Consider the following 111033-nt stretch of genomic DNA (forward strand, 5'->3'; position numbering starts at 1 on the left):
GTGCGGGCCACGCCCTCCGGCGGCAGGCTGACCAACCCGAACATCCCGGTCACCGCGGCCGCCTCGAAGCCGTACCGGCCGTACCGGGCCAGCGCCGTCTGTCGTGCCTCGAAGCCCCGCACCGGTTGGGCAAGCGCTCCCGCCAGCGCCACCGTCGCCGCCGGAAAGCCCAGCTCGGCAGCGCTCAGGTCGTGCTCACTGCGGGCCGACCAGCAGGGGAGCACGGCGGTGTGCCGTTCCTCGCGACCGTCGCGGGCCCGGGTCCGGACCCGCTCCTCGCTCAGCGTCCACAGCGCTGTCTCGCCGAGCGGCAGGTCGAACAGCGATCGGCTGCCGGCCGGCGGCGTGCCGTCGGCCGCGCCGGCGCTGAGATCGTACGCGAGGGCCAGCACCTCGGCGGGCGACACCTGCGGTGCGGCGGCCACCGAGAGGACGACAAGCCCCGGGCCGTCGCTGCTCTGGGCCGGCGCGGCGTGCACGATCACGTCGCCGACAGGCGTGCCGGACACGATGGCGCACCGGTGGCCCTGGGCCGGGCTGCGCAACACCTGGCGTAGCCGGCGCGCCCAGGCACTGCCGGCGCCGAGCGCGCGGGCGTCGGCGGCGTCGAACGGGGTCGCCCAGGAGATCCGGGTGGCCAGCGCGCTGGCCAGGGCGAAGACCACCTCCGGGCCGATCTTCAGGGGGAACGTGTCGATCAGGCCGTCGGTGTGCTCGCGCGCCCAGGCGTCCAACCCGGCCTGGTCGGGCAGCGCGCCGACCTCGGTCGTCGCGGGCAACGTGGCCCGCCAACCGGTCGACCCGCCGCCCTGGCCCGCCCGGTGCCAGAGCGCGGTGGCGGACGCGACAAGCGGATGCGGCGCGTCCAGTAGCGTTCGGGCGACCTCCGCCGCGCTGGCCAGGTCGGTGCCCAGAGCGCGAGCCAGGTCCTCGGCGGCCGGGTCGGAGTCGGCCGCGGTGGCGCAGACCGCGAGCAGCAGCCAGGCGCCGAGCGGGGAGGCGACGTGGTGCCGGTCGCCGATCGTGGCGTGCAACCGCGCGGCGTACGCGGCGAGTGGCCCGTGCGGAACGGTCGTCATGCCCCCACTCTGCCCGCCGGCCCGGCTCACGACCACAGCTCGAAGGGCTCGTCGATCTCCTCGCCAGCCAGGAAGGGTGTGATCAGCCGGGGGAGTTGACCGGGGTAGAACCGGTCCGGGCTGGCCACCACCTCCGGCAGCGGCCACCAGCGGAAGTCGAAGTAGTCCTCCCGCTCGTAGTCGAGGCGGTGCGCCTCGTCCACGTCCGGGCCGGGGCCCGCGAGTCGTACGCTGACGACGACCTCGTCCTGGACGTGCCGCACCTGACGGTGCAGGAAACTCGCCCGCCGACGCCAGGTCGGTGCGCCCAGCTGGTCGGCGGCGACCACGATGCCGGTCTCCTCGCGTAGCTCGCGCACCGCCGTGTCGCGGTAGGTCTCCCCGGGGTCCATGCCGCCACCCGGCAGCTCCCACCACCTGCCCAGCCGGGGATGGTCCGGGTCGTGGGTGTGGAACAGCAACACTCGTTCGGTGTGGTCGACGACCACCACCCGCACCGCACGCCGTTCGAGGATCGGCAGGTCGTCGGGTACGTCAATCATGGGCCCAGTCTGCCGCAGCAACTCCCACGCCGGTGGCCGGCGCGGCGACCGGTAGGCTGCCCGCCGTGGCTGGTCTGTTGAGGAATGTCGCGGCGCGTATCTCCCGGGTGGGCGCGGTGATCCCGTCGCCCCGGCGTACCGGGCCGGCGCCCGCGCAGGTGGCCCGCCGCCGTCAGGTGAGCGCGTTGCAGCGACGGGAGCTGACCTACGCCCCGGAGCGGGACGGTCAGGCCGACCCCGGCGAGATCGTCTGGACGTGGGTGCCGTACGAGGACGATCCCCGGCAGGGCAAGGACCGGCCGGTGCTTGTCGTCGGGCGGCACAGTCGGACGCTGTTCGGGCTGATGCTGTCCAGTCAGAGCGAGCGGGACGGGCAGCGGCACTGGTTCGCGCTCGGGCCGGGTGAGTGGGACCGGGACAACCGGCCGAGCTGGGTTCGGCTGGACCGGGTGCTCACCATGCGGGAGGACAGCATCCGCCGCGAGGGCGCCGTGTTGGATCGGCCCCGCTTCGACCGGGTCGGGCAGGCGCTGCGCGCGGGCTACGGCTGGCGCTGACCGCGCGCCCGGCGCGGTTGCCCCTGTCGACCTGCTGCGGGGACGCTGGCGGTGGTGCTCGGTGCGTCACTGTTCACGCCTACTCGCGGCTCGGGCCGACCGCGGCGCCCTGCGCGTCGGGCGGTGGGTACGGCTGGTCGGCGAGCAGTCGTGCCAGGTGCGCGGTATTGAGTGCCAGGGCCTTCGTGGTGCGGCCGGTCGTGTCGGGCTTGGGACCGACCTCGCGGTAGTCCACCTTGTGCAGTGCCTCGCCGACCCAGTAGGTCGCGGCGGCGGCGGCGAGGGTGAATCCGACCTCGTTGAGCGCCTGCTGCACCTCGCCGATGGTGTGGTGCGCGCCGTCCTCGTTGCCGACGACGGCGACGCCGGCCACCTTACCGTAGGTGAGCAGCCGACCGGCGTCGTCGGTCTCGGACAGCTCGGCGTCCAGGCGTTCGAGGACCATCTTGCAGACGCTGGCCGGCTGACCGAGCCAGATCGGCGTGGCGATGATGAGCACCTGGGCCGCCAGCAGCTTGGCGCGGATCGCCGGCCAGCCGTCGCCGTCGCCCTCGTCCGTGGATACCCCGAAGCGCACGTCGTGGTCGACGACCCGGACCAGCTCGCCCTCGACGCCCTGCGCGGCCAGCTCGGCCAGCACCTCCCGACCGAGCTGCTCGGAACTGGACGGGGCCGGTGACGGCTTGAGGGTGCAGTTGAGCACGAGGGCGCGAATCGTCGCCACGTCGGTTCCTTCCCGGCAGTTGTCTGGGGCCGCTGTCCCATACCCGGACAGTGGCCCCGGACACCCCCCACTCGCATCCGACCGCCTGCTCTGGGACGACCGTTACGACACCCCGGACACCGCTGGCACCATGTCCGCATGACCGAAGACGTCGCGCGGCAGGTGGCCGAGTGGGTCCGGGCGAACTTCGGTCTACGGCTGACCTCGATGGAGCGGGTGACCCACGGCGCCGACGAGCACGCCCGACTGTGGCTGACGTCCACCGCCGACGGCGCCCGGTACGCGGTCAAGCTCAGCGGCGGCGGCACCGCTGCCGGTCTGGCCGTGCCGGCGTACCTGGCCCGACAGGGAGTGCCGGGCATCGCCGCGCCGTTGCGGACCCGCGACGGAGACCTGTCCGTCGACCACGACGGCCACCGCCTCTCGGTGGTGCCGTGGGTCTCCGACCAGCGGGCGCTCGACGGCCCGATGACCGACGCGCACTGGCAGGCGTACGGCGAGGTGCTGGCAGCCGTGCACGCGGTGCCGGTGACCGACGAACTGAGCCGGCTGCTGCCGTCGGGCGGCGCCGCGTACCCCTCGATCGTCGCCGCGACCCGCGCGATGGCCGAGCGGCTGCGCGACCCCGACCCGGCCGACCCCGCCGGTCCGGTGCTCGCCGAGCTCGCGGCGGTGTGGTCCACGGCGGCCGACCGGGTGCGCGCACTGACCGGTGAGGTTGAGCGCGGGGCCGCCTCCCTGCGTGATGGGCCCGCACCTGTCCTCTGTCACGGCGACCCGCACCTGGGCAACCTGTTGCTCGGCGCGGGCGGGCGGGTGTGGCTGATCGACTGGGACGACGCCGTGCTCGCGCCGCCCGAGTGTGACCTGATGTTCGTCCGGGGTGGGGTCCGCGCGTTCGCGCCGGTCACCGCCGGGCAGCAGCGCGCCGTACTCACCGGCTACGGTCCGGCGGACATCGACCCGGCCCGCCTGGCATGGTTCCTCGCGGTCCGCGCGCTCGACGACCTCAGTGACTGGACCCGCCAGGCGTTGGACCCGAACGCCGAGGCGCCCGACCGGGACCGAGCGGCGCGAATCGTGCGGGGACTGGTGTCGCCGGTAGGTCTGGTCACCCTCGCCGACGCGGCGCTGCGCGACCTTGAGCACCGGCGCTGAGCGGCGACCACGTCCGGGTTTGGCAAGAACAAAGGCGAGGGGGTCGCCCCCCTCGCCACTCCCACCATATAGCGCAGCCGGGGCCTTGCGGCAAGACCCGGGTGGTGCAGCAGAATCCTCAGCCGAAGCCCAAACTCGGGAAAATCGGGGGATTCTGTGCTCGATGTGATCATTGCTGGCGGTGGACCGACCGGCTTGTGGCTGGCCAGCGAGTTGCGGCTGCACGGGTTGCGTCCGCTCGTGGTGGAGAAGCAGACCGAGCCGACCAGGTACGTCCGCGCGCTCGGCCTACACGCGCGCAGCCTCGAGGTGCTGGACCAGCGCGGTCTGCTGGAGCGGTTCCTCGCGCTCGGCACGCGGCACCCGGTCGGCGGCTTCTTCGCGGCCATTCCCAAGCCGTCGCCGGGCGGGCTGGACACCGCGCACGCGTACGTCCTCGGCATTCCGCAGACCAGCACCGACCGCCTGCTGGGCGAGCACGCCAGCGACGTCGGCGTCGAGATCCGGCGCGGCAGCGAGTTGGTCGGGCTGAGCCAGGACGACCACGGGGTGACCGTGGAGCTGGCCGATGGCACGCGGTTGGGCGGGCGTTACCTCGTCGGTTGCGACGGTGGCCGCAGCACCGTACGCAAGCTGCTCGGCGTCGGTTTCCCGGGTGAGCCTTCGAGGGTCGACACCCTGCTGGGCGAGATGGAGGTGGGGGTGCCACCGGAGGCGGTGGCGGAGGTCGTGGCCGAGGTCCGCAAGACCCATCTCCGCTTCGGTCTCGGGCCCCTCGGCGACGGGGTCTACCGCGTCCTCGTCCCCGCCGAGGGGGTGGCCGAGGACCGCGCGGTCCCGCCGACCATCGGGGACTTCAAAGACCAACTGCGGGTGTACGCGGGCACCGACTTCGGCGTCCACTCACCGCGCTGGCTCTCCCGCTTCGGCGACGCCACCCGGCTGGCCGAGCGTTACCGGGTCGGCCGGGTGTTGCTGGCCGGGGACGCGGCGCACATCCATCCGCCGACCGGGGGACAGGGCCTCAACCTCGGAATCCAGGACGCGTTCAACCTTGGCTGGAAGTTGGCCGCCGAGATCGACGGCTGGGCGCCGGAGGGGCTGCTGGACACCTACCACACCGAGCGGCACCCGGTGGCCTCCGACGTGTTGAACAACACCCGCGCGCAGATGGAGCTGCTGTCGCCCCAGCCCGGCCCTCGGGCGGTGCGCCAGTTGTTGTCGGAGCTGTTGGACTTCGAGGACGTCAACCGGTACCTGATCGAGAAGATCACCGCGATCGGGGTCCGCTACGACGTCGGTGAGGGCCACGACCTGCTCGGGCGACACCTGCGCGATGTGCGGCTGCGGCGAGGGCGCCTCTACGAGCTGATGCACGCCGGGCGCGGACTGCTGCTCGACCAGACCGGGCGGCTCTCCGTCGCCGGGTGGTCGGACCGGGTCGACCACGTCGTCGACGTCAGCGACGAATTGGACGTACCCGCCGTACTGCTGCGACCGGACGGCCACGTGGCCTGGGTGGGCGACGACCAGACGGGCCTGCTCGGCCAACTGCCCAGATGGTTCGGCGCGCCCGGTCAGCTCCGGGGGTGACCCCGCCGGGTCAGCGTTCGGCCAGGCGGGCGCTGTCGACGAGTTGCCGGGGTGACCGGGCGCCGCCGAGGCTCTTCGCCTGGTACATGGCCGCGTCGGCACGACTGAGCGCGTCGGTGAGCTGGGCCGGACCGGTCACCGGGGCGAGCCCGACGGACGCGGTGACCCGGACGCTGCATCCGCTCAGCCGGATCGGCGCGGCGACGGTCTCGCTCAGGCGGCGGGTGGCGTGCTCGATCCAGCGCCGGTCGACGGTGGGGGTGGAGAGCAGTCCGGCGAACTCGTCTCCGCCGAGGCGGGCGACGAGGTTGTCCCCGGCGAAGCCGGCGAGCCGCTCGGCCACACTGATCAGCACCTGGTCGCCGGCGGCGTGCCCGTACTGGTCGTTTATCTGTTTGAAGTCGTTGAGGTCGAGCACGACGGCGATCAGCGGCTCGCCGGCCGCGTCGGTGAGCAGGGTGGCCGCGAGGCGGTAGAAGGCGCGGCGATTGGGCAGCCCGGTGAGTGGGTCGTGGCTCGCGGCGTGCCGTTCGGCGGCCAGCTCGGCGTGGAGGTGCCCGATCTCGGTCTCGGCGCGCAGCGCCCGTCGGCGTAGTTGCCAGGAGGAGAGCAGGGCGCCAGCGGCACAGATGCCGGAGGCGACACTCATCGGATCCGGCACGAACCCTCCCATCGCCTCGACCGCCCCCAGCCTCGCCTCGACGCGGTGTGCCGCGTCCGGGCCACGTTTTGCCTGATAGTTGCCCCTGCGGGGGTAACTCATAGTGAACGGATGGCCACCGATCACGTGCGTTATCATGCTCGCCGTCCGGTGCAGATGCAATAGCAGATGCACGTGCATGACCGTCCGATGTCGATATGGCACCCCCCTCGCCGTCACCGCTCCTCCCACGGCCACCGGCGGGCTCGTGAGCAGAAAGACGCCTCCATGCAGCAGCCACCCAATGGCGTACCGATCCACCAGTTGCCACCGCTGACCTGGCAGAAGAGCCGCCGGAGCAACCCCAGCGGCAACTGTGTCGAACTCGCCGAACTGCCCGAAGGAGCGGGCATCGCGGTCCGCAACTCGCGACACCCGGAGGGGCCGGCACTGATCTACACGGTGGACGAGATCACCGCCTTCGTGCTCGGTGCCCGAGACGGCGACTTCGATCACCTCATCAACTGACCGTTCGTCCGCGGGAGCGTCCCGGCGACGGGACCGAATCGCCGGTCCGGAGGAGTTCACCTCACTGTCGGTCCATGGCATGCTTACACGTCGGCCGGGCCGGGGTGCCCGGCCATCACGGGTTGGTGTCCGGAGGTCCGCACGTGACGATGGTTCCTGCCGAGGGTGGCCCGACAACCGGGCCGACGGTGCTCCGGATGCTGCTCGGCGCCCAGTTGCGCCGTCTGCGGGAGTCCAGCGGGGTAACTCGCGAGGGCGCCGGCTGGGAGATCCGCTCCTCCGAATCCAAGATCAGCCGGATGGAGCTGGGCCGGGTCGGTTTCAAGGAGCGCGACGTCTCCGACCTGCTGACCCTCTACGGCGTCACGGAGGAACACGAGCGTGACGCGCTGCTCAAGCTCGCCCGGGACGCCAACAGTCCCGGCTGGTGGCACCGCTACGGGGACGTGTTGCCGACCTGGTTCCAGTCGTACCTCGGCCTGGAGGCCGCGGCCGCGCTGATCCGCAGCTACGAGGTGCAGTTCGTGCCCGGCCTGTTGCAGACCCGGGAGTACGCCAGGGCGGTCGTGCTGCTCGGGCACGGCACCGCCGGTCCGGGCGAGATCGACCGACGCGTCGCCCTGCGGATGCAGCGTCAGCAGTTGCTGCACCGGGACAGCCCGCCGCAGCTCTGGGCCGTGGTGGACGAGGCGGCGTTGCGTCGACCGATCGGCGGCGCCGAGGTCATGCGCGGTCAGCTCACCGCACTCATCGAGGCGACCAAATCCCCGAACATCCGGCTCCAGGTGATCCCGTTCGCCGCCGGGGGGCACGCCGCCGCCGGGGGCGCCTTCACCATCCTGCGCTTCGGCGACCAGGAGTTGCCCGACATCGTCTACATCGAACAACTCACCAGCGCGATCTACCTCGACAAGCGCGATGACCTGGACTACTACGCGGTGGCCATGGAACGGCTCTGTGTCGAGGCCGAGCCACCCGAGCGTACGGCGGAGATTCTCGGCCGGCTGCTGGACGACCTCTATCCCGCGTGATCGTCGGGTGGGGCCGCGGCCCCACCCGACGTGGCACTACCATGGTCCGCGAACGGCGACAGTGGACACTCGTCATTGCGGGGGCTGCCTTGACCACCGATGCTGCTGGCACGACGGCCGGCTCGCCGAGCGACCGGATCGACACCTCGGTGCCGCACCCGGCGCGCCGCTACAACTACTGGCTGGGCGGCAAGGACAACTTCCAGGCCGACCGGGAGTCCGGCGACGCGATAACGGCCGCCTTTCCGACCGTCCGCACCGCCGCCCTGGAAAACCGCCGCTTCCTGCAGCGGGCGGTGGGCTACCTGGCCCGTGAGGCGGGCATCCGGCAGTTCCTCGACATCGGCACCGGCATCCCGACCGCCAACAACACCCACGAGGTCGCCCAGGCCATCGCGCCCGAATCCCGGGTGGTCTACGTGGACAACGACCCGATCGTGCTGGCCCACGCCCGCGCGCTGTTGAGCAGCTCGCCGACGGGCGCCACCGCCTACATCGACGCCGACCTGCGCGACCCGCAGCGGATCCTCGCGCACCCGGAGTTGAGCCGCGCCATCGACCTGTCGCAGCCGGTCGCGCTCATGCTGGTCGCGGTCCTGCACTTCCTGCCCGACGAGGACGACCCGTACGCGTTGGTGCGGCAGGTGCTCGACGCGCTGCCGCCCGGCAGCTACCTGGCCGCCTCGCACGGCACCCACGACTACCTTCCGTCGGCGGTCGCGGCCGACTTCCGGGCGAAGGCCCGAGAAGGCGGCCCGCACGGGCTGATCAACCTACGCGGCAGTGACGAGTTCGCCCGCTTCTTCGCCGGCCTCGACATGGTCGAGCCGGGCATCGTCTCGGTCGCCGAGTGGCGGGCGGAGAACGAGCCGCCGCCACGTCCCTCGCCCGTCGAGGTGAGCGTGTACGGCGCGGTCGCCCGCCTTCCCTGACCCGGCCGGGCGACGCCTCCCGAGTGGAGGCGTTCAGCTCTCCGGGGCGTCGTAGTGGGCCCGCGCGGCGTGCACCTCACCGATGTGCGTCTCGGCCCAGGCCTTGATCGCCCGCTGCACCGGCAGCAGGCTCTCGCCCAGCGGGGTGAGCTGGTAGTCGACCCGGGCCGGCACGCCGACGGTCACCGACCGGCTGACCAGGCCGTCGCGCTCCAGTTTGCGCAGCGTCTGGGTGAGCATCTTCTGACTTGCCCCGGCCACCGTGCGGGCCAGCTCGCTGTGCCGTCGCGGCCCGTCGGCGAGCGCGCTCACCACGAGCGTCAACCACTTGTCGCTGAGCGTCGCGAGCAGTTCGTGACCCGGGCACTCGGCCAGGAAGGCGTTGTACGAGCGCCGGTCCCGCTCGCGGCGTTCGCCGGCGGTCATGGTGGCCATCGTGTCCCTCCCGGGTACCCAGGGCACCTCGCGGTGCCTTCTTCTCGCCGGATGCTAACGCTTCTAGCGTCGTCGGCATGAGAGCTGTGATCGTCCGCCGGTTCGGCGGCCCCGAGGTTCTGGAGATAGCCGACCGGCCCGAACCGGAGCCGGGGGTGGGGCAACTACGGGTGCGCGTCGCCGCCGCCGGCGTCAATCGGATCGACCTGTCCACCCGCAGTGGCGCGTTGACCGCCGCCGGCCTGCTGCCCCCGTTGCCCGTCGTGGGGCTGGGCTGGGATGTGGCGGGGACCGTGGACGCGGTCGGGCCGGGAGTGCGGCGGTTCGCGGTGGGTGCCGCGGTGATCGGTCTGCGGGACCTGCTGTCCGCGCCCGGAACCCAGGCCGAGTGGGTGGTGTTGGACGAGGGGGCGGTGGCGCGGGCACCGCGTACCGTCGCCCCGGAGGTCGCGGCGACGCTGCCGTTGATCGGTCTCACCGCGTCCCGGTCGCTCGCCCTCACCGGCCTGGACGCCGGGCGCACGCTGCTGGTCACCGGCGCGGCCGGCGGGGTGGGTGGGCTTCTGCTCGAACTGGCCGCGTTGCGTGGCATCCGGACCGTCGCCGTGGCCGACGTGCGGGACGAGGAGTTGGTCCGTTCGCTGGGCGCGGACTGGTTCGTGGCGCGGACCGACCGGCTCGGGACGGCGGTTCGCGCGGTGGTGCCGGGCGGGGTGGACGCGGTGGTCGACGCGGCGGTTGTCGGCGTCGCCGCGCACGAGGCCTTGCGGGGTGGGGGAGTGTTCGTCGCGCTCGTGGCGCCGTTCGCCCCGCCGCCGCTGCGCGCCACCCGGGTCGTCGTGCAGGAGGTCCACGCCGACGGTGCGCTCCTGGCCGAGCTGTCGGCGTTGGTCGACAGTGGCCAGCTCAGCCTGCGGCTGGCCGGGCGGCTGCCGCTGACCGACGTGGCGGCGGCACACCAGCGGCTGGCCGCCGGCGGGTTGCGGGGGCGCCTGGTGCTGGAGCCCTGAGGCCGACGCCGCCGACCGCCGTGCTGGCGGGTCCGACGTGCTCGTCAGCGGCGGCGGTTCCCGGGTCCGGATCCACGTATTGACCGACGCCGACCGGTCGAGCTAGTCTCTGTATCGATACAGACTGAATCGATACAGAGAGGTGCCGGTGAAGCCGACCCTGCAAGCCGTGGCCGACGCTGTCGGCGTCTCCCGCAGCACCGTGTCCAACGCCTACGGCCGCCCCGACCAGCTCTCGGCCACCCTGCGCGAGCGGATCCTGGACGCCGCGCGGCAACTCGGCTACCCCGGCCCCAACCCCACCGCACGGTCCCTGCGCCGGGGCTTCGTCGGGTCGATCGGCGTGCTGTTCACCTCGCACCTGTCGTACGCCTTCACCGACCCGTTCGCGGTCCGCTTCCTCGCCGGGGTCGGCGTGGCCGCCGAGCGGCACGGCACCAGCATGCTGCTGGTGCCGCTGCCGCCGGCGGTGACCGACGCCCGGCGGGCGGTGGAGAACGCCGCCGTGGACGGGTTCTGCGTCTACTGCGTCGCCGACGAGGAATGGGCGTTGGACGTGATCCGCGCCCGCGGGCTGCCGTTCGTCAGCACCGCCGCCCGCGACGACGCCGGCCCGGACGAGCGGTTCGTCGGCATCGACGAGCGCGCCGCCGCGCGTGGTGTCGCCGCACACGTGGCCGGCCTCGGTCATCGCCGGGTGGCGCTGCTCGCCGATTCCGTCGTCCCCGACGCCCCCGCCGGCCCGCTCCGCCTGTCCGGCGTGCACGAGGCGGGGCACCCCACCACCCGGGGCCGGCTCGCCGGATTCGCCGACGCGTTCGCCGAGGTCGGCGTCCAGTGGGCCGACCTGACCCTGCTCAACGCCGCGGGCAACAGCCGCCCGGCGGCAGCCGCCGCCGTCGCCGGCCTGTTCGACTCACCGACGCCGCCGACCGCCGTGCTGGCCGGCTCCGACGTGCTCGCCCTCGGTGTGCTCGACGCCCTCGAGCGGCAGCCGGGCAGCATCCGACCGGCCGTCTCGGTGACCGGTTTCGACGATGTCCCCGAGGCCGCCGCTGCCGGCCTCACCACGGTCCGGCAGCCCGCCGAGGAGAAGGGCCGCATCGCCGCCGAACTCCTGCTCGACCCGCCCGCGGACGCCGCGGCCGGCCATGTGTTGTTGCCCACCACACTCGTCGTCCGGACCTCCACCGGACCTGTCCCGAGGAGCTGACCATGGAACTTCCCACCGGATACGTCACCGCGCTCGACGCCATGAACCGGCACGTCAACTCGGCCCGACCGAACGCCCCGGTCCAGGTCGAACGCGTCCGCCCGGCCCTGCTGGCCCCGACCCGGCAGGCCGCCGCCGTCGCCCTGCGCCGCCTCGCCGACCGCATCCAGCCGCGACCGCTGCCCGCCGCGCCGCGCTGCTCCTGACCCGCTCGAAACTCATTCCGGTACGCACGGGACGAACAGTGTGGGTCCGGGCACGCAGGGTGGTCGAGTGGGGCGTGGCCAGGCAGACTGGTGAGGCCATGTCACCCTTCATGCCCACCCTCCGTCTCCACGACCGCTACGTGCTGCACGAGCGGATCGGTCTCGGTGGCATGTCCGAGGTGTGGCGGGCCGACGACGACGTGCTCGGCCGACCGGTCGCGATCAAGGTCCTCGCCGGGCAGCTCGCGGCCGATCCGCAACTGCGGGCCACCATCCGACGCGAGGCCCGCGCGGCCGCCCGGCTGACCCACCCACACGTGACCCAGGTGTACGACTACGCCGAGGCGACCCTGGCCGGCGGCGTCGTGGTCCCGTACCTGGTGATGGAGCTCGTCGACGGTCACAACCTGGCCGACCGCCTACGGAACGGGCCGCTGCCCTGGCCGGAGGCGGTCCGGGTGGCCGGGCAGATCGCCGCCGCGCTCGCCGCCGCGCACCGCATCGGCGTCGTGCACCGCGACGTCAAACCGGGCAACGTCATGCTCACCGACACCGGCGCCAAAGTGCTCGACTTCGGCATCGCCGCGCTCGGCGGACTCGACGGCCAGTCCGGCGAGCCCCTGATGGGCACCCCCGCCTACTTCGCCCCGGAGCGACTGACCGCGGGCCCGCCCGATCCGGCCAGCGACGTCTACGCCCTCGGCGCGCTGCTCTACCGCACCCTCACCGGGCAGGCGCCGCTGCCGGTGCAGAGCTGGGAGGACGCCCTCGAGGTGCACCGGCGCGGCACTCCGGTGCCGCCGCTGCGGGTGCCCGGCCTCCCCGCCGACATCGCCGAGCTGACCCTCGCCTGTCTGGCCGCCAACCCGGCCGACCGGCCGAGCGCCGCGCACCTGGCCCGCCGCTTCGGCGCCGGCCAACCTGTCGAGCCGCCCACCGAGCTGCTGCGCATCCAGCCCGTGGCGCACCCGCCCACCCTGATCGACCGCTCGGCGGTCCGTCCCGCCCCGGTCGCCGCCGAGCCCACCCGCCGCCGCTCACGTCGACCCCTCGCCGTGCTGGTCGCGGCCGGCCTCGCCGTGCTGGTCGGCGTCGGCGCCCTGCTCGCCGAGGGGCAGTTGGGCACGCCGAGCGCGCCCACCTCGCCCCAGGTGGCCGCCCCGCCGTCGTCCTCCGCTCCGAAACCCGCGCCCACCACGCACTCGCCGACGCCGGCGGCACCCCGACCCAGCGCCAGCACCGCGCCCCCGACCACCGGGCAGGTGCCGGTCAGCCTCCGGGAGGTGACGAGCGAGTTCGCCGCGGTCCTCGCCGGGGCGGTCGCCCGCGGAGACGTCGACTGGAAGACCGCCGCAGACCTGCGCGACGACCTCACCGACCTGGACCGGCACACCAGGGACCGGGCCAAACGCGTCGCCGAGTTGCGCGAACACCTCGCCGAGCTTGTGGAACGCGACCGGCTGCCCGCGCAGACGGGCGCCCAACTGGACGCTCTGCTGACCCGGGCCAGCAGCTTCTCCACCGGCCGTACGGACGACTGACAGCGCTGTCGATGCCGCTGGCATGATGTGCCGATGCGGACACGTCTGATCTTCGTACGGCACGGCGAGTCGCTTCACCAGGTCGAGGGAATCGTGGGTGGGCCGCGTGGTTGCCGAGGCCTCACCGCCCTCGGCCACGAGCAGGCACACGACCTGGCCAACCGGCTCTCCCGTGACGTCGCCGGCGACGGACCGGTGGCCGTCTACTCGTCCGTCCTGCGCCGAGCCGTCGAGACCGCGCAACCGATCGGCGCGGCGCTCGGCGTCCGACCGGTGGCCGACTGCGGCCTGTGCACCTGGCACACGCCCCCGTACGCCGACGGCCTGCCGACCGCCCGCTTCCGGACCGACCACGCGGTGGCCGGTGGGGGTGTGTTCCGTCCCTTCGAGGAGGGCAACGAGAGCTGGGCCGAGCTGGTGGTCCGGGTCAGCCGCGCGATCATGGAGATCGCGCATCGACACCGGGGCGCCACAGTGGTGCTCGTCGGTCACAGCGAGACCGTCGAGGGCGCCTTCCACGCGCTCGCCGCGCAGCCGATCTTTCGGGCGTTCGACCTGGACGTCGCCCCGGCCTCGATCACCGAGTGGACGACCGATCACGACCCCGGCGGTTGGCCGCCGGCCCGCTGGACGCTGCGCCGCTTCGGCGACCTGGGCGGCTGGGCCAGGGCGTGATCCAGGAGGGCCGCGTCGGGCCTCCAGCAGGGCCGCGTCGGGCCTCCAGCAGGGCCGCGTCGGGCCTCCAGCAGGGCCGTGCCGGGCCTCCAGCAGGGCGGTGCCGGGCCGAGATCGCCGGCACGGCGTGCTCGCCCATCGGTTTCCGCCGGCCGTAGTCTCACCGACATGACGACAACGCAGACGCACACCCTCGCCGTGCCCGGCGTCGACCTGGTCTACGACGTCCGCGGTCCGCTGCCCCCGTCCGGCGGGCGCCCCGTCCTGCTCATGATCGGTCAACCGATGGCCGCGGAGGGCTTCACCGCGCTCGCCCCGCACTTCACGGACCGCACCGTGGTCACCTACGACCCGCGCGGCCTCGGCCGTAGTGTCCGCACGGACGGCCGCACCGACCACACGCCGCAGCAGCAGGCGGCCGACCTGCACCACCTGATCGAGGCCCTCGGGGCCGGCCCGGTCGACCTGTTCGCCAGCAGCGGCGGCGCGGTGACGGCGCTCGAACTCGTCGCGGCCTACCCGGGCGACGTCGTCACGTTGGTGGCGCACGAGCCGCCGATCAACGCCGTGCTTCCCGACGCCGGGGCTGCCGAACGCGCTCGGGCCGACTTCTACCAGGCGTACCAGGCGAAGGGCGCCGGCGCGGGCATGGCCGCGTTCATCGCGATGACGTCGTGGCAGGGCGAGTTCACCGACGCCTACTTCGCCCAGTCCGCGCCGGACCCGGCGACGTTCGGCCTGTCCACCGAGGACGACGGCAACCGCGACGACCCGCTGCTGTCGGACCTGTCCTGGGCGATCAGCGACTACCGGCCCGACGCGAGCCGGCTCACCTCGGCGCCGACCCGGATCGTGGTCGCCGTCGGCGAGGAGTCGGCCGGGACGTACACCGCGCGGACGGCCCTCGGCCTGGCGGCCCTGCTCGGCCAGGAGGCCGTGGTGTTCCCGAGTCACCATGGTGGCTTCCTCGGAGGCGAGTTCGGCTATGCGGGCAAGCCGGAGGAGTTCGCGGCACGGTTGCGGGAGGTGTTGGACGCCGGCTGACCGCCCGAACTACTCGGCCAGGAGTTGCTCGCGCAGGATCTCCGCGTGCCCGCAGTGCTGGGCCAACTCGCGCAGCACGTGCAGGTACACCCAGCGCAGCGGCAGTGGACCGCGCCGGTTGCCGCGCAGGATGTCGTCCAGACCCAGCGAGGACGTCGCGCGGCGGGAGGCAGCGCATGCCTCGCGGTGTGCCCGCTGGACGCTGTCGATCGTGTCGTCGTCGTCCAGGCTGAACGACTCGTCCGGGGTGGCGGGGATGCCGATCTCGGCGCGGGACCGGCACGTGACGGCCTCGTCGAACCAGACCTTCTCCACGAAGGTGGCGTGCTTCACCAGACCCAGCAGCGTGGTCCGGGACGGCACCAACGAGCGGCGCACCTGCTCCTCGGTCAGCCCGTCCAGACAGCCGTTGAGCGCTCGGCGATGCTCGTCGATGAACGTCTCGACCTGCGCCTGTGCCGGCTGGTCGATGACATCGTCGGCGAAGGTCCCGGGAAAGGAAGTCACCCGCGAAGCATTCCAAGGTCGTGGACGAGGCGCAAACACCTGCCACTCAGCCGAACCCGACGAGCGCGCCGCGCTCGTCGAAGCGGGCCGAGCCGGCCCAGGCGATCTCCCAGCGGTTGCCCTCCGGGTCGGCGACGTAACCGGAGCGCCCACCCCAGGGCCGGTCGGTCGGCTCCGCCACCACCGTCGCGCCCGCAGCGACCGCCGCGGCGAAGGCCCTGTCGACCTCCCCGCGACTGTCGACATTGCAGGCCAGGGTGACACCGGACCAACCTCCCGCCGGACCGGGCACGCCCGGCGCCGCCTCGGCGGCCAGCTCCGGCAGCGGGAAGAGCGCGAACAGGACGCCACCGAGCAGGAAGGCCGACCAGCCGTCGTCGCTGGCCGGCAGCTCGGGCCACCCCAGGGACCGGTAGAAGGACCGCAGCGCGCCGATGTCACGTGCTCCCAGCGTGACCACGGACAGGCGGGAGGGGACGGTGCTCATCAGCCGATCCTGCCCGAGGCGTACGACACGTGCGAGTCAGCCGGCGGCGTTTCGCACGGTGTCGGGGAGGGTCACGGCTACCGACTCTCCCGGCTCGGTGCCCGCGCGCGCGAGGACCTTTCCCTCCGGCGTCCACACCCCGGACCGTCCTGCCGCCTCGGTGTAGCCACCGCCGGTCGAGCCGGCGAAACTCGCCACCGCCACCCAGACCCGGTGGGCGGTGGCGATCCGGTGCGCCCGCTGGTCGGTCACGGCGGCGTCGCGCGCGGACTCCAGGACACCCGCCGCGTAGACGTCGATGCCGAGCGCCGCGGTCCGCTCCGCGTGCGCGGTGACGCCGGTGTCCTTGCAGACGGCCAACCCCACCCGCCAGCCGTCCACGTCGAGCACGACCGGCGTCTCGCCCGGCCGGAACCGATCGGCCTCGGCGGCGCCCAGCCACATCTTCCGGTAGGCCACCGTCACTCCGGTGCCGGTCACCGCCAGCACCGCGATGTGGTCGCCGGCGACCGGCGCGCCGACGAGGGCCACCGTGCCCGTCTCGGCGCACGCCTCGACAAGCGGCACCAACCGCGGATCGTCGACCGGCACGACCGGCGCGTCCAACTCGTACCCCGTCAGGGACAGCTCGGGAAAGACCACCACCCGGGCGCCCGCCGCGCGGACCGCGGCGGCGTGCGTCCGCGCGTTTGTCGCGACATCCCGGGGTACGCACCGCGGCTGCACGACGGCGAGCCGCAGTGGGGTGCGGTTTTCCACACCCTCAGCGGTGTGGTCGAGTCGCGCGGCCGGGAGGTCAACCGCATGGTCGGCTCTCAGGATCGCTTCGTACGGTGGGCGCATGATTCGAACGTCCCACGCCCTGCTCGCCACCGGAACCCCCACCGCCGCGGCCGAACCACCGCAGGGTGGCCTCGTCGGTTACGTCACCGACCTGGTGGAACGACTCGGCGGGCCGGGCGCCGGCCTGGCCGTGGCGCTGGAGAACCTGTTCCCGCCGATCCCCAGCGAGGTGATCCTGCCGCTGGCCGGGTTCGTCGCGGCGCAGGGCCGGATGAGTCTGGTCGGTGCGATCTTCTGGACCACGCTGGGCTCGGCGGTGGGCGCGATGGCGCTCTACCTGGTCGGCGCATCGCTGGGCCGCGACCGGATGCGCGCCATCGTGGCCCGGCTGCCGCTGGTGAAGCTCAGCGACGTGGACCGGACCGAGGCGTGGTTCCTCCGGCACGGCGTGAAGGCCGTCTTCTTCGGCCGGATGATCCCGATCTTCCGCAGCCTGATCTCCATCCCGGCCGGGGTGGAGCGCATGCCGGTGGGCACCTTCCTGCTCTACACCACGCTGGGCAGCCTGATCTGGAACACCACATTCGTGCTCGCCGGCTACCTGCTCGGCGACAACTGGCACCTCGTCGAGGGGTACGCGGGCACGCTGCAGAAAGTGGTGATCGTGGTCTGCGCGGCGGCGGCCGCCTGGTTCGTCGGGTCCCGCGTGCTGCGCGCCCGCCGGGCCGCCCGCGACCCCGAGCCGGCCGATCCCGGGCACGGCGAGCCGGCGCTCGGCGTGCCCGACCCGGGCGGGCGCGGCACCCTCTACCGAAGCGGCTCGTGGACCTCGGACGAGCGCTAGCACTTCCTGGCTCTGCTCCACCTGTCGGAGCAGGGCCGTGGACGACGGATTCGGCCCGGGAGGGGGAGGGCAGGTGACCGGGGAGTCCCGGATCGACAGGTGGTGGACCCGTCTCCGACTGCCGGTCGGCGTCGCCGCCGGCAGCGTGACCGCCGCTGTCGAGCTTGCCTTCCTGGTCGTCACGGCCGTCGCGACCGCCGTGTCCGCCCCCGCGCCACCGGCCGCTCGCGGGGTCACCAGGCTCACCCAGCGGTACGCCGGATGGCTCGTCCGCTGGGAACGCGACCGACTCCGTCGACTGCTGCTCCCCGAGGGCGAAACGCTCCCGGTCCACCCGGTGGCGACCCGCCGGCAGATCGGCTACCTGGCGGCCCGACTGGTGCCCGGCGCGCTCGGCCTCCTGGCGTACGCGATGCTCGGCGTCGGCCTGGTCTTGGCCGGCATCGTGCTCCGCGCGGCGGTACGCGGTGAGCTGTCCCCTGTCGACACGCTGGCACAGGTCGCCGTCGGGGTGGTCCTCCTGCTGCTCAACGTCCAAGCCCTCGCCAGCGTCGCCGCGCTGGACGTCCGGTTGGCTCGGCGGCTGCTCGGCCCGGGGAGTCGGGCCGAGCTGGCGCGGCGGGTCGACGAGCTGACAAGCAGCCGGGCCGGGGTCCTCGCGGCGGTCGACGCCGAACGGCAGCGCATCGAACGCGACCTGCACGACGGCCTCCAGCAGCGGTTGGTCGCCCTCGGCATGCTGCTCGGCCGGGCTCGGCGGGCCCGCGACGCCGATCGCACCGCCGCCCTGCTCGCCCAGGCACACGAGGACGTGCAGCGGGCCGTCGAGGAACTGCGCGAGGTGGCGTGGCGGGTCTACCCGTCGGCGTTGGAGGGCAGCGACCTCGGTGCGGTGCTCACCATGGTCGCCCGTCGTTCCGAGGTGCCGGTGCGGATCCACTGCGACCTGCCGATCCGCCCCGATCAGCAGATCGAGACGGTGCTGTACTTCGTGGCCTGCGAAGCGCTCACCAACGCCGCGAAGCACGCCGCCGCTACGCTGGTCGCGGTCGAGATCGGGGTACGGGAGGGGTGGGTCCGGTTGCGCGTACACGATGATGGTGTCGGCGGCGCGGACCCCGCCGGGCGAGGCCTGGCCGGCCTGGCCCGACGGGTCGCCGCACTCGACGGCCGGCTGTTGGTGACCAGCCCGGTCGGCGGCCCGACCACCGTGCTGGCGGAGCTGCCGTGCGGCTAGTCCTCGCCGAAGACTCGACCCTGCTCCGCGAAGGCCTGACGCGGCTGCTCGCCGAGGAGGAGCACGAGGTGGTCGCGGCGGTCGGCACTGCCGACGAACTGCTCGAGGCGGTCGCGCGAACCCGTCCGGAGGTGGTCGTCACCGATGTCCGGATGCCGCCCACCCACACCGACGACGGGCTGCGGGCCGCCCTGGAGATCCGTCGACGGTGGCCCGAAACCGGTGTCCTGGTGCTCTCCCAGTACGTGGAGCGGCGCTTCGCCGGCCGTTTGCTCGCGGACCGTCCCGAGGGGGTGGGCTACCTGCTCAAGGACCGGGTCGCCCAGGTGGACGACTTCCTCGACGCGCTGAACCGAGTGGCCGCCGGGGGCACGGCACTCGACCCGGAGGTGGTTCGGCAGGTCGTGGCCGGTTCGCAACGGCCAGACCCGTTCGGGCGGCTCACCCCGCGCGAACGGGACGTCCTGCACGAGATGGCCCAAGGCCACACGAACAGCGCTGTCGCGCAACGGTTGCACGTGTCGCAGAGCGCGGTGGAGAAGCACGTCAACGCCATCTTCGACAAGCTCGATCTCGGCGAGACCACAGGTTACAGCCGGCGAATCCTCGCGGTGCTGCGCTATCTGGGCGCCTGACCCCCGCATCGCTATCTGGGCGCCTGACCCCGCATCCTCAGGCCCGGCCGGGACGTCATCAACCCGGTGTCCGTGATGTCCGGGTGTCGGGTGTCGGGTGTCCGGTGTCCGTGGTCTCCGACTTCCGCTGAGGCGAGTGGATCGTGCCCGGTGGCGGCGGCTCGGGGGTCGTGGATGCCGCGTGGTGTGGGTGGTTTGTCCGATCGAAGGGAGTTGTGGGCTGTGACCGGTCGCATCCGTGGGCCGGAATCGTGGCCGGGGCGGGGTCGTTACACATCCTGACGATCGCAGCAACACCGGCTCGCGCCCCCGTGCCTCGGGGTGGGAATGCCCGCCCGCGCTCGGTCGTTGCAGTCCCCACGAACGGCCAACCGGGCACCGCCTCCACGAGAGCGCGACCGATGGGCCACCCCCGGAATGACCCCGGCCCCCGGGCCGTTACACCTGGACCCGGCGCCACGAGCCCAACCGCTCGCAGGCCGCCGACCCCCAGACTTCCCCCTTGTTTGTGCAGCGCCGGACGAGGTGCTCACACCCTGCCGCTTTCCCCCTGGCGCTGGGTGTTCCTACCCCCGAAGGAGCTACCCCCATGAACACGATCATGCGTAAGAGCGTGCTGTCCGTTGCTGGTCTCGCGTTCGCCGGTGGTGTCTTCGCCGGTCCGATCGCCGCCCACGCCAACCCGGTGGATGCCAAGCCGGTCGCGGTGGCCGTGCAGACCGCTGCGCCGAAGCCGCAGGGCGACCAGTCGCACATCTCCCTGAACGATGAGCAGACCGCCAACGTCAAGGCGATCATCGCCGCGACGAAGAAGGCCGGCCTGCCCGAGCGCGCCGCGGTCATCTCGATCGCGACGAGCCTGCAGGAGTCGAAGCTGGACAACCTGGGCCACCTCGGCGACGCCAACGACCACGACTCGCTGGGCCTGTTCCAGCAACGCCCGTCCAGTGGTTGGGGCACGCCGGAGCAGATCACCAACCCGGAGTACTCCACCACCGCGTTCCTCAAGGGCCTGCGTCAGGTCGACGGCTGGCAGGACATGGCGCTGACCGACGCCGCGCAGACCGTGCAGGTCTCCGCCTATCCCGACGCTTACGCCCAGTGGGAGCAGCAGGCCACCGACCTGGTCGGCCAGTACTGGAACAGCTGACACCGGCACCACCGCAGAACACCGACCGCTGGCCGGCACCCCGCAACCCCGGGGGTGCCGGCCAGCGGCGTTTCCGCCCTGGTTGGTGCCAGCCGGTGGATGGTGGGATGCCCGTCGCGCCGCGTCGGGTGTGCGGCCAGCGGCATTCCCGGCTCGATGGTTCGCGGCCGCCCGCCGCCCGCCGCCCGCCGCCCGCCGCCCGCCGCCCGCCGCCCGCCGCCCGCCGCCCGCCGCCCGCCGCCCGCTGCCCGCTGCCCGCTGCCGCCCACCGGCACTACGGTGTGATCGGCCTGGGTGGGGTGGGCACGGGGGAACAACGTGGGGGACCGGCTGGTTGTGGAGGGTGTCGGTGTGACTCAGTGTCCCCGGGCCTCACCTAATATCGCCGTCGCGGAATACCGTTTGGCTGGAGCCGCGTCGCGCCACTCGCCGAGAGGCGACCTGCACACCGACACCAGCGCCGCCCCCGGTCCACAAGGCCGGGGGCGGCGCTGTCTGTACCCACCGGTTGGGCCGGGAGCGGCACAATGGGTCGGGTGACCGCTTCTCCGTCCTGGTCCGAGCAGTCTGGTTTGCTCGTACTCCCCAGCGGTGCGACGGTGCGCGGACGCCGCGTCGCAGCCTTGACCTCGCCCGCCGACTTCGCCCTGCTGTTGGCGCCCGGCCCGGTTCCGGCGTGGCCGCACCGGCGGATCCGGTGGCCCGATTTCTGGGTGCCGACCGATCGGGCGGATGCCCTCGATGCTCTGCGGGCGGCGTTGCGGCGTGCCCACGACGGTGTGCGCGTCGAGGTGGCCTGTCGGGGTGGGGTGGGGCGTACCGGGACCGCGCTGGCCGCGTTGGCGATCCTCGACGGCTTGCCGGCCGAGCGGGCGGTGGCGTGGGTCCGGGAGGGTTACCACCCCAAGGCGGTGGAGACGCCCTGGCAGCGGCGCTGGCTGCGCCGCGTCGCCTGACCGCCCCCGCCGCCGGGCCTACCCCCGCCGCGCGGCCCCGCTGGGCCTAGCCCCTTCGGGTGACCGCCGGCTCGGTGACGTATTCGCGCAGGTGGGTGGCGGTCAGCGTGTCACCTCGGGCGACCAGGTCGGCGGGTGTGCCGGTGAAGACGATCCGGCCGCCGTCGTGGCCGGCTCCCGGTCCCAGGTCGATGAGCCAGTCCGCGTGGGCCATGACCGCCTGGTGGTGCTCGATGACGATCACCGTGTTGCCGGCGTCGACCATCCGGTCGAGCAGGGCCAGCAGTTGGTCCACGTCGGCCAGGTGCAGGCCGGTGGTGGGTTCGTCCAGGACGTACGTGGTGGTCTTCTCGGCCAGGTGGATGGCGAGCTTGAGTCGTTGCCGTTCCCCGCCGGACAGGGTGGTCAACGGTTGGCCGAGGCTGAGGTAGCCCAGCCCGACGTCGACCAGTCGACCGAGGACGAGGTGCGCCGGACCACCCGGAAAGAAGGCGTACGCCTCGGTGACCGACATGGCCAGCACCTCGCTGATGTTCTTGCCGCGCAGCGTGTACGTGAGCACCTCGTCGGTGAAGCGTCGCCCCTCGCACCGTTCGCAGACGCTTGCGACGCCGGCCATCATCGCCAGGTCCGTGTAGATCAGCCCGATCCCCTTGCAGGCCGGGCAGGCGCCCTCGGAGTTGGCGCTGAACAGGGCCGCCTTGACGCCGTTGGCCTTGGCGAAGGCGGTACGGATCGGGTCGAGCAGCCCGCTGTAGGTGGCCGGGTTGCTGCGCCGGGACCCGCGGATGGGGGACTGGTCCACGATGACCACCCCGGATCGGCCGCGCAGTGACCCGTGGATCAGGGAGCTCTTGCCGGAGCCGGCCACGCCGGTGACCACGGTGAGCACGCCGAGCGGGATGTCCACGTCCACGTCGCGCAGGTTGTGCAGGTCGGCCTGGCGGATGGCGAGCTGCCCGGTCGGTGGGCGTACCGCCTCGCGCAGGGTCACCCGGTGATCCAGGTGCCGGCCGGTGAGGGTGTCGGAGCGGCGCAGCGCGGGCACGTCGCCGGTGAAGCAGATCCGGCCGCCGTCGGTGCCGGCGCCCGGCCCGAGGTCGACAACGTGGTCGGCGATGGCGATGGTTTCCGGCTTGTGCTCGACCACCAGCACCGTGTTGCCCTTGTCGCGCAGTCGCAGCAGCAGGTCGTTCATCCGGGCGATGTCGTGCGGGTGCAGGCCGACCGTGGGTTCGTCGAAGACGTACGTGACGTCGGACAGGCTGGAGCCGAGGTGCCGGACCATCTTGACCCGTTGCGCCTCACCACCGGAGAGGGTGGCCGACTCCCGGTCCAGGCTGAGGTAGCCCAGTCCGATCTCGACCAGAGAGTCCAGCAGTTCACGCAGGTTGGCGGTCAGGGGCGCGACCCCCGGGTCGTCGATGTCCCGGACGAACGTCGCCAGGTCGCTGATCTGCATCGCGGAGCAGTCGGCGATGCTGCGTCCGGCGATGCGCGACGACAGGGCCGCCGCGTTGAGTCGGGTGCCGCCGCAGTCGCCGCAGGTGGTGAAGGTGACCGCCCGGTCGACGAAGGCGCGGATGTGCGGTTGCATCGACTCGCGGTCCTTGGCCAGGTAGAGCCGTTTGACCTTGACCGCCAGACCCTCGTACGTCCAGTTGTTGCTGCCCATTTTGATCTTCGTGGACGGCTTGTGGAGGAAGTCCTCCCACTGTTGCGGGGTGAAGTCCTGGAGCTTGACGTCCGGGTCGAACAGGCCGGAGCCGACGATCGTCTGCCAGTACCAGGAGTCGACAGCGAAGTTCGGCACGGTGATGGCGCCGTCGTTGAGGGAGCGCTCGACGTCCACCAACTCGTTGATGTCGAGGTCGGAGACCCGTCCCAGTCCTTCGCAGGTGAGACACATGCCCTCGGGCAGGTTGAAGCTGAACGCACCGGCGCCGCCGATGGACGGCTGGCCGAGCCGGCTGAAGAGGATCCGCAGCATGGCGTACGCGTCGGTGGCGGTGCCGACGGTGGAGCGGGAGTTGACGCCCATCCGCTCCTGGTCGACGACGATGGCCGCGCTGAGGTTGCGCAGCGAGTCGACGTCCGGCCGGTTGAGGTTCGGCATGAACGACTGGAGGAACGCGCTGTAGGTCTCGTTGATCATGCGCTGGGACTCGGCGGCGATGGTGCCGAAGACGAGCGACGACTTGCCCGACCCGGAGACGCCCGTGAAGACCGTCAACCGGCGTTTGGGGATGTCGACCGAGACGCTCGCGAGGTTGTTCTCCCGCGCGCCGCGTACCTCGATCATGTCGTGGCTGTCGGCGGCGGACCATGCTGGCTGCGACATGCGAACCCTTCACGGAGTCGTGGCGGGATCTGCCCCGCCGATGCTGGCGGGTTCCATTGTCTCATTCATCCGCCTGTAGAGACTTTCGTCGACAATCAAGCGCAGGGTGCGGCAGCACGTCCGGGAAAGTCTCAAATCACGACGTAAGCGGTACGGTGGCTGGCGTGGACGTCGCCGGTAAGGATCGGCTGCGCGCCGTGGACCTGGCGGCCACCGTCGGGATCTCGGTGCAGCAGGTGCGCAACTACGTCGAGCAGGGTGTGCTGCCGCCGGCTCGGCGTACCCCGAGCGGTTACCGGATCTTCACCACCGAGCACGCCCGCGCGCTGAGCGTGGCGCGGCGGCTGGCCGAGGGGCACGGCTGGAGCCGCGCCCGGGAGATCATGGCCGCGGTGCACAGGGGTGACCTGTCGGCGGCCCTCGCGGCGCTCGACGGCGGCCACGCCGAGGTGGACCGGGAACGCGCCGAGATCCGCCGGGTGCTCGGCGCCTTCGAGACCGTGCTGGCCAGCCCACCGGCGTCCCGGCCCGCACCCCGTCGCGCCGCCCGCATCGGCGAGGTCGCCGCCCTGGTCGGGGTGCGAACCTCCCAGCTGCGACTCTGGGAGCAGCGCGAACTGCTGCGCCCGGGCCGCCGCCCGGGCACCAACTACCGGGTGTACGACGAGGCGGAACTCCGCGCCGCGCAGGTCATCGCGCTGCTGCGCCGGGGCGCGTACCCGTTCGAGATCATCGAGGCGGTGTTGGCGGAGCTGCGGACCACCGGCAGCCCTCAGCGGGTCCGTGCCGAACTCGCCCGCCGTGAGCAGGACCTGCACATCCGCAGCCTGCGCCGGCTGCGGGGCACGGCCGCCCTGCACGACTACCTGCATGGTCGCGGCGAGGCGGGTTGACCGACAGGCGCATCCCGTCCCGCCGGGCGATCTTGTTGACTAGGGTCGGGCACATGAGAGCTGCGCTGCTGGCGGCCACGGCCTCCGCCGTCCTGCTCGCTCCCGCGCCGGTCGCCGCCGCGGGAGCGTCCGCACAGGCAACCGTGCGCTGCCCACGGGCGCCGGCCCCGGCGATGTCCCGTCCGCCCCGGCCCTCGCCCCCGCCCGCGGTGCCCGAGCAGCGGGTGGTCGGCGGCGCGGCCCTGGACACGACCGGCCTGGTCGTGCCGGCCGACGCCGCCGCGCCACCGGCGATCACCGCCACGTCGTGGCTGGTCGCCGACCTGGACAGCGGCCAGGTGCTCGGCGGTTGCGGACCACACGAGTACGGCACGCCGGCCAGCGTGCAGAAGCTCCTGTTGGCGGCCACGATGCTGCCCCGGTTGGACCCGAAGCAGACGGTCACGGTCACCGAGGACGACATGTTCATCGAGCCCGGCTCCTCGGCGGTGGGCCTGGTCGCGGGCGGTCGGTACACCATCGAGACCATCTGGCTCGGGCTGCTGCTCAACTCCGGCAACGAGGCCGCCAACGCGTTGGCCCGGCTCGGCAGCGGGACGGACAGCGCCGCCGGTGTACGCGCCATGAACGAGCAGGCGCACCGGCTCGGCGCGCTGCAAACCCACGCGGTCACCCCGTCGGGGCTGGATGGCAGGGGACAGTTCACAAGCGCGTACGACCTCGCGCTGATCGCCCGGGCCTGTTTCGCCGAGCCGACCTTCCGCCGGTACGCGCTGACCCAGGAGACGGAGATTCCCACCCAGGCGGCGCAGCGCACGAAGGGTTTCCAGATCCAGAACGAGAACCAGCTCATCTACCGGTATCCGGGCGCGCTCGGCGGCAAGACCGGCTTCACCGATCTGGCCCGGCACACCTACGTGGGTGCGGCGGAACGCGGCGGGCGGCGGCTGGTGGTGACCCTGTTGGGTGCCGAATCGGCGCCGCTGCGCGGCTGGGAGCAGGGTGCCGCGCTGCTGGACTGGGGCTTCACGCTGCCCCGGAACGCCTCCGTGGGCCGGCTTGTCGAAGCGGGGGAGTTGACCGCCACCGCGTCGGCGACACCGTCCGCGCTGGCCGCGCCCGGCGCGCCCCGGCCGGCGGCGGCCAGCGGGCCCGCGCGTACCGGCTCGGGGTGGTTGTGGTCGGTGACCGCGGTGAGCGGCGCGGGGGTGCTGGCGTTGTTGGGCGGGCTGCTGTGGCGGCGTCGCCGTCGGCTGCCCTGAGCCGCCGACTGCCCGGACGGATCGACATCGGGCGCTGGCCTCCATAGACTCCGGTCTTTCTGGCACCACGAGTCCAGGAGGATCACAGTGTCGAGTGAACTCGAACCGTGCCGCGGCGGAGCGGCACCCCGCCGGCCGGTGCGCGCCCTGTCCCGCCTCGCGGGGGTGACCGTACTCGCCGGGGCGCTCGTCGTCGGGGCGTCCGCGAGCGCGGTCGCCGCGCCAGCCGCCCCCGAGGGTGCTTCCGCCGCTACTGACGCCGCCACCCGACCGCCGCGCACCACCCACGGCCCGTGCGCGTACACCGAGACACCCGACGAGCCCGCGGCCCGGCCGGTGCCGCTGCCGCCGGACCCGCGGCGCACCCCGGCCCGGGGCAGCGTCCGGGTGACCCTGACCACGAACCACGGACCGATCGGGTTGACGCTGGACCGGGCCGCCGCGCCGTGCACCGTACAGAGCTTCCTGCACCTGGTCGGCAAGCGTTTCTACGACCGCACCCCGTGCCACCGGCTCACCGCGTACCCGACGCTCAGCGTGTTGCAGTGCGGTGACCCGTCCGGCACCGGCGAGGGCGGCCCGGGATACCGGTACCGCGACGAACTGCCGACCGACCTGCCACCGGCGCCCACCGACCCGACCGGGGAGCGCCGCGTGTACGCCCGGGGTGTGCTGGCCATGGCCAACGCGGGGCCGGACACCAACGGCAGCCAGTTCTTCCTGGTGTACGCCAACTCGGCGCTGCGCCCCAACTACACGATCTTCGGCGAGGTCGACGCGGCCGGGCTGGCCACCCTGGACCGGATCGCCGCCGGGGGAGTAGCGCCGACCGCCGAGGACCCGGCGCCGGTCGACGGCGCGCCCGCGCTGCCGGTGACCATTCGCAAGGCCGTCCGGGCGCACCACCACCACTGAGCACGCGGCGCGGTGGGCGGCCCTCGGCCGCTCACCGCCCCGGGCCGGAGTCGGCCCGGCAACCGAAATTCTCGGGAGCGGATCGGAACTGGTCCAACCGGTTACCGACCCAGGTCGGGCCTCACGACGGCCCGGGCGACCCGGACGGTGGGGCGGTGCTGTCGCGGACGACGAGTTCCGTGGCGAGTTCCACCCGGGGCGAGTCGATGCCCTCGCCCTGGGCCAGGCGCAGCACGGTCCGGGCGGCCAACCGTCCCATCTCGACCAACGGCTGGCGCACCGTGGTCAGCGGTGGCGATGCCCAGCGGGCCTCCGGCAGGTCGTCGAAGCCGACGACGCTCACGTCGTCGGGCACCCGCAGCCCGCGGCGCCGGATGGCCTCGTAGACGCCGAAGGCCATCTGGTCGCTCGCGGCGAAGATGCCGGTCGGCGGGTCGGCGAGGTCGAGCAGCGCGGTCGCGCCGGCGAACCCGGAGGCGTGGTAGAAGTCGCCCGGATAGACGAGCGCGTCGTCCACCGGCACCCCGGCGCCCTCCAACCCGGCCCGGTAACCGTCGAGGCGCGCCCGGCTGCACAGCAGGTGCGTCGGCCCCGCCACCAGGCCGATGCGTCGGTGCCCGATCGCGAGCAGGTGTTCGGTCGCGGCGAGCCCACCGGCCCAGTTGGTGGCGCCGATCGTCGGGACGTCCATGGCCGGCACGCCGGACGGGTCGACGACCACCACCGGCACGTTGAGGCGGCGGAGTTGCGCGTGCAGCGGCGGGCTCAGGTGCGAGGTCACGAAGATGACGCCGTCGGTGGCCCGGGTGCGCAGGTTCTGCAGCCACTGCCGGGCCGCGGTGGGCTGCCGGTGGATCGCGGAGACCACAGTGCCGACACCCGCGCCGTGCCCGACATCCTCCACACCCCGGATGATCTCCACGGCCCAGGGGCTGTCCAGGTCGTTGAAGACCAGGTCGACGAGGCCGGCGCGGCGAACGCTGCGGCTGGTGCGTCGCCGGTAGCCGTGGTGGCGCAGCAATTCCTCGACTCGCTCCCGGGTGTCCGGGGCGACATCGGAGCGACCGTTGAGCACCCGGGACACGGTCGGCACCGACACCCCGGCTTCCCGTGCGATCGCGGTGATGGTCACCCTGCGTCCGTCGTCCGCGCCCACCCGCGTCTCCTTCACCGAGCCGGAAGAACGACCACGAGACGTCGTCAACCGATGATCCCGGAACGGTGTGCCCGTTCCACGCGCCATCTTGCCTCACGGACGGGGGTTGACGACATGCCAGGTCGGTTCTAGCGTTCGGCAAAGTTACGGAATCTTTCCGGAACTTCGTCGACCGAGGACGGCATGTACACCGATCTACCTGAGGAACAGCTGCGCGACTACCGCGGCGTCGTCCAGGACCCCGCGGACTTCGACGATTTCTGGGCCGACACCCTGGCGGAGGCCCGGCACGCGGGCTGGCCGGTGCGGGCCGAGCCGGTCGCGACCGAGTTGGACAGCATCGACGTGTTCGACGTGACCTTCGCGGGGTTCGCCGGCCAGTCCGTGCGGGCCTGGCTGCGGGTGCCCCGCGGCGCCGACACGGCGCTGCCGACGGTGGTCCAGTTCGCCGGCTACGGCGGCGGGCGCGGGCACCCGTTGGAGAACCTGCTCTGGGCCGCGGCCGGGTTCGCGCACCTGCAGATGGACACCCGGGGGCAGGGCTCGGGATGGAGCCGAGGCGACACCCCGGACCTCGGCGCGGCCGGACCGGAGGCGCCCGGCGTCACCACCCGGGGCATCGCCGACCCGAAGACCTACTACTACCGGCGGCTGATCACCGACGCGGTCCGGGCGGTGGACGCCGTCCGGACCCTGCCGCTCGTCGATCCGACCCGGGTGGCGGTGCTCGGGCACAGCCAGGGCGGCGGGTTGGCGCTCGCGGCCGGCGCGCTGGCACCCGGGGTGCGGGCGGTGGTCGCGTTCGTGCCGTTCCTCTGCGACATCCCGCGCGCGGTGGTGACCACCGCCGCCCGCCCCTACCGGGAGATCCGCGACTACCTGGCGATCCACCGCGACGCCGAGGAGCGGGTGCTGAGCACCCTCGCGTACGTCGACGGGGTCAACTTCGCCCGGCGCTGCCGCCGCCCGGCGCGGTACTCGGTGGCGTTGATGGACGAGATCGTGCCGCCGTCGACGGTCTACGCGGCGGCCAACGCGCACGCCGGGCCGACCGAGTTGGCGGTGTGGCGCTACAACGGCCACGAGGCCGGCGGAATCGACGACGACGAGGCGGCGCTGGTCTTCCTGCGCGCCCACCTGACCGAGAGCTGACCGGATCGGCGCTGCCGGGCGGGGCCGGCCCGGAACCGGCGCATCCGGCCCCGGCAGCCGTCCCGGCTGATAGACAGGAGAAGTGGGTCACCGGATCGCCGTCGCGCTCGCGTTCGCCGCGCTGCTCGGCGGCTGCTCGCGGCCGGAGCCGCGCCCCGCGCCGGCCGCCCCGCGGTCGACGCCGGTAAGTCCCACCCCCCGGGCGTCCACCCCCGCGACGTCCGGCCCCGCGACGTCCAGCTCCGCCGCCGGCCGGCTGCCCGGATTCGTGGTGCTGACCGACCTCGACCCGCGCATCCACGCCGACATCCGCTACGCCACCGCGCACAACTTCGTGGGACGCCCGATCACCGGCTACCCCGAGCCGCTGTGCCTGCTCACCCGGCAGGCCGCCGAGTCGCTGCGCCGGGTGCAGGACGCCGCACTGGCCGGTGGGCACAGCCTCAAGGTGTACGACTGCTACCGCCCCCAGCCCGCGGTGGACGACTTCGTCGCCTGGTCGAAGCGCCCCGGCGAGCAGCAGACAAAGGCCGAGTTCTACCCGGACCTGGCCAAGGACCAGCTCTTCGCCGAGGGCTGCATCGGGGCGCCCACCGCGCACAGCCGCGGCAGCACGATGGACCTGACGCTCGTGGACGAACCCGCCGCCAGCCAGCCCGCGTACCGGAGCGGGCAGCCGCTTGTCGCCTGCACCGCCCCCCGGGGGCGGCGCTTCGCCGACAACAGCATCGACATGGGTACGGGGTTCGACTGTTTCGACTCCCGGGCGCACACCGCCGACGCCCGCATCAGCGCGACGGCGCGGGACAACCGACGGTTGTTGCAGCGGCTGATGACCGACGCCGGCTTCGTCAACTACGACCGTGAGTGGTGGCACTACAGCCTGCGCGACGAGCCGTACCCGGACACGTTCTTCGCCGCGCCGGTCGCCCGCTCGTCGGTCGGCTGACGCGCCGCCGGCCGTGCGGTCGGTCTGGTCCGAGGCAGGCCAGGGCGTCCCTCGGTGTGGGTGTCGAGGAACGCGTGTGGGTGCGGCTGCGCGAGCCGCACCCACACTTCCGCCTGGGTGGTGCGGACCTCAGAGGGTGAACACGAGTGTGGAGATGCTGCGGGCGCCGACGTTGATGGTGGCTTGACCGCCGTTGACGCTCGTCGGTTGGCTTGCCGCGTTGGCGTTCTGCGAGGTGAGGTAGTGCTCGGCCCGGGTGACGTTCTGCGGCGCCTGGACCACCGTGTTGTTGACCGCGCTGTTCGAGCGGTTGAGGATCACCAGGGTGACCTTGCCGTCGCCCTGGTAGGCGGTCACCTCCAGCGGGGAGGCCTTCGAGCTCTTCGTCAGCGCGACCCGCTGGTAGCCGGGGCGGACGTACTTGGCGTACTGCGAGAACGCGTACCCGCGCTTGAGCGGAGCGCCCGCGACGGTGCCGAACGCCGACTCGCCGTCACCGATGAAGGAGTAGTAGCGCTTGCCGTACCACCAGATGTAGGCGTTCCAGTTGGCCTCCATCGACTTGTGCACGGTGCGCATGATGTCGTCGAGGGTCTCGTTCCACACCGCCGCGTTGGCGGGGTTGCCCCAGATGTTGGAGCCGCCACCGTCGGCGGCGTGCAGGTTCCACTCGGTCATCCACACCGGCTTGTTGTACTGCTGGGCCAGGGTGTACGGCCGCAGCCGGCCCGACTCCTCGGTGCCGTAGAGGTGCCCGCCGATGTAGCCGATGTTGTTGCGGGCGGTCGCGTCGTTGAGGGTGGGATCGGTGAAGTTGTAGTTGAGGTTCACCGCCTCGGCGACCATCAGCTTGGTGTTCTGCACCTTGGTGCCCTGGTCGCGGACGAAGGTGCGCAGCTCGGTGCCGCTCCAGTCCATCGAGTCGTAGTTCGGGTGCCAGTCGGGCTCGTTCTGCACCGAGGTGACGTCGATGGTCACGCCCTGGCCGCGCATGTACTGGACGTAGCTGTTGAGATGGTTCGCGTAGTCGTCGTAGTAGTCGGTCTTCAGCTTGCCGCCGTTGACCCGGCTGTTGTTCGTCTTCCACGCGGCCGGCGCGGTCCAGGGTGAGGCGAGGATCTTCACGTTCGACCCGTACGCCTTCGCCGTCTTCAGCGAGTCCGCATGTATTGGCCACTCGCTGGATTCCGGCGACAGACCGGTCCGCACGATGGACAGACCCAACTGGTTGGCGCCCAACCCGACGAGCGTCTGCGTGTCCGTCGTGGACCACGCGCTACCCCAGATTGACTGCGCGGCACCGAACCCGTCGACGGTCTGGTACTTGGTCGCGCTGTTCACCGTGATGTCCGCCGGCCCGTTCGGCGGCGGGGTGGTCGGTGGTGGCGTCGTCGGCGGCGGCGTGGTCGGCGGTGGGGTCGTCGGCGGTGGGCTGGTCGGCGGTGGCGTGGTGGGCTCCGGGTCGCCGGTGCAGGTCACCCCGTTGAGCGTGAAGCTGCTCGGAGCGGGGTTGCTGCTGGTCCACGAGCCGTTGAAGCCGAACGAGACGGTGCCGTTCGTGGCGATCGCCCCGTTGTAGCTGACGTTCTTGGCGGTGACCGCCGCGCCGCTCTGGGTCAGTGTCGTGTTCCACGCCTGCGTGACGGTCTGTCCGGCGCTGTAGGACCAGGCCAACGTCCAGTTGCTGACCGGATCACCGAGATTGGTGATGGCGACGGTGGCGCCGAATCCGCCCTGCCACTGCGACGACACGCTGTAATCCACCGCACAACCGGCGGCTGCCGCCCCGGCCGGCATCGCCACGGCGATCGCTGTCGATGCCACGAGCACCGCGCCGGCCGAGACCGCGGCGGCCCTGATGACTCTGGGTCTCCTCATAGATCATTCTCCTGAAAGATCGGGCCGCTGCCAGTGCGGAGGCGGGGGCCACGAATGGCCGCCCAGGTCCTGGTGCGGAACGCAACCGACACGGTTGCCACGACATCGACAGATCGCTGTCGGGTCACGCCGCCACCGTGACCAGGACAGCGGTGCGGCGCATTGTGAGCGTTAACAGGTGTCACCCGTCGCAGCCGACACCAAATGTGCCGCAATGCCCCGCTGGCGGCCGAGCTCCCGACGGCACGCCACTTACGCCCACATCGACTCTGGTAGATGAGCCGGTTGTCGTCAAGCAACGACGGCGAGGTTCGCGAAAGTTTTCCGAAACAAGCCGGACGTCAGGTCCAGTAGAGGATCCGGCAGGCCGGCACCCGTGCGGCGAGTTCGGCGGTGAACCAGCCGCGCAGCTCGGCCATGGTGTCGCGCGGGTAGACGTACTTCACCGCGCCGAACTTGCCGTGTTTGCGGCTGCGCGACTCCTCGTCCATCTCCAGCCGGGTGCGGGGGTACCAGCCGAGCAGCACCTCTTTGCTGCCCGGGGTGAACCGGTGGGTGATCAGCTCGGCGGTCAGGTCCAGCTCCGGCACCCCGTCGACCGCCGCGCGGACCTGGTCGAGCAACTCGCCGTAGCGGTCCCGCCAGTCGGGTAGCGCGATGATCGGGGCGATGGTCAGCCCGACCGGATAGCCGTCGAGCGCGAGCCGGCGCAGCGCGGCCAGCCGCTCCGGCACCCGGGCCGTGCCGCCCTCGTACCGCTCGCTGACCGGGGCGCAGTTGACGCTGAGCCGGACCCGGGTACGGCCGGCGTGCGGCAGCCCGACGAACGTGTCCACGTCGGCGTACTTGGTGGTCCAGCGCAGTTGCACGGGCGCGTCCCAGGCGGCGAAGTGCTCCACCGCCCGCCGCCAACTGCCGGTCAGGTGCTCCAACGCGAGGGGGTCGGTGTAGCAGGACGCCTCGAACGTGGTGCCCTCGTCGGCGCGTCGCGCGTTGCGGCTGGTCACCGTCCCGCGCCCGGCGTACCCGGCCAGACCGGCCAGGATGTCGTCGAGGTCCGCGTACACCCGGGTCACCGGCGGGCCGGACAGCGAGCCGGCGAGGTAGCAGTACTGGCAGTGCGCCGGGCAGCCCTCGGCCAGGTCGACCCGCCAGTCGGCGCTGGGCGCGATGGGTTGCAGGGCGCGTCGCGAGGGTGGGCTGACCACGATCGCCATGGTGGCCTTGGCCCGCGCGTACGTCTCCCGGTCGGTTTCTCCGCGTACCCCGGTGAGCCGGTTGGATCGCAGGTGTTCCACCTCGATGCCCTGGGCCTGCACCCGCTCGACGATCCGCTGGCCGTGCGGGTGTTCCAGGGCGGCCGGGGTGGCCACCACCCGGCGCGGGGTCCAGCGGCGGGCCGGCCGGGCCGCGGGCGCGAGCCCGGCGAGGTCACGGGTCGGCACCCACTCGCCGCTGGCGTCGTGTGGCGCGGCCGGCACGTCGACGGCGAGGGGAACGTCGACGTCGACGGCGTCTGGGCTGGTCATCGCGCCGGGGTACCCGTTGTCACGGGAATCCCACCCGATCGGCCGACCGTGATTGACGCCGCCGGTGCCACGGCATAACCTTTCGTCTATCTGTAAACCTTGTGAACAGATGTAGGTCGACGCGGCGGCGCGCGTCCCCACCGAAGGGACGATCAGGTGATCGCAGAACTCTCCTCCCGTACCAGACGAATCCTGTCGGTGTTCGTCGCCCTCGTCGTCGCGGTGAGCGCCGGCCTCACGGTCACCGCCTCGCGGTCCGCGCAGGCCGCGCCGACGTTCAAGGTCCTGGCCTTCTACAACGGCACCTGGGACGCCGCGCACATCGACTTCGTCAAAGACGCCCGGGCCTGGTTCCCGCAGGCCGCCGCCCAGCACGGCTTCTCCTGGGAGGCCACGAACAACTGGGGTCTGCTGAACACGGCCAACCTGGCCCAGTACAAGGTCGTCATGTTCCTGGACGACGCGCCGCCCACCGCGCAGCGGGCCGCGTTCCAGCAGTACATGCAGAACGGCGGGGCGTGGCTGGGCTTCCACGTCAGCGCGTGGACCGACAACCCGTCGAGCTGGAGCTGGTACTACAACACCTTCCTCGGCACCGGCTCGTTCCAGACGAACACCTGGGGACCCACCCGGGTCACGATGCGCGCCGACAACCGCACCCACGCCGCCACCCGCAACCTCCCGGCGACCTTCCCGTCGTCGATCAGCGAGTGGTACTCCTGGAGCAACGACCTGCGGCAGAACCCGAACATCGACATCCTCGCCTCGGTCGACCCGTCCAGCTTCCCGGTCGGCACCGACCCCAACCAGTCCTGGTACGGCGGGTACTACCCGCTGGTGTGGAGCAACCGGCAGTACAAGATGCTCTACGCCAACTTCGGCCACAACGCCATGAACTACAGCACCAACACCGGGCTGTCGTCGACGTTCGACAGCGCGCAGCAGAACCAACTGCTTATCGACGGGCTGCACTGGCTCGCCGGGGTCGGCACCGTCCCCCCGACCACGCCTCCGCCGACCGACGGCATCTCACCGACCGCCTGGCACACGGTGGTCAACCGAGGCAACGGCAAGTGCGTGGACGCCCGCGCCGCCGCCAGCGCGAACGGCACCGCCATTCAGCAGTACGCCTGCAACGGCAGCGCGGCGCAGCAGTACCAGTTCGCGCCGACCAGCGGCGGCTACCTGCGGGTCAACAACCGCACCAACAGCGCCCAGGTGCTCGACGTGACCGACCGGTCGACAGCCGACTCGGCGCGGATCCAGCTCTGGTCCTACAGCGGTGGCAACAACCAGCAGTGGCGTGCCGAATCGGAGGGCGGAGGCTACTACCGCCTGGTCAACCGGCTCAGCGGCAAGTGCCTCGACGTGCCCGGAGCGTCCACCGCGGACAGCGTCCAACTCGTCCAGTACACCTGCAACGGCACCGCGGCGCAGTCCTTCCGGCTGGTGCCGCAGTCCTAGGGGGAGCGCGCTCCCTCGCCGGAGGGAGGTGCCGCGCACACTCGCTTCCTAGCGTGAGCGGCATGACGACAAGTGATCGACTGGCCGGGGCGTGGCGCAGTGCCCACGCCCCGGTGGCGGGAGTGCCCCGCTGGGCACGGATCGCCGCCTACGTCATCCCGTTCACCGTGCTGCCGTCCGGGCTCTGGCGGCTTCCGGTCGCGTTCCGCGACGGCATCGGGTTCGACGGGCGGGTGTACGTCGTCTGCCTCTCGATCGTGGCGGAGCTGATCGCGTTCACCGCCGTCGGGCTCGTCGCCGGCTGGGGAGAGCGGTTCCCGCGCTGGATCCCCTGGCTGGGGGGCCGCCGGGTGCCGACGCCGGCCGCCCTCATCCCCGCGACGCTCGGCGCGACGGTCCTGACCGTCCTGTGGACCGCAGCCTTCGCCCGGATCTTCGCCGGGGTCACCATGCGAGGTACGCCGCTACCGCCGGACTTTCCCACCCAGGGCGGCGCGTGGGAGGCCCGGATCTTCTACGCCTGCTATCTCCCGCTGCTGCTGTGGGGGCCACTGCTCGCCGCGGTCGCCTACGCCTATCACCGGCGACGCCGGGGCCGCTACGACACCTGAGCGGCCCGACCGAACCGGGCGGCGACGGCACGCACGACGGCACGCAGCTCCGGCGGGTCGAGGACGTCGAAGTCGACCTCGATGGTGCTGAGGAAGGCGGCCAGGTTGCTCAACGACTCCCCACCGGTGTGCAGCAGGCAGGTCCGCTCGTCGATCGCCTCCAGCAGGCCCGCCGTGGTGGGGATCCGCTGGGCCACCTGGTCGGCCGACGCGTGCAGGCGTACCCGTGCCGGGTGTGGCCAGGCGGCGGAGCCGACGCCGCGCAGCACGTGCGCGACCGCGTCACCACCTGGCGGCTCCCGAGGGGTGAAGCGCGGGCCGGTCGGCACCCGGGGCCGGATCCGGTCGGCGCGGAAGGTCCGCCAGTCGGCCCGGTCGGTGTCCCAGCCCAGCAGGTACCAGCGCCGGCCGGTGTAGACCAGCCGGTACGGCTCGACGTCGCGCACGGTGGCCGTGCCGTCGTGCCCGGCGTAGTCGAAGCGCAGGCGCTCCGTGCGGTGCACCGCCGTCGAGATGGCGGTGAGCGTGCCGGCGTCCACGGTCGGGCCGCCGCCCGCGGCGGAGACCGTCGCGGCCCGCAGGGCGTCCACCCGGTGCCGCAACCGCGACGGCAACGACTGCTCCAGCTTGGCCAACGCCCGCAGCGACGTCTCCTCGATCCCGGTCACCGAACCGCCGGCCGCGGCCCGCAGCCCGACGGCCACCGCCACGGCCTCGTCGTCGTCGAGCAGCAGCGGCGGCAGGGCCGAGCCGGCGCCGAGCCGGTAGCCTCCGGCGACCCCGGGGTGGGACTCGATCTGGTAGCCCAGCACCCGTAGGCGCTCCACGTCGGTGCGGACGGTGCGGGTGGTGACGGCCAGCCGTTCGGCCAGCTCCGCGCCGGACCACTCCCGGCGAACCTGTAGGAGGGTCAGGAGCCGCAGCAGCCGCACCGAGGTCTCCACCATGCCCGCGAGTCTGCCCTACGGCTTCGGGAGCGCGGCTCGGCGGCGGTCCGTTACCGCGCCGCGCCGCGGGTCTGGGTCGGTCGTGCCCGGATGGCCGCCCGAACTCAGTCCTGGCTCGACCGAGGGCTTGGCACTACACCCTCATGCCCTGTAGGAGGGTGATGCTCAGCAGCGGGTACCGCCAGCGCTGCGCCTCCCGGTAGCCGACGCTGATCCGTTCCCGCTTGCCGGCCGCCATGCCCCACAGCGGGTCGGCCGCGGGATCGGCCCCGACGACCCAGATGCGCGGTGGCGTGCCGAGGCAGGCGGCGTCCGGGCATTCGGTTGCCAGGAACCTGCCGTCGCTGCGTTGCGGGGCGACGCGCAGCACGTCCGGGGGGCGTGGGGTCGGCAGGTAGCGCTCGTAGATGTCGCGTGGTGACCACGGGATGCTCGGGTGGCTGTCGGGAAACACCACGACGTCGCCGGGTCGGTAGCGGGGACCGATGACCGCCGCGATGCGGTACGAGTCCTGGCTGTGACCGGCGTGGGCGCGAATGGTGACGTGTGCGGGGAGGGCCAGCACGACCGCCAGGGCGAGTGCGACGATGGCCGACGATCGTCCGACGCGGGCCAGGGCGGACGCCGCGAGCACGGCCAACGGCGGCAGCACGACAAGCACGTAGCGGGCCACCCAGACGTGCAGTTGGGTGCCGGCGAGCAACAGCAGCGCCATCGGGACGAACGCCGCGCCGGCCAGACAGACGTACGCCGGGGCGCGGCGTACGCCGAGAACCGCGAGGACGAGGACGAGCCCGCCGACGGCCGCGGAGTGGAACAGCCGTTCCGGGAACGCCTGGAGGGCACCCAGGTCGACGCGCGCGATCCAGGACACCTGGGCGGTCTGCCCCCGACCCCAGACGGACAGCGCGAGCGCCGGCAGCACGCCCACGCCGGCCGCCGTCACCCACCGCCGTACGGTCCGCCAGCCCTCGGCTCGGTGGGAGAGCTGCCACCAGCCGACCGCGACGGCGTGACCCGCGAGCATCAGCAGGCCGTTGAGCGGGTGCAGCAGCCCGACGACGCCCACGGCGGCGGCGTACCCGGCGAGGCGACGGCGCGCGGGCTCCTCCACCAGCCGGACCAGGCACCACACGCCGACAGCGGCACCGAGGATCACCAGGGCGTAGGACCGGGCCTCCTGCGCGTACCGGGAGGTCACCGGCAGGATGGCGAAGAGCAGCCCCGCCACCAGGCCCGTTCCGGCGCCGCCGAGTCGACGCCCGAGCGCGGTCACCACCACCGTGGCGACGGTGATGGCGGCGACCGAGGGCAGCCGCAACGCGGCCGTGGACGTGCCGGCCACGGCGACGTACACCTTCATCAGGGCGTAGTAGGGGGTCAGGACCGCGTCCACCGAACCGGCGAGCTGCCACAGCTGCGACCAGCTCAACCGGACCACGCCCCAGGTGGCCAACTCGTCGGCCCAGAGTGCCGGACCGGTCAGCCGCCACCGGCCCAGCACAAGCGCGACGAGCGCGGGGAGCACCCAACTCGCCACCGTCGCGCCGGACCGGGTGTCGCCCGGTTCCCGATGCGCGTCCGCCCGAGGCAGGTCCGGTGGGGTGGCGACGGCGTGGTGCGACGGCCAGGTGGCGGTGATTGTGGTTCTCCCGGAACAGGGGCGGACGGTGCCGCGCGAACCTAGCCGCGTCAGGTGAGCACGCGGCGTCGCGGAACCGGACGGAACGTGAACGCGAGTGCCCGTTAAATCGGTTGTCCGAGCCGCGATGGCCTGCTGAACTACCCGAAACCGCCACCAACAGTCAGGGAGCACCAATGCGCGCTGCGTCGATGTCCGACCAGAAGGTATCTGTCGCCTACCTGAAGGACCTGACGCCGCGTGAAGACCCTGAACCTCGGCATCCTGGCGCACGTCGATGCCGGTAAGACCAGCCTGACCGAACGGCTGTTGCACGACGTCGGCGTGACCGACCGGCTCGGCAGTGTCGACGCGGGCAGCACCCGGACGGACTCCCTGGCCCTGGAACGGCAACGCGGGATCACCATCCGCTCGGCCGTCGTCTCCTTCGTGCTGGACGACGTGACCGTCAACCTGATCGACACGCCCGGCCACCCGGACTTCATCGCCGAGGTGGAGCGGGTGCTCGGTGTGCTCGACGGCGCGGTGCTGGTGATCTCCGCGGTGGAGGGGATACAACCGCAGACCCGGCTGCTGATGCGGACCCTGCGTCGGCTGCGCATCCCGACGCTGATCTTCGTCAACAAGGTCGACCGGGCCGGGGCGGACCCCGAGCGGGTCGTGCGGGCCGTCGCGGAGAAGCTCTCCCCGGCCGTGGTGGCGATGGGCTCGGTGGAGATCCCGGGGACCCGTGCCGCCCGCTGCTCGCCGTACGGCCCCGCCGACGAGGCGTTCACCGACCGGCTGCTCGACGTGCTCGCAGGGCAGGACGACGGGCTGCTCGCCGACTGGGTGGCGAACCCGTCGGCGGTGCCGTACCCGCGACTGCGCGGTGCGCTGGCGACGCGGACCCGCCAGGCGCTCGTGCAGCCCGTGTACGCCGGCTCGGCGATCACCGGCGCGGGCGTGGACGCGCTGCTCGCCGGGATCACCGAACTGCTGCCGACAGCTCAGGGTGACGTCGACGCCCCGCTCTCCGGCACCGTTTTCGCCATCGAGCGGGGTCCGGCGGGGGAGAGGATCGCCCTGGTCCGGCTCTTCGCCGGCACGATCCGGGTCCGCGATCGGGTCCGCGTCGGCAGGGCCGACGCCGCGCTGGTCACGGCGATACGTGTCGCCACCCTGGGGGCTGACGTGGTGGCGTCGTCGGTCGGCGCCGGCCACATCGCCCGGCTCTGGGGTGTGACGGAGGCGCGGATCGGCGACCCGGTCGGCGTACCCCCGGAACGTGCCGGCGCGGACCGCCACTTCCCGCCGCCCACGCTGGAGACGGTGGTGGTGCCGGAGCGCCCCGTCGACCGGGTCACGCTCCACGCGGCGTTGAGCCAGCTCGCCGAACAGGATCCCCTGATCAACCTGCGGCAGGACGACCGGCACCACGAGATCAGCGTGTCCCTCTACGGCGAGGTGCAGAAGGAGGTCATCCAGGCCACCCTGGCTGACGACTTCGGCGTGCGGGTGACGTTCCGGGAGACCAGCGTCGTGCACGTGGAGCGGGTGTGCGGCGTCGGCGGGGCGGTCGAGGTGATCGCGGTGGCGCCCAATCCCTTCCTGGCCACCGTCGGGCTGCGGATCGCGGCGGCGCCGACCGGCGCCGGTGTGAGTTTCCACCTCGGCGTCGAGTTGGGGTCGATGCCACCGGCCTTCTTCGCCGCCGTCGAGGAGTCCGTGCGCCGGACCCTGCGCCAGGGGCTGTCCGGGTGGGAGGTTCCCGACTGCGAGGTGACGATGACCCACGCCGGCTACTGGGCGCGGCAGAGCCACTCCCACGGCAGCTTCGACAAGAGCATGTCCAGCACCGCCGGGGATTTCCGCAACCTCACCCCGTTGGTGCTGATGGCCGCGCTCACCCGTGCCGGCACGCGGGTCCACGAACCGGTGCACCGCTTCCGGCTGGAGGTGCCCGGTGACGTCCTCGGCACGCTGCTGCCCGCGCTCACCCGACTGGACGCGGTGCCGACGGACACCGTCGGGCGGGGCACCTCGTATGTGGTGCGGGGCGAGATCCCGGCGGGCCTGGTGCACGCGCTGGAGCGTCGGCTGCCCGCGCTGACCCGGGGTGAGGGCGTCCTGGAGACCGAGTTCGTCAGATACCGCCCGGTGTCGGGTGTCGCCCCCACCCGGGCCCGCTGGGACAACAATCCGTTGGATCGCAAGGAGTATCTGCTGGCGGTCGCCCGCCGGGTCGGCGGCCGGTAACGGCGATATCCATTGCGGACGCCCCGGGGACCTCCTAGTCTCGTCGAAGCAAGGTCAACCGAGCACACCCCGAAGGGAGTACGCCGTGCCACAGCGCGTCCGCACCGTTGCCGCCCGGCGTCTGCTCCCTGCCGGCGCGGCCCTGCTCGGCACCACCACAACCTGTGTCCGTCGGTCGTTGCGGCGCAATCAGCCGGGGTGGCGCGACTGACGTGACGCTGACGCGTCCGCCGGCCGCCCATCCCACCGGGATCGGGCGGCCGTTTCGTATCCGCGCACCGCCGCCGCGCTCGCACCTGATCATTAACGGTCATCGCACGACAGGAGGAGACCACGATGGGATTCACCCCTCTCGCCGGTACCCGGGCACCGGTCCGGGTCTGGACCGACCCGTACGCCATCGAGCCGCAGGCCGCCAAGCAACTGCGCAACATCGGCGCGCTGCCCTGGGTGCAGGGCGTCGCCGTGATGCCCGACGTGCACTTCGGCAAGGGCGCCACGGTCGGCTCGGTGATCGCGATGCGGCAGGCCGTCTCACCGGCGGCGGTCGGCGTCGACATCGGCTGCGGGATGTCGGCGGTACGCACCTCGCTGACCGCCGCGGACCTGCCGGACGACCTGGCCGGGCTGCGGTCCGCGATCGAGGCCACCATCCCGGTCGGCTTCGCCCAGCGGCAGGACTCCGTCGACACGCGTCGGATCCGTGGCCTGGAGCAGGCCGGCTGGGACGACTTCTGGGGCCGGTTCGCCGGTCTGGACCGGCGGGTGGCGCAGTTGGAGACGCGGGCGCGGCGGCAGCTCGGCACCCTCGGCGGGGGCAACCACTTCATCGAGGTCTGCCTGGAGCAGGGTGGCGCCGACGAGGGGCGGGTGTGGCTGATGCTGCACTCCGGGTCCCGCAACATCGGCAAGGAGTTGGCCGAGCGGCACATCGGGGTGGCCCGGGGGCTGCCGCACAACGCCGACCTGCCCGACCGGGACCTGGCGGTGTTCCTCGCCGGGACGCCGGAGATGGACGCCTACCGGCGGGACCTGTGGTGGGCGCAGGAGTACGCGCGGCGCAACCGTGCCGTCATGCTGGCCCTGCTCTGCGGTGTGGTGCGGGAGCACTTCCCGCAGATCTCCTACGACGAGTCGATCTCGTGCCACCACAACTACGTGTCCGAGGAGAGCTACGACGGGGTGGACGTGCTTGTCACCCGCAAGGGCGCGATCCGGGCCGGGCGGGGCGACCTGGGCATCATCCCCGGCTCGATGGGCACCGGGTCGTACATCGTGCGGGGTCGGGGTAACCCGGACGCGTACTGCTCGGCGTCGCACGGGGCGGGGCGGCGGATGTCGCGGGCGCAGGCCAAGCGGACGTTCAGCACGGAGGACCTGGCCGCGCAGACCGCCGGGGTGGAGTGCCGCAAGGACGCCGGGGTGGTCGACGAGATCCCCGGCGCGTACAAGGACATCACCGAGGTGATGGCCCAGCAGGAGGACCTGGTCGAGGTGGTGGCGCACCTCAAGCAGGTGGTCTGCGTGAAGGGCTGACGTGCCGTGCGGGCCGGGTTGACCGGCCCGCACGGCCGCCGCTCAGAAGCCGACGAAGACCCGGCGCAGGTCGTCGAGGGTCACCGAGCCGGTCACCCGCACCCCTTCGGGGGTGTGCTGGGTGCCCAGCCGTCCGGTGGCCAACCGCAGCCACGCCTCGGCCGGAGCCACCAGCTCCCCGTCGGGACGCTCCGGCGCGTCGACGATCTCGACCTTCTCGCCCAGCCGCAGCCCGAACGTCCGCTCGGGGGTGTCCAGCCGGACCAGCAGTGTGGCCTCCCGCCCGGCCAGCTCCTGCGGGCGGCTGGTCCAGGACAGCATGCCGCCGATCTGGTCGAGCAGCAGCGCCACCGCCCCCGGCGTCACCGCCGCGAACGGGTTGAACGCCACCTCGGCGTCCCACTGGTGCAGGGCGAACTCGCTGAGTCGGAACCGGGCCGCGGTGGCCACGTCGATCGGCTCCGGCAGGAAGCCGAGGTCGACACGCATCGTGGCCCGGGTCTCGGTGTCCAACGCCTCGTACGCCTCGACCAGCCGCTCGTTGGCGGCGAGGAACCCGGCGGCGTGCTCGGCCGGGGACATCGCGTCCCAGCGCGCCCAGACGCCACGGTTGAAGTCCCCGTCCGGGCCGGGCGCGCCGGTGCGGGCGGCCTCCAGCGTCGCCAGGTTGATCTCGGCGCCGCTGCCCAGGTGGCTCAGCACCTGGGACACCTGCCACTCGCTGGCACCCGACGGGCGGAGCAGGTCGTCCTCCTTGAGGTCGCGGACGAGCGCGGCGAGCTCCTCGTGGCCCGCGCGCAGAGCCGTGATGATCTGGTCAGCAGGGGTCGGCATGGATCTCCTCAAACGGATATTCGACGATGGTCGGGACGTTACCGGACGTGACCGCCGGCCGGCCCACCCCACGCTCGGAGCGATCCGGCCGGCGGCCACGTCGGTCGGCTCAGCCCATGTGCACGGTGGTGCCGGTCGGGACGTCCTCCTTGCGCACCTTCACCAGGATCAGGGTTGCCAGGCCGGCGAGCACGATCAGCGCCGCCCCCCAGGCGAACGCCACCCGGTAACCGTGCACCAGCGCATCGACCTGGGTGACCGGGTTCGGCGCCCGGCCGACCAGGTAGGCGGCGACCGCGCTGGTGTAGAAGGTGTTCAGCAGCGCGGTGCCCAGCGAGCCACCGATCTGCTGGGTGGCGTTGAGCGTCGCGCTGGCCGCGCCGGCGTCGTGCTCCGGCACCCCGACCAGGGCGAGGCTGGACAGCGGGACGAAGGTGAAGCCCAGCCCGAGGCCCAGGATGACCTGGGCGGGCAGCAGGTGGGTGAGGAACGAGGTGTCCGCGTCGATCTGGGTCAGCACCAGCATGCCCAGGGCGGCGAGCACGGCGCCGGCGACCATCAGCGGCTTGGCGCCCAGTCGCGGCATCAACTGGCTGGCGCCACCCGCGGCGATGAGCACACCGGCGGTGACCGGCAGCGACGCGAGACCCGCTTCCAGGGGCTTGTACTGCAGCACCACCTGGAAGTAGAAGGTCAGGAAGAGGAACGCCCCGAACAGGCCGGCGCCGATCAGCGTCGAGGTGAGGAACGCCCCGCCCCGGTTGCGGTCCAACACGATGCGCAGCGGCAGCAGCGGGTGGCTGGAGCGCAGCTCGATCACCACGAAGGCGGCGAGCAACACCACGCCCGCGGCGATGAATCCGAGCGTCGCGGTGGCGTCCCAACCGTCCTCGGCCGCCTTGGTGAAGCCGTACACCAGGGAGACCAGGCCGGCGGTCACCACGATCGCGCCGGGTACGTCGTAGCGGGTGTTGCCGTGCGCCCGGCTCTCCGGCACCAGCGGAATCGCGAACGCGATGGCGATGGCGGCGACCGGAATGTTGACGAGCAGGCACCAGCGCCAGTCGGCGTACTCGGTGAGCACCCCACCGAGCAGCAGACCGACAGCCGACCCGCCGCCGGCGATCGCGCCGTACACCGCGAACGCCTTGGCCCGCTCGGTGGCCTCGGTGAACAGCACGGTGAGCAGCGCCAGCGCGGCCGGGGCGAGCAGCGCGCCGAAGGCACCCTGCAACGCGCGGGCGGCGAAGAGCATCTCGCCGCTGGTGGCCAGACCGCCCAGCGCGGAGGCGAGCGCGAAGCCGGTCATGCCGACGATGAACGTGCGCTTGCGGCCCCAGTAGTCGGCGATCCGGCCGCCGAGCAGCAGCAGGCCGCCGAAGGCCAGCGTGTAGGCGGTGATCACCCACTGTCGGTTCGCGTCGGTGATGCCCAGGTCGGCCTGCGCCTGCGGCAGCGCGATGTTCACGATGGTGGCGTCCAGGACGACCATCAGCTGCGAGACCGCGATGACCGCCAGCGCGATCCAGCGCCGCGGGTGCGGCGCGCTTGTCGACGCCCCGGCGCCGGGTGCGCCAGGTGCGGTCGAGGTGGTTCCGGACATGGTGAAGCCTTCCGTGTTGCGGATGTCGATGGGTCAGGCCTGTGACGGGCGGTCGGGTTGGTAGCGGAGTACCGGGATCAGCACCTGGTCGACGACCTGGATGAGGAACGCGTCGTCGGCGGGCAGGCCGTGCGCGACGATGCGGGACATGGTGAGCGCGGGCGCGAGATCGTGGAACAACTCCCGTTCGCCGGCCTCCGGTGGGATCTCTCCACGGGCGGCGGCCCGGACCAGGATGGCGGTGCTGGCCACCCGCCCGGCCGGCAGCACCTGGTGGCGTACCAGGCGTTCCAACTCGGGGTTGGTCCGCATGGCGAAGGTCAGCGCCTGCATCAGGTCGCAGTCGGCCACGCAGATCGCGGCCGTGGCGCGCAGCAACTCGATCAGGTCACCGCGCAGGCTGCCGGTGTCGGGCGGGTTGTGCACACCCACGTGCCGGTCACGCAGGGCGGCGACGACCAACTCGGCCTTGCCGTCCCAGCGCCGGTAGATGGTGGCCTTGCTGACGTGGGCCCGGGCGGCGACGGCGTCGATGGTCATCCGGTCGAAGCCGACCTCGCGCAGCAGGTCGATGACCACGCCGAACAGGTCGCTGTCGGTGCAGCGCGGACCCCGGGCGGCCGGCACCCCGGCGCCCGCGCCCACCTGCTGACCACCAAGCATCCCGACCCCCCGCGAAACGATGTCGTACTGACACTAGTTCGCGGAGGGCTGATTGTGCAGGCTTTCGTGAGTTGCCTCGCACTGAGTCGACGAAACGATTGCGTTTCTACCAGGAGTCCGGCAGGTGAACCCGGTGGTCAGCCGCCAGCGTGCGCGTACCGCACGTGCTCGGGCTGAACGAACAGGGTGCGTCGGGCGATGGCGTGACCTCTGCTGTCGAGCTGGTAGCAGTCGATCCAGCACCAGCCGTGGTAGGTGGGCCAGTCGAGCCTTCTGATCACCCGCACCGCAATCGGGATCATGAACTGGACACTGGCGGCACGATCCAGTCGCAGCACGTCACCTGCCTTCACGACCGCTGGTTCTCCCGGTCGCGCCAGGCGTTGAGGCGTACGGCGGCCTGTCGCAGACGAGGGCACGAGCCATCAGGGCGGCACTTGGAGCAGACGTCGCGATGATGAAAGTCGATCACGTAGCCAGCCATGATCACCAAGAACGGCGGCTCGGGCCTGATCTCCTCACGCATCATGACGGTCGTCTCGCTGGTTGCCACGCATGCGCGCTCGTCGCTTGCTCGTGGCCTGATCCGGCTGCACTGGTGGCGTAGGAGGATCGCACGCCACGGGTTGGTAGGCGGAGCGCTCGACAACGTCGATCGGTTCGTCCGAACGCTGGAACCACTTCCATCGACGCACATCCGCCTCCCGAGAGATCACGATTAGGCCATCTACCAGCCACAATCCATGCGCCGGGTACAGATCTGCAACGTCTCACTTCGAAATTGGCGCTTAGAGATTGACGCTGCGTCGTCTGGCCCTGCAAGCTGTTCGAAATGAGACACACGGGCGCACGAAGTGAGATTGGGAGGGTGGATGAGTGAAGCCGGTTCCTCCGTCCCGAGGCGGCAGCTTGGACGGTTGCTGCGACAGGCGCGGGAGGAAGCAGGGATCAACCTGGAGGCCGCAGCCAGTGATCTTGAATGGTCGCGAGCCAAGATGTATCGGCTGGAGAGTGGTCAGACTTCCCTGCGGACCCATGATGTGATCTTGATGTGTCAGCGTTACGGCACGTCTGCTGAACTGACTGAGGTATTGGTCAGCCTTGCCAGGGAGAGTAAGTCTCGTGGCTGGTGGCATGCCTATGGCGATGTGATCCCGGGCTGGTTTGAGTTGTACGTAGGGCTGGAAGCCTCAGCCGCTCAGGTGCGCCATTACGAATCGACCCTCATTCCTGGCCTTCTGCAGACGCCCGAGTACATGGCTGCGGTGTTCCAGACCAAGCCCAACCGCAGTGCTCAGGAGGTGGATCAGAAGGTTGCCCTGAGGATGCAGCGGCAGAAGCTCTTGACCCGGCGCAGCCCGGCGGCGCTCAGCTTCCATGCGGTCATTGATGAGGCGGTAGTCCGCAGACCCATCGGCGACATCGACGCGTGGCGCGCACAGCTTGCCCACCTGGTGAACGCTGCTCAGGCCCCGAACATCTCCGTCAGGGTGCTGCCGCTGGCCACCGGGCCGCACCGCGCGTCCGTTGCCGGAGCGTTCGTGCTGCTTGACTTTCCCGCGGTTGGTACACGAACGGCAGAGCCAAGCACTGTCTACTGCGAGTCTCTGACCGGCAGTCTCTACCTGGATCGGCCGAGTGAGGTTGAGACGTACTCTAAGGTCTGGCAGACGCTCTTGGATCTTGCACTCAGCGAGCGCGCGTCAGAGGATCTAATCAGCACGGTGATTAAGGAGACCTACGATGAGTGACTTGACTGGTGCTCTCTGGCGCAAGAGCAGCTTCAGCGCGAACGAGGGCAACTGCGTCGAGGTGGCCGACAACCTTCCTGGGTTGGTCGGCGTGCGAGACAGCAAGGATGTGCAGGGGCCGGCTCTGGCCTTTACTGCGGACACCTGGCGAGCCTTCATTGCTGACGTTCGGGCTGACGCCGCGAGTTGAACGCACTCCGGAACAGAAGGGGGCCTTCTTTCGCAGGAAGGCTCCCTTTCGCATTTTTCGCCAGGACTTCTGGTGGTGTGGTGGAGCGGCCACAGCCGCCCCACGTGGCACCGAGGTGTGGAACACGCTCAGGGAGCAAGCTCTGAGCGTGGAGGATTCGTGCAAGCTGATGCACAAGATCAAGGAGAGGCACCATGGGTGATCTGACCGGCGCTACCTGGCGCAAGAGCACCAGGAGCAGCGATTCGGGTAACTGCGTTGAGGTTGCTGACAACCTCCGTGACGTCGTCGGTGTGCGAGACAGCAAGGATGTGCAGGGGCCGGCCCTGGCGTTCGCTGCGGCCACCTGGCGAGCCTTCGTTGCTGGCGTTCGGGCTGATTCCCTGAGCTGAGCGTGCTTCGGAAGCGGAGTCACCTGGCACCGACCAGGCGTTGATCTCGACGCGGGCTACTGAGATCATCGGTCGCTTGGTCTGCGGGCCCGGCTCGATCCGATCAGCTCACACGAAGGGGCACGACGTGCAACGTCATGGCTGCGTGATCCGACTCCGCCCGGAGCAGCGGGAAACCTACCTGCGGCTCCACGCCGACGTCTGGCCCAGCGTCGAGCAGACGCTGCGCGAGGCGAACTTCCGCAACTACACCATCTTCCTGCACGACGACCTGCTCTTCGGCTACTACGAGTACGTCGGCGACGACTACGAGGCCGACTCGCGGCTGATCGCCGCGGACCCGCAGACGCAGGAGTGGTGGAAGCTGACCGACCCGTGTCAGGAGTCGATCGCCGAGCCCGGCTCGGGAGACTGGTGGGCCCCGATGCGCGAGATCTGGCACCTGACCGACGAGGCGGTCGCGCAGGCACCCGACCCGACCCGGCAGGGCTCCGTCACCTAGACGAGTGAGTGTTGAGCGGTATGCCGCAGAGTCATGGTTATGAATCTGCGGCATACCGCTCACTGCCGCGTCCGCCCCCGCGGACGTGACCAACGGTCACCGTTGGAGGTTCGTACGCTCCAACGGGGTGACAACTCGGCTCGCGCATTGAAGACTAGCTTCATCCGTCCATGTGGATTGGTTGATATCCTACGGAGGAAGCGTGCTCACGAGAAGGAAGCTGCTCGTCGCCGCAGCAGCGGCCGTGGTCGGCGTTGTACCGCTGGCTGGCAACGCGGCCGCGGCCGCGTTGCCAGAGCTGAACATGGAGGCGCTGATCAAGGCGGCCCAGATCGACCCTCGTCGGCCGGACACCGCGCTGACCGAGGGGGCCAAGGACAGCGTCCTGCTGGTGGAGCGCGCACTCCAGGCGAGAGGGCTGCTCTCGTCGGCGTACGTCGACGGTCACTTCGGCACCACCACGATCGCCGCGTACGCCGCGTACCAGCGGTCCCTCGGCTACACCGGTCTCGACGCGACAGGTCTACCCGGCCCGTCGTCGCTGCGGTCGCTCGGCGAGGGACGGTACACAGTGGTCAGGGCGATCTCGCCGGGCAGTGTGGTGACCCTGCGCGGTGTGCAGGTCAACACGCGCACCAGGTCGATGCTGATCGAGGCCGAACGCCTGCTCGGCCGCCAGCTCGCCATCACGCAGGGCTCGTACAGCAGCGGTGTGGGTGCCTCTGCCGGCACGCACGACGGCGGCGGCGCGCTCGACCTCTCGGTCAGCGGTCTCTCCTCGGCGGTCCGGACGGACGTGCTGCGTCGACTGCGCACGGTGGGCTTCGCCGCGTGGCTGCGGACCCCGGACCAGGGGGACTGGGGTTACCACATCCACGCCATCGCGCTCTCCGACACCGACCAGTCGACAGGTGCGCAGAACCAGGCAGGCGACTATTACCTCGGTCGTAACGGCCTGGCCAACCGGGGCGTCGATGATGGCCCAGCGGTCAGCCCGAAGCGAACCTGGGAGGAATACCAGCGCACGCTCTGAGGCCTACCGGTTCACCCACGTCGATGCCGGCTGTTCGGCGTACAGAGGAGCGAATGTGTCCATTCGTAGTAGCCGTCTCCTGCGCGGTACCGTCGCCGTGCTCACCACGGTCCTGACGAGCGCGGCGGTCAGCGTCGCCAGTTCGACCGGCGCCCAGGCGGCCGTGAACACCTCGACGAGTTACCTGGTGGTCTACAACAACAACATCGAGAACTGGCTGCCGAGCTCCTGCGCGGACGGGTACAGCTGGGACCGACTGATCACCTATCTCAAGGGCCGACCACTGAGCCCGGACATCTTCACGGTGCAGCAGGTGTCCAACCAGACGCAGCTCAACACTCTGACGCAGCGTCTCTCCGACGAGCTGCCCGGCACCTACGCCGGGCAGATCGCGATCGCGAGCCCGGGTTCGATGGGCTACACCAGCACCTGCGGCAAGTTGAAGAACCAGCAGACCAACGCGGTCGTCTACCGCTCGGACCGGTTCACGTTCGAGGACGCCACCCGGTGGCGATCCGACGCCCCCGAGGACTATGACGCCGGCACCGGTGGGTGTCAGAACCTCGAACCCACGCGCAGCAGCCAGGACCGGGTCCACAACATCGCCGTCCGGTTGCACGACAGCGTCCGTGGCGAGGACGTGTCGGTCGCCTCGATCCACTGGCCGACCAACACCTGGCACGGCCCGCTGTGTGCCGACGAGAACATCAAGGAGGCCGACGAGGCGATGGACCGCCTGGGCGGCGCCCTGAAGATCGTGGCGGGTGATGCCAACGCCGAGCCCGAGGACGCGGGTTGGTGGAACGACGGCAGGGCCGACGGCTATCGCGACCCGATCGCCGAGAAGTGCGGTAGCCGCGACTGCTCCTCGGCGTACGACACCAACGGCAGCCGGCGGATCGACTTCCTGCTGGTCAAGAGTGGCAACGGCTTCAGCAACGCGGCGACCATCACGCCGTCGATGACCGGCGGTGAGTACTCCGAGCACCGCGCCGTGACCGCCTACGTGAACTACTGACGACCCGGCGGGCGACACCGCACACCGAGCGGCGTGCGGTGTCCCCGCCGGCCGAGTGTTCTTACCACCGAACCAAAAATCTTCGACAAAAGGTGGGCGTGCTTGTCGATCGGGGTCGGTCCCATTCGTAGCCCTGGTGAGAGCCCGCCACCGCGGCGGGTCACCGACCCACCGGAGGGCACGATGACCACCACAGCGACCACCACCACCCCCGCCACCACGTCGACCGTCGGCGCGCTGATCCGGACCGGTCTCGTCGCCACGGTCGCCGCGAGCGCCGCCACCATGGCCATCGCCGCCGTCGGCCGCGCGGCGGGGATCAGCCTCGACGTGGCCGACGCGCCGATCCCGGTGTCGGGCTTCGGCGTGCTGACCGCCGTATTCTCGCTGGTCGGGGTGATCCTCGCCGCGCTGCTGTCCCGCTTCGCCGGGCGTCCGCGGCGCTCGTTCGTGCGTACCACTGTGGTGTTGACGGTCCTGTCGCTGGTGCCGGACATGATCGTCGACGCCGGGGCGGCCACCAAGGCGCTGCTGATGCTCACCCACCTGGTCGCGGCCGCGATCGTCATCCCCGCTATCGCGCGCCGCCTGGCCGCCTGACCTGTCGCCATTCACCATCCAACGGTTGGAGGACCGTCATGAAGCAGTACCTGCTGTCCGTGCACGCCGTCGAGGGCGCGCCGGAAATGTCCGACGAGGAGACGCAGACCATGTTCCGGGAGACCGACCGGGTCAACGACGAGATGCAGGCCGCCGGCGCCTGGGTCTTCGGCGGAGGGCTCCGGTCGCCGGACAGCGCCACGGTCGTCCGGGTCGAGAACGGCGCCACCACCATGAGCGATGGGCCGTTCGTCGAGACGAAGGAACACATCGCCGGGTTCTGGGTCATCAAGTGCGACGACCTGGACCAGGCGCTGGCCTGGGCCGAGAAGTGCGCGGCGGCCTGCGGCCCCATCGAGGTGCGACCCTTCAACGACCTGTCCCAGGCCTGACCGGGAGCCAGCCGACAGACATGGACCTGGGCAGCATCTACCGCGCGGAGTACGGCCGCTGTGTCGCCACCCTGGCCCGCCTTCTCGGTGACCTCAGCCTCGCCGAGGAGGCGGTCCAGGACGCCTTCACCAAGGCTCTGGAGAAGTGGGAGACCCCACCGCCCAACCCGGGTGCCTGGATCGTGACCACCGCCCGCAACCGGGCCGTCGACCGGCTCCGCCGGGAGTCGACACGGGAGGCGCGGCACGCCCAGGCCCTGCTGCTGCACCACCAGGACGAGCCCCGAGAGGTGGGACCGGTGAAGGACGACCAGCTGCGACTCATTTTCACCTGCTGCCACCCGGCGCTCGGTCCGGACGCGCGGACCGCCCTCACGCTCCGCCTGCTCGGCGGTCTCGACGTGCCCGAGATCGCCCGGGCCTACCTGATCCAGGAGTCGACCGTCGCGCAGCGCATCGTGCGCGCCAAGAAGAAGATCCGGGACGCCGGCATCCCCTATCGGGTACCCGCCGAACACGAGCTGCCGGACCGACTGCCGTACGTGCTCACCGTGCTCTACCTGATGTTCAACGAGGGCTACGCGTCCACCGCCGGACCGTTGATCAGAACGGACCTGTGCGCCGAGGCGATCCGACTCACCCGCGAGCTTGCCGCGTTGATGCCCGACGAGCCCGAGGTGCTGGGGCTGCTCGCCCTGCTGCTGCTGACCGAGGCGCGCCGCCCGGCCCGGCTCGACCCGTCCGGCGAGCTGGTGCTGCTGGCCGACCAGGACCGGTCACTGTGGGACCGGGCGCTCATCGCCGAGGGGCACGACCTGGTCCGGCGTTGCCTGCGGCGCGACCAGCCCGGCCCGTACCAGATCCAGGCCGCGATCGGCGCGGTGCACACCGACGGCGCGGCCACCGACTGGCAGCAGGTCCTGGCACTGTACGACCAGCTCCTCGCGCTCACGCCGAGCCCGGTCGTCGCGCTCAACCGTGCGGTTGCCGTCGCCGAGGTGCACGGACCGGCGCTGGCCCTGGCCGGGTTGGTGGACCTCGACCTCCCGGGCTACCACCGGCTGCCGGCCACCCGCGCCGAGCTGCTGGTCCGGCTCGGCCGCGACGAGGAGGCCCGAGCCGCCTACGACCAGGCCATCGCACTGGCCACAAACGAGACCGAGCGGGCCCACCTGCGGGCTCGTCGTACCGCACTCACCCGTGAACGGAGCACATCATGACCGCCACCTACACCGTCGACGTCTTCTCCAGTCTCGACGGCTTCGGCAGCACCAGCGGCAACTGGGGCGGCTACTGGGGGAAGCAGGGCCCCGAGCTGCTCGCGCACCGCCTGGCCGTCTACGGCGAGGAGCAGCGCATGGTCTTCGGCGCCCGTACGTACCGGGCGTTCGCGCAGATGCTGGCGGCCAGCACCGAGGAGTCCGAGGTCCGCGACGCCTGGGTGACCCGGATGAGGAGCCTTCCGGCGACAGTGGTGTCCAACACGCTGGAAGGCCCCCTCGACTGGCCGAACGCGACAGTCCTGCGAGGCGACGCCGTCGACGTCGTCGCCCGGCTCAAGGAGGAGTCCGACGTGCCCCTGCGCTCACACGGCAGCCTGTCGATGAACCGGGCGCTGATGGCGGCCGGACTTGTCGACCACGTCCAGGTGACGCTCTTCCCGGTGATCACCGGACAGACCGGAACCGAGCCGATCTTCTCGGGAGCGGCCGACTTCGACCTGGAGCTGATCGAGAGCCGGACCCTCGACGGCGGCACCCAGGAGCTCACCTACCGGCCCACCCTGCACGTCTGAACGACGAGGCAGGAGCCGTAGGACTGCTCGGGGTCGTAGCAGTCGTGTCGGCGGTATGACGCTTCCGCTATGCCGAACATCGATAGCCGTCACATTAATATCTACGAGCATCGATGATGTCGCGGCCGGTGGCCGTCGACGAGCGCAGGGGAGTGCCCGATGTTCCGAGGACAACTGAGACGCGCGGCGCTGGCCATGCTGGTGGCGATCCTGGCGGCGGCCGGGACGCAGCTCGCCACCGGTACGCCGGCCGCCGCCGTTCGGACCGTCTACTACGACGCGAGTCGGACCGGCGAGTTCCGCACCAACTTCGACCAGGCGGCGCAGATCTGGAACAGCCGGGTCAGTAACGTCCGACTCCTGGCCGGCACCCCGGCCAGCATCACCATCTACGTCGACGACGGCTGGCCCCGCGCGCAGCCGACCGGTCTCGGCTCGGGCCGGATCTGGATGGGCCGCACGGCCGTCAACCAGGGCTACGACCGCACCCGCATCGCCACCCACGAGGTCGGCCACATCCTGGGCCTGCCGGACCGGCGCACTGGACTCTGCTCCGACCTGATGTCCGGCAGCAGCGCACCGGTGTCCTGCCGCAACGCGACCCCCAGCGCAGCCGAGGCGAGCCGGGTCAACTCGCTGTTCGCCGGCAGCCTCGTCGCGCCGGCGAGTACGACGTACACCTGGACCGGCGCGTCCGACGTCGAGCCGCTCGTGGTCGGGCGGTGAACCACGTCGACCTGCCGTCGATCCGCTCGTGGATCTCCACAGAGGTCGGTGGTCTGCCCGTCTGATCCAGCAGCGACATCGCGGGCGGGGGCGAGCGCCAGACGCGCCCCCGCCCCGGTGTCGCCCACGCCATCCCACGATGCGATACGGTGCCTGGCATATTCGGCACATCGGAGGTGGCGTCATGCCTACCGTCGTCGTCCTCGCGCTGACCCTCGCCCTCGCGCCCGCGCCGTCCCCGTCGGCCACCTCGGATCCAATCGGCGGCATCATCGGTGGCGTCGGCCAGATCGTCGACGGCCTGCTCGGCGGCGACACGCCGACGGCCCCTCCGCCGCCGAGCGTCACCCCCACCGGGGCGCCCACGCCGAGTCGGCCACCGGCCGCCGGTCCGCCCGGCCCGGTCCGGTCCACCGCGATCCCGGTGCCCACCACCTCGGCGGGCGGTCCCCCCGCACCCATCGCCCCCGATCGCTCCACCGCTGGCGAGGGCACCGGCACCCCCGGGGCCGCCGTGCCGCGCCGCGACGGCGACACCCCCGCGCCGACCGTCCCGCCGGCCCTCGCCACCCCCACCTCGAATGCCTGGCCACCCACGTCGTACCTGCTGGTCGTGGTGGTCCTCGCGGTGCTGGCGGTGCTGTTCCTGCGCCGCCGGGCCCCGGTCCCCGCCGCCGCGCCCGGTCCCGGTCCGGGCGCCGATCCGGCACCGGATCCCGGCCCCCTGCCCGATAACGTCAGCCGGTTGCCGACCAGCCTCAACGCCATCTACGAGATGGGCCGACAGGACGAGCGACTGGAACAGGAACGCCGCCGGCCCACCTGAGGCGCGACCTCACGGGGCCGAGTACGCGCCCTCGCGCCGCGGGACGGCGTCGTCGTAGACCCCGACCGGCCCGCTGTAGCGGTCGGTGCCCGTCGGGTACGGCCAGGCGTTCGCGGTGCAGCCGTGCAGGCCCAACGTCTGCTGCTGCATCACCGGCGCCGGCCGGCCCCGCCGGGGGCACCGCTCGTGACCGAACCCGAGTTTGTGCCCCACCTCGTGGTTGACCATGTACTCGCGGTAGGTGGCCAGACTCGCTCCGTAATCGGGCACCCCCTTGACCCAGCGCGCCACGTTGAGCACCACCCGGCCACCGTTGCGGCACGAGGTGTAGGCGTCGGGCACGTCCTGGCAGAGCGTGTCGCGGGTGCCGGGAGTCGCCAGGTAGATGGTGAAGTCGGTCGAATCGCCGGCGCCCACCCGGCGCAGCCGCCACGTCCCGCCGGCCGTCCACCCGCGGGGGTCGTTCAACGTCGCGGAGATGGCCGTCGCGACGTCGCCCACCGGCAGACCCCGGATGTCGCGTTCCACGGCGATCCGGTAGCGCAACAACCGACCCTCGGTCGCTCCGGTGGGTGCCGCCTCGGCGGGTGCCGTCGTCCAGCGGTTGCCGCCGGTGGCGGGGTAACTGACCCCGACGGCCGGCGCGGAACTGGGCGGGACACCGACGACTCCGGTCGGCCGACCGGAGGCGGTGACCGCGGCCGGCTCGCTGGGCCGTGGCCCAGCGGCGACGGGATCGGCGTCGGGTTGCCCGGCAGTCGGCAGCCCACACCCGGTGAGCAGCGCCACCACCAGGAGTAACACCGCAGAGGCGGTACGCCACCGGCGGGTAACCTTCGTCGACATGTCTCTCCCCTCGCCCGCCGGTCGGCGGCGGCGCGGAGGAGAAGACGGGCGACCACCGGAAAAGGTTGAGGTGATCTGGACTCAACTTTTCCCCGGCCTCGCCCGTCTCTGGGGTGTGGCACGGGGGAGGGCTCGGGGTGGCGCGGGGTGACGCGGAGTTCGTCGAGTTCGCCAGGGCGGCGTCCGGGCGACTGGTGCATGCCGCGTTCCTCATGACCGGCGATCACCACCTGGCCGAGGACGCCGCGCAGACCGCCCTGGTCCGCACGTACGCGTCCTGGTCACGGATCCACGACGACGACGCCTACGGGTACGCCCGCCGCACCCTGGTCAACCACCTGGTCGACGGGTGGCGGCGACCGATGCGGGAGTACCCGACCGACGAGGTGCCGGAGCAGCGGCGCGGCGACGTGGCCGACGAGGTGGCCACCCGGCGCTGGTTGATCGCCATCCTCGGCGCGCTCAGCCCTCGTGAGCGGGCCATCGTCGTGCTGCGCTACTACTTCGACCTTCCGGAGGCGCAGGTGGCTCGGGAACTCGCCGTATCCGTGGGCACGGTCAAGAGCACCAGCTCACGAGCCCTGGAGAAGCTGCGCGCCGCCTCGCCGCGAACAGCCGACAGGGAGGCGCGCCGATGAGCGAGTGGGATCTGCTCCGCGACGCCATGCGGGCCACCGAGCGCCCCGGGACCGCGCTCGACCTGGACCTGGTCCTGCGCGAGGGGCGGCGGCTCCGTACCCGTCGGCGGGTTGCCGGAGCGGGAGCGGCGACGCTCGCGGCCGGACTGGCCGCCGTCGTCGCGGTGGGGGTCGTCACGCGGCCGGACGATCGGCCCGGACCCGAGCGCCCACCGCCGGTCGCCGTCGCTCCGCCGTCGGCCGCTGTCTCGCCGACGGCCCCGGGCTCGGTCGAGTCGACGCCACCGCCGACGATGGCCCGCGACGTGCCTCCCCCGAAGCCCCTGGGCCAGATAATCGACAGCGGGGTGCGGCACGGCTCCGACCGGCGGGTGTACTACGTCATCGGGCTGTCCGTGCTCAGTGCGCCCAAGGTGACGATCGGGCTGGCCGCCGGTCGCCAGGCACCGAACGGCGCCCTGACCACGGACATCCTGGCCAACGACGTCGAGGGGTCCGACCGCAGCCCCGGGTTCCACGAGATCGGCTACGACGAGAGCTCGTCGACCGCGCCGGTGCCGACCTTCGGATACTTCGTCGGCCCCGCCCATCGGATCATCGGCACGGTGGCCGGCCGGCAGGTCGACGCCCGACTGGCCCGCTGGAGTGTCGACAAGCAGGTGGTGATCTTCTGGTTCGACCCGGCCCAGTTGACCCCGGGGGAGCCGCTCGACGGCATCATCGCCCGCGACGCCAGCGGTCGCCGACTCTGACGCGCCGGCCTGTCGCTCAGGCCGGATCGGCCAGCCGGCGCTCGATCGTCACCGTCGTCCCCTCGGCGGTGGAGACCAGCCGCACGTCGCCGTAGGCGTTCATCAGCAAGGCGCCGCGCCCACGGTCCATCGCCGGCCGGCGGTCCCGCCAGGTGCCGAAGTCCCGCACCGAGATCCGGATCAGCCCGCCGCCCACCTGGAGCCGGACCCGCACCTCCGGACGGCTGGGCTGCTGCGCGTGCTCGACCGCGTTGTTCATCGCCTCGGACGCGGCGAGCAGAAGATCCTCCAACACGTCCGGGTCGACGTCGAGGTCGTCAAGCCTCAGCCGGACGTCCCGACGCATGGCCGCCGCCGAGGTGGGTGCGGACGGGTAGGTCCACCCGACGTCCAGGACGTCGCCCAACCCGCTCCGGTCGGTGGCGGCCCGCGCCAGCACCGGCGCGTCCTGCCCGGGTGCGACCGTCCGGGGCGGCGCGACGGCGTTGAGGGGGTCGGGCCGCGCCGACGCCGTGTCGACTGTCGGTGCGGTGACGTCGCCGACCGTGTGGCTGCGGGCCCGCCGGATGCCGGCCCGGACCCGGGCGATCAGCTCGGCCGCGGCGAACGGCTTCACCAGGTAGTCGTCGGCGCCCAGGGTGAGGCCCTCCACGCTGGCCTGCCCACCGGCCCGGGCGGACAGCACCAGCACCGGCAGAGTGCGGGTCGCCGGGTCCGCGCGTAGTCGCCGGACCAGGTCGAAGCCGTCCAGCACCGGCATCATCACGTCGGTGAGGACCAGGTCCGGCCGTTCGCGGTGGACCTCGTCGAGGGCCTGCCGGCCGTCGGTGACGGCCCGCACCCGCCAGCCCTGCCCGGTGAGCAGCCGGCTGAGGTACGCCCGCATGTCGGCGTTGTCATCGGCGATGAGGATCCGTGCGCCGACCAGCTCGTCCACGGCCGGACCGGACACGTCGCCGGGCTCCGCCGGATCGCCGCCCGACTCGGTGAGCCAGCCCATCGCCTCCTCGACGGTGGCCCGCGCCGCGTCACCCCGTCCGACCGGCGACGGCCCGCTCCCCGCCGTGCGGCCCGCCGCCGACCAGGGCAGCGCCACGGTGAACGTGCTGCCGACACCCACCCTGCTCGTCACCCGCACCGCGCCGCCCTCCAGCCGGGCCAACTCGTAGGCCAGGGCCAGGCCGATGCCCGTGCCCTCGTGGCTGCGGGCGCGGGCGCCGCGGACCCGGTGGAAGCGTTCGAAGAGTTTCGGCAGGTCCGCCTCGGCGATGCCGATGCCGGTGTCCGCGACGATGAGGCGGATCTCCTCGTCGTCGGCTTCGAGGGTGACCCGGATCCGGCCGATGAACGTGTACTTCAAGGCGTTCGACAGCAGGTTCGTGACGATGCGTTCCCAGTTGACCGGGTCGATCGTGACCGGCCGGGGCAGCGGCGGGCAGACCACCTCGAGAGTGAGTCCGGCCCGTTCGACGGCGGCCCGGAACACGCTGGCGAGCTCGGCCGTGAGCGCCGCCAGGTCGAGCACGCGGGCGTCGCTGCGAGCCCGCCCGGCCTCCAGGCTGGAGAAGGTGAGCAGGCTGTTGACCAGGGTCAACAGTCGCGTGGCGTTCCGCCAGGAGGTTTCCACCCGCTCCCGCTGCGCCGCCGGCAGCGGCGCCGTGGCGTCGGTGAGGGCGTCGGCGAGCGGGCCGAGGATCAGGGTCAGGGGGGTACGGAACTCGTGGCTGACGTTGGCGAAGAAGTCGGTCTTCACCCGGTCCAGTTCGGCAAGCGCCTCGACCCGGCGCCGCTCCTGCTCGTACTCCTGGGCGTTGCGCAGCGCCACGGCGATCTGCTGGGCCAGCAGTCGGTAGAAGGACCGGTACGCCTCGTCCAGACCTCGGTTGGGGCTGATCCCGGCCAGGAGGACGCCGAGCGGCTGATCCTCGCCGCCCGAGGGCAGCGGCAGTGCCAGCGCGGTCCGGACCGGGTCGCCCCACGGGCCGCCGGGCAACGCCAACCGGTCAGCGACCTCGGACACCGCGGTCGGTCGACCCTGCGCGGCGTCCGCCAGCCCCCACACGTCCGCGGCCGGGCCGGGGTCGGCCAGCTCGACGGTGTCCGGCAGTGCCCGCGCGTACCCCTGGTCGCCGCCGGTGCGGGCGACCCGCCGCAGCACCGTGCCGTCGCGCAGGTAGATGGCGGTGAACGGGACGTCGAGCGGGTGGCCCTCGATCGCGTCGGTCAGCCGGGCGCCGGTGGCGTGCACGTCGACGGTGCGTCCGTCGCCGAGAACGGACAGGTCGCGCAGCAGTCGCAGCCGACGTTCGCCGACCACCTGCTCGGTGACCTCGCTGCACACGGTGAGCACGCCGACGGTCTGGCCGTCGTCGTCGCGGACCGGGGCGTGCGAGACGCTGAAGTACGCCTCCTCGCGGTAGCCGGCCCGTTCCAGCAGCAGTCGCAGGGCGGGGACCCAACTGGCCACCCCGGTCGCCGTGGCCTGCTCGATGAGCGGGGCGAGGACGTCCCATCCCTCGGCCAGGGTCACCCGGACGTCGTCGCCGAGCGCGGCCGGGTGTTTGTCGCCGATCAGGGCGGAGTACGCGTCGTTGTAGAGCTGGGAGAAGCTCTCTCCCCAGAGCAGCAGCATGGGGTACCGGGACGAGAGCACCGTCCGGACCGCGGCGCGCAGGCTCTGCGGCCAGTCGGTCACCGGGCCGAGTGGGGTGCGGGCCCAGTCCAGCTCTGCCATCAGCCGGCCGGTGTCACCACCACCGGTGAACAGGTCGATGCCGGGTCCCGTCACGCTTGGTCCGGCCCCATCGCAAGCCCCCGTTCCGGGCCCGACGACCCCTGCTGGCGTTACCTACCCATCCTGACACCTCTACTCACCTGTGCCGACGCCGGTACCTACCGTCGAAGCGACGGTGGTTCGGGACGAACGACCGATGCTCGCAACATTGATATCTGTAAGTGTCTCGGGTATCTCTCCAACCCCGAGGAGCCCCCATGAGAGGCAGAACGCTGAGCGCGGGTGTCGCGCTCGCCGTGTTCGCCGGGATGACGGTGACGCTGGCCGCCCAGCCGGTGACCGCGTCGCCCACCACCGCGACAGTGGCCCGGCCGATCGCCGCGTCCGCCGCCGCGTTGGCCGCACCGGACATCTCCGTCACGAACGTCCAGGCGCACCTGACCCAGTTCAACGCCATCGCCAGCAGCAACGGCGGCAACCGCCGGGCCGGCTCGGCCGGCTACACCGCCTCACTCAGCTACGTCAAGACCAGGTTGCAGTCGGCCGGCTACACCGTCAGCGAGCAGTACTGCTCCAGCTGCACGTATCCCTCGAACAACCTGATCGCGGAGTGGCCCGGCGGCCCGACCGACCAGGTCGTCATGTTCGGCGCGCACCTGGACGGCGTCTCGGCCGGTCCGGGCATCAACGACAACGGCACCGGCTCGGCGACGTTGCTGGAGAACGCGCTGGTCCTGGCCGCGCAGAACCCGACGATGACGAAGAAGGTCCGGTTCGCCTGGTGGACCGACGAGGAGCAGGGGCTCAACGGCTCCCGGTTCTACGTCAACTCGCTGAGCAGCACCCAGCGGGGATATATCAAGGGCTACTACAACTTCGACATGGTCGGCTCGGTCAACGGTGGCTACTTCATCAACCGGGTCAGCTCGACCACGGCGGCGCCGCTGAAGGCGTACTGGGACTCGTTGGGCCTGTCGCCGGAGGAGAACGTCGAGGGACAGGGTCGCTCCGACGACTACTACTTCCAGCAGGCCGGCATCCCGACCTCGGGTTACGCGGCCGGCGCGAGCGCCCGCAAGTCCAGCTCGCAGGCGGCCAAGTGGGGCGGCACCGCCAACTCGGCGTACGACCCGTGCTACCACCGCTCCTGCGACACCACGGCGAACGTCAGCGCCACGGTGCTGAACCGGGCGGCCGACGGCGTCGCGTACGCGCTGTGGCAGCTCGCCGTCGGCGGCGGCACCCCGAGCTGTTCCGGTGGTCAGGTGGTCGGAAACGGCGGCTTCGAGAACGGCGGCACGCCGTGGACCGCGTCCTCCGGCGTGATCACCAACGCCAGCGGCCAGCCGGCCCGGACCGGGTCGTACAAGGCGTGGCTCAACGGCAACGGCAGCACCCGCACCGAGAGTCTGTCGCAGTCGGTGACCCTGCCGGCCGGCTGCGCCAGCTACACGCTGTCCTTCTGGCTGCACATCGACACCGCCGAGACCACCGGCTCCACGGCGTACGACCGGCTCACCGTGCAGGTGGGCTCGACCACGCTCGCGACGTACTCGAATCTGAACGCCGCCGCCGGCTACGCCCAGCGCAGCTTTAGCGTGGCCGGGTTCGCCGGGCAGACGGTGACGCTGCGGTTCACCGGCACCGAGGACTCGTCGTTGCAGACCAGCTTCGTGATCGACGACGTGACGTTGCTGGCGAGCTGACCGCGTCGGCGAGAAAGGGCCGCCACCGGTTCGTTGCGGTGGCGGCCCGTCGCGTCGCGGGTCAGGGGAGCTGCGGGTAGAGCGCGGCGACGCCGCCGGCCAGCCCGGCCTGCACCTGACGGCTGGTGTCGTCGGTGACGATCTCGTAGGCGTCGGCCTCGATGCCGTCCACTCCGATCCGGGCGATCACGGCCGGGTCGGACTTCGGGGCGTCAACCCCGGCGGCCATGTCGGTGTCCATGTAGCCGACGTGCAGGCCGGCGACCCGCACGCCCCGCTCGGCGAGCTGGACGCGCAGCGCGTTTGTCATCGCCCACTCGGCCGACTTGGCGGCGCCGTACGCGCCGACGGCCGGAAAGTTCACCCAGGACAGCGCGGAGAGCACGTTGAGAATCGTCCCCCCGCCGTTGCCCGCGATGATCGGCGCGAACGCCCGGATCATCGACAGGTTGCCGAAGTAGTGGGTCTCCAGCTCCAGTCGGACGAGGTCCAGGTCGCCTTCGAGCAGATCGGTGCCGGTCTCGATGCCGGCGTTGTTGATCAGAAGCTGCACGTCGCCGGCCAGCTTGGCGGCGGCGGCGACCGAGGTGGGGTCGGTGATGTCGAGGCGCACCGGCGTCACGCCGGGTAGGTCGACGGTGTCCGGGTTGCGGGCGCCGGCGTAGACGGTGGCGCCCCGGGCGAGGAGTTCGGCGGCCAGGTGCCGGCCGAAGCCACGGTTGGCGCCGGTGACGAGGGCGGTGCTTCCTGCGATCTTCATGGTGGTGACGCTATCCCACCTGACTTCTGTACACCAAAGTCAGCTATCTCACGAAGCCGGTCCGTCCCGATCGGGAATACGACGGGGATGCGGTCACCACGCGGCCGGTGACGACTCGTATCCTTTCCGCGAACCTCCGCACGAGCCGAGAAGGGAGACGGTGTGAGCAATCAGGCCGAGACGTTGGAGTTCCAGGCCGAGGCGCGTCAGCTGCTCCAGTTGGTGGTCCACTCGATCTATTCGAACAAGGACGTCTTCCTGCGGGAACTCATCTCGAACGCGTCCGACGCGCTGGACAAGCTGAGGCTGGCCACGCTCGTCGACAAGGACCTCGTCGCCGACACCGACGACCTGCACGTCGCCCTGGAGGTCGACCGGGACGCCCGCACGCTCACCGTGCGGGACAACGGCATCGGGATGACCCGCGACGAGGTCGTCGCGCTGATCGGCACCATCGCCAAGTCAGGCACCGCCGAGCTGCTGCGCCAGCTGCGCGAGTCCGCCGACGCCCACGCCTCGCAGGACCTCATCGGCCAGTTCGGCGTCGGCTTCTACGCCGCGTTCATGGTCGCCGACCGGGTCACCCTGCTGACCCGCAAGGCCGGCGAGACCGGCGGCACCCGGTGGGAGTCCACCGGCGAGGGCACGTACTCGATCGAGGCGGTCGACGAGGCGCCGCAGGGCACCACGGTCACCCTGCACCTCAAGCCGGTCGACACCGAGGACAACCTGCACGACTACACCGCCGAGTGGACCGTCCGGGAGATCGTCAAGCGCTACTCCGACTTCATCGCCTGGCCGATCCGGATGACCGTCGAGCGCCCCGGCACCGACGACGCCCCCGCCACCAGCGAGGTGCAGACCCTCAACTCGATGAAGGCGCTCTGGGCGCGGCCCCGCGACGAGGTCGATGCCACCGAGTACAACGAGTTCTACAAGCACGTCAGCCACGATTGGGCCGACCCGCTCGAGGTCGTGCACATGAAGGGCGAGGGCACCTTCGAGTACGAGGCGCTGCTCTTCCTGCCCAGCCACGCCCCGCTGGACCTGTTCTCCCCGCAGGGTCGCCGCGGCGTCCAGCTCTACGTCAAGCGCGTGTTCATCATGGACGACTGCGAGGCGTTGGTCCCCACCTACCTGCGCTTCGTCAAGGGTGTGGTCGACGCGCACGACCTGTCGCTGAACATCTCCCGGGAGATCCTCCAGCAGGACCGGCAGATCCAGATCGTCCGCCGCCGCCTGGTCAAGAAGATCCTCGGCACCGTCAAGGACCTGAAGGCCAACCACGCCGAGCGCTACCGCACCTTCTGGACCGAGTTCGGCGCCGTGGTCAAGGAAGGGTTGATCGACGACACCGACAACCGCGACACGCTGCTGGACATCCTGTCGGTGGCCTCCACCCACGACCCGGCCGAGCCGACTGACCTGGCCGGCTACGTGTCCCGGATGAAGGACGGCCAGAGCGACATCTGGTACGCCACCGGCGAGTCGCGGGCCGCCATCGAGAACTCTCCGCACCTGGAGGCGTTCCGGGCCAAGGGCCACGAGGTGCTGCTGCTCACCGACCAGGTCGACGAGGTGTGGGTCGAGCGGGTCGGCACCTACGACGGCCGTCCGCTGCGCTCGATCGCCAAGGGCGAGATCGACCTGGACACCGACGAGGAGAAGCAGCAGGCCGAGGCCGAGCGCGAGCAGCAGCGACAGGAGTTCGCCGCGCTGCTGGACTGGCTGGGCACCACCCTGACCGACAGCGTCCGGGAGGTCCGTCTGTCGTCGCGGCTGACCACCTCACCGGCCTGCGTCGTCGGCGACGCCCACGACCTCACCCCGACCCTGGAGAAGATGTACCGGGCGATGGGGCACGAGATCCCCGCGACCAAGCGGATCCTGGAGATCAACCCCGGTCACCCGCTCGTCTCCGGGCTGCGCAAGGCCCACGAGCAGGGCACCGACCCCACCGCCCTGACCGAGACCGCCGAGCTGCTCTACGGCCTGGCGGTGCTCGCCGAGGGCGGCGAGCTGACCGATCCGGCCCGCTTCACCCGTACGCTCGCCGACCGACTGGCCCGCACCCTGTAACCGGCGTCACCCCTGCGGCCGGCGGCCTCCCGCACAGCGGGATCCGCCGGCCGCCGACGTCACTGGCCGGGAATCACCAGGCCGGACTCGTAGGCGATCATCACCGCCTGGGCCCGGTCGCGCAGGTGCAGTTTGGCGAGCACGTTGCCGACGTGCGTCTTCACCGTGTGCTCGCTCAGGTGGTGGTGGGCGGCGATCTCGGCGTTGGACAGACCGGCCGCGATCAGGCGCAGCACGTCCGTCTCGCGAGCGGTCAGGGCGGTCACCGCGGCGGCCCGAGCCGGATCCGGGTGACCGCGCCTGTGCAGTTCACCGATCACCCGTGCCGTGACGCCGGGGGCGAGCAACGCGTCGCCGGCGGCGACCACGCGTACCGCGTTCACCAGGTCGGCTCGGGGGACGTCCTTGAGCAGGAAGCCGCTGGCACCGGCACGCAGCGCCGCGTACAGGTAGTCGTCGGTGTCGAACATGGTCAGGGCCAGGACCCGGCTCGGCGTACGGGCGCACACCTGGCGGGTCGCGGCGACGCCGTCGAGGACGGGCATCCGCATGTCCATCAGGACGACGTCGGGTAGGTGTTCGAGGGCGGCACGCACCGCGCCCGCGCCGTCGGCGGCCTCGGCGACCACCTCGATGTCCGGCTCGGCACCGAGGATCGTCGCGAACCCGGCCCGGAACAGGTCCTGGTCGTCGGCGAGCACGACGCGCAGCATCAGCACCACCCCGGCGTCGGGTGCCGCGAGGCGACCGCCAGCATCAGGCCACCGCCGGCAGGGGCAGGATGGCGGTGACGGTGAAGCCGCGGCCGTCCTCGGCGGGCCCGGTGCGCAGGGTTCCACCGCAGGCCTGGGCGCGCTCGCGCATACCGACGATCCCGTACCCGGGCCGGTCCACGCCGGAGGCCCGGTCACCGCGGCCGTCATCGGTGATCGAGACGGTGAGCGCCTCCGCCGTGTGGTCCAGCAGGACGCGGACCGAGCCCGCCCCGGCATGGCGGACCACGTTCGTCAGGGACTCCTGCACGATCCGGTAGGCGGCGACCCCGACGTCCGCGGGCGGTTCGACAGGCACCCCGCGGCCGGGTCCGGCCGGCGGTTCGGACCGCTCTGCGCGCACGGGCTCCGACGGTCCGGCCGCGACGGTGAGGACGGCGTCCAGCCCGGTGGCGCGGACGCGTTCGACGAGGGCGCCGAGGTGGGCCAGGCCCGGTTGGTCGAGGGGGTGGTCGGCGGGCTCGCGCAGGCTGCCGACCGCGCGGCGGAGTTGGACGACCGCGTCGCGGCCGGTGGCGGCGATCGTGGCGAACGTGGCGTCGGCGCGGTCCGGGTGGGGACGGACCAGCAGCGGCCCCGCCTCGGCTTGCACGATCATGACGCCGACCGCGTGGGTGAGGATGTCGTGCAGGTCGTGGGCGATGCGGGTGCGTTCGCGCAGCACGGCCGCCGCCCGCTCACCGGCGACGCGACGATCGCGTTCGGCGAGGGCGGTGGCCTGGGTGCGGCGGGCGCGGGCGCTGGTGCCCAGGGCGTACGAGAAGACGTAGGCGACCGACAGGTACCGCAGCACCTCCACGTCCGGGTGTGGATGCAGCAGTGACACCACCAGCCCGGCCGCGGTGAGCACGACGCCGAGCAGGCGGATCGGCAGCGAGGACCGCGCCGCGAACGTGTAGAGGCAGACGAGCGGGCCGACCGGCAACAGCGGGGGCGCGCCGAGCGTGGCCGAGACGGTCGTGGCGACGCCCACGACGACGGCGACGGGAATCAGAGCGCGGTCCCGCCACAGCACCGGCACCGACGACGCGACCGCGAGCGGCAGCACCCACCAGGCGCGTGGCCCGCCGGCCAGCGCGGGCAGCACGGTCGCGGCGACGGCGGCCACGGTGACGGCGAGATTGACGTACCGCTTCACGTCGGCAGTATCGTCCGGCCCGGCGCCTGCGCGCCTCCCTCCACGGGACCAGATCACCCCCGGCTCGTACGGCGATCCGCCCCCGCCGCCTCGGCCGCACGATCGACGCATGATGACGATCGTCGCCGCACTCCTCAGCGGCCTGCTCTGGCTCGGCGGCTCCGGGCTGCACCCCGTCGCCGCGCTGACCTGGCTCGCCCCGATCCCGCTGGTCCTCGCCTCGGTGCGGGTACGCCCGAGGACCGCGCTCGGCGCGACGATTCTCGCCTGGTCGATCGGTCAGCTCGGCCTGGTCGGGTACTACCACGACACCCTGCGCCTACCGGTGCCCGCGGTGGCCGGTGTGCTCGGCCTCGGCATCGGCCTGGCGAGCGGCACGGTCCTGCTCGCCCGGGTGCTGCTGCTGCGCGGGCGGACCGTGACCGCGGTCCTCGCCGTGCCGTCGTTGTGGGTGCTGGGCGAGTACGCCGCGTCCCGCCTGCTCCCCAACGGCGCGTGGTGGAGTCTCGCCTACACGCAGGCCGACGTCCGCCCGGTCATCCAGTGGACCGCCCTCACCGGCGTCTGGGGCGTCACCTACCTGCTGCTCGCCGTCCCGATCGCCCTCGCCGCCCTGCTCGGCGTGGCACTCCCGACCCGCGTCGGCCGGCTCGACAACCCACGCCCCGCCCTCGCCTGCCTGCTCGCCCTCCTGGTCGGCGTCGGCACGTGGTCGGTCTGGTCACTGAGCCGGTCCCCGGAACCGGGCGCGCCGCTGACCGTCGGCCTGGTCGCCCTGTGGCAGCCCGAGGACGGGCTCCGGATCGACGAACCGGCCGGGCGGGACCTGCTCACCCGCTATGGTCCGCGCGTCGCGGGTCTGGTCGACCGGGGAGCGCGTGTCGTCGTGTTGCCGGAGAAGGTGTTCGCCGTGACCGACACGACGCTGCCCCTGCTCGTGGACGCGCTCGGGCAGACCGAGGCCCGGGTGGTCGTCGGCGCGGTGCTGTGGCGGGCCGGCACGGCGTACAACGTCGCGCTGGTGCTGGCCCCGGACGGGACGATCACCACGTACACCAAACAACACCTGGTCCCCGGCCTGGAGGACTGGATGACACCGGGTGACGAGGCGCTCGTGCAGGGACGGTTCGGGGTCGCGATCTGCAAGGACCTCGACTATCCCGACCTGGTCCGGCGGTATCGGGCGGCGGGCGCGTCGGTGTTGCTCGTTCCCGCCCTGGACTTCACCTCCGACGGCTGGCTGCACAGCCGGATGGCCCGGGTCCGGGGTGTGGAGAACGGGCTCACCGTGGTCCGCGCCGCCTGGCTCGGCCGACTGACGGTCACCGACCCCGGCGGCGCACTGGTGGGTGAGACGACCACCGCCGGTGACGCGGAGCTGCTGGTCACCGCCGCTCCGACGACCGGATGGGGCACTGTCTACTCGCGTACCGGGGACTGGTTTCCGGTTCTGTGCCTGGCCCTTTTGCTCGTCGCCGTGGCTGGGTTGCGGCGGCGGGGTATGTCGTGATGTCTAGATTTTCCACCTGATGGATGGGGCGCGGTCATGCCGGTCGACACTGTGATCTTCAGCGGGGAGGGCCCACACGCCGATGCCTGGCACGCGTTGGCCGAGACGAGCGCGGCGGTCGCCAACCTCGTCGGCGACAGGGGCCAGGTGGCGATCGTGACCACGGTCGACCAACTCGCGACCGCACTCGACGGCGCCCGCCTGCTGGTGGTGAACGCCAGCGCCGACCGCACCACCCCGATCGCGGAGGACGAGGAGTTCGGCCGGGTCCTCGACGACTTCCTGGCCGGTGGCGGCAGCCTGCTCGCCCTGCACAGCGCGACCATCGCGTTTCCCCAGCTCGCGACCTGGCGGTCCACGGTCGGGGCCGCCTGGGACCGCGGCCGGACCCTCCACCCGCCGATCGGGTCGACCCTCATCCGACGCACCGACGTCGAGCACCCGATCACTACCGGTCTAGGGGACTTCGAGGTCTACGACGAGCGCTACACCGACCTGGAGCTGCTCGACGGCGTCGACGTCGACACCCTCTACGTCCACGACGAGGGCGGCGCCACCCACCCGCTCGTCTGGGCGCGCACGGTCGGGAGCAGCCGGGTCGTCTACGACGCGCTCGGTCACGACCCCCGGTCGTACGAGTCGCCGGGGCACGTGGAACTGCTGCGGCGCATCGTGACGTGGCTTCGCCACGAGAGCTGAACGGCGTGGCTTCGCCACGAGAGCTGAACGGCGCGGTTCCGCCACCACGGCCGAACGCCCGGCCGGGTCACCGGCCGAGCGTTCGTGCGTGTGGTGCGGATCAGCCCAGCGTTCGTACCCGGGGGGACGCCGTCACGCCGCGGAGGCGGACGCCTTCGGTCCCCGGTGCGACGCGACCGGGCCGGCGTTCCAGCCCCAGCGGGGTGCGGCGCTCTCCCCGGGCCAGCCCGTGGCACCCTCGTCGCTGTCGTCGCCGTCGATTGTCATCTCGACCGAGTCGGGGGTGCTGCGGGCCAGCCGCAGCGACTGCTCGGCGCCGTTGCGGGCCGCGCACGGCCAGGACTGCCCGGCGCACTGGAGGTTGCGGCAGTGACCCTCGTCGTCCGGCTCGTGGGCACTGAGCACGTCGATCGCCAGCTGCCACAGCAGAGGGTCGGTCACGTCGTGCGGGCGCTCGGCGCGGCGGCTCGGTCGGTTGCTGGTGTCGTCGTCGGACATTGCGGGTCCCCCCTTGTCAGGCTGTACCCCACAAGGGTCACCCGTCAGCCGCGGGTTAAACCGCCGACCTGCTGTGATGTGTCTCCGGTCGCAGCGGTCGCCGGGACACCGCACGCAGATCGGTCAATCCGGCAGCAGCGGCATCTCCACGGCCGGGCCCCGGCCGAGCAGCACCGCGCGGGTGAGCGCCGCCGATCCGAACCGGTCGCGCACCGCGTCCACCGCCGCATCCAGCTCCGCGCCCGGGTCGCGGTGGAACGGCAGCTCCGGCTGCACCGGATTGTCGTCCAGATTGCCCACCGACACACCGATCAGCGTCACACCACGGCGATCGATCTCGGTCAGTGCGGCCCGGAGCAGCGCCCGCGCGGCAGCGAGCAGCGGCGTCGTGTCGGCGGTCGCCTTGCCCACCGTGTGCGAGCGGGTCGCCCGGGTGTAGTCGCCGAAACGTAGCCGCAGCATCACCGTGCGTCCGGCCCGCCCGGCGCCCCGCATCCGCCGCGAGACCCGATCGACCAGACCGGCCAGGATGGCGTCCAACTCCGCCGGGTCGTGCGGCGTACGGCTCAGCGCGTGTTGCGCGCCCATCGAACCGCGACGGCGGCCGACCTGCACCGAGCGGGGGTCGCGGTTGTGCGCCAGGGCGTGCAGGTGCCGCCCGGCACCCGACCCGAGCAGTGACACCAACGCGGCCTCGCCCAGCCGGGCCACCTCGCCGACGGTGCGGATCCGGTGCTCCCGCAACGTCGCCGCGGTGACCGGGCCGACGCCCCACAGCCGCTCGACCGGCAGCGGGTGCAGGAACGCCACCTCGGCGTCCGGTGCGACCACCAGCAGCCCGTCCGGTTTGGCCACCCCACTGGCCACCTTCGCCAGGAACTTCGTGCGGGCCACCCCCACCGTGATCGGCAGGTGGACCCGTGCCCACACCTCCCGGCGCAGCCGCTCGGCGATCTCGGCCGGCGACCCGACCAGCCGCCGCAGGCCACCCACGTCCAGGAACGCCTCGTCGATGGAGAGCCCCTCGACAAGCGGGGTGGTCTGTCGGAAGATCTCGAAGACCGCGCGGCTGGCCGCCGTGTACGCCGACATGCGGGGCGGCACCACGATCGCGTTCGGACACAGCCGGCGCGCCTGCTGGCCACCCATCGCGCTGCGTACGCCCCGCGCCTTCGCCTCGTAGCTGGCCGCGAGGACCACGCCTTCGCCGACGATGACCGGCCGCCCACGCAGGCGTGGGTCGTCACGCTGCTCGACCGACGCGTAGAACGCGTCCAGGTCGGCGTGCAGGATGTGGGCGCCGGACGACACGTACACATGTTCGCATGGCGTCCGGCGACCACTGCGGTGAGCTGGGTGAACGCCGCGGTTCAGTCCAGGCAGAACTCGTTGCCCTCGGGGTCGGCCATGATGAGGTGGCCGGCCCCCAGCGGGGGAGCGGGCTCATGCCGGCTGAGCCTTGTGGCCCCGTGCCCGACGAGCCGGTCCGCCTCCGCCTCCAGGGCCGCCATCCGCTCGTCCCCCTCCAGCCCGGGAGCGGCCCGCACATCGACGTGTACGCGGTTCTTGACCTGCTTGGGCTCCGGGACCCGCTGGAAGAACAGCCGGGGCCCCGAGCCGTCGGGGTCGACCACCGCCGACGCGTCGTTGCGGTTCTCCGGCGGCACACCCATCGCCTCCAGCGCCTGGTCCCACGACTCGAAGTTTCCGGGGGGCGCCTGCACCTGGTAGCGGAGCGCCTCGGCCCAGAAGGTCGCCAGTGCGCCCGGGTCGGCGCAGTCGAACGTGATCTGTATGTCGCGGGCCATGTCAGCTCCCTGTTTCCTGGTCGTTGTCGGTCATGATCTGAAGCCTCTCGCGGATAGCGGACAGGGTCGTTCCGCTATTCGTGCAACGATCGGCGCATGAGCGTCGAGGCGACCACCGAGCGGGTTCTTCGGCTGCTGGCGCTGCTGCAACGGCGACCGTCCTGGACGGCCACCGAACTCGCTGCCGAGTTGGGGGTCACCAGCCGGTGTGTGCGCCGCGACGTGCAGCGTCTGCGGGTGCTCGGCTACCCCGTGTACGCGACGGCGGGCGTGGGCGGCGGCTACCAACTCGGCGCGGGCACCCGGCTGCCGCCGCTGCTCCTCGACGACGAGGAGGCGATCGCGACCGCGGTCTCCCTGCGGCTCGCCTCGGGCGGCACGGTCGCCGGTGCGGGCGAGGCGGCGTTGCGCGCGCTCGCGAAGCTCGACCAGGTGATGCCGTCGCGGCTGCGCGCCGAGGTGCGGGCCGTGCACGGTTCCACGGAGACACTGATCGGTCCGGTGGCCGAGATCGACGCGGAGTTGCTGGTGACTCTCGCACGGGCCTGTCGCGACGCCGTGCGGGTCCGGTTCAGCTACGCCGCCCGCGACGGCGGGGAGAACGAACGGACCGTCGAGCCGATCCGGATGGTCACGACAGGCCGCCGCTGGTACCTGATGGCCTGGGACGTCGACCGCGACGACTGGCGTACGTTCCGGCTGGACCGGATGGGCGGCGCGGAGGCGACGACGTGGCGGTTCCGGGCGCGCGACCACCCGGATCCGGTCGCCTTCGTGCAGCGGTCGGTGACCGGAGCGCCGTACCGGTATGTGGCCCGCGCGCGGGTGCACGCCCAGCCCGACCGGGTACGGGCGTTGGTGCCGCCCCAGGTGGGGCGCGTCGAGGACGACAGCGACGGGTGGTGCGTGCTGGTCGTGGGCGGGGAGAGCCTGGACTGGCTGGCCGCGCACCTCGCACGCCTGGATTACGAGGTGGAGGTGTTGGAGCCGCCGGAGCTGCGCGAGGCCGCGGGCCTGCTCGCCCGCCGCCTCGCGGCGATGGCCGGGGTGGCGTCGGCGCGCAGCGTGTAGCGGCGGAGCGACACCGGACCGCCGTCCGGGGCAGTCCATGGTGCGGTGCTGACACCTGTGCACCGCCACCCGGTGCGCTCGTAGAGGGTGATGGCCGCGGCGTCGCCGGTGGTCACGTCGAGCACCAGATCGGTCCCGCGCGCGCTCGCCCACTGCCGTGCCCGCTCCAGTAGTGCGCCGCCCAGCGCCAACCCTCTGGCGGCCGGCACCACGAAGAGGCGAGCGACCTCGGCCGTCGGTCGGGCGGGCAGCCCGTTCGCCGGGCCGGGCAGCCGGTGCACGGCGACGTGCCCGACAACTGCCGCCCCGGTGCCAGAGTCGGTGTCAGTGCCGGCGTCCGAGCCGGCGTCGGCGGCGATGGCGACCCAGGCGCGTGCCGGGTGCGGTTCGCGCAGCCAGCGGTGTGGGTCGGCGGGCCAGTTCAGCGGATACCCGTCGACCCGGTGGACCTCGGCGAGCGCCGCGACGCATCCGTCGAGGTCGGTGGCGCGCCGCCGGCGGATGCGTGGGGCGATCACAGGTCCTCGAAGGGGCGGGCATAGCGGAACTCGCCCCGGATCGAGTCGCGCCAGGCGTTCATGGGTCGGGCCATGAAGTACTGCGGACCCCATGGCTGCGGCGGGGTGACGCCCAGTTCGACGGCGGGCCGGAACCCGAAGCGCGGGTAGTAGCCGGGGTGCCCGAGCAGCACCACGAGGGGCTCGTCGCGGGCGTCGGCCGCGCCGAGCACCGCGTGCATCAACGCGCTGCCGACGCCGCGCCGCTGCCACTCCGGCAGCACCCCGAGCGGACCCAGGCCCACCGCGACCGGGTCGTCGGCCACCCGGGCGCGGGTGGCCACCACGTGCCCCACCACCCGGCCGTCCGAATCGGTCGCCACCAGGGAGTACGCGGGCAGCCAGCCCTCGTCGGCGCGCAGCGAGTCGACAAGGAATGCCTCGACCGGTGTTGCCTGGGCCGGTGTTGCCGGGGCCGCCGCGCCATCGCCCGTGGCCTTGGCGAAGGCGGCGGCATGTACCGCCCGGATGGCATCGATGTCGGCGGGCGTCTCGCGTCTGATCAGCACCGCGCCACGATACGGGTGTCGTCGACAGCGGCTCCACGCGTTATCCCCGATCAGGCGTCGGCGTGACGTGGGAATGATGGCGGGTTCGAATGCGGCTTCGGAGCGTCGGTGGTCGACTGGGTGTGCGACACATGATCGCCGCCCTGGACCTGAGCTACCGGATCCAAGATCCGCCACCCCGACTAGCCGTTCAAGGCTGCCTGTCGAGGCACTAGGTGACGATTCCGTTGCGGTAGGCATAGACGACGGCCTGAACCCGGTCCCGCAGGTCGAGTTTGGTGAGGATGCGGGAGACGAATGTCTTCACGGTCTCCGGGGTGATCGTCAGTGCGGCGGCGATCTCGTTGTTCGATCGCCCGTCGGCGATCAACCGCAGGACCTCGAGCTCACGTGGTGTCAGCCGACGCTGGGGCAGGGTTTTCTCCTCGGCGGGGCGGATGCGGGACGCGTACCGACCCACCAGGGTGCGTGTCACCTCCGGGTCGAGCAGGGACGCGCCGATCGCGACGGTGCGGATGCCGTGCAGCAGTTGGGCCGGGGGGGCGTCTTTCAGCAGGAACCCGCTCGCCCCCGCGCGCAGCGCCTCGTACACGTACTCGTCCAGGTTGAAGGTCGTCACCACGAGCACCTTCACCGGATCGGTCACCCCGGCGCCCGCGATCCGCCGCGTGGCCTCGATGCCGTCGAGGCGAGGCATCCGCACGTCCATGACCACCACGTCCGGGCGCAGGTCCGCAGCCATCGAAACCGCGCTCTCGCCGTCGCCACAGTCCCCGACGACCGACAGGTCGGGCTGAGCGTCGATGATCGTCACCATCCCGGTACGCACCAGCGCCTGGTCGTCGGCGACGATCACCCGGACCGGCCCGATCACGCCGGGATCTCCGCCTCGACGAGGAAACCCTCGTCGTCGAACCGGGCGTCGAATGTTCCACCCAGCGTCTCGACCCGCTCGCGTAATCCCGAGAGCCCACGTCCGGATCCGCCGGGGCCTGCTGTCGACGTCGTTCCCAGGGTCTTCACCAGCACCATAATCCTCTTCTCTCCGTATGACACCCGCACTGCCGTCGGCTGGCCGTGCGCGTATTTCAGCGCGTTCGTCAGCGCCTCCTGGACCACCCGGTAGGTGACGAACTCGCCGCTGCCGGCCGTGTCCGTCGGCGTCCCCTGCTCGACGAAGTCCACCGGCTGTCCGGCGTTCCTGGTCTGTTCGAGGAGTGTGTCCAACGATCCGATCGTCGGTTTCCGTCCGGAGGTGTCGTGGTCGGGGTTCAGCAGGTCGAGCAGGTGACGCAGATCGGCGATGGCCTGGCGGCCCGTTCCGGTGACCGCGCGGAGGCTCTCGTCGAGGCGGGCCGGATCGGCGGCGAGATAGCGGGCCGCCTCGGCCTGGTACACCATCGCTGTCACGTGATGGGTGACGATGTCGTGCAGTTCCCGGGCGATCCGGGTGCGTTCGGCCGTGCGCACCGATTCGGCGATGTGCCGCTGCCGCTCGGCCTTCAGCGTGCGGGCCGAGCGCAGCCGTGACCCGATGGCCCAGGCCGCCGCCAAAAGCAGGTAGGAGAGCAGCCACACGACGAACGGGTCCGAGGCCCCCTGTTGGTGCAGAAACACGGCCAGGCCGACGAATCCGACGGTGAGCAGCGCCATCACCGGCCGCCGGTGGCGTTCCACGTGGATGCCCGCGCTGACCATTCCCAGCACGAGGGCGGTGCCCCCGATGGTGTGGTACGACAGCGCCTGGTCGATGCCGAACCCCAGCGCCGTCACCATGATGCTCGCCCCCGGCCACCGTCGCCGGGTGGCCATCGGCACGCATTCCAGCAGCACGGCGACGAGCGCCCACCCGTCGAATGCGCGGGTGGGCAGGTCGCCGAACTGGGTTCCGGAGGTAGCGAGGGTCGGCACGCTCAGGAGGAGCAGCAGGACCGCCGCGGGGGAGTCCCGGACCGTGACGTCCCAGCCCCGCCAACGCCTGAGCAGGGGGCCGGTATCGATCACCTCGGCCACGACAGGGCACCGTAGTCGTTGCTGGTGCGGGTGTCCGTGCTGAGCTGGACCCCTTTCATCGTGCGACGTTCGTCAGGGGGCGGCTTTCGGTGGGGGTGGAGACCGGGGTACGGCGCATCCGTCCGGTGGCGGCCGCGTACCAGATCAGGGCCACCGCGGGCACTGTGAGTACGGTGAGTGTGACCAGGCTCGCCTCCGGTCCGCCGACTCCGCCGGTGACCAGATCGGATCCTGCCAGGACGGTGTTGTAGAGCGAGAAGTCGGGCAGCGGGCTGTCGACGGTGACGATGCCGAAAACCGCTGACTCGGCGAAGTTCAGACCCAGGTGCAGGCCGATCGGCAGCCATAGCGAGCCGGTCGCCAGGTAGGCGCCACCGAGCAGGAGCCCGGCGCAGACGGTGATGGAGAGCGCACCGATCACGTCGGTTCCGTGGTTCAGCAGGTGCGGCAGGCCGAACAGCGGAGCCGAGACGGCGAGTGCGGCCCAACCGCCGAACCGCTCGGCGACCATCCGCAGCAGCACGCCCCGGAAGAGCGTCTCTTCGATGACCGCAACGTTGATCATGATGCTGGTCATGGCGGCCAGGCCGATCCAGGAGTTGAACGTCACCGTCCCCACCCCGCCGAGCAGCCAGATGACGAGCATCACCAGGCCGAACAGGGCTCCGCCGGCCAAGGCGCCGGGGACCAGCCATTGTGGTCTGGAAAGCTCGGTCGGCCGGCGCTTCTCGATCCGGCGGGTGGCGTACCGATAGGCCACCAGTGCGAGGACGGCGGTGACGACACCGGACGCGAGTGCCCAGGTCGTGTCGTCCCGGCGGATGGTGGTGATGCCCTGGGCGACGACGAACACCGCGAGCGTGGTGAGGATCATGAGGGCGAACCGAACGAACCAGCTGCGGGTCATGGCGGCAATCCTTTATGTTGTGGCGCTCCTGCTGACCCGGATAACGCTAGGGATTCCACCGTGCGACATCATCCCCGTGTGGAGAACACTTCGCCGTAGCTCTCATGGGGGACGGATCAGGCCGATCACGTGCTGGCAGCACGAGTCGGCAGAGGGTGAGGCGGCGGGCGTAGTGGGTTCGTCTGGCTCGGGCTTGGTGTCGGCAACGACGAATCGCCGACGGGCCGCCCACGCGCGAAGTGACGCGGCAGGTGAACTGGAAAGTGTGTGGCTCAGCCGACGGCGGTGGCCGACGGAGGGGCGCTGCCGCCCCGCGGTCCCTCCGGCGCCATCAGTCGAACGATCTCCGCCTGGTCGGTGGGCGAGGGAAGCCCCCAGTGCGGCTGGTAGCCGTACACCTCGTGCAGTGGGGTGGAGCCGGTGCGGCCGTCCAGGATCTCCACGGCGTCCGTGCCGATCAGGCCGGGGTGCTCCACCCCGCAGGCCTCGGCGACCTTGGTCAGGTCGCGGCGCAACGTCCGCAGGTAGTTGGCCGCCCGGACCGACTTCAACGCCGGGTCCAGGCCTCGGGACAGCCAGGCGTTCTGCGTCGCCACGCCGGTGGGGCAGGTGTCGGTGTGGCACTTCTGGGCCTGGATGCAGCCGATCGACAGCATCGCCTCCCGACCCACGTTGACCATGTCGCAGCCGAGCGCGAACGCCACGACGGCGTTGTCGGGCAGGCCGAGCTTGCCGCCGCCGACGAAGACCACCCGCTCGTGCAGGTCGTGCTCGGCGAAGACCTTGTAGACCCGGGAGAAGCCCTGCTGGAACGGGAGCGACACGGAGTCGCTGAAGATCAGCGGTGCGGCGCCGGTGCCACCCTCGCCGCCGTCGATCGTCACGAAATCCACACCCCGACCGGTGTCGCGCATCAGGGTCGCCAGCTCCCGCCAGAAGCCCAGGTCGCCGACGGCCGACTTGATGCCGACCGGCAGGCCCGTCTCGGCGGCCAGCAACTCCACCCAGTCGAGGAGGCTGTCGCAGTCGGAGAACTCGGCGTGCCGGGAGGGGCTGACGCAGTCCTCACCAGCCGGGATGCCCCGGGTGGCGGCGATCTCGGCGGACACCTTCGCCCCGGGCAGCAGCCCACCGAGGCTCGGCTTGGCGCCCTGGCTGAGCTTGATCTCCAAGGCCCGCACGGGCGCGCCGGCGACCAGGTTCTTCAGCCGGTCCAGGCTGAACCGGCCGTGCTCGTCGCGGCAGCCGAAGTACGCCGTGCCGAGTTGGAAGACCAACTCACCACCGTTGCGGTGGTACGGCGACAGGCCGCCCTCACCGGTGTTCTGCAGGCAGCCGGCGAGCGCGGCCCCCTTGTTCAGCGCGGTGACGGCGTTGCCGGAGAGCGACCCGAAGCTCATTCCGGAGATGTTGACCACCGACTCCGGACGGAAGGCACGGGCTCGCCCCCGGGCCGCACCGAGCACCTTCGCGCAGGGCAACCGCACGTCGTGCCCGGCGGTCGGGGTCGACGGCGGCACCGCCCGGCCGAAGGTGCGGTGCTTGATGATCGGATAACCGCGGGTGTGCTCGATGTCGTTGTCCGTGCCGAAGCCGAAGTAGTTGTTCTCCTGCTTGGCCGACGCGTACACCCAGCGGCGCTGGTCACGGGTGAACGGTCGCTCCTCGTCGTTGCCGGCCACGATGTACTGCCGAAGCTCCGGCCCGATCGCCTCCAACAGGTAACGGGCGCGACCGAGCACCGGAAAGTTGCGCAGCAGCGCGTGGTCGCGCTGGATCAGATCCCGCGCGGCGAGCGCCGCGACGGCGGTGGCGACAGCGGGTACGGCTCGACGGGCCCATCTCATACCGGCAGTCTTTCCGCCCGCGCCGTGCGCCAAACCGCCCCGGTCGCACCATCGCGCTGGTGGCAGGCCCGGTGGCGGTGCGGGGACGCCCGCACCGCCACCACCGCTCAGCGGTGCCGGAACGACTGGCGGACCGACCCGCCGACGACGGTGCACCACGTGCTCGTGCTGAGTTTGCCGTTGCGGGGCAGGCCGTGCAGCGCCTGCAGATCCTGCACGGCCGCCCGGGTCGCGTGGTCGTACGCCCCGGTCGCGGTGACCGCGTACCCCTTGGTGGCCAGGATTTCCTGCACCGCCGTGACCGGCGCGCCGGTGGCGTGCTGGTCGAGTTCCGGAGCGAGGGTCTCCCACGTCGGCGTGGTGAGGGTGGCGTCCACGTCCACCGGAATGCCGTTACGGGCCTGCCAGTCCTGGACGGCCGCCACCGTCGCGGCGTCGAACGTGCCGCTGACCGTCACCGGATAGCCCCGGTAGGCGAGCAGGTGCTGCACCACCCGGACGGAGGGGGAGTTGACGAAGCGCCACAGGTCCGGCCAGCGGCGGGCCGGCACGTCACCCGGCCTGGTGCCGAGGGCCGCGTGGACCCGCCGCCGCAGCTCCGGGAACTGCCGGTAGAACGCGGCCCCCGGGCACTCGGTGGTGCGGAAGTCCCAGTGGCCGAAGATGTCGTACGCGTGCAGCCCGTACTGCCGGCAGATGGCGACGCAGAGCTTGACCAGCGAGTCGGTGAGTGCCTTCGGTGGCGTCTCGGTGACGTAGGTGCCCTCGTTCTCGATGCCGATGGCCCGGCCGTTCTCGCCCGGACAGTGCGCCGAGATCATCTGCCGGTCGCCGGCTTCGAGGCGTTCCAGGCTGCCCCGGCGGCCCTCCAGCACGTAACCACCGCGGCTCACCGTGAAGTGCTGGCCGGTGTCCGACCAGCCGTTGCCGTCCATGTGCAGGTCCTGGCAGTCGTGGGCCAGTTTGACCGCCTGCTCGCGGGAGTAGTCAGTGACGTTGGGAAACGCCATGTGATGCACGATGATCTTGTTGGTCGCGATGGCGCTCACCGACAGTGGGTCCTTGGGCGGGCGGGCGGCCCACTCGTCACAGCTGATGATCCAGTCCAGGTCGGTGCCGGGCGCGGCCTGTGCCGTGGCGGGGAAGGCGAGTTCGCTCCCGACGACGGCGACCGTGGCGGCGCCGAGACCGGCCCGCAGCAGTGTCCGGCGGTCCACTTCGGAATGGTCGACGTGCATGACATCTCCTCCTGCGGCCGACGGCGGGGGGATGAAAAGTAGCTCCAGTGGCCGCACGCACTCCGGAGAATATTGCCAAGACTTGCCGGCGCGCTAGGGGGCGGCGCCCACGATCCAGCCGGCCGGGCCGTCGGTGGCTGGCGTTTCCGCACGTCGGGTCGAGGGTAGGTCGGAGACTGACCATCCCCGGCTGCGCGTAAAGGAATGACCAGATGAGTGACAACGTCAGCGACGCGGTGGGCGACGCCCTCCGCTCGGTGATGCTCTTCCTGCCCAAGGCCGTCGCCTTCCTGGCGATCCTGGTGGCTGGTTGGCTGATCGCCAAGGCCGTGTTGAAGATCGTGGAGAAGGTCCTGGAGCGGGTGGGCTTCGACCGCGCCGTCGAACGCGGCGGCATTCGTCGGGCGCTGAGTCGTTCCCGGTACGACGCCAGCGACATCGTCGCGAAGCTCGTCTACTACGCGGTGCTCCTGTTCACCCTCCAGCTCGCCTTCGGCATCTGGGGGCCGAACCCGATCTCCGACCTGCTCGCCGCAGTGATCTCGTGGCTGCCCCGAGCCTTCGTCGCGATCGTCATCGTCGTGGTCGCCGCCGCCATCGCCAATGCCGTCAAGGACATCATCAGTGGCGCGCTCGGCGGGCTGTCGTACGGCCGGGTGCTGGCCAACATCGCCTCGGTGTTCATTCTCGGCCTCGGCGTCATCGCCGCGCTGAACCAGATCGGGGTGGCCACCGCGGTCACCACGCCCGTGTTGATCGCCGTGCTGGCCACCGTCGGCGGGATCCTCGTCGTCGGTGTCGGCGGAGGCCTGATCCGTCCCATGCAGAGCCGTTGGGAGGGGTGGTTGAGCCGTGCCGAGCAGGAGTCGCAGGTGATCGCCTCGCACACCCGCGCCTACCGGGCCGGTCGCCGCGACGCCGAGGCCGACCTGGCCCGGCGGTCGGCCGCCGCCACCGACCCGGTGCGGCCGTCGCAGGCCGCCAGCGATCCGGAGGCCACCCAGGTGGTGACCGTGCCGGCCGACCCGCGGGTGGTGACCCGATCGGCCGATCCGGAGGCCACGCAGGTGGTGACCCGACCGGCCGATCCGGAGGTGGTGACCCGACCGGCCGATTCCGAGGCCACGCAGATCGTGACCCGACCGGCCGACCTGGACACCGAGCGGGTGCCGGCCGCGCTTGGCGACTCCGACACGACCCAGGTGGTCGGCCGCGACTCCGACACGACCCAGGTGGTCAGCCGAGGTGGTGTTGACGCCGACACGACCCAGGTGGTCGGCCGGGGCGGTGGCGGTGGCGATACGACCCAGGTGGTCAGCCGGGGTGGCGACGCCGACACGACCCAGGTGGTCAGCACCGGTGCCGGCGGTGCGGTGCCCGGACAGCGCGCCGGCGACGACAGCGAGACCACCACTGTCATCCCGCCGATCGACCCGAACCGCCGCTGATTCGCCGCGGTGCCAGCGGGGTGGGGTCCGCAACGGACCGCACCCCGCTGTCCTTGTCCGGCACGCCGAAAGCGCTCGCCGACACGGCGGGACGCGGCTAGCATCGCCGACATGACCTGGCGACATTGATCCCGCACCGTAGGCCGAAACCGTGGGCCGCCACGGGCACCGCACGTCCGGTGTCCGTCTCCACTCCCACGGGAAGGCCTCATGATCCCCATCGCTTTGCGCGTGCCCGACCCGGCGGTTCGCCGGCTGACGACCACCCTCTACGGGTACGCGTTCCTCAGTGACCTCGTGCTGCTCTACCCGCTGTACGTGGTGTTCTTCGCCGACACCGGGCTGTCGGTGGGGCAGATCTCGTCGCTGTTCATCATCTGGTCGGCGGCCGGCATCCTGTTCGAGGTGCCCTCCGGCGCGTGGGCCGACGTGGTGTCCCGCCGGTTGCTGCTGTGCCTCGCCCCGCTGGTGACCGCCGCCGGGTACGCGCTGTGGGTGTCGCTGCCGTCGTACCCGGCTTTCGCGGTCGGTTTCCTGCTCTGGGGCGCCGGCGGGGCCTTGGTCTCCGGTGCCCTGGAAGCACTGGTGTGGACCGAGTTGGATCGTCTCGGCGCGGTCGGCCGCTACGCCCGGGTGCTCGGGCGGGCCCGGACGGCGGGCGTGCTGGGCGTGGTGCTCTCCGGAGTGCTCGCCGGCCCGGTGCTCGCCGCCGGCGCGTACCCGGCGATCGGCGCGGCCAGCGTGCTCGCCTGCCTGCTCGCCGCGGTGGTCGCCACCCAGTTCCCGGAGCACCGCGCCCCGGCCGCCGTGTCCGTCCCGGTCCCCGAGTCGGCGCTGGCCGCTCGGTCGGTGGGTGCCGCACCACTCCGACCGGACGAGCCGGACACCGTCCCACCCGCGAGCCCGCACGACGATGGTGACCTGGGGTGGTGGGACACGCTGCGCGCCGGAGTGGCGCAGGTCCGCACCCACCCGCCGGTACGGGCCGCCGTGCTGCTGGTGGCCGTGGTCGCCGCCGACTGGGGTGCCCTGGACGAGTACACACCGCTGCTGGCCCTGGACACCGGCGTCGGAGCGCAGGCCGTACCCCTGCTGCTCCTGCTGCTCTGGGCCGGGGTGACAGTCGGCGGGCTGCTCGCCCCGGCGGGAGAGCGGCTGGGCAGCCGAGGGTACGGCGCGCTGTTGGGGCTGGTCGGCGTCGCACTGGCCGGAGGTGCTCTGCTTCGGCACCCGGCGGGGTTCGTGCTGCTCGCGGTGGCCTTCGGTGCCGCGCAGTTGGCCACCGTGCTGGCCGACGCGCGACTCCAGGCCCGGATCACGGGCACCAGCCGCGCCACCGTCACCTCCCTGGCCGGGATGGCCACCGACGTGCTGATCATCGTGACGTACGCCGTCTACGGTCTGCTCGCCACGGCGGCCGGCAACGCGGTGGCGTTCGCGCTGATCGCCGGGGCGTACCTCGTGATGCCGCTGGTGCTACTGGCCCGCCGCCGGTCGCCTGCCGAACTCGCCCTCGGTGGCGGAAGGGCTGATGACTGAGAGTCGCAGTGATTCGCGCCACCGTCACGTAAGGTTATGTCGGGAGTTCTTGACATGTCGGGAAGCTCCGACGCATCATTCCTGACGTGCCCGACGACGACCTCTTCCTCGCGCTGGCGAACCCGGTCCGCCGACGCTTGTTGGAAATCCTGACCGACGGGCCCCGCACGGCAGGTGACCTCGCCGCCAGCTTCGACCTGAGTCGGCCGGCCGTCGCCGAGCACCTGCAGATCCTGCGGCGGGCCGGGCTCGTGCACGACCAGCCCAGCGGACGACAACGGCACTACCACCTGACCGCCGAGCCGCTCGCCCAGGTGGGCGACTGGCTCCACCCCTTCGAGCGGTTCTGGCGTCACCGCCTCCGTACCCTCGCCAACATGCTCCAGGAGGAGACCATGACCGATACCGCCACCATCGCCGTGGACCAGTTCATCGCCGCGCCGCCATCGAAGGTCTGGCGCAGCCTCACCGAGCCGGAGTTGCTCGCCCGCTGGTGGGTGCCGGGCGACGTCGTCGGCCACCGCTTCCACCTACAGATGCCCGGTTGGGGAGCGGTGGCCTGCGAGGTCACCGAGGTCGAGCCCGAGCGGCGTCTCGTCTACACGTTCAACGAGAACTGGACGCTGACCTGGCGGCTGGTTCCCGAGGGCAACGGCACCCGGCTGTTCCTGGACCACTCGGGATTCGACCTCGACGACCCCCGGGCCCGAGACGCCTTCGCGCGGATGGGGCCCGGCTGGCGGGACCAGATCCTCCCCGGCCTCGCCCGGTTGGCCGCCGACCTGCCGGACTGATCACCCCGAATCGACGAGGTGGCCGGCGGCGGCCCGAGGAGGCCGCCGTCGGCGATCCTCTCGGTCTGCGCCGCGGCGGACGCGGGAGACGGGGCCGCGGGCGGCTCGGCGGCCGGCTCGGCGGCCTTGTTGGTCAGGTGCCGACGAGCGGCGGTCAGGTTTGGTCACCGTCGACGTAGACCCATCGGCCGTCCTCGCGGACGAACCGGCTGTGCTCGGTCAGGGTGCCGGGCTTGCCCGTGTCGCGGTAGTGGGCGTGGAACGTCACGGTGCCGGCGGCGTCGAGCAGGCCGCCCCGCTCGGTCTCGACGATCTCCAGTCGGGTCCACCGCTGCCCCGGGTCGAGCTCCAGCGAGGCGGGCCGGGTCGAGGAGTGCCAGCTGCGCAGCAGGTAGCCGGTGTCGCCGAGGGCGAAGGCACTGAACCGGGAGCGCATCAGCGCCTCGGCGGTCGGTGCCTGCGCGTCGCCGCCGTGCACGGGCGCACAGCAGTCCGCGTACGCCTGGCCCGAGCCGCACGGGCAGCCCCGTCCCGTCGTGACGTTCGCCCGTCGTCGTCCCGCACCCTTACCCACGTCGCCATCCTGCCGTACGGCCGAGCGCCCCGTACCGCGCCTCTCCCGCGATCTTGCACTTTCGGTCGCGGCATAAGGGACAAGAGAGGCATAACGACGACAGAAAGTGCAAGATCGGCGGGCTGGGCTGGGCTGGGCTGGGCTGGGGTGGGGTGGGTGGGGTGGGGTCAGAGCCAGCCGGAGCGGCGGAACAGGCGGTACAGGGCCAGGGCGACAACGGCCATCAGGGCGAGGGAGGCGGCGAAGCCGTGCCGCCAGGCCAGCCCCGGCATGTGGTCGAAGTTCATGCCGTAGATGCCGGCGATGCCGGTCTGGGTGGCCGCGATGGCCGCCCACGCCGCGATCTTGCGCATGTCGTTGTTCTGTTCGACGGCGAGCTGCGCCAACCGGGACTGCACGATCGAGGTGAGCAGGTCGTCGTACGCGGCGACCCGGTCGACGGCTCGGGCCAGCCGGCCGTCCACGTCGACGAACCAGCGGTGCAGGGCGCGTGGCGGGCCGTCGGGGTCGAGCAGTGTCCGCATCGGCGCCTGCAACGGCAGCACCGCCCGCTTGAACTCCACCACCTCCCGTTTGAGCTGGTAGATGTGCTGGATGTCGACAGCGCGGTCGCGGGCGAACACCGCCTCCTCGACCCGTTCCAGGTCCCGCTCCACGTGCCCGGCCACCTCCAGGTAGGTGTCGACCATCCGGGCGCAGACCGCGTACGCCACCGCCCAGGGCCCGGTGGCCAGCAGGGCGGGACGGCGCTCGATGTCGGCGCGGACGCTGCGCAGCGCCCCGGCGGCGCCGTGCCGCACGGTGATGGCGAACCGGTCGCCGAGCAGCACCATCACGTCGCCGGTGTCGATCACCTCGGAGGTGTCGGTCAGCTCGTCGTGTTCCACGTACCCGGCGGTGCGCAGCACCAGCAGTGTGACCGGCCCGTGCTGCTGCACGGTGGGTCGGTGCCCGTCGGCGAGGGCCTGCTCGACGGTCAGCTCGTCGAGGCCGAAGGTCCGGCCGACCGCGGCGAGCACGGCCGGCCCCGGGTCGTGCAGACCCAGCCACACGAAGGCGTTGCGGCCGTGCCGCGCCCGGGCGTACGCGTCGGCGTAGTGCCGCTGGCCGGGCTCGCGCCGACCGTCCACGTAGACGGCGCAGTCGACGACCGCGTCCGGGTTGGACCGGCGCGGGGTGGGGGAGTCGCCCTCGACCCGGCCGAGCAGTCGACGGGCCAGGGCACGTACGCCTCGACCCGCCCGGTCCCGTACCGGTCGCTGATCCACCGCGTGCCTCCCCGTCGCCCGCGCACCGCCCCGGTCACGGTGCCCGCCGGGGATGGTGCCACCGCATTCTGCCGAGCGGGGTCGGGGGCCCGACAGGCGGGCGACGGTGTTCAGGCGGTGCGGGTGGCGAAGACGACGACGTTGTCGACGTAGTTGCCGGTCGTGGCGTCGAACCGGCCGCCGCAGGTGATCAGGCGTAGCCCGGCGGCGTCCGCCGGGCCGTAGACGAGCGTGGTGGGAAAGTGCTCCTTCGGGTACGCGCGGACGTCGTCCACGGTGAACGTGGCGACCCGCGCGTCGGCACGGGTGATCTGGATCTGCGCGCCGCCGCGCAGCCGGCCGAGGTCGAAGAAGACGGCCGGTCCGGCGGGGGAGTCGACGTGTCCCACCAGGACGGCGTTGCCGGTTTCGCCGGGGCTGACCCCGTGCCGGTACCAGCCGGCGAGGGTGGGCTTGTCAAGTGGCGGCACCTCCAGCACCCCGGCGGTGTCCGCGCCGACCGGAACGACCTCCGCGCGTACGTCGATGGCGGGAATCCGCACCCGGACCGGCGCGGCGCGGGGCAGCGGCGCGAGGTCCGGCGCGGGATGGGTGCGCCTCGGCGCGTCGGCCGGCGGTGGTGGTGGCCGCGTCGGGTCGGCGGTGAGGCCGACGGTGATCAGCCCCAGCCCGGTCACTCCGAGCAGGGCCACCACGGCCGGTAGGGTCCGCCGCCACCACACGTGGGCACACCTCCGTAGGGCATCGTCGGGGTGCCCGCGCCGGTGTCACCGGTGCGGGCACCCGTCCTCAGGGATGGAGCAGTCGCCGATCAGGCGACAGTGGACACCGGGCGTCGCCGGCGGATCAGGACCACCGCGCCGGCGAGGGCGGTGCCGAGCAGGGTGCCGCCGGCGGCCAGAGCGCCGGTGTCGCGGCGGTCACCGCCGGAGCCGGCCGGCGCGCCGCCGATCGGGGTGACGGTGAACGTCGCGGTGCCCGCCGAGCTGCCGTCGCCGCAGGTCGCGGCCACCGTGTACGTGCCCAGGGTGAATCCGGCGGTGAAGAGTTCGGCGCTCAGCCCGCCGCCGGCGGCGGCCGTGGTGGATCGGACGTTCTGGTCGCGGTTGGGGCCGGTGACCCGGAAGAGGGCGTCACCCGACTTCGGGTTGCAGGTCGTCGCGGTGAGCACGACGGTCCCACCGACCGGGGTGGTGGCCGGTGACACGGTCGTGTCGGCCAGTGCGGCGCCTGGCAGCAGGAGCGTGCCGAGGCCCACGCCGAGCGCCGCCGAGCAGAGTGCTGTTGAGACCTTCATACGCGTCTTCCCTCACTTTTCGTCCGCTGACTGCGTGGGACGTCGTTCGGGTGGCCAACTCCGTGACTAGCACCGGTGTGCCCAACACTAGGTGGGTTGGGTCCTCGATCAGGTGAAAATGAGAATTCCTCGTTGCCGTCACGTGTCCACCGGAAGGCGGGGAGAGCTGCGAGCTGTCGTCCCTGGGTCGATGGCGAGGTATGGCGTCGGCTGTCCACGAGCCGATGGGCGCGACCGGCCGGACGGGTGGATAAAGGCCGTGGTCGCCGGCCGAAACGCTGGTAGGTTCGCTCGCCGTGACACCGAACGTGGGAGCTGGTCTGGGAACGACGTTCGCCCGACTCTGGGCGGCGACGACCCTGTCGGCCCTGGGCAGCGGTCTGGCCACCGTCAGCGCGCCGCTCTTCGTCGCGTCGCGTACCGACGACCCGCTCGTGGTCGCCGGGGCGTCCGCCGTGGCGTGGCTGCCGTGGCTGCTCTTCGCCCTGCCCGGCGGGGTGCTGGTGGACCGGATGGACCGGCGCCGCCTGATGATCGTCATCGACCTGGTCCGGGTGGTCGCGCTCGCCGTCCTGGCCACGGCGATCCTCACCGGCCACGGCGGAGTGGCCCTGCTGTACGCGGTGTTGTTCCTGGTCAACACGGGTGAGATCGTGTTCCGCGCGGCGAGCCAGGCCATCGTGCCGAGCGTGGTGCCGCGACACCGCCTGGAGCGCGCCAACGGTTGGCTCAGCGGTGGCGCCACCCTCATGCACAGCATGCTCGCCGGCCCGCTCGGCGGCTTCCTGTTCGCGCTCTCGGCAGGCAGCCCGTTCCTTGTCAACGCGGTCACGTACGCCCTCAGCGCCGTCCTGGCGGCACTCATCGGCGGAGACTTCCGGGCCTCCGCCGGCGAGACGCACGAACGCCGTACCCGTTCGATGGGTGGCGAGATCGTCGAGGGGCTGCGGTGGTTGGCGAACCAGCGGTTGCTGCGCACGATGGCCGTGCTGATCGGTCTGCTCAACGTGACCCTCACCGCCGCGCTCGCGGTGCTGGTGCTGCTCGCCGGCGAGCGGCTCGGACTCTCCTCCGTCGGCTACGGCCTGCTGTTCACCTGCATGGCCGCCGGTGGGGTGCTCGGCGCGTTCCTCGGCGACCGGATCATCGCCCGGATCAGCGCCACCTGGACGATCCGGATCGGCCTGCTCGTCGAGGCGGGCCTGCACCTGGCGTTGGCCGCGTCGCGCAGCACCATCGTGGTCGGGTTCGCGCTCTTCGCCTTCGGCGTGCACGGCGCGTTGTGGAACATCGTGGCGAACTCCCTGCGCCAACGACTCACCCCGCCGGCGTTGCAGGGGCGGGTGGCCAGCACGACCCTCTTCGTGGCGGCCGGTGGCAACTGCGTGGGCGCGCTGCTGGGCGGGGTGCTCGCCGCCCGGTTCGGCATCACCGCGCCGTACTGGGTCGGGTTGGTGGTGGCCATCGGCGTCGCCGCCGCCACCTGGCGGGTCTTCGACCGCGCGGCGGTCACGCGCGCCTATGCCGACCCGCCCGCGGTCGAGCAGCAGCGCACGCCCGTGCCCTGAGTGGTGCGGCGGGCGGCGGCGGGCGGCGGTGTGGCAGCGTGGTGCGGGTGACCGATTCCGCGCCGCTCGACGTCGACCTCGCGCTGCTCGGCGGTGGCGGCGCGGCGTCGCTGCTGCTGGCCGCGCTGGACCGGCACGGCGTCCGGGACCTGCGTATCGCCGTCGTCGACCCGGTCCACCGACGCGGTCAGGACCGCACCTGGGCGTTCTGGGGCCACCCGGGCACCGACCTGGACCCGCTGCTCAGCGCGAGCTGGCAGCAGGTCGAGGTGGCGACGACGGCGCGGCGCCGCGTCCTGGACCTGACCCCGCTGCGGTACGCCATGCTCCGCTCCGGCCCGGTCTACGACCGGGCTGCCGATGCCGAACGTCGCCTCGGTGCCACCCGGATCGTCGCCCCCGCCGAGATGGTGACCGACGACGGCACGCGGGTGCTGGTGCGTACCGGCGACGGGCGCGTGGTGCGGGCGGCCTGGGTGCTCGACTCCCGACCCCGCCCGCCGGTGCGAGCGGGGCGAACCACCTGGTTGCAGCACTTCCGGGGGTGGTGGCTGGAGGCCGACCGGCCGGTGTTCGACCCCGTGCGCGCCGTGCTGATGGACTTCCGCACCCCGCAGCCACGCCGAGGCGTCTCGTTCGGGTACGTGCTGCCGGTGAGCGACAGGTACGCCCTGGTCGAGTACACCGAGTTCTCGCCCGACCTGCTCACCGACGCCGGGTACGACGCGGCACTGGCCGGCTACCGCGACCTGCTCGGCCTGGACCCGGCCGGGCTGCGGGTGCGCGAGGTGGAGAACGGGGTGATCCCGATGACCGACGCGCCGTTCCCGGCCCGGCCCTCGCCCCGGGTGGTCCGGTTCGGTACGGCCGGCGGCGCGACCCGACCCTCCACCGGCTTCACGTTCTCCGCCATGTACCGCCAGGCCGACCAGGTGGCCCGCTCCCTCGCGACGGGACTGCCGCCGGTGCCGCAGGCCGCGTACCCGCGTCGGCACCTGTGGATGGACGCGGTGGCCCTGCGAGCGCTGGACCGGGGCGGGGTCGGCGGCCCCGATTTCTTCGACCGGCTCTTCGACCGCAACCCGGCCGAGCGGGTGCTGCGCTTCCTCGACGGGCTCACCACCCCGGCCGAGGAGGTCGCGATCATGAACTCGACCCGGCTGCTGCCGATGATCGCCGCCACCGCCGGAGACGCGGCGCACCGCGCCCTCGACCGGCTTCGCCCGACCCGCCCGGCGCCGGCAGTCCCGCCCGCGGTGGTGGGGGATCCGCTGGGCGCGGAGCCCGGCGCGGGTGGAGCGACCCGTCGGACCTGACCGGTGTCGTGTCCTGCGCCGCCTGTAGAGCTGCCCCGCCAGTGGGGCACCCTGGGCGGGGCACCGTGGGCGGGGCACCGCAGGCGGGGCACCGGGGGCGGGCCTGGGGCACCGTGGGCGGGGCGTCGCCTCGGCGTGCCGGCCCCCCGAGCGGGGAGGACGACGTCACCGCCCGGTAGGTTGCCGGGCATGGTGGACGCGGCGGCCGGCAGGGGCGTGCAGATCTGGACCGACGGGGCGTGCAGTGGCAACCCCGGGCCGGGCGGTTGGGGCGCGCTGTTGCGCTACGGCGACCACGAGCGGGAGTTGTGCGGTGGCGAGGCCACGCCGACCACCAACAACCGGATGGAGCTGATGGCGGCCATCCAGGCGTTGGAGAGCCTGAACCGGCCGGTCACCGTGGAGCTGCACACCGACAGCACGTACGTGCGCAACGGCATCACCAGTTGGCTGGCGTCCTGGAAGCGCAACGGTTGGCGGACCGCCGCGAAGCAGCCGGTGAAGAACGCCGACCTGTGGCAGCGGCTGGAGGCGGCCTGCGAACGGCACGAGGTCACCTGGCTGTGGGTCAAGGGGCACAACGGCCACCCGGAGAACGAGCGGGCCGACGGGCTGGCCAACAAGGGCATGACCGAGGCGCGAGCCGCACTGACCAGCCGCTGAGCCCGGGTCAGCGGGTCGCGTCGGGGTGCCCCGGCATGCTCGACCCGCCGCCGCTGCTGCCGGACGAACCACCGGCGACACCCGAGTTGTCGGGCTCGGTCACGATGTCCGGCCGGACGTCGGTGTCCGCCGGCGCGGGCACCTCGGTGTCCGCCTCGACCTGCACCAGCGGCACCTGGCCGGCCTCGTCCTCGCTGTGCTGCGGGTCGCCCGGCAACTCACCGTCGCGCTTTCGGTAGCCCACGCCGTGCCCCCCGTCGATGCCGGTCCGCGTCGGCGCTGGCTACCCGGCGTCGTACCGGCCGAAACCTCGCGCTCAGCGCCGTCGGCGGCGGCCGGTGGAGGCGGTTGCCCGGGAGGGCTGGCGGACCGGGGTGAGCGGCAGCGCCGTCCAGTGCGGCGGCCGGGTGTGGGTCGCCGGCAGGACGGTGCGTGCGTCGCCCCGCGCGGCGTCCAGCTGGGACTGGTGCAGGAAAAGCGTGCTCCGCAGATCGGCCCCGCGCAGGTCGGCCCCGCGCAGGTCCGCGCCCGTGACATCGGCCCGGCTCAGGTCGACGCCGCGCAGGTCGGCGCCGATCAGCAGCGCCCCGCGCAGGTTGGCCCGGCGCAGGTCGGCCCGGCGCAGGTCGACGCCGGGCAGGTGCGCGCCCCGGTGGTCGGCGCCCCCGGGTGCTCGGGCCGCGTCGCTGGCCCGGGACAGCAGCGGGTTGACCCGGTCCCGATGCGCGGCGACGTCCACCGTGCGCAGGCGCGCCGGGTCACCCTCGGTCAGTGCCGCCGTCTCGGCGCGGGCGCGGACCAACTCGTCGCGCAGGTCGGCCGGCGGACGCAGCGCCAGCGCCTCGGTGACGTACCAGAGCAGTTCGTGCAGGGGGCGCAGCACGGCGAACGCCTCCGCCATGGCCGGCAGCGTCTCCGGCGCGTCCCGCCAGTCCCGCCCGCCGAAGGTCACCTGGGCGACCTGCTGCCCGGCCCCGAAGCAGTCGAACACCGTGCAGCCGGGAAACCCCCGTTGGCGCAGCTCGGTGTGGATGCCGCAGCGGTGGTCCGGACCGAGGTTGGGGCAGGCCCGCCCGGCCGGCTTGTCGATGGCGAAGTCCGCCGAGCGGGCGAACGCGGGCACCACGCAGCACAGGCCGAAACAGCGTCCGCAGTCGGCGCGAAGCTGCGCCGACCCGGGCGGCGGTGCGGTGCTGGGCGACACGTGGCCGGTCCTCCTGGCGTTCGGGGCGAGGCCACAATTGTCTCGCGCCCCGAGCCGACCGGTCGGGTGGGGGTCACCGTCCGTGCGTGTCGTCGGCCGCCGCCGAGCGGGGCGCCGGCGGACGGGAGGTGCCCGGTGGCGGCACCAACCGGTAGATCGCCCGCTCCCCGTCGGCGTGCCCGTACTTCTGGTCGAAGTGCCGTTTCACGGTGTCGGCCGGCGTGTGGTCCTCGTCGGCGGGCTCCGCCAGCGCGAACATCGCGGGGGACGCCCCGGGCGCGCGGGGCGGCAGCATGGCGCGCGCGGTCAGTTGCCCGGTCACCCGGAACCCACGGCAGTCGACGTAGTGCTGCCCGTCCACCGTCACGTACGGCACGCGTACCTCGGCCACGTCCGAGTCGTCGTGCAGGAGGGTGACCATGACCGACCAGTAGCGCTCCAGGTCGAGGGTGGCCTGTTCGTGCTCCCACAACTCCTCGAACCGGGCGTGCACGAACCCGCCCCACGGGCTGTCCATGTCGACCTCGAGCTGGGGGACGTTGAACGACAGCTTCCCGATCGGGAAGAACGAGATCAACGCCCGCCCGTCCCACTGGTAGAGCTGGATCGACGGGGACGCGTCGTAGAGCCGGATCTGCAGGCGTTGCCGCAACCGGGCGTCGAGGGCGTCGGTGAAGGCGACCAGGTGGCGCAGGTTGGTGCGGATCTGCCGGGGAACGTCGACCCGCTGCCGTTCCAACTCCTCGGAGCGTTGCTGCGCGGCGGTGCAGTCCGGATCGAGCAGGAGAAGCTGCACCTGCGCGCCGTTGGCGAGCGCCGTCCGGATCGCGCTCAGCGTCTCCTCCCGGTGCCGCTGCTCCAACAGGATCGTCCAGGTGTCGAGGATGCGCACCCGGCGGCCGGAGCGGTGCAACCGGGTCACGAACGCCTGCTGGTCGAAGCTCAGGTGCTCCTGCACCCGTGCCTTGCGGGCCTCCTCGAACAGCGGGTCGAAGATGACGTACGAGATGGCCGCCAGCACCACGCTGGCACCGAGGTTGAGCAGCAGGTCGCTCAGGAAGCCGGTGCTGCGCCAGGCGCCCACGAGCATGACGACGGCGACCCCGAGCAGGGCCCCACCGACGACGAAGGCGCGTCGTTGCCGCCCGCCTCGACCAGCCCACCCGGGCATCCGGTCCCCTTCCGCTGTCGGTCGGCCCACCGCCGTTTGCTGATCACCGGAATTCGGAGGATACGTGCCCGCTTTGCTGGGCGCTGTCCCCTTCTCCGAGCGGCCGGTTCACCGCTCGGAGAAGCTCCGCCGCTCATAGGGTGACGGTAACGGAGTCGTGCGACCACGGAGGGTGGCGGGGTGGACGAGGGCGAACGCGAGCAGGCGCTTCTCTCCGTCCTGACCACCGAGCACTACGCGTTGCAGACGTCCCGCGCCGGCACCATCGCCGAGGCCACCGGCCGCGCCACCATCTTCCTGTCGGTCCTGTCGGCGGCGCTGATCGGCCTCGGCTTCGTCGCCAGCAACGACAAGCTGGTCCGGCCGTACCTGGCCGCGGTGCTGCCGACGCTTGTCATCCTCGGGGTGCTGACGTTTCTGCGGCTGGTGGAGACCACCGTGGAGAACTCGTTGGACCTGCGGCGGATCCAGCGCATTCGGGCCTACTACCAGCATCATCTCGCGGGCGAGCACGACTTCTTCGCCGACGCGGTGGTGGCCGACGACGCCATGAGTACCGCCTGGAACCTGGTCGGCACGCGACCGGGGCGGTGGGAGTTCCTGCTGACCACCGCCGCACTCGTGGGCGCGGTCAACGCGGTGCTGACCGGGCTCGGCGTCGCTCTGGTGGCCGCGACCGTCGGGGCCGGGGGCGTGGTGACGGTCGCCGTCGGGGTGCTGGTCGCGGTGGTGGCGTTCGCGGCGCAGTTCGCGTACATCGTCCGGGCGTCGGCCGCGCCGATGCGTTGACGTCGCCCGCTCCTGCCGATCAGACGGCGTACCGTCGCCGGATGCGGATCACCCGATTCACGCACGCCTGCGTCCGGATCGAGCACGACGGCGGGGTGCTTGTCGTCGACCCGGGGACATGGAGCGAGCCGCGTGCCCTCGTCGGCGCGGACGCCGTCCTGGTCACCCACGAACACACCGACCACGTGGACGTGCTGCGCCTGGCCGGCCTGGGCGTCCCCGTGTACGCCCCGGAGGGCGCCCGACTGCCGGATCTCGTGCCGCTGCCGGTGACCCGGGTCCGCGCCGGGCAACGCTTCACGGCGGCCGGCATCGAGGTCACCGCCCACGGTGGCCGACACGCCGCGATCCACGAGGGGCAGCCCGACTGCCCCAACCTCGGCTACCTGATCGGCGACGGGCTCTACCACCCGGGCGACGCCCTGCACGTGCCGGACGAGCCGGTGCGGACCCTGCTCGTCCCGGCCCAGGGGTCCTGGCTGCGCCTCGACGAGGCGATCCGGTTCGCCGCCGCCGTGGGTGCCGCCGCGGCGTACCCGATCCACGACGCGCAGCTCAACGAGCGAGGGCTGGCCAGCGTCGCCGGCTGGTTCGGCGAGACGATCCCCGGCTACCGTCACCTGCTGCCCGGCGACACCGCCTGACCCCGGTCGTCGCCCGCCGGGGTGCGGAACCGGGGCGCGGCGGCGGTGAGCACCGCGGCGGCCGTCGGGGCGGACCACCGGATGGTCAGTTCCGTCACGAGGTCGGCGACCAGGCGGCTCACGGCCGGCCCGCCTCCCGGGTGCAGCGCCTCGGCGACGATCAGCACCGACGAGGTGCCCGCCCGCACGGCCGACCAGCCGCTCTGCCGGTTCGTCCACCGTCGGGCGTGTGCCCGCCCGGCGGAGTCGACGAATGTCACCTCGCCCGGCTCGGGATGCTCGGTGTCGCCCGCGAAACTCAGGTACGCCTCGTCGCCGTGTGCCGGCCGGACCACCAGGTCGCCGTCGACCCGGTCCAGGTCGAGCGCCGCGACCGGGATGGCGTACGCGGCCGAGATGGCGTTGCAGAGGTCGACGAGCGGGTGCACCCGGGGCAGCTCGCCGTCGAGGCGCAGCCGACGCAGCAGCGCCTCGGCGGCGCAGCGGTACTTGGTGGGGCGCAGCCCCATCGCCGCGTACGCCCGCCGCCACGCCTGGATCTCCGGGAACCCGCTCTCGGCTCCACCGGCCAACCGCCGCCGCGCCTCGGCGAGATGAACTGCCGTGCGTGCCGCCACGTCGGCGGTGGCGGTGATACCGGCGGCCTGCACCACACCGGCGACCAGATCGGGGTACGCGTCGCGAAGCTGCGGAGAATGTTCGAACTGCACGGTGGTCCTATCGTTCGGTGAGGGCGAGGGTCACGCCGAGCGCGACGAACGTGCCGGCGGCGGATCGGCGCAGCCAGTCGGTCACGCGGGGGCGGGTCAGCACCCGGTCGCGTACCCGGGCCGCGAAGATGCCGTAGCCGCTGAACACCACGAAGGTGAGCAGCATGAACACCGCGCCGCAGCCGAGCATCACCCGGGTCGAGCCCGGTGCCGTGGTGTCCACGAACTGCGGCAGGAACGCGACGAAGAACATCGTCGGCTTCGGGTTGAGCAGGTTGACCAGCACCCCGGAGACGATCACCCGGAGCGCCGAGCGGGGTGGGGCGTCGGTCGTCACCGCGAAGGCGTCGCGGTCCCGAATCATGGACCAGGCCAGATAGAGCAGGTAGCCGACGCCGAGGTAGCGGACGGTCTCGAACGCCACGGCGCTGGTCTGCATCAGCGCGGCCAGCCCGGTCATCGCCGCCAGCAGGTGCGGCAACGTCCCCAGCGTGCAGGCGAACGCGGCCAGCACCCCGGCGCGGGCGCCCCGGGACAGGCCGGCGGAGAGGGTGAAGAGCACCCCGGTGCCGGGGGTGACCACCACGATCAGCGTGGTGATCAGGAACGGGATGGTCACGATCGTCCTCCGGCGGGGTTGGCAGGTCGGGCTCCTGTTCACTCTGCTGCCACAATGGCCCGATGGGCAGAGCCAAACCGACCATGTCCGAGGGGTCCATAACGGCCGGGTCGGACTTCCTGCACCTGAGCCTCGCCGACGCGGAGCCGGGCGGACGGACCGACTGGCTGACCGACCGGCTGCGGCAGGCCATCGCCGAGGGACGGGTGCCCGTCGGCGAACGGTTGCCCCCCACCCGGGTGCTCGCCGCCGACCTCGGTGTCTCCCGGGGCGTGGTCACCGAGGCGTACCAGCGCCTGGCCGAGGAGGGGCACGTCACCGGGCGGGGCCGGGCCGGAACGGTGGTCGTCGGCGCGCCGGCCGCGTCCACCTCCGCCCCGGCCGCCGCGCCGGCACCGCTCGCGACCTTCCCGCCGGCACCGGGCACCGACATCTTCGACGCGGTACGCGCGGCGCACGCGACAATCGACCTGACGCCCGGCGTACCCGACCTGACCGCCTTTCCCCGTGCGGACTGGCTGCGCGCCGAGCGGACCGTGCTGCGCCGCCTCGCCGCGGCCGACCTCGGCTACGGCGACCCGTGCGGCGCGCCCGCGCTGCGACAGGCCGTCGCCGCCTGGTTGGCCCGCAACCGCGGGATCAGCGTCGACCCCGTCGAGGTGATCATCGTGGCCGGCGTCTCCCAGGCGCTCGGGCTGCTCGCCCAGGCACTCACCGCCGCCGGCGTCGACCGGATCGCGGTCGAGGACCCGGGCTCGCTCGGCGTGCGGCAGCACCTGAACAACTGGCGGATGGACACCCCGCCGATCAGTGTCGACGACGCCGGGCTGCGGGTCGACGAGTTGGCCGCCAGCGGCGTACCGGCGGTGATGCTCACCCCCGCGCACCAGTTTCCGACCGGCGTCGTGCTCGACGGTGACCGCCGCCGCCACCTCGTCGCCTGGGCGCGGGCCGGCGGTCTGATCATCGAGGACGACTACGACGCCGAGCACCGCTACGACAGGGCGCCGGTGCCGGCGCTGCGGGGCCTGCTGCCCGAGCAGGTCTGCTACGCCGGCAGCGTCTCCAAACTGCTCGCCCCCGCCCTGCGGGTCGGCTGGCTGCTGGTGCCACCGCGACTGCGCGAGGCGGTGGTGGCCGCCAAGCGCAACGCCGACCTGGGCAATGCCGTGCTCCCACAACTGGTGCTCGCGGAGTTGCTGACCTCCGGCGCCTTCGAGCGACATCTGCGGTTGCTGCGCCGTCGACACATCCGTCGGCGGGACGCGATGATCGCCGCCCTGGGCCGTGCGCTGCCGTCGGCGACGGTGCACGGCGCCGCCGCCGGCCTGCACCTGATGATCACGCTGGACGACGACGTGGTCGACACCGAGCTGGCGGCGGCGACGCTGGCGCGTGGGGTGAAGGTGCAACCGCTGTCCTGGCACTGCCAGCGTCCCTACCCGCCGGGCCTCGTGCTCGGCTACGCGGCCCGTACGACGACCGAGATCGACGAGGGCGTCGCGCAGATCGCCGCCGCGCTCGGCCGCCGCCGGTTTTGATCACCGCCAGTGCCGCCGGCCGTCTCCCCGGCCGTGGGGTGGGGGCTCAGCCCAGGAACAGCTGCACCAGCACCAGCGCGGCGAGCAGCGCCGGACCGCGCGAGCCCTGGCGCACCAGATCGACCGGGATCATGCCGAACGGCGTGTTGACCGTCGCGCCACCGTAGTTGATCGGCGGGCGGGTACCGGCCCGGAACGCGGCGGCCACCACTCCCAGCGCCAGCGTCGGCGCCAGCCAGGACGGCCCCGGCTCGACTGTCGGCAGGGTCAGCAACCACCACAGCCCCGCGCCGACGGCCGGCACCACCACGTGGATCCCGCGCAGCAGCGCGTCGCTGCCGCCCAGTGCCCGGCGCAGTCCGGGTGACCGGCTGATCGACCGCAGGCCACCGGTCAGCCGGTTGGCGGCGAGGTACGCGAACACCACCTGCGCGGCCCCGGCCAACCCGGGCAGGGCGAGCGCGGCGGCGTACTGCACGCCGATCAGCGTCACCCAGAGCAGCAGGGCGCTCGGGTGGCGGCGCAACCGGCGTACGTCAGCCTGCAGAAACGCCCACCAGGCGGGGCCGGGCAGCAACCGGCGGCTGCTGACCCGGCCGATCCGACGCCACCGGCGGCTCTCCACCAGGCCGGTGAGCAGGCTCGGATCGAGCAGGATCGTGGCCGTGGCGGCGGCGTTGGCGAACTGCGCGCCGGTGGTGAGCGTGGCCCGGTCGACCTGCGGCAACGCGCGTACCGCGCGGATCGTGCCCAGTCCCGCGAGGGGCAGCGCGAGGGCGAACAGCGCGACTGTCGGCGTCACCGCCGGCCGGGGCAGCCCGTCGCCGAGGTGACCGAGGAGCACCACCACTGCGGTGACGACGGCGGCCACCACCATCGGCGCCGCGCCGGCCACCGCCGGCCACCGTCGACCCGCCCGGCTGCTCTGGGCGACGACGCTGAGCGCCAGCGCCGCCGCACCCCAGGCCGCGCCGGCCGCGGCCGCCCAACCCAGCGTCGCCGGATCGCTGGCCCCGCCGAGCGCCGCCACGGCCAACCCGAGCACCGCCGTGCCCACCGCGGCACCGACCAGCAGCAGGACGAACCGTGGCGCCAGCCACGCCCGCCGGTCGACAGGCGCGCTCGTCGCCCAGCTCTGCGTGGCCGGGGTGACCAGCAGCGGTCCCAGCGCGCGCAGGCCACGCCAGGCCAGGCCGGCGCCGGCCAGCAGCGCGGCGAGCGCCAGCCACCAGCGCACCCCCGGCTCCGCCTGCCCCACCGTGGGCGAATCCAGCAGGTCACGGCTCGCGCTGATCGCGAACCAGCCGTACATGCCCGTGAACAGGACGATGACGTACGCGTCGCCCAGCACCTCACCGAGGGAGTGATCGTGGTGTCGGCTGCGGGCCCGGCGCAGGTGGGTACGCAGTTGCCGGGCGGTGGGCACCCCGGCCGGTGTGGCGGCGATGGTGGCCGGTGGGGCGCTCACCTGCCGATCTCGATGCGCTCGTCGACCACCGCGTCGATCAGCTCCGGGTCGTGCGAGGCCAGCAGCACGGCGGTGCCGGCCTCGCGTTCCCGCACCAGCCGCTCGGCCAGCCACTGTCGCCCGCGTACGTCGAGGCGCTGCTCCGGCTCGTCCAGGATCAGCACACGGCGGGGCCTCACGAAACAGGACGCCAGCGCCAATCGGCGGCGTTGCCCGCTGGACAGGGTCACCGGGAGCTGGTCGCGGGCCGGCTCCAGACCCAACTCGGTGAGCACCTCCTCGACCGGCTCGGCGTTGCCCCCGTGGGCGTACGCGACAAGTTCCAGGTGCTCGACCACGGACAGGTCCGGGAAGAAGTCGATGTCGTCCAGGGCGGCCGCCACCAGCGCCCGGACCTGCGGGTCGGTCTCGTCGGCCCGGCGGCCCTGCACCAGCACCTCGCCGGCGTCCGGCCGGTCGGCGCCGACCACGCAGCGCAGCAGGGTGGTCTTGCCGCTGCCGTTGGGCCCCAGCACCACCGCGATCCGGCCGGCCGCGAGCGTGAAACTCACGTCGTCGAGCACGACCAGGTCGCCGAAGTTGCGGCTAAGTCCCCGTACCGAGAGCGCGTCCACGATCACAGAGTCTCCCAGAGCGGTCCCACCGACCAACCTGAGCGACCTATGTCACGCGGTCGGCGGCGTCGTCGGGTCGGGCGGGTAGAGCGCGGCGAGCCCGGCGGCGGTGGCGGCCAGGCGTTCGCGCAGCGCGACAGGGGTCAGCACCTCGACGTCGGCGCCGAGGCGCAGCAACTCGCCGTGGGCGTGGGTGAGCGACTCGATCGGCAGCACCGCGGTCACCCAGCCCCGCGCGTCCGGCGGCTGGGCGCTGGCGTCCACCGCGGTCACCACCGGATCGCTGCCGATCTCGCGCAGCCGTTGCCGGCCGGCGGTGGAGAGCCGGACGGTGGCCTCGTCGCGGTGCAGGCGGGCCCGGAACTGCACCACGTGTGCCCGCCACCAGGCCGGCAGGTCGAAGTCGGCCGGTCGGACGAACTCCTGCGGCAGCGGGGTCAGCGCGAGGATCTGGTTGACCCGGTAGGTCGCCGGAGCGCCCCGGCCGGGCTGGTCGGCCACCACATACCAGCGGCCGCCCTTGAGCACCAGGCCGTACGGCTCCAGCACCCGGGTCACCTCGCCGTTCCACCCGCGGTAGCGCACCTCGATGCGGTGCTGCCGCCAGACCGCCTCGGCGGTGCGGGACAGCTCGGGGGAGGCGTCGCCGTCGGCGTACCAGCCGGGGGTGTCCAGGTGGAAGCGTTGTTGGAGCTGGGTCGCCCGGTCGCGCAGGGGGGCGGGGAGCGCGGCGTGCAGCTTGAGTCGCAACGCGCCCACCACGTCGCCGTAACCCAGCTCGTCGGCGGGGCCGGGCAACCCGGCCAGGAACAGCCGGTCGGCCTCGTCGGCGGTGAGCCCGGTCAGCCGGGTCCGCCAGCCGTCGACAAGGTGGTAGCCGCCGGCGTGCCCGGCCTCCCCGTACAGCGGGATGCCGGCGGCGTGCAGCGACTCCACGTCCCGGTAGATCGTGCGGGGGGAGACGGCCAGCCGTTCGGCGAGCTGGGTGGCGGTCAGCCGGCCGTGTTGCTGCAGCAGCAGCAGGAGGGAAAGAAGTCGAGAAGCCCGCACTTCACTGACACTAGTTGTCAGGGGACCCGTCCTACCGTCCCGGCATGGCATTTCGCGACAAGGAACTTCGGGCGCCCGGACCGATCACTGTGGACGGCCGGCAGCTCAAGCGCTACCACATAGACCAGCCGGAGCAACCAATCGAGCCGGAGGTGGAGAAGGCCGCGTACGACCACCTGCCGTTGCTGCTCGTCGACCTCGACGACGACGGCACCCCGGCCGCCGGCTGGGTGGTGCTGCACCGGGGCGCGGACACCGGCGCCTACCTGCTGGCGTACAGCTGGGTGTGGGACAACGCGCTGGAGGTCCGGGTCGCCGCGGCCGGGCAGCCGGCGCTGGACTGCCCGGACGAGGACCCGACCCACTTCGTGGAGGTCGGTCGACCCGCCGTCGGCTGCGTGTGGGAGTTGGCGGTGTTGGAGCACGAACGGGCCGCCTGGGTTCGGCACGTCCTTGCGCCGGAGGCACCCGACCTGACTGGATATCTCAACGACACGCGAGCGGAAGGGCCGGTGGGCCGCTGATGGGCGACTTCGACTTCTATGTGGGCACGTGGAACGTGGTGAACCGGCGGCTGCGCAAGCGGCTGGTGGGCTCCGACGAGTGGGAGGAGTTTCCGGGGGTGTCGGTCGCGCACAGCTTCTTCGGTGGTGGCGGCAACTTCGACGAGATCACCTTCCCGACCAAGGGCTCCGCGGGCGCCACGGTCCGGATCTTCGACCCGGCCAGCGAGGAGTGGTCGATCTACTGGATGAGCAGCGTCGACGGCGTGCTGGGGCTGCCGCCGATGGTGGGCCGCTTCGTCGACGGGGTGGGCCGCTTCTACGCCGACGACCAGCACGAGGGCCGACCGGTGCGGTGCCGGTTCATCTGGTCGGACATCAGCGCGACCACCGCCCGCTGGGAGCAGGCGTTCTCGGTCGACGGCGAAAAGACCTGGGAAACCAACTGGATCATGACCTCGACCCGGGTGTCCGACTAGTTTCCGGCCATCAGGGGGCGGTGTTAGGGTCCGACCACCGCCCCCTGCTGGAGGAACGCGATGGCCTCCGACCACGTCGACGTGCTCATCGTCGGCGCCGGCCTGTCCGGCGTCGGCGCGGCCTGCCACCTGCGCCGCGACTGCCCGGACAAGACGTACGCGGTGCTGGAGGCGCGTGACGCCGTCGGCGGCACCTGGGACCTGTTCCGCTACCCGGGCATCCGGTCCGACTCGGACATGTTCACCCTCGGCTACTCGTTCAAGCCGTGGACCGCGCCGAAGGCCATCGCCGACGGCGCCACCATCCGGGAGTACGTGCGGGAGACCGCCCGGGAGTACGACGTGCAGCGGCACATCCGCTTCCGGCACCGGGTGCTGCGCGCCGACTGGGACAGCGACACCGCCCGCTGGACGGTGCACGCGCAGCGCACCGACACCGCCGAGACGGTGGTGCTGACCTGCTCGTTCCTGTTCGCCTGCACCGGCTACTACCGCTACGACGAGGGATACACCCCGGCCCTGCCCGGCGTCGACGCCTACGGTGGGCGGCTGGTGCACCCGCAGCACTGGCCCGAGGACCTCGACCACACCGGCCGGCGGGTGGTGGTGATCGGCAGCGGCGCCACCGCGGTCACCCTGGTGCCGGCGTTGGCCGAGTGGGCCGCCCACGTGACGATGCTCCAGCGCTCACCCACGTACGTCCTGGCGCGGCCCTCGCGCGACCGGCTGGCCGACGCGCTGCGGCGCTGGCTGCCGGCGGCCGCCGCGTACCCGGTGGCGCGCTGGAAGAACGTGCTGCTGTCCACCGCCACCTTCCAGCTCAGCCGCCGCGCCCCCGGCCTGGTGAGGCGGCTGCTGCGCCGGGCCGCCGCCGGCCGGCTCCCGGTGGGGTACGACGTCGACAGGCACTTCGCGCCCCGGTACGACCCGTGGGACCAGCGCCTCTGCGTGGCCCCCGACGGCGACCTGTTCACCGCCGTGCGCGAGGGCAGGGCGTCGGTGGTGACCGACACCATCGACACCCTCACCGCGCACGGTGTCCGGTTGACCTCCGGCGCCCAGGTGCCCGCCGACATCGTGGTCACCGCGACCGGGCTCAACCTGCTCGCCCTCGGTGGCCTGACCCTGTGCGTGGACGGCGCCGAGGTCGACCTCGCCAGCACCGTGGCCTACAAGGGCATGATGGTGTCCGGGGTGCCCAACTTCGCGCTGACCCTCGGCTACACCAACGCGTCGTGGACGCTCAAGGCCGACCTGGTCGCCGGGTACGTCTGCCGGTTGCTGCGCCACCTGGACCGCACCGGCCAGCAGGTCGTCACCCCGCTCCCACCCGACGACGACGCGCGCGTGCCGCTCATCGACCTGCGCTCCTCCTACGTGCTGCGCAGTCTCGACGCGTTGCCCCGGCAGGGCGTGCGCGCACCATGGCGGCTGCACCAGAACTACGCCCGCGACGTGTTGCTGATGCGGCACGGCCGGCTCACCGACGAGGGGGTGCGCTTCTCCCGCGCCACCGCGCCCGCCCCGCGTCCCGTCCCGACCCGTCCGGCCGCTCGCCGGTAACCGTCAGCGGAGGAGCACCGATCGTGCGGAGATTCGACTTCACCGGCGCGACAGCCGTGGTCACCGGGGCGGCCAGTGGGATCGGCGCGGCGCTGGCGCACGCGCTTGCCGGCCGGGGCACCGACCTGGTCCTGCTGGACCGCGACGCCGACCGGCTGGACGCGGTCGCCGCCGCGATCCGCGCCGACCACCCGGACCGTCAGGTGCACACGTACCTGGTGGACCTCGCCGACGCGGACGCCACCGCCCGGGTGGCCGCCGAGGTCGGTCGGCGGCACCCGCGCGTACGGCTGCTGGTGAACAACGCCGGCGTCGGCCTCGGCGGCCGGTTCGACCAGGTGACGTTCGACGAGTTCCGCTGGGTGATCGACGTCAACTTCCGGGCCGTGGCGCAGCTGACCCACGCACTGCTGCCGACGCTGAAGGCGGAGTCCGGCGCGCACCTGGTAAACGTCTCCAGCCTGTTCGGGCTGATCGCGCCGGCCGGGCAGGCCGCGTACTCGGCGAGCAAGTTCGCGGTGCGCGGCCTCACCGAGGCGCTGCGCCACGAACTGGTCGACGACGGCATCGGGGTGACCTCGGTGCACCCCGGCGGGATCCGCACCCGGATCACCGCGAACGCCCGGATCGGCAGCGGCGTCTCACCCGAGGAGTACGCGGCCGGCCGGGAGCAGTTCGAGAAACTGCTCACCATCGCGCCGAGCCGGGCCGCCGAGGTGATCCTGCGCGGCGTCGAGCGGAGGCGCGGCCGGGTGCTGATCGGCTGGTCGGCGAAGCTGCCGGACCTGCTGGCCCGGGTCCTGCCGGCCTCGTACAACCGGTTGCTGGTCGCCGGCCTGAACCGGCGCGTCGTCCGCCCGGCGCCACCCGTCCCCGGTGTGCCGGCGCCTCGCCCCGGCGACGCCGACGCGGCCCGCGAGGTGGCCTGACCGGCGGCGCGGTCACGGGGGTGTGCTGCCCCGCTTCTCCTCCTGGGCCAGCACCGCCTCGCGGTGCTCCGGCTCGTCGCGGCGGGCCAACTCGGCGGCGAGCCGCGCATCGGTCGCCAAGCGCACCCGGTTGCGGTGCAGGAAACTCTCGAAACCCCCGGTGTACGGGCAGGCCAGGTCGCCGAGCGCCTGCTCCGGGACGTAGCGGCAGCCGGAGCAGTAGTCGCTGATCTCGTCGATGTCGGTGCCGTCCACCGCGTACGGGCGGGTGTCCACCCGAGCCAGGTCGGCGTACTGGCTCATGCCGATCACCGTCGCGTTCATCACCCAGTCGGCGCCGTCGACGAAGCAGCGCTGGAACCAGTCCGCGACGTCGGTGGGGCGCCAGCCGCGTTGCAGCGCGTAGTTCGCCAACACCAGCAGCCGGGGCGTGTGGTGCGTCCAGGCCCCGTCCCGGACGGTGGCGAGGACGTCGGACAGGCAGCGGGCCTCCACCGCGTCGGCGTCCAACTCGGCGAACCACTGCGGCAGGGGCTCCGTCGCGGCCAGCCAGTTCGCCCCCCGGTAGCGCGGCTCGAAGTACCAGTACAGCTGCCAGAGGAACTCCCGCCAGCCGAGCAGCCCTCGGATGAACGGCTCCACCGCCGTACGCGGGGCCGTGCCGGCCCACCAGGCCTGCTCGGCGGCGCGTACCGCGGGCTCCGGGTGCAGCAACCCGAGGTTGAACGAGGACGAGAGCGTCGAGTGCGCGAGCAGCGGGTCCGCACCGCTCATCACGTCGGCGTAGCGACCGTAGCCGGGTAGCCGATGGGTCAGGAAGTGCGTGAGTCGGGCCTGCGCCTCGGCGTGGGTGGCCGGGTGCCGCCGGGGACCGTCGCGGCCGACGAACCGCACCCCGTCGGCGGCCCACCGGTCCAGGTCACGGCGGACCTCCGCGTCGATGTCATCCTCGACGATCGGCGGGGGTGGAGGTGGTGCGACAGGCGCGGCGCGGCTCTCGGGTCGCGGTCGGCGTCCCGGCCCGGTCGTGGCGGTCAGCACGTCGTGGCGGCGGCGGGCGTGCCTGTAGAAGTCGGCCATCCGCAGTGTGCCGCGGCGCGCGCGGTCCGCCCAGTCGGCGAAGTCGGTCCGGCTGGTGATGAAGCCGCGCGGCGGCAGCACGGTCAGCTCCGGCACCGATTCTGCGAAGCGCAGCGCCGCCCGCGAGTGCGGATGGCACACCTCCAGTGGCTCACCGACCTGCGCCAGCGCCTGCCGGAACGTGTCGGTGCGCAGCAGCAGCGCCCGGTCACCCAGCTCGGCGGCGCGGTGGCGCAGCGCGGACAGGATCAGGTGCGCCCGCTGTCGGTGCATCGGCCGGCGGCGGAACAGGTCCCGGACCTCCACCAGCAGCACCGGTTGGTCGGGGTCGTCGAGGAAGTGCGGCCCGAGTTGATCGGCCAGCAACCATCGGCGGCGAGGCATGCCGTAATTCTGCCTACCCGCGGGCCGTCCCGCTCGGTGCCGCACCGGAATGGCCGTCGGCGAGTCAGGTGACCGCGGTGCTCGGCCCGACGTCGCGGCGGCGCAGCAGCACGGTAAGCGTCACGAGCGCGACGAGCAGCGCCGCGAGCACGGACACCGGGGCCGGCCCGAGCGGCGCGAGCAGCGCCAGCAGCGCGACGACGGGGAATGCGACGACCACCGCGCCGTGCTGCTGCCGGCGGACGTGCAGCACCCAGACCGTGAGCAGGAAAACGGCGACCGGGATGGCCACCGCGTACCCGGCGGTGCCCGCGGAGACGTGCGCGAGGTGCCGCTCGACGTCCACCGACACCCCCAGGCCGGCGCCGATCGCGGCGATCGCGGCGAAGATCAGGTAGTGGCCGTAGCCCCAGATCAGGGAGTACGGCAGTCGGTCGGGCGCCTCGTTGGGCCGGTCGAAGTAGAGCCACCAGAGCGCGAACACGATGACCGCGCCGGCCGCCGCGAGAGACCAGAGGCCGTGCTCCCCGGCGTCCAGCCCGGTCTGGATCGCGATCGAGATGGCCAGGACGGCCTCGCCGAGCACGATCAGGGTGAACAGCCCGTACCGTTCGGCGATGTGCTCGGGGTGCCAGGGGGTCATCCCGGGGCGTTCGGCCACCGCCGGCACCAGCAGGTCGGCGAGCGCCAACAGCACGAACGTCGCGACCCCCCACTCGGCGGGCAGCGTCAGCCGCAGCAACCAGGCGAGCTGCACCACTGTCACGCCGATCGCGTAGCGGCGCGCCGCCGCCCGGTGGCGGGGGTCGCCGATCGCCGCTCGGGTCCAGTGCACGACCGCCGCCAGTCGCATCACCACGTACCCGTAGGTGATGACGGCGAAGTCGCCGTCGGTGAAGGCGCGTGGCACGCCGGCCGCCAGGATCAGCGCCCCGGAGATCTGCACAAGTGTGGTGATCCGGTAGACGTCGTCGTCGGTGTCATACGCCGAGGCGAACCAGGTGAAGTTGACCCACGACCACCAGATCGCGAAGAACACCATGGCGTAGCTGGTCGCGGCGTGCCCGAGGTGGCCCTCGGCGACGTCGTGGTGCAGGCTGCCGGCCGCCTGCGCGACGGCCACCACGAAACAGAGGTCGAAGAAGAGTTCCAGCGGGGTGGCCGCGCGGTGTGGCTCGTCGCGACGACGGGGGCGCATCGGCCGGTAGAACGGCCGCACCGCACGGGAGTTCGTCACCGCCGCTCCTCAGGTGGGGCTCACCGGCGTCGACGGCCGTGGGTCAGCCCCTCCAACACCAGGGTCAGCCCGGCGCCGACAAGCCAGACGTCCTTGGCGAGCCCGGCGCCCTGCTGGGTCGGGCGGATGCTGCCGGGCTCGCGCATCCCCGGCGTCTTCAGGTACAGCTGCACCAGACCCGCGCCGAACGCGGTCAGGCCCAACCCGACCAGGGGGGTCGGGACGAACGGCGCGAGCAGCGCGGCCCCCAGCGCGATCTCCGAGTACGACAGCAGCTTCGCGAAGCGCGGTGGGTCCAACTGACCGAGTTGCGGCATGGCGGCGACCGCCATCCCGTGGAGGCCCTCCGCGGCGGCGCCCTCCAGGGTCCGCTTGCCGAGACCCGAGTTGAGAAAGTACGCGCCGATGCTCAGCCGGAGCGGCAGGTGCGCGAGCTTCATGATCACTCCCCGTTTGCCGTGGTCGAATGCGGCAGGCGTACCCCGGACCGCCCGCGATAACCCGCCGGGCCGGCTGGGCCGGCCGTGGTGGTCGGGGTAGGTTCGCCCGGGGCCCACCGCCGAGCCCGTGGCACACCCGCCCACCCGGCTTCCGGCCCTGCCGCACACCACCAGCAGGAGGCGAAGTGAGCCAGGAAGTCCGGGGAGTCATCTCCCGCAGCAAGGGCGCACCGGTCGAGGTCACCACGATCGTGGTGCCCGATCCCGGCCCGGGTGAGGCCGTCGTCCGGATCCAGTCCTGCGGCGTCTGCCACACCGACCTGCACTACCGCGAGGGTGGCATCAACGACGACTACCCGTTCCTGCTCGGCCACGAGGCGGCGGGCATCGTCGAGCTGGTGGGCGAGGGCGTCACCGACGTCGCCCCGGGTGATTTCGTGGTCCTCAACTGGCGTGCGGTCTGCGGGGTCTGCCGCGCCTGTCGCCGGGGCCGCCCGTGGTACTGCTTCAACACCCACAACGCGAAGCAGCGGATGACCCTGACCGACGGCACCGAGTTGGCCCCGGCGCTGGGCATCGGCGCGTTCGCCGAGAAGACCCTCGTGCACGCCGGGCAGTGCACGAAGGTGGATCCGGCCGCCCGACCGGCCGCCGTGGGCCTGCTCGGCTGCGGGGTGATGGCCGGGCTGGGCGCCGCGATGAACACCGGCAACGTCACCCGCGGCGACTCGGTCGCGGTGATCGGCTGCGGTGGCGTCGGAGACGCGGCGGTCGCCGGCGCGGTCCTGGCCGGCGCCACGACGATCGTCGCGGTGGACACCGACAGCCGCAAACTCGACTGGGCCCGGAAGTTCGGCGCCACGCACACCGTCAACGCGTCCGAGACCGACCCGATCGAGGCGATCCGGGCCGCCACCGGCGGCTTCGGCGCCGACGTGGTGATCGACGCGGTGGGTCGACCGGAGACCTGGAAGCAGGCGTTCTACGCCCGGGATCTGGCCGGCACCGTGGTGCTGGTCGGCGTACCGACCCCGCAGATGCGGATCGAGCTGCCGCTGCTGGACGTCTTCGGGCGCGGCGGCGCCCTGAAGTCCAGCTGGTACGGCGACTGCCTGCCCAGCCGGGACTTCCCGATGCTCACCGAGCTGTACCTGCAGGGCCGCCTCGACCTGGACGCGTTCGTCACCGAGGAGATCGCGCTCGACCAGGTCGAGACCGCGTTCGAGCGGATGCACCACGGCGACGTGCTCCGCTCGGTGGTGGTGTTCTGATGACCGCCCGCGTCGACCACGCGGTCACCGCCGGCACGTTCTCCCTGGACGGGCAGACGTTCGACGTGGACAACAACGTCTGGGTGATCGGTGACGACAGCGAGTGTGTCGTCCTGGACGCGCCGCACGACGTCCCCGCGATCCTCGCCCTGGTGGGTGACCGGCGGGTCCGGGCGATCCTGGCCACCCACGCCCACGACGACCACGTCCGGGTGGCGCCCGAGCTGGCCGAGGCCACCGGCGCGCCGGTGCTGCTGCACGCCGCCGACCGGGTCCTCTGGGACATGGTCCACCCGCACCTGCCGCCGCACGGCGAACTGCACGACGGGCAGGAGATCGAGGTGGCCGGCACCACCCTGCGGGTGCTGCACACCCCCGGGCACAGCCCCGGCGCGTGCAGTTTCCACGCCCCCGAGCTGGGTGTGGTGTTCACCGGCGACACGCTCTTCGCCGGCGGTCCGGGCGCCACCGGCCGCTCGTACAGCGACTTCGACACCATCGTCGGCTCGATCCGGACCCGTCTGCTCACCCTGCCGGCGGAGACCGTCGTGCACACCGGCCACGGCGCCGACACGACGATCGGCGCGGAGGCGCCACACCTTGACGAGTGGCTGGCCCGGGGCCACTGAGACCCCGTGCGGGGCGCGGTCGGCGGGCTCAGCGCTCGTCGGCCGCGCCGAGCACCGGTTTGACGTCCAGGACCGGGGTGCCGTCCAACGCCTCCAGGTCGGCCACCCGGACGCGCAGCCCGTCCACCGCCAGCACCCGCACCCGGTGCAGCCCGATCGGGTTGGGTCGGTGCGGGGAGCGGGTGCTGAACACACCCGTCTCGGGCCGGCTCTCGTCGCCCCGCGGGCGCACCGCCAACACGTCGCGGCGGGCACGGTCCAGCCAGGTCAGCACCAACAGTTCGACGCCGGCGCGCAGGTCGCGCAGCGCCGGTGCGACGTGCGCGTCGAAGACCAGCCAGGCCTCCGGCGCGCCCTCGTCGCCCTGCCGGGGCGCGCTCGCCGCGTCGGTCAGCGGCGAGGCGACCCGACCGACCGGGCGCAGCAGGTACGCGTCGTCGCCGTACGTCTCGACCATCGTCGCTCCCTTTCCGACGGTGCCAGCCTAGGCGCAGGGCCGGCGCTGCGACGAAGCTGGCGCGTGATCCTGCCGGCTCTCAGAGCGGCCGGCCTTCAGGAGGTCGTCGACGGCGCGTTCCCGCGCTCGTTCAACTCCACTGCACCACGTCGTCGTTGCTGAGGCGGGGGAGTCGGGGGTGCCAGGGGTCCTTACCGGGGTGACCGATGTTGACCACCAGGAGCGAGCGGAACCGGCCGTCCGGGAAGAATTCGGCGTCGACGGCCGCGGCGTCGAAGCCGCCCATCGGCCCCGCCGCCAGTCCCTGGGCACGAACGGCGAGGATGAAGTAGCCAGCTTGGAGCGTCGCGTTGAACGAGGCGGTTCCCGCGCGCAGAGCGTCGTTGCCCGCGAAGACGTCCTTCATCTCCGGCTTGTGCGGCAGTACGGCCGGCATGTGATCGTGGAAACGGGTGTCCATGGCCAGTACGGCGACCGCGGGAGCCGTGGCCGTCTTGGCTCGGTTGCGCTCGTTCATGTGTTTCACGAGCCGGTCGCGGCCCTCGCCCGGGCGCACGAACAGCACCCGCAGCGGCTGGGAGTTGACGGAGGTCGGTGCCCATTTGACCAGCTCCCAGACTCCGGTCAGCTCGGCGTCGGTCACCGGGGTCTCGGCGAAGGTGTTGGCCGTGCGAGCACCGGTGAACAGCGTGTGCTTCGCCCTCTCGTCCAGGCGGCTGAGTCGGTGCTCGCCGGACCGGATGACATCGCTCGGAGCAGAACTCATGGCAATCCTCAATTCGGTTAACGTGTTAACCAAAGCGTACGGCGAGTTGGTTAACGTAGCAACCAAAGGCGTGATGGTGTCGCTGTGAGCCGCGCCTCTCTCGTGCGGGTGCCGGTGCGGAAACGCCGAACGGCCCCGAGCGAGTGCTCAGGGCCGTGACGAGTTGCCCGGTGGCGGGCGTCGGGTCGACGAGTGATTGCCGGCGGATCAGCCTCGCGTGGCGGGATCCAGTGCCGCGAGTCGTCGGCGTACCTTGTCCGTGATCGTGGCCAGGGTCTTCAGCTCGGTCTGGGTGAGCTGGTCGATAACCACGTCGCGGACGTCGGCGACGTGCTGCCGGGCGGCAGCGGCGATCAACTCCGTCCCCTGCGCGGTGATGGTGACCGTCGCCCCCCGCTGGTCGACCTCCGAGCGCTCACGCACCACCAGGCCCCGCGTCTGCATGCGGGAGAGGTGCTGTGAGAGCCGGCTCTTCTCCCACTGCAGCAGACCCGCGAGTTCGAACGATCGCAACCGCCCGTCGGGCGCCTCCGACAGGTGAGCCAGCACCCGGTAGTCGGATTGCGAGACGCCGCAGTTGGTGCGGAGCTGGCGATCCATGAAGGCCACCAGGCCTTCCTCCATCGCCATGAGGCCACGCCACGCCCGCTGCTCCTGCTCGTTCAACCAACGCGGCTCCGTCACGGCGCGAGCCTATCAATGGTTGAGGTGTCAACCCGGCGGTGACCACTGTCCACCCCTGTTCCACGAGGTGCCGCGACAAGCGCGCCAGGACGCGTCCCAGGGGCGTTGTTACGATCCGGCGTATGGCCGCCGAGCACCCCGCACCCGTCGTCCGTCAGCTGCGCCTCGTCGTGGAGGCAGCCGACCACGAGGCCGCGGTGGCGTTCTTCCGGGACGCCCTCGGTCTGCCCGAGGAAGCGGCGTTCACCGGGGACGGAGACGCCCGGGTGGTGATCCTGGACGCCGGTCGGGCCACCCTGGAGATCACCAACCCGGCACAGAAACGCATGATCGACGAGGTCGAAGTGGGCCGACAGGTCGCCCCGCGCATCCGGGTGGCCTTCGAGGTGGACGACGCGCGGGCGACCACGGCCCGGCTCGTCGCCGCCGGGGCGAGCGAGATCGCACCGCCGACGCGTACACCGTGGCAGTCGCTGAACTCCCGTCTGGACGCCCCGGCGGACCTGCAGATCACCGTCTTCCAGGAGCTGGGCAGGCCGCAGGAGCGGACCGTGGACCCCGACCCTGACGGCGACGTCTGACCCGGGTGGGGTCCGCTCCACAGTTCTCACCCCGACGCAGGCGGCCCTCCTCGCGTACGTGCCGTCGTCGGCCGTGATCGCGCGTCCCGCCTGACCTCATCCGGCCGCGCCGCGTCGATCATCCGGTTTTGTCGCACCCGTGCCGGCTTTCGCTGCCCCGTCCCGCAGGCCGCCCGGTTGCGTTCCGCTCCGCCCCGGCGGCCCGGTTACCGCGTGCTCCGCGCCGTCCGTCCGATTTTGCGGCGTGGCCGGACCGTCGGTGGGGCGGCTCCGGCATTTCCGGAATGCCCGACACGTGAACCCGGTTGTGTCCCCCGTACCGTCGGAGCCCAAACCCTCTTCCGCGGTCAACTCCCGAGGAGCGTTCACCCCGGAGCGTTCCGCACGATCGAGAGGGCCACCATCGTGAAGGTCTACTTCACCCGATGGCTCCCCGCCATCGCCAAGGACTCGTACCGCAAGACCGCGCTGAGCGTGGTGGGCGTGGCCGCCCTCGGCGGCCTGGCACTCGCTCCGACCGCGGCGGCCGCCCCGGTCACCTCCGGGCCCCACGAGGGCGCCGTGGCCGCCATCGACCTGGCCACCGGCAAGGCCAAGGCCGCCACCCCGGTACGCCAGGACGAGCAGCCCGTCGAGTCGGGGCTGACCACCGGCTCCGCCACCGGCAAGCCGCCGGCCGGTAAGCCCAGCCGCGACCAGCTCATCCCGCACGGCATCGAAGGCGCGCAGTCGCGCATCCCGCTCGACGACGCCCAGCTCGCCAACGCGCGGGCGATCGTCGACGCCGCCAAGAAGACAGGCGTCGGTGACCGGGGCGCGGTGATCGGCGTCGCCACCTCGTTGCAGGAGTCGAAGCTCTACAACCTCGGCCACCTCGGCGCGTACAACGACCACGACTCGCAGGGCCTGTTCCAGCAGCGTCCGTCGTCCGGTTGGGGCACGCCCGACCAGATCACCAACCCGGAGTACGCCGCCACGGCGTTCTTCACCGCACTGCGCAACGTCGGTGGCTGGCAGGACCTGCCGCTGACCGCCGCCGCGCAGACCGTCCAGGTCTCCGCCTTCCCCTACGCGTACGCGCAGTGGGAGGAGCAGGCGGCGGACATCGTCCAGCAGATGTGGTGACACCCGCACCACCGCCGGCCGGTTCCCCCTCGGGGGAGCCGGCCGGTTGGCGTCGATAGCGATCAGCAGGCCGGGTAGAGGCGGCGGGTGCCGACCCCGGCGGCGTACGCGTCCCGGTCGCTGAACCGGCAGCCGTAGTCGGGCCGTGCGACCACCGCCGGATCCGTCACGGTGTCACCGGCCGGGCGCTTGCCGGTGCG

114 protein-coding genes and 1 pseudogene (2 of these 115 only partly in view) are annotated in these 111033 nt (G+C 72.1%); 62 read left to right on the plus strand and 53 right to left on the minus strand.

Annotated elements, in window-relative coordinates:
* Both ACGFH8_RS19635 and ACGFH8_RS19640 read right to left on the minus strand, forming a co-directional pair.
* Positions 1–1079 carry the 5' portion of a hypothetical protein gene (locus tag ACGFH8_RS19635; protein WP_393368807.1) on the minus strand. It extends 148 nt beyond the left edge of the window, so the window shows 1079 of its 1227 coding nt (coding positions 1–1079); the start codon lies at positions 1077–1079; its stop codon lies beyond the left edge, outside the window.
* 26 nt (positions 1080–1105) lie between these two features.
* On the minus strand, positions 1106–1621 hold the full coding sequence (locus tag ACGFH8_RS19640) for an NUDIX hydrolase (protein ID WP_393368809.1): 516 nt from the start codon (positions 1619–1621) through the stop codon (positions 1106–1108).
* A 65-nt stretch (positions 1622–1686) separates the two neighbouring features.
* Here ACGFH8_RS19640 and ACGFH8_RS19645 point away from each other — a divergent pair, with 65 nt between their 5' ends.
* A complete protein-coding gene (locus ACGFH8_RS19645) occupies positions 1687–2178 on the plus strand; it encodes a type II toxin-antitoxin system PemK/MazF family toxin (protein WP_030336385.1) in 492 nt (163 codons plus the stop codon).
* A 79-nt stretch (positions 2179–2257) separates the two neighbouring features.
* Here the strand turns inward: ACGFH8_RS19645 and ACGFH8_RS19650 are convergent, their stop codons facing one another.
* A complete protein-coding gene (locus ACGFH8_RS19650; RefSeq protein ID WP_393368811.1) occupies positions 2258–2902 on the minus strand; it encodes a flavodoxin family protein in 645 nt (214 codons plus the stop codon).
* A 138-nt stretch (positions 2903–3040) separates the two neighbouring features.
* On the opposite strand from ACGFH8_RS19650, the gene ACGFH8_RS19655 reads away from it, so the two are divergent.
* Together ACGFH8_RS19655 and rox are read left to right on the plus strand one after the other, a co-directional pair.
* Positions 3041–4060 carry a phosphotransferase enzyme family protein gene (locus tag ACGFH8_RS19655; protein WP_393368813.1) on the plus strand — a complete coding sequence of 340 codons (1020 nt, stop codon included), beginning with the start codon at positions 3041–3043 and terminating at the stop codon, positions 4058–4060.
* A 156-nt stretch (positions 4061–4216) separates the two neighbouring features.
* Entirely contained in the window at positions 4217–5653 is a 1437-nt protein-coding gene (gene rox, locus ACGFH8_RS19660; RefSeq protein ID WP_393368816.1) for a rifampin monooxygenase, read from the plus strand.
* Between the two features lie 10 nt (positions 5654–5663).
* On the opposite strand, the gene ACGFH8_RS19665 is transcribed toward rox, so the two are convergent.
* Positions 5664–6314 (minus strand): GGDEF domain-containing protein, encoded by a 651-nt coding sequence (locus ACGFH8_RS19665; protein ID WP_393369124.1) that lies wholly within the window; start codon positions 6312–6314, stop codon positions 5664–5666.
* Positions 6315–6581: 267 nt separating this feature from the next.
* Between ACGFH8_RS19665 and ACGFH8_RS19670 the strand changes: the two genes are divergently transcribed.
* The 3 genes from ACGFH8_RS19670 to ACGFH8_RS19680 all read left to right on the plus strand — a co-directional run bounded on the left by ACGFH8_RS19670 (position 6582) and on the right by ACGFH8_RS19680 (position 8784).
* The gene (locus ACGFH8_RS19670) at positions 6582–6821 is read left to right on the plus strand and encodes a DUF397 domain-containing protein (RefSeq protein WP_393368818.1); all 240 of its coding nucleotides are present in this window, start codon (positions 6582–6584) and stop codon (positions 6819–6821) included.
* 149 nt (positions 6822–6970) lie between these two features.
* On the plus strand, positions 6971–7852 hold the full coding sequence (locus tag ACGFH8_RS19675) for a helix-turn-helix domain-containing protein (protein ID WP_393369127.1): 882 nt from the start codon (positions 6971–6973) through the stop codon (positions 7850–7852).
* Positions 7853–7941: 89 nt separating this feature from the next.
* Positions 7942–8784: an SAM-dependent methyltransferase gene (locus ACGFH8_RS19680; RefSeq protein ID WP_393368820.1), complete on the plus strand. Its 843-nt coding sequence runs from the start codon at positions 7942–7944 to the stop codon at positions 8782–8784.
* Between the two features lie 33 nt (positions 8785–8817).
* Here the strand turns inward: ACGFH8_RS19680 and ACGFH8_RS19685 are convergent, their stop codons facing one another.
* Positions 8818–9219 (minus strand): winged helix-turn-helix transcriptional regulator, encoded by a 402-nt coding sequence (locus ACGFH8_RS19685; RefSeq protein ID WP_393368823.1) that lies wholly within the window; start codon positions 9217–9219, stop codon positions 8818–8820.
* Between the two features lie 77 nt (positions 9220–9296).
* On the opposite strand from ACGFH8_RS19685, the gene ACGFH8_RS19690 reads away from it, so the two are divergent.
* The 6 genes from ACGFH8_RS19690 (at position 9297) to ACGFH8_RS19715 (ending at position 14908) form a co-directional block, all read left to right on the plus strand.
* Positions 9297–10229, plus strand: a complete 933-nt coding sequence (locus ACGFH8_RS19690) for an NADP-dependent oxidoreductase (protein WP_393368826.1) — start codon at positions 9297–9299, stop codon at positions 10227–10229.
* Between the two features lie 169 nt (positions 10230–10398).
* Positions 10399–11442: a LacI family DNA-binding transcriptional regulator gene (locus ACGFH8_RS19695; RefSeq protein ID WP_393368828.1), complete on the plus strand. Its 1044-nt coding sequence runs from the start codon at positions 10399–10401 to the stop codon at positions 11440–11442.
* A 2-nt stretch (positions 11443–11444) separates the two neighbouring features.
* The gene (locus tag ACGFH8_RS19700; RefSeq protein WP_393368831.1) at positions 11445–11648 is read left to right on the plus strand and encodes a hypothetical protein; all 204 of its coding nucleotides are present in this window, start codon (positions 11445–11447) and stop codon (positions 11646–11648) included.
* Between the two features lie 98 nt (positions 11649–11746).
* Positions 11747–13189 (plus strand): protein kinase, encoded by a 1443-nt coding sequence (locus ACGFH8_RS19705; protein ID WP_393368834.1) that lies wholly within the window; start codon positions 11747–11749, stop codon positions 13187–13189.
* A 33-nt stretch (positions 13190–13222) separates the two neighbouring features.
* Positions 13223–13864, plus strand: coding sequence for a histidine phosphatase family protein (locus ACGFH8_RS19710; protein ID WP_393368836.1), 642 nt, complete (start codon positions 13223–13225; stop codon positions 13862–13864).
* A 168-nt stretch (positions 13865–14032) separates the two neighbouring features.
* Entirely contained in the window at positions 14033–14908 is an 876-nt protein-coding gene (locus ACGFH8_RS19715; protein WP_393368839.1) for an alpha/beta fold hydrolase, read from the plus strand.
* Positions 14909–14917: 9 nt separating this feature from the next.
* Here ACGFH8_RS19715 and ACGFH8_RS19720 read toward each other — a convergent pair whose 3' ends face one another.
* The 3 genes from ACGFH8_RS19720 to ACGFH8_RS19730 are packed head-to-tail and all read right to left on the minus strand — an operon-like array spanning position 14918 to position 16661.
* Positions 14918–15415: a DinB family protein gene (locus tag ACGFH8_RS19720; RefSeq protein ID WP_393368842.1), complete on the minus strand. Its 498-nt coding sequence runs from the start codon at positions 15413–15415 to the stop codon at positions 14918–14920.
* 46 nt (positions 15416–15461) lie between these two features.
* Entirely contained in the window at positions 15462–15902 is a 441-nt protein-coding gene (locus ACGFH8_RS19725) for a VOC family protein (protein WP_393368845.1), read from the minus strand.
* A 36-nt stretch (positions 15903–15938) separates the two neighbouring features.
* The gene (locus ACGFH8_RS19730) at positions 15939–16661 is read right to left on the minus strand and encodes a carbon-nitrogen hydrolase family protein (protein WP_393368847.1); all 723 of its coding nucleotides are present in this window, start codon (positions 16659–16661) and stop codon (positions 15939–15941) included.
* 82 nt (positions 16662–16743) lie between these two features.
* On the opposite strand from ACGFH8_RS19730, the gene ACGFH8_RS19735 reads away from it, so the two are divergent.
* The 5 genes from ACGFH8_RS19735 to ACGFH8_RS19755 all read left to right on the plus strand — a co-directional run bounded on the left by ACGFH8_RS19735 (position 16744) and on the right by ACGFH8_RS19755 (position 21507).
* Complete coding sequence (locus ACGFH8_RS19735; RefSeq protein WP_393368850.1) at positions 16744–17529, plus strand: DedA family protein; 786 nt, start codon at positions 16744–16746, stop codon at positions 17527–17529.
* A 73-nt stretch (positions 17530–17602) separates the two neighbouring features.
* Complete coding sequence (locus ACGFH8_RS19740) at positions 17603–18766, plus strand: sensor histidine kinase (protein WP_393368853.1); 1164 nt, start codon at positions 17603–17605, stop codon at positions 18764–18766.
* Positions 18757–19401 (plus strand): response regulator, encoded by a 645-nt coding sequence (locus ACGFH8_RS19745; protein WP_393368856.1) that lies wholly within the window; start codon positions 18757–18759, stop codon positions 19399–19401. The genes ACGFH8_RS19740 and ACGFH8_RS19745 overlap by 10 nt, the downstream gene beginning before the upstream one ends.
* Positions 19402–19990: 589 nt before the next feature.
* Entirely contained in the window at positions 19991–20551 is a 561-nt protein-coding gene (locus tag ACGFH8_RS19750) for a hypothetical protein (RefSeq protein ID WP_393368859.1), read from the plus strand.
* Positions 20552–21078: 527 nt separating this feature from the next.
* Positions 21079–21507 (plus strand): protein-tyrosine phosphatase family protein, encoded by a 429-nt coding sequence (locus ACGFH8_RS19755; RefSeq protein ID WP_393368862.1) that lies wholly within the window; start codon positions 21079–21081, stop codon positions 21505–21507.
* A 46-nt stretch (positions 21508–21553) separates the two neighbouring features.
* Here the strand turns inward: ACGFH8_RS19755 and ACGFH8_RS19760 are convergent, their stop codons facing one another.
* Positions 21554–23848 carry an ATP-binding cassette domain-containing protein gene (locus ACGFH8_RS19760; protein WP_393368863.1) on the minus strand — a complete coding sequence of 765 codons (2295 nt, stop codon included), beginning with the start codon at positions 23846–23848 and terminating at the stop codon, positions 21554–21556.
* A 164-nt stretch (positions 23849–24012) separates the two neighbouring features.
* On the opposite strand from ACGFH8_RS19760, the gene ACGFH8_RS19765 reads away from it, so the two are divergent.
* The 3 genes from ACGFH8_RS19765 to ACGFH8_RS19775 all read left to right on the plus strand — a co-directional run bounded on the left by ACGFH8_RS19765 (position 24013) and on the right by ACGFH8_RS19775 (position 26918).
* Positions 24013–24741, plus strand: a complete 729-nt coding sequence (locus ACGFH8_RS19765) for a MerR family transcriptional regulator (RefSeq protein ID WP_393368865.1) — start codon at positions 24013–24015, stop codon at positions 24739–24741.
* Between the two features lie 53 nt (positions 24742–24794).
* Positions 24795–26003 (plus strand): D-alanyl-D-alanine carboxypeptidase family protein, encoded by a 1209-nt coding sequence (locus ACGFH8_RS19770; protein WP_393368867.1) that lies wholly within the window; start codon positions 24795–24797, stop codon positions 26001–26003.
* A gap of 87 nt (positions 26004–26090) precedes the next feature.
* Entirely contained in the window at positions 26091–26918 is an 828-nt protein-coding gene (locus ACGFH8_RS19775; RefSeq protein ID WP_393368870.1) for a peptidylprolyl isomerase, read from the plus strand.
* A 121-nt stretch (positions 26919–27039) separates the two neighbouring features.
* Here the strand turns inward: ACGFH8_RS19775 and ACGFH8_RS19780 are convergent, their stop codons facing one another.
* Complete coding sequence (locus tag ACGFH8_RS19780; RefSeq protein WP_393368872.1) at positions 27040–28074, minus strand: LacI family DNA-binding transcriptional regulator; 1035 nt, start codon at positions 28072–28074, stop codon at positions 27040–27042.
* Positions 28075–28257: 183 nt separating this feature from the next.
* Here ACGFH8_RS19780 and ACGFH8_RS19785 point away from each other — a divergent pair, with 183 nt between their 5' ends.
* Entirely contained in the window at positions 28258–29226 is a 969-nt protein-coding gene (locus ACGFH8_RS19785; protein ID WP_393368874.1) for an acetylxylan esterase, read from the plus strand.
* Between the two features lie 82 nt (positions 29227–29308).
* The gene (locus ACGFH8_RS19790; RefSeq protein WP_393368877.1) at positions 29309–30175 is read left to right on the plus strand and encodes a M15 family metallopeptidase; all 867 of its coding nucleotides are present in this window, start codon (positions 29309–29311) and stop codon (positions 30173–30175) included.
* A 129-nt stretch (positions 30176–30304) separates the two neighbouring features.
* Here ACGFH8_RS19790 and ACGFH8_RS19795 read toward each other — a convergent pair whose 3' ends face one another.
* Both ACGFH8_RS19795 and ACGFH8_RS19800 read right to left on the minus strand, forming a co-directional pair.
* Positions 30305–32053, minus strand: coding sequence for a cellulose binding domain-containing protein (locus ACGFH8_RS19795; protein ID WP_393368878.1), 1749 nt, complete (start codon positions 32051–32053; stop codon positions 30305–30307).
* Positions 32054–32394: 341 nt separating this feature from the next.
* Positions 32395–33582: a spore photoproduct lyase family protein gene (locus ACGFH8_RS19800; protein WP_393368881.1), complete on the minus strand. Its 1188-nt coding sequence runs from the start codon at positions 33580–33582 to the stop codon at positions 32395–32397.
* 156 nt (positions 33583–33738) lie between these two features.
* Between ACGFH8_RS19800 and ACGFH8_RS19805 the strand changes: the two genes are divergently transcribed.
* Both ACGFH8_RS19805 and ACGFH8_RS19810 read left to right on the plus strand, forming a co-directional pair.
* Entirely contained in the window at positions 33739–35046 is a 1308-nt protein-coding gene (locus ACGFH8_RS19805; RefSeq protein WP_393368883.1) for an RICIN domain-containing protein, read from the plus strand.
* Positions 35047–35108: 62 nt separating this feature from the next.
* Positions 35109–35657, plus strand: a complete 549-nt coding sequence (locus ACGFH8_RS19810; RefSeq protein WP_393368886.1) for a hypothetical protein — start codon at positions 35109–35111, stop codon at positions 35655–35657.
* Here ACGFH8_RS19810 and ACGFH8_RS19815 read toward each other — a convergent pair.
* Together ACGFH8_RS19815 and ACGFH8_RS19820 are read right to left on the minus strand one after the other, a co-directional pair.
* The gene (locus ACGFH8_RS19815) at positions 35645–36604 is read right to left on the minus strand and encodes a helix-turn-helix transcriptional regulator (RefSeq protein ID WP_393368888.1); all 960 of its coding nucleotides are present in this window, start codon (positions 36602–36604) and stop codon (positions 35645–35647) included. The genes ACGFH8_RS19810 and ACGFH8_RS19815 overlap by 13 nt on opposite strands.
* 133 nt (positions 36605–36737) lie before the next feature.
* Complete coding sequence (locus ACGFH8_RS19820; protein ID WP_393368891.1) at positions 36738–38132, minus strand: glycosyltransferase family 39 protein; 1395 nt, start codon at positions 38130–38132, stop codon at positions 36738–36740.
* Positions 38133–38486: 354 nt separating this feature from the next.
* Here ACGFH8_RS19820 and ACGFH8_RS19825 point away from each other — a divergent pair, with 354 nt between their 5' ends.
* On the plus strand, positions 38487–40484 hold the full coding sequence (locus ACGFH8_RS19825; RefSeq protein ID WP_393368893.1) for a GTP-binding protein: 1998 nt from the start codon (positions 38487–38489) through the stop codon (positions 40482–40484).
* 336 nt (positions 40485–40820) lie between these two features.
* Positions 40821–42020, plus strand: coding sequence for an RtcB family protein (locus ACGFH8_RS19830; RefSeq protein ID WP_393368896.1), 1200 nt, complete (start codon positions 40821–40823; stop codon positions 42018–42020).
* 42 nt (positions 42021–42062) lie between these two features.
* Here ACGFH8_RS19830 and ACGFH8_RS19835 read toward each other — a convergent pair whose 3' ends face one another.
* From ACGFH8_RS19835 to ACGFH8_RS19855, 5 genes are all read right to left on the minus strand, one after another.
* Positions 42063–42854, minus strand: coding sequence for a maleylpyruvate isomerase family mycothiol-dependent enzyme (locus ACGFH8_RS19835; RefSeq protein WP_393368897.1), 792 nt, complete (start codon positions 42852–42854; stop codon positions 42063–42065).
* Positions 42855–42963: 109 nt separating this feature from the next.
* Positions 42964–44457, minus strand: coding sequence for an MFS transporter (locus tag ACGFH8_RS19840; protein WP_393368900.1), 1494 nt, complete (start codon positions 44455–44457; stop codon positions 42964–42966).
* Between the two features lie 33 nt (positions 44458–44490).
* The gene (locus tag ACGFH8_RS19845; protein ID WP_393368903.1) at positions 44491–45120 is read right to left on the minus strand and encodes a TetR/AcrR family transcriptional regulator; all 630 of its coding nucleotides are present in this window, start codon (positions 45118–45120) and stop codon (positions 44491–44493) included.
* 137 nt (positions 45121–45257) lie between these two features.
* Positions 45258–45422, minus strand: coding sequence for a hypothetical protein (locus ACGFH8_RS19850; RefSeq protein ID WP_393368906.1), 165 nt, complete (start codon positions 45420–45422; stop codon positions 45258–45260).
* Between the two features lie 47 nt (positions 45423–45469).
* Positions 45470–45673 (minus strand): hypothetical protein, encoded by a 204-nt coding sequence (locus tag ACGFH8_RS19855; RefSeq protein WP_393368908.1) that lies wholly within the window; start codon positions 45671–45673, stop codon positions 45470–45472.
* Between the two features lie 319 nt (positions 45674–45992).
* On the opposite strand from ACGFH8_RS19855, the gene ACGFH8_RS19860 reads away from it, so the two are divergent.
* The 12 genes and pseudogenes from ACGFH8_RS19860 (at position 45993) to ACGFH8_RS19915 (ending at position 54345) form a co-directional block, all read left to right on the plus strand.
* Complete coding sequence (locus ACGFH8_RS19860; RefSeq protein ID WP_393368911.1) at positions 45993–46871, plus strand: helix-turn-helix domain-containing protein; 879 nt, start codon at positions 45993–45995, stop codon at positions 46869–46871.
* Positions 46864–47061 (plus strand): DUF397 domain-containing protein, encoded by a 198-nt coding sequence (locus ACGFH8_RS19865; RefSeq protein WP_393368914.1) that lies wholly within the window; start codon positions 46864–46866, stop codon positions 47059–47061. The genes ACGFH8_RS19860 and ACGFH8_RS19865 overlap by 8 nt, the downstream gene beginning before the upstream one ends.
* Before the next feature lie 194 nt (positions 47062–47255).
* Complete coding sequence (locus ACGFH8_RS19870) at positions 47256–47453, plus strand: DUF397 domain-containing protein (RefSeq protein WP_393368917.1); 198 nt, start codon at positions 47256–47258, stop codon at positions 47451–47453.
* Between the two features lie 145 nt (positions 47454–47598).
* On the plus strand, positions 47599–47955 hold the full coding sequence (locus tag ACGFH8_RS19875) for an L-rhamnose mutarotase (RefSeq protein ID WP_393368920.1): 357 nt from the start codon (positions 47599–47601) through the stop codon (positions 47953–47955).
* A 202-nt stretch (positions 47956–48157) separates the two neighbouring features.
* Positions 48158–48988, plus strand: coding sequence for a peptidoglycan-binding protein (locus ACGFH8_RS19880; protein WP_393368922.1), 831 nt, complete (start codon positions 48158–48160; stop codon positions 48986–48988).
* A gap of 55 nt (positions 48989–49043) precedes the next feature.
* The gene (locus tag ACGFH8_RS19885; RefSeq protein ID WP_393368923.1) at positions 49044–50006 is read left to right on the plus strand and encodes a hypothetical protein; all 963 of its coding nucleotides are present in this window, start codon (positions 49044–49046) and stop codon (positions 50004–50006) included.
* A gap of 183 nt (positions 50007–50189) precedes the next feature.
* On the plus strand, positions 50190–50606 hold the full coding sequence (locus ACGFH8_RS19890) for a DUF6069 family protein (RefSeq protein ID WP_393368925.1): 417 nt from the start codon (positions 50190–50192) through the stop codon (positions 50604–50606).
* Positions 50607–50644: 38 nt separating this feature from the next.
* Complete coding sequence (locus tag ACGFH8_RS19895; protein ID WP_393368928.1) at positions 50645–50998, plus strand: YciI family protein; 354 nt, start codon at positions 50645–50647, stop codon at positions 50996–50998.
* A gap of 20 nt (positions 50999–51018) precedes the next feature.
* Complete coding sequence (locus ACGFH8_RS19900) at positions 51019–52218, plus strand: RNA polymerase sigma factor (RefSeq protein ID WP_393368930.1); 1200 nt, start codon at positions 51019–51021, stop codon at positions 52216–52218.
* Positions 52215–52793: a dihydrofolate reductase family protein gene (locus ACGFH8_RS19905; protein ID WP_393368933.1), complete on the plus strand. Its 579-nt coding sequence runs from the start codon at positions 52215–52217 to the stop codon at positions 52791–52793. Before ACGFH8_RS19900 ends, ACGFH8_RS19905 begins: the two co-directional genes overlap by 4 nt.
* 159 nt (positions 52794–52952) lie before the next feature.
* A pseudogene (locus tag ACGFH8_RS19910) lies at positions 52953–53513 on the plus strand (snapalysin family zinc-dependent metalloprotease); the annotation flags it as partial.
* A 190-nt stretch (positions 53514–53703) separates the two neighbouring features.
* Positions 53704–54345 carry a hypothetical protein gene (locus ACGFH8_RS19915; protein ID WP_393368935.1) on the plus strand — a complete coding sequence of 214 codons (642 nt, stop codon included), beginning with the start codon at positions 53704–53706 and terminating at the stop codon, positions 54343–54345.
* Positions 54346–54354: 9 nt separating this feature from the next.
* Here the strand turns inward: ACGFH8_RS19915 and ACGFH8_RS19920 are convergent, their stop codons facing one another.
* The gene (locus ACGFH8_RS19920; protein WP_393368938.1) at positions 54355–55191 is read right to left on the minus strand and encodes a DUF3152 domain-containing protein; all 837 of its coding nucleotides are present in this window, start codon (positions 55189–55191) and stop codon (positions 54355–54357) included.
* A 137-nt stretch (positions 55192–55328) separates the two neighbouring features.
* On the opposite strand from ACGFH8_RS19920, the gene ACGFH8_RS19925 reads away from it, so the two are divergent.
* Together ACGFH8_RS19925 and ACGFH8_RS19930 are read left to right on the plus strand one after the other, a co-directional pair.
* A complete protein-coding gene (locus tag ACGFH8_RS19925) occupies positions 55329–55829 on the plus strand; it encodes a SigE family RNA polymerase sigma factor (protein WP_393368940.1) in 501 nt (166 codons plus the stop codon).
* Complete coding sequence (locus ACGFH8_RS19930) at positions 55826–56581, plus strand: hypothetical protein (RefSeq protein WP_393368942.1); 756 nt, start codon at positions 55826–55828, stop codon at positions 56579–56581. Before ACGFH8_RS19925 ends, ACGFH8_RS19930 begins: the two co-directional genes overlap by 4 nt.
* 16 nt (positions 56582–56597) lie before the next feature.
* Here ACGFH8_RS19930 and ACGFH8_RS19935 read toward each other — a convergent pair whose 3' ends face one another.
* A complete protein-coding gene (locus ACGFH8_RS19935; RefSeq protein ID WP_393368945.1) occupies positions 56598–59369 on the minus strand; it encodes an ATP-binding protein in 2772 nt (923 codons plus the stop codon).
* Between the two features lie 203 nt (positions 59370–59572).
* Between ACGFH8_RS19935 and ACGFH8_RS19940 the strand changes: the two genes are divergently transcribed.
* Complete coding sequence (locus ACGFH8_RS19940) at positions 59573–61021, plus strand: M28 family peptidase (RefSeq protein WP_393368946.1); 1449 nt, start codon at positions 59573–59575, stop codon at positions 61019–61021.
* Positions 61022–61082: 61 nt separating this feature from the next.
* Here the strand turns inward: ACGFH8_RS19940 and ACGFH8_RS19945 are convergent, their stop codons facing one another.
* The gene (locus tag ACGFH8_RS19945) at positions 61083–61781 is read right to left on the minus strand and encodes an SDR family oxidoreductase (RefSeq protein ID WP_393368949.1); all 699 of its coding nucleotides are present in this window, start codon (positions 61779–61781) and stop codon (positions 61083–61085) included.
* 162 nt (positions 61782–61943) lie between these two features.
* Between ACGFH8_RS19945 and htpG the strand changes: the two genes are divergently transcribed.
* Positions 61944–63860 carry a molecular chaperone HtpG gene (gene htpG, locus ACGFH8_RS19950; RefSeq protein ID WP_393368951.1) on the plus strand — a complete coding sequence of 639 codons (1917 nt, stop codon included), beginning with the start codon at positions 61944–61946 and terminating at the stop codon, positions 63858–63860.
* Between the two features lie 59 nt (positions 63861–63919).
* Here the strand turns inward: htpG and ACGFH8_RS19955 are convergent, their stop codons facing one another.
* Entirely contained in the window at positions 63920–64573 is a 654-nt protein-coding gene (locus ACGFH8_RS19955) for a response regulator (RefSeq protein WP_393368954.1), read from the minus strand.
* A gap of 43 nt (positions 64574–64616) precedes the next feature.
* Entirely contained in the window at positions 64617–65771 is a 1155-nt protein-coding gene (locus ACGFH8_RS19960; protein WP_393368956.1) for a sensor histidine kinase, read from the minus strand.
* A 109-nt stretch (positions 65772–65880) separates the two neighbouring features.
* Between ACGFH8_RS19960 and ACGFH8_RS19965 the strand changes: the two genes are divergently transcribed.
* Together ACGFH8_RS19965 and ACGFH8_RS19970 are read left to right on the plus strand one after the other, a co-directional pair.
* On the plus strand, positions 65881–67281 hold the full coding sequence (locus ACGFH8_RS19965) for a nitrilase-related carbon-nitrogen hydrolase (protein ID WP_393368959.1): 1401 nt from the start codon (positions 65881–65883) through the stop codon (positions 67279–67281).
* 36 nt (positions 67282–67317) lie between these two features.
* Entirely contained in the window at positions 67318–67980 is a 663-nt protein-coding gene (locus ACGFH8_RS19970) for a ThuA domain-containing protein (RefSeq protein ID WP_393368962.1), read from the plus strand.
* A gap of 132 nt (positions 67981–68112) precedes the next feature.
* Here the strand turns inward: ACGFH8_RS19970 and ACGFH8_RS19975 are convergent, their stop codons facing one another.
* From ACGFH8_RS19975 to ACGFH8_RS19985, 3 genes are all read right to left on the minus strand, one after another.
* The gene (locus ACGFH8_RS19975) at positions 68113–68478 is read right to left on the minus strand and encodes a hypothetical protein (protein ID WP_393368965.1); all 366 of its coding nucleotides are present in this window, start codon (positions 68476–68478) and stop codon (positions 68113–68115) included.
* Between the two features lie 123 nt (positions 68479–68601).
* Entirely contained in the window at positions 68602–69789 is a 1188-nt protein-coding gene (gene dinB / locus ACGFH8_RS19980) for a DNA polymerase IV (protein ID WP_393368967.1), read from the minus strand.
* Between the two features lie 59 nt (positions 69790–69848).
* Positions 69849–70286, minus strand: a complete 438-nt coding sequence (locus tag ACGFH8_RS19985; protein WP_393368968.1) for a VOC family protein — start codon at positions 70284–70286, stop codon at positions 69849–69851.
* A 96-nt stretch (positions 70287–70382) separates the two neighbouring features.
* Between ACGFH8_RS19985 and ACGFH8_RS19990 the strand changes: the two genes are divergently transcribed.
* Complete coding sequence (locus tag ACGFH8_RS19990; RefSeq protein WP_393368971.1) at positions 70383–71357, plus strand: helix-turn-helix transcriptional regulator; 975 nt, start codon at positions 70383–70385, stop codon at positions 71355–71357.
* Here the strand turns inward: ACGFH8_RS19990 and ACGFH8_RS19995 are convergent.
* The 7 genes from ACGFH8_RS19995 to ACGFH8_RS20025 form a co-directional block, all read right to left on the minus strand.
* The gene (locus tag ACGFH8_RS19995; protein WP_393368972.1) at positions 71252–71875 is read right to left on the minus strand and encodes a GNAT family N-acetyltransferase; all 624 of its coding nucleotides are present in this window, start codon (positions 71873–71875) and stop codon (positions 71252–71254) included. The two genes, ACGFH8_RS19990 and ACGFH8_RS19995, sit on opposite strands and share 106 nt — an antisense overlap.
* A complete protein-coding gene (locus ACGFH8_RS20000) occupies positions 71872–72423 on the minus strand; it encodes a GNAT family N-acetyltransferase (RefSeq protein ID WP_393368974.1) in 552 nt (183 codons plus the stop codon). Before ACGFH8_RS20000 ends, ACGFH8_RS19995 begins: the two co-directional genes overlap by 4 nt.
* Positions 72424–72634: 211 nt before the next feature.
* Positions 72635–73297 (minus strand): response regulator, encoded by a 663-nt coding sequence (locus ACGFH8_RS20005; protein ID WP_393368977.1) that lies wholly within the window; start codon positions 73295–73297, stop codon positions 72635–72637.
* A complete protein-coding gene (locus ACGFH8_RS20010) occupies positions 73294–74427 on the minus strand; it encodes a sensor histidine kinase (RefSeq protein WP_393369130.1) in 1134 nt (377 codons plus the stop codon). Before ACGFH8_RS20010 ends, ACGFH8_RS20005 begins: the two co-directional genes overlap by 4 nt.
* A gap of 64 nt (positions 74428–74491) precedes the next feature.
* Positions 74492–75343, minus strand: a complete 852-nt coding sequence (locus ACGFH8_RS20015) for a CPBP family intramembrane glutamic endopeptidase (RefSeq protein ID WP_393368980.1) — start codon at positions 75341–75343, stop codon at positions 74492–74494.
* A 272-nt stretch (positions 75344–75615) separates the two neighbouring features.
* A complete protein-coding gene (locus ACGFH8_RS20020) occupies positions 75616–77190 on the minus strand; it encodes a glutamate synthase-related protein (protein WP_393368983.1) in 1575 nt (524 codons plus the stop codon).
* Between the two features lie 107 nt (positions 77191–77297).
* Positions 77298–78407: a peptidoglycan-binding protein gene (locus ACGFH8_RS20025; RefSeq protein ID WP_393368986.1), complete on the minus strand. Its 1110-nt coding sequence runs from the start codon at positions 78405–78407 to the stop codon at positions 77298–77300.
* Positions 78408–78640: 233 nt separating this feature from the next.
* Here ACGFH8_RS20025 and ACGFH8_RS20030 point away from each other — a divergent pair, with 233 nt between their 5' ends.
* The 3 genes from ACGFH8_RS20030 to ACGFH8_RS20040 all read left to right on the plus strand — a co-directional run bounded on the left by ACGFH8_RS20030 (position 78641) and on the right by ACGFH8_RS20040 (position 82209).
* Positions 78641–79876 carry a hypothetical protein gene (locus ACGFH8_RS20030; RefSeq protein WP_393368989.1) on the plus strand — a complete coding sequence of 412 codons (1236 nt, stop codon included), beginning with the start codon at positions 78641–78643 and terminating at the stop codon, positions 79874–79876.
* 210 nt (positions 79877–80086) lie between these two features.
* Entirely contained in the window at positions 80087–81415 is a 1329-nt protein-coding gene (locus ACGFH8_RS20035; protein WP_393368992.1) for an MFS transporter, read from the plus strand.
* Positions 81416–81501: 86 nt separating this feature from the next.
* Positions 81502–82209: a metalloregulator ArsR/SmtB family transcription factor gene (locus ACGFH8_RS20040; RefSeq protein ID WP_393368995.1), complete on the plus strand. Its 708-nt coding sequence runs from the start codon at positions 81502–81504 to the stop codon at positions 82207–82209.
* Between the two features lie 154 nt (positions 82210–82363).
* Here the strand turns inward: ACGFH8_RS20040 and ACGFH8_RS20045 are convergent, their stop codons facing one another.
* The 4 genes from ACGFH8_RS20045 to ACGFH8_RS20060 all read right to left on the minus strand — a co-directional run bounded on the left by ACGFH8_RS20045 (position 82364) and on the right by ACGFH8_RS20060 (position 85348).
* Positions 82364–82783: a YchJ family metal-binding protein gene (locus ACGFH8_RS20045; protein WP_393368997.1), complete on the minus strand. Its 420-nt coding sequence runs from the start codon at positions 82781–82783 to the stop codon at positions 82364–82366.
* A 167-nt stretch (positions 82784–82950) separates the two neighbouring features.
* Positions 82951–84051 carry a magnesium and cobalt transport protein CorA gene (locus ACGFH8_RS20050; RefSeq protein ID WP_393369000.1) on the minus strand — a complete coding sequence of 367 codons (1101 nt, stop codon included), beginning with the start codon at positions 84049–84051 and terminating at the stop codon, positions 82951–82953.
* Between the two features lie 110 nt (positions 84052–84161).
* Entirely contained in the window at positions 84162–84773 is a 612-nt protein-coding gene (locus ACGFH8_RS20055; protein WP_393369001.1) for a class F sortase, read from the minus strand.
* Between the two features lie 89 nt (positions 84774–84862).
* Positions 84863–85348 (minus strand): hypothetical protein, encoded by a 486-nt coding sequence (locus ACGFH8_RS20060; protein WP_393369004.1) that lies wholly within the window; start codon positions 85346–85348, stop codon positions 84863–84865.
* A 296-nt stretch (positions 85349–85644) separates the two neighbouring features.
* Between ACGFH8_RS20060 and ACGFH8_RS20065 the strand changes: the two genes are divergently transcribed.
* From ACGFH8_RS20065 to rnhA, 3 genes are all read left to right on the plus strand, one after another.
* Positions 85645–86916 (plus strand): MFS transporter, encoded by a 1272-nt coding sequence (locus ACGFH8_RS20065; RefSeq protein WP_393369005.1) that lies wholly within the window; start codon positions 85645–85647, stop codon positions 86914–86916.
* A gap of 47 nt (positions 86917–86963) precedes the next feature.
* Positions 86964–88232 carry a lycopene cyclase family protein gene (locus ACGFH8_RS20070; protein ID WP_393369008.1) on the plus strand — a complete coding sequence of 423 codons (1269 nt, stop codon included), beginning with the start codon at positions 86964–86966 and terminating at the stop codon, positions 88230–88232.
* Between the two features lie 189 nt (positions 88233–88421).
* Positions 88422–88895, plus strand: a complete 474-nt coding sequence (gene rnhA, locus ACGFH8_RS20075) for a ribonuclease HI (RefSeq protein ID WP_030491933.1) — start codon at positions 88422–88424, stop codon at positions 88893–88895.
* A 7-nt stretch (positions 88896–88902) separates the two neighbouring features.
* On the opposite strand, the gene ACGFH8_RS20080 is transcribed toward rnhA, so the two are convergent.
* The 3 genes from ACGFH8_RS20080 to ACGFH8_RS20090 form a co-directional block, all read right to left on the minus strand.
* On the minus strand, positions 88903–89139 hold the full coding sequence (locus tag ACGFH8_RS20080; RefSeq protein WP_238648548.1) for a preprotein translocase YidC: 237 nt from the start codon (positions 89137–89139) through the stop codon (positions 88903–88905).
* A 72-nt stretch (positions 89140–89211) separates the two neighbouring features.
* Positions 89212–90099, minus strand: a complete 888-nt coding sequence (locus ACGFH8_RS20085) for a pentapeptide repeat-containing protein (protein ID WP_393369012.1) — start codon at positions 90097–90099, stop codon at positions 89212–89214.
* A 73-nt stretch (positions 90100–90172) separates the two neighbouring features.
* Positions 90173–91270, minus strand: coding sequence for a DUF5919 domain-containing protein (locus tag ACGFH8_RS20090; protein WP_393369015.1), 1098 nt, complete (start codon positions 91268–91270; stop codon positions 90173–90175).
* A gap of 180 nt (positions 91271–91450) precedes the next feature.
* Between ACGFH8_RS20090 and ACGFH8_RS20095 the strand changes: the two genes are divergently transcribed.
* Together ACGFH8_RS20095 and ACGFH8_RS20100 are read left to right on the plus strand one after the other, a co-directional pair.
* On the plus strand, positions 91451–92059 hold the full coding sequence (locus tag ACGFH8_RS20095) for a hypothetical protein (protein WP_393369017.1): 609 nt from the start codon (positions 91451–91453) through the stop codon (positions 92057–92059).
* A 41-nt stretch (positions 92060–92100) separates the two neighbouring features.
* The gene (locus tag ACGFH8_RS20100; RefSeq protein WP_393369019.1) at positions 92101–92703 is read left to right on the plus strand and encodes an MBL fold metallo-hydrolase; all 603 of its coding nucleotides are present in this window, start codon (positions 92101–92103) and stop codon (positions 92701–92703) included.
* Here ACGFH8_RS20100 and ACGFH8_RS20105 read toward each other — a convergent pair.
* Both ACGFH8_RS20105 and ACGFH8_RS20110 read right to left on the minus strand, forming a co-directional pair.
* Positions 92676–93413 (minus strand): B3/4 domain-containing protein, encoded by a 738-nt coding sequence (locus ACGFH8_RS20105; RefSeq protein WP_393369022.1) that lies wholly within the window; start codon positions 93411–93413, stop codon positions 92676–92678. The two genes, ACGFH8_RS20100 and ACGFH8_RS20105, sit on opposite strands and share 28 nt — an antisense overlap.
* A gap of 7 nt (positions 93414–93420) precedes the next feature.
* Entirely contained in the window at positions 93421–94032 is a 612-nt protein-coding gene (locus ACGFH8_RS20110) for a LysE family translocator (protein ID WP_393369024.1), read from the minus strand.
* 62 nt (positions 94033–94094) lie between these two features.
* Here ACGFH8_RS20110 and ACGFH8_RS20115 point away from each other — a divergent pair, with 62 nt between their 5' ends.
* Positions 94095–95573 carry a PLP-dependent aminotransferase family protein gene (locus ACGFH8_RS20115; RefSeq protein ID WP_393369026.1) on the plus strand — a complete coding sequence of 493 codons (1479 nt, stop codon included), beginning with the start codon at positions 94095–94097 and terminating at the stop codon, positions 95571–95573.
* 46 nt (positions 95574–95619) lie between these two features.
* Here ACGFH8_RS20115 and ACGFH8_RS20120 read toward each other — a convergent pair whose 3' ends face one another.
* The 3 genes from ACGFH8_RS20120 to ACGFH8_RS20130 are packed head-to-tail and all read right to left on the minus strand — an operon-like array spanning position 95620 to position 98705.
* On the minus strand, positions 95620–97041 hold the full coding sequence (locus tag ACGFH8_RS20120) for a DUF6297 family protein (RefSeq protein WP_393369028.1): 1422 nt from the start codon (positions 97039–97041) through the stop codon (positions 95620–95622).
* Positions 97038–97661 (minus strand): ATP-binding cassette domain-containing protein, encoded by a 624-nt coding sequence (locus tag ACGFH8_RS20125; RefSeq protein WP_393369031.1) that lies wholly within the window; start codon positions 97659–97661, stop codon positions 97038–97040. Before ACGFH8_RS20125 ends, ACGFH8_RS20120 begins: the two co-directional genes overlap by 4 nt.
* 45 nt (positions 97662–97706) lie before the next feature.
* Positions 97707–98705: a helix-turn-helix transcriptional regulator gene (locus tag ACGFH8_RS20130; protein WP_393369033.1), complete on the minus strand. Its 999-nt coding sequence runs from the start codon at positions 98703–98705 to the stop codon at positions 97707–97709.
* 44 nt (positions 98706–98749) lie between these two features.
* Between ACGFH8_RS20130 and ACGFH8_RS20135 the strand changes: the two genes are divergently transcribed.
* From ACGFH8_RS20135 to ACGFH8_RS20150, 4 genes are read left to right on the plus strand one after another with little or no spacing between them, the layout of a single operon-like run.
* A complete protein-coding gene (locus ACGFH8_RS20135; RefSeq protein ID WP_393369036.1) occupies positions 98750–99229 on the plus strand; it encodes a hypothetical protein in 480 nt (159 codons plus the stop codon).
* A complete protein-coding gene (locus tag ACGFH8_RS20140) occupies positions 99229–99687 on the plus strand; it encodes a hypothetical protein (protein ID WP_393369039.1) in 459 nt (152 codons plus the stop codon). The genes ACGFH8_RS20135 and ACGFH8_RS20140 overlap by 1 nt, the downstream gene beginning before the upstream one ends.
* A 60-nt stretch (positions 99688–99747) precedes the next feature.
* Positions 99748–101250 carry a flavin-containing monooxygenase gene (locus ACGFH8_RS20145; RefSeq protein WP_393369041.1) on the plus strand — a complete coding sequence of 501 codons (1503 nt, stop codon included), beginning with the start codon at positions 99748–99750 and terminating at the stop codon, positions 101248–101250.
* A 23-nt stretch (positions 101251–101273) separates the two neighbouring features.
* Entirely contained in the window at positions 101274–102179 is a 906-nt protein-coding gene (locus ACGFH8_RS20150) for an SDR family NAD(P)-dependent oxidoreductase (protein WP_393369044.1), read from the plus strand.
* 12 nt (positions 102180–102191) lie between these two features.
* Here ACGFH8_RS20150 and ACGFH8_RS20155 read toward each other — a convergent pair whose 3' ends face one another.
* From ACGFH8_RS20155 to ACGFH8_RS20165, 3 genes are all read right to left on the minus strand, one after another.
* Complete coding sequence (locus ACGFH8_RS20155; RefSeq protein ID WP_393369047.1) at positions 102192–103643, minus strand: cryptochrome/photolyase family protein; 1452 nt, start codon at positions 103641–103643, stop codon at positions 102192–102194.
* Positions 103644–103707: 64 nt separating this feature from the next.
* Positions 103708–104880 carry a low temperature requirement protein A gene (locus tag ACGFH8_RS20160; protein WP_393369050.1) on the minus strand — a complete coding sequence of 391 codons (1173 nt, stop codon included), beginning with the start codon at positions 104878–104880 and terminating at the stop codon, positions 103708–103710.
* A 20-nt stretch (positions 104881–104900) separates the two neighbouring features.
* Complete coding sequence (locus ACGFH8_RS20165) at positions 104901–105320, minus strand: hypothetical protein (RefSeq protein WP_393369053.1); 420 nt, start codon at positions 105318–105320, stop codon at positions 104901–104903.
* Between the two features lie 185 nt (positions 105321–105505).
* Between ACGFH8_RS20165 and ACGFH8_RS20170 the strand changes: the two genes are divergently transcribed.
* Both ACGFH8_RS20170 and ACGFH8_RS20175 read left to right on the plus strand, forming a co-directional pair.
* Positions 105506–106591 (plus strand): S-(hydroxymethyl)mycothiol dehydrogenase, encoded by a 1086-nt coding sequence (locus ACGFH8_RS20170; protein ID WP_393369056.1) that lies wholly within the window; start codon positions 105506–105508, stop codon positions 106589–106591.
* Positions 106591–107220 (plus strand): MBL fold metallo-hydrolase, encoded by a 630-nt coding sequence (locus ACGFH8_RS20175; RefSeq protein ID WP_393369059.1) that lies wholly within the window; start codon positions 106591–106593, stop codon positions 107218–107220. Before ACGFH8_RS20170 ends, ACGFH8_RS20175 begins: the two co-directional genes overlap by 1 nt.
* 28 nt (positions 107221–107248) lie before the next feature.
* On the opposite strand, the gene tsaA is transcribed toward ACGFH8_RS20175, so the two are convergent.
* The 3 genes from tsaA to ACGFH8_RS20190 form a co-directional block, all read right to left on the minus strand.
* Complete coding sequence (gene tsaA, locus ACGFH8_RS20180; protein ID WP_393369062.1) at positions 107249–107677, minus strand: tRNA (N6-threonylcarbamoyladenosine(37)-N6)-methyltransferase TrmO; 429 nt, start codon at positions 107675–107677, stop codon at positions 107249–107251.
* 130 nt (positions 107678–107807) lie between these two features.
* The gene (locus ACGFH8_RS20185; RefSeq protein WP_393369065.1) at positions 107808–108443 is read right to left on the minus strand and encodes a malonic semialdehyde reductase; all 636 of its coding nucleotides are present in this window, start codon (positions 108441–108443) and stop codon (positions 107808–107810) included.
* A 207-nt stretch (positions 108444–108650) separates the two neighbouring features.
* The gene (locus tag ACGFH8_RS20190) at positions 108651–109127 is read right to left on the minus strand and encodes a MarR family winged helix-turn-helix transcriptional regulator (protein WP_393369067.1); all 477 of its coding nucleotides are present in this window, start codon (positions 109125–109127) and stop codon (positions 108651–108653) included.
* A 122-nt stretch (positions 109128–109249) separates the two neighbouring features.
* Here ACGFH8_RS20190 and ACGFH8_RS20195 point away from each other — a divergent pair, with 122 nt between their 5' ends.
* Complete coding sequence (locus ACGFH8_RS20195) at positions 109250–109708, plus strand: VOC family protein (RefSeq protein ID WP_393369070.1); 459 nt, start codon at positions 109250–109252, stop codon at positions 109706–109708.
* 405 nt (positions 109709–110113) lie between these two features.
* On the plus strand, positions 110114–110833 hold the full coding sequence (locus ACGFH8_RS20200; RefSeq protein ID WP_393369073.1) for a hypothetical protein: 720 nt from the start codon (positions 110114–110116) through the stop codon (positions 110831–110833).
* Positions 110834–110895: 62 nt separating this feature from the next.
* On the opposite strand, the gene ACGFH8_RS20205 is transcribed toward ACGFH8_RS20200, so the two are convergent.
* Positions 110896–111033, minus strand: partial view of a hypothetical protein gene (locus tag ACGFH8_RS20205; RefSeq protein WP_393369076.1) — the 3' portion only. 1233 nt of this gene lie beyond the right edge of the window; the window shows 138 of its 1371 coding nt (coding positions 1234–1371); its start codon lies beyond the right edge, outside the window; the stop codon is at positions 110896–110898.

Source organism: Micromonospora sp. NPDC049175 (assembly GCF_043197345.1).
Taxonomy (GTDB): domain Bacteria; phylum Actinomycetota; class Actinomycetes; order Mycobacteriales; family Micromonosporaceae; genus Micromonospora.

What these genes read in the sequence shown, in the direction of transcription:
- ACGFH8_RS19965 (WP_393368959.1), top strand. Translation starts at nt 65,881, where the DNA reads ATGATGACGATCGTCGCCGCACTCCTCAGCGGCCTGCTCTGGCTCGGC.
- ACGFH8_RS19700 (WP_393368831.1), top strand. Translation starts at nt 11,445, where the DNA reads ATGGAACTTCCCACCGGATACGTCACCGCGCTCGACGCCATGAACCGG.
- ACGFH8_RS20035 (WP_393368992.1), top strand. Translation starts at nt 80,087, where the DNA reads ATGATCCCCATCGCTTTGCGCGTGCCCGACCCGGCGGTTCGCCGGCTG.
- ACGFH8_RS19990 (WP_393368971.1), top strand. Translation starts at nt 70,383, where the DNA reads ATGAGCGTCGAGGCGACCACCGAGCGGGTTCTTCGGCTGCTGGCGCTG.
- ACGFH8_RS19670 (WP_393368818.1), top strand. Translation starts at nt 6,582, where the DNA reads ATGCAGCAGCCACCCAATGGCGTACCGATCCACCAGTTGCCACCGCTG.
- ACGFH8_RS19915 (WP_393368935.1), top strand. Translation starts at nt 53,704, where the DNA reads ATGCCTACCGTCGTCGTCCTCGCGCTGACCCTCGCCCTCGCGCCCGCG.
- ACGFH8_RS19750 (WP_393368859.1), top strand. Translation starts at nt 19,991, where the DNA reads ATGAACACGATCATGCGTAAGAGCGTGCTGTCCGTTGCTGGTCTCGCG.
- ACGFH8_RS19655 (WP_393368813.1), top strand. Translation starts at nt 3,041, where the DNA reads ATGACCGAAGACGTCGCGCGGCAGGTGGCCGAGTGGGTCCGGGCGAAC.
- ACGFH8_RS19890 (WP_393368925.1), top strand. Translation starts at nt 50,190, where the DNA reads ATGACCACCACAGCGACCACCACCACCCCCGCCACCACGTCGACCGTC.
- ACGFH8_RS19940 (WP_393368946.1), top strand. Translation starts at nt 59,573, where the DNA reads ATGAGAGGCAGAACGCTGAGCGCGGGTGTCGCGCTCGCCGTGTTCGCC.
- ACGFH8_RS19900 (WP_393368930.1), top strand. Translation starts at nt 51,019, where the DNA reads ATGGACCTGGGCAGCATCTACCGCGCGGAGTACGGCCGCTGTGTCGCC.
- ACGFH8_RS20060 (WP_393369004.1), bottom strand. Translation starts at nt 85,348, where the DNA reads ATGAAGGTCTCAACAGCACTCTGCTCGGCGGCGCTCGGCGTGGGCCTC.
- rnhA (WP_030491933.1), top strand. Translation starts at nt 88,422, where the DNA reads ATGGTGGACGCGGCGGCCGGCAGGGGCGTGCAGATCTGGACCGACGGG.
- ACGFH8_RS19640 (WP_393368809.1), bottom strand. Translation starts at nt 1,621, where the DNA reads ATGATTGACGTACCCGACGACCTGCCGATCCTCGAACGGCGTGCGGTG.
- ACGFH8_RS20030 (WP_393368989.1), top strand. Translation starts at nt 78,641, where the DNA reads ATGAGTGACAACGTCAGCGACGCGGTGGGCGACGCCCTCCGCTCGGTG.
- ACGFH8_RS20020 (WP_393368983.1), bottom strand. Translation starts at nt 77,190, where the DNA reads ATGAGATGGGCCCGTCGAGCCGTACCCGCTGTCGCCACCGCCGTCGCG.
- ACGFH8_RS19905 (WP_393368933.1), top strand. Translation starts at nt 52,215, where the DNA reads ATGACCGCCACCTACACCGTCGACGTCTTCTCCAGTCTCGACGGCTTC.
- ACGFH8_RS19955 (WP_393368954.1), bottom strand. Translation starts at nt 64,573, where the DNA reads ATGCTGCGCGTCGTGCTCGCCGACGACCAGGACCTGTTCCGGGCCGGG.
- ACGFH8_RS19985 (WP_393368968.1), bottom strand. Translation starts at nt 70,286, where the DNA reads ATGGCCCGCGACATACAGATCACGTTCGACTGCGCCGACCCGGGCGCA.
- ACGFH8_RS20090 (WP_393369015.1), bottom strand. Translation starts at nt 91,270, where the DNA reads ATGCCCGGGTGGGCTGGTCGAGGCGGGCGGCAACGACGCGCCTTCGTC.
- ACGFH8_RS19705 (WP_393368834.1), top strand. Translation starts at nt 11,747, where the DNA reads ATGTCACCCTTCATGCCCACCCTCCGTCTCCACGACCGCTACGTGCTG.
- ACGFH8_RS20115 (WP_393369026.1), top strand. Translation starts at nt 94,095, where the DNA reads ATGGGCAGAGCCAAACCGACCATGTCCGAGGGGTCCATAACGGCCGGG.
- ACGFH8_RS19870 (WP_393368917.1), top strand. Translation starts at nt 47,256, where the DNA reads ATGGGTGATCTGACCGGCGCTACCTGGCGCAAGAGCACCAGGAGCAGC.
- ACGFH8_RS19710 (WP_393368836.1), top strand. Translation starts at nt 13,223, where the DNA reads ATGCGGACACGTCTGATCTTCGTACGGCACGGCGAGTCGCTTCACCAG.
- ACGFH8_RS19690 (WP_393368826.1), top strand. Translation starts at nt 9,297, where the DNA reads ATGAGAGCTGTGATCGTCCGCCGGTTCGGCGGCCCCGAGGTTCTGGAG.
- ACGFH8_RS19970 (WP_393368962.1), top strand. Translation starts at nt 67,318, where the DNA reads ATGCCGGTCGACACTGTGATCTTCAGCGGGGAGGGCCCACACGCCGAT.
- ACGFH8_RS19865 (WP_393368914.1), top strand. Translation starts at nt 46,864, where the DNA reads ATGAGTGACTTGACTGGTGCTCTCTGGCGCAAGAGCAGCTTCAGCGCG.
- ACGFH8_RS19755 (WP_393368862.1), top strand. Translation starts at nt 21,079, where the DNA reads ATGGGTCGGGTGACCGCTTCTCCGTCCTGGTCCGAGCAGTCTGGTTTG.
- ACGFH8_RS19860 (WP_393368911.1), top strand. Translation starts at nt 45,993, where the DNA reads ATGAGTGAAGCCGGTTCCTCCGTCCCGAGGCGGCAGCTTGGACGGTTG.
- ACGFH8_RS19810 (WP_393368886.1), top strand. Translation starts at nt 35,109, where the DNA reads ATGACGACAAGTGATCGACTGGCCGGGGCGTGGCGCAGTGCCCACGCC.
- ACGFH8_RS19840 (WP_393368900.1), bottom strand. Translation starts at nt 44,457, where the DNA reads ATGTCCGGAACCACCTCGACCGCACCTGGCGCACCCGGCGCCGGGGCG.
- ACGFH8_RS19895 (WP_393368928.1), top strand. Translation starts at nt 50,645, where the DNA reads ATGAAGCAGTACCTGCTGTCCGTGCACGCCGTCGAGGGCGCGCCGGAA.
- ACGFH8_RS19760 (WP_393368863.1), bottom strand. Translation starts at nt 23,848, where the DNA reads ATGTCGCAGCCAGCATGGTCCGCCGCCGACAGCCACGACATGATCGAG.
- ACGFH8_RS20165 (WP_393369053.1), bottom strand. Translation starts at nt 105,320, where the DNA reads ATGAAGCTCGCGCACCTGCCGCTCCGGCTGAGCATCGGCGCGTACTTT.
- ACGFH8_RS19785 (WP_393368874.1), top strand. Translation starts at nt 28,258, where the DNA reads ATGTACACCGATCTACCTGAGGAACAGCTGCGCGACTACCGCGGCGTC.
- ACGFH8_RS19830 (WP_393368896.1), top strand. Translation starts at nt 40,821, where the DNA reads ATGGGATTCACCCCTCTCGCCGGTACCCGGGCACCGGTCCGGGTCTGG.
- ACGFH8_RS19795 (WP_393368878.1), bottom strand. Translation starts at nt 32,053, where the DNA reads ATGAGGAGACCCAGAGTCATCAGGGCCGCCGCGGTCTCGGCCGGCGCG.
- ACGFH8_RS19735 (WP_393368850.1), top strand. Translation starts at nt 16,744, where the DNA reads ATGATTCGAACGTCCCACGCCCTGCTCGCCACCGGAACCCCCACCGCC.
- ACGFH8_RS19945 (WP_393368949.1), bottom strand. Translation starts at nt 61,781, where the DNA reads ATGAAGATCGCAGGAAGCACCGCCCTCGTCACCGGCGCCAACCGTGGC.
- ACGFH8_RS20135 (WP_393369036.1), top strand. Translation starts at nt 98,750, where the DNA reads ATGGCATTTCGCGACAAGGAACTTCGGGCGCCCGGACCGATCACTGTG.
- ACGFH8_RS20155 (WP_393369047.1), bottom strand. Translation starts at nt 103,643, where the DNA reads ATGCCTCGCCGCCGATGGTTGCTGGCCGATCAACTCGGGCCGCACTTC.
- ACGFH8_RS19845 (WP_393368903.1), bottom strand. Translation starts at nt 45,120, where the DNA reads ATGCTTGGTGGTCAGCAGGTGGGCGCGGGCGCCGGGGTGCCGGCCGCC.
- ACGFH8_RS19835 (WP_393368897.1), bottom strand. Translation starts at nt 42,854, where the DNA reads ATGCCGACCCCTGCTGACCAGATCATCACGGCTCTGCGCGCGGGCCAC.
- ACGFH8_RS19675 (WP_393369127.1), top strand. Translation starts at nt 6,971, where the DNA reads ATGGTTCCTGCCGAGGGTGGCCCGACAACCGGGCCGACGGTGCTCCGG.
- ACGFH8_RS20140 (WP_393369039.1), top strand. Translation starts at nt 99,229, where the DNA reads ATGGGCGACTTCGACTTCTATGTGGGCACGTGGAACGTGGTGAACCGG.
- ACGFH8_RS19920 (WP_393368938.1), bottom strand. Translation starts at nt 55,191, where the DNA reads ATGTCGACGAAGGTTACCCGCCGGTGGCGTACCGCCTCTGCGGTGTTA.
- ACGFH8_RS20100 (WP_393369019.1), top strand. Translation starts at nt 92,101, where the DNA reads ATGCGGATCACCCGATTCACGCACGCCTGCGTCCGGATCGAGCACGAC.
- ACGFH8_RS19770 (WP_393368867.1), top strand. Translation starts at nt 24,795, where the DNA reads ATGAGAGCTGCGCTGCTGGCGGCCACGGCCTCCGCCGTCCTGCTCGCT.
- ACGFH8_RS19815 (WP_393368888.1), bottom strand. Translation starts at nt 36,604, where the DNA reads ATGGTGGAGACCTCGGTGCGGCTGCTGCGGCTCCTGACCCTCCTACAG.
- ACGFH8_RS19725 (WP_393368845.1), bottom strand. Translation starts at nt 15,902, where the DNA reads ATGAGCACCGTCCCCTCCCGCCTGTCCGTGGTCACGCTGGGAGCACGT.
- ACGFH8_RS19975 (WP_393368965.1), bottom strand. Translation starts at nt 68,478, where the DNA reads ATGTCCGACGACGACACCAGCAACCGACCGAGCCGCCGCGCCGAGCGC.
- ACGFH8_RS19715 (WP_393368839.1), top strand. Translation starts at nt 14,033, where the DNA reads ATGACGACAACGCAGACGCACACCCTCGCCGTGCCCGGCGTCGACCTG.
- ACGFH8_RS20195 (WP_393369070.1), top strand. Translation starts at nt 109,250, where the DNA reads ATGGCCGCCGAGCACCCCGCACCCGTCGTCCGTCAGCTGCGCCTCGTC.
- ACGFH8_RS20185 (WP_393369065.1), bottom strand. Translation starts at nt 108,443, where the DNA reads ATGAGTTCTGCTCCGAGCGATGTCATCCGGTCCGGCGAGCACCGACTC.
- ACGFH8_RS20145 (WP_393369041.1), top strand. Translation starts at nt 99,748, where the DNA reads ATGGCCTCCGACCACGTCGACGTGCTCATCGTCGGCGCCGGCCTGTCC.
- ACGFH8_RS19850 (WP_393368906.1), bottom strand. Translation starts at nt 45,422, where the DNA reads ATGATCCCGATTGCGGTGCGGGTGATCAGAAGGCTCGACTGGCCCACC.
- ACGFH8_RS19930 (WP_393368942.1), top strand. Translation starts at nt 55,826, where the DNA reads ATGAGCGAGTGGGATCTGCTCCGCGACGCCATGCGGGCCACCGAGCGC.
- ACGFH8_RS20175 (WP_393369059.1), top strand. Translation starts at nt 106,591, where the DNA reads ATGACCGCCCGCGTCGACCACGCGGTCACCGCCGGCACGTTCTCCCTG.
- ACGFH8_RS19685 (WP_393368823.1), bottom strand. Translation starts at nt 9,219, where the DNA reads ATGGCCACCATGACCGCCGGCGAACGCCGCGAGCGGGACCGGCGCTCG.
- tsaA (WP_393369062.1), bottom strand. Translation starts at nt 107,677, where the DNA reads ATGGTCGAGACGTACGGCGACGACGCGTACCTGCTGCGCCCGGTCGGT.
- ACGFH8_RS20015 (WP_393368980.1), bottom strand. Translation starts at nt 75,343, where the DNA reads ATGACCCGCAGCTGGTTCGTTCGGTTCGCCCTCATGATCCTCACCACG.
- ACGFH8_RS19800 (WP_393368881.1), bottom strand. Translation starts at nt 33,582, where the DNA reads ATGACCAGCCCAGACGCCGTCGACGTCGACGTTCCCCTCGCCGTCGAC.